The sequence below is a fragment of the Serratia ureilytica genome, from assembly GCF_013375155.1.
GTDB classification, from domain to species: domain Bacteria; phylum Pseudomonadota; class Gammaproteobacteria; order Enterobacterales; family Enterobacteriaceae; genus Serratia; species Serratia ureilytica.
This window is the reverse complement of sequence record NZ_JABXOF010000007.1, coordinates 57,135-171,421: the sequence shown is the minus strand read 5'-3', so window position 1 is coordinate 171,421 and position 114,287 is coordinate 57,135. Positions and strand designations below refer to the sequence as shown.

105 protein-coding genes, 1 tRNA gene and 1 other RNA gene are annotated in these 114,287 nt (G+C 60.9%); 34 read left to right on the top strand and 73 right to left on the bottom strand.

What is annotated here, in order from left to right; translation table 11 throughout:
- The first annotated feature begins 108 nt into the window (after positions 1-108).
- From HWW83_RS14510 to HWW83_RS14485, 6 genes are all read left to right on the top strand, one after another.
- The gene (locus tag HWW83_RS14510; RefSeq protein WP_033644791.1) at positions 109-678 is read left to right on the top strand and encodes an HdeD family acid-resistance protein; all 570 of its coding nucleotides are present in this window, start codon (positions 109-111) and stop codon (positions 676-678) included.
- A 136-nt stretch (positions 679-814) separates the two neighbouring features.
- Positions 815-1,153, top strand: a complete 339-nt coding sequence (locus HWW83_RS14505; RefSeq protein WP_033644790.1) for a hypothetical protein — start codon at positions 815-817, stop codon at positions 1,151-1,153.
- Positions 1,154-1,412: 259 nt separating this feature from the next.
- On the top strand, positions 1,413-2,027 hold the full coding sequence (locus HWW83_RS14500) for a 2OG-Fe dioxygenase family protein (protein ID WP_223524591.1): 615 nt from the start codon (positions 1,413-1,415) through the stop codon (positions 2,025-2,027).
- The gene (locus HWW83_RS14495) at positions 2,024-3,256 is read left to right on the top strand and encodes a cysteine desulfurase-like protein (RefSeq protein WP_176589385.1); all 1,233 of its coding nucleotides are present in this window, start codon (positions 2,024-2,026) and stop codon (positions 3,254-3,256) included. Before HWW83_RS14500 ends, HWW83_RS14495 begins: the two co-directional genes overlap by 4 nt.
- A 149-nt stretch (positions 3,257-3,405) precedes the next feature.
- The gene (locus HWW83_RS14490; protein ID WP_052752701.1) at positions 3,406-3,753 is read left to right on the top strand and encodes a hypothetical protein; all 348 of its coding nucleotides are present in this window, start codon (positions 3,406-3,408) and stop codon (positions 3,751-3,753) included.
- A gap of 164 nt (positions 3,754-3,917) precedes the next feature.
- Positions 3,918-5,915: a BCCT family transporter gene (locus HWW83_RS14485; RefSeq protein ID WP_033644786.1), complete on the top strand. Its 1,998-nt coding sequence runs from the start codon at positions 3,918-3,920 to the stop codon at positions 5,913-5,915.
- A 167-nt stretch (positions 5,916-6,082) separates the two neighbouring features.
- Here HWW83_RS14485 and HWW83_RS14480 read toward each other — a convergent pair.
- From HWW83_RS14480 to xerD, 6 genes are all read right to left on the bottom strand, one after another.
- Positions 6,083-6,156: transfer RNA gene (locus HWW83_RS14480), tRNA-Gly, on the bottom strand.
- Positions 6,157-6,303: 147 nt separating this feature from the next.
- Positions 6,304-7,821 (bottom strand): lysine--tRNA ligase, encoded by a 1,518-nt coding sequence (lysS, locus tag HWW83_RS14475; RefSeq protein WP_004931697.1) that lies wholly within the window; start codon positions 7,819-7,821, stop codon positions 6,304-6,306.
- 9 nt (positions 7,822-7,830) lie between these two features.
- Positions 7,831-8,929 (bottom strand): peptide chain release factor 2 gene (gene prfB, locus HWW83_RS14470; RefSeq protein WP_096242572.1). Its coding sequence is split into 2 segments (ribosomal slippage): positions 7,831-8,853 and positions 8,855-8,929, totalling 1,098 coding nucleotides; the frame shifts between segments, so codons are not numbered across the junction.
- Positions 8,930-9,095: 166 nt separating this feature from the next.
- Entirely contained in the window at positions 9,096-10,829 is a 1,734-nt protein-coding gene (gene recJ, locus HWW83_RS14465) for a single-stranded-DNA-specific exonuclease RecJ (protein ID WP_096242573.1), read from the bottom strand.
- A 6-nt stretch (positions 10,830-10,835) separates the two neighbouring features.
- Positions 10,836-11,552, bottom strand: a complete 717-nt coding sequence (dsbC, locus tag HWW83_RS14460; RefSeq protein WP_033644784.1) for a bifunctional protein-disulfide isomerase/oxidoreductase DsbC — start codon at positions 11,550-11,552, stop codon at positions 10,836-10,838.
- A 26-nt stretch (positions 11,553-11,578) separates the two neighbouring features.
- Positions 11,579-12,478, bottom strand: coding sequence for a site-specific tyrosine recombinase XerD (gene xerD / locus HWW83_RS14455; protein ID WP_033644935.1), 900 nt, complete (start codon positions 12,476-12,478; stop codon positions 11,579-11,581).
- Positions 12,479-12,584: 106 nt separating this feature from the next.
- Between xerD and fldB the strand changes: the two genes are divergently transcribed.
- A complete protein-coding gene (gene fldB, locus HWW83_RS14450; protein WP_033635825.1) occupies positions 12,585-13,103 on the top strand; it encodes a flavodoxin FldB in 519 nt (172 codons plus the stop codon).
- A gap of 37 nt (positions 13,104-13,140) precedes the next feature.
- Here the strand turns inward: fldB and creD are convergent, their stop codons facing one another.
- The 5 genes from creD to sdhE all read right to left on the bottom strand — a co-directional run bounded on the left by creD (position 13,141) and on the right by sdhE (position 17,365).
- On the bottom strand, positions 13,141-14,505 hold the full coding sequence (gene creD, locus HWW83_RS14445) for a cell envelope integrity protein CreD (RefSeq protein WP_033652165.1): 1,365 nt from the start codon (positions 14,503-14,505) through the stop codon (positions 13,141-13,143).
- 80 nt (positions 14,506-14,585) lie between these two features.
- Positions 14,586-16,004, bottom strand: a complete 1,419-nt coding sequence (gene creC, locus HWW83_RS14440; RefSeq protein ID WP_176589384.1) for a two-component system sensor histidine kinase CreC — start codon at positions 16,002-16,004, stop codon at positions 14,586-14,588.
- Entirely contained in the window at positions 16,001-16,696 is a 696-nt protein-coding gene (creB, locus tag HWW83_RS14435; RefSeq protein ID WP_047573795.1) for a two-component system response regulator CreB, read from the bottom strand. The genes creC and creB overlap by 4 nt, the downstream gene beginning before the upstream one ends.
- Entirely contained in the window at positions 16,696-17,118 is a 423-nt protein-coding gene (locus HWW83_RS14430) for a protein YgfX (protein WP_016929976.1), read from the bottom strand. The genes creB and HWW83_RS14430 overlap by 1 nt, the downstream gene beginning before the upstream one ends.
- Complete coding sequence (sdhE, locus tag HWW83_RS14425) at positions 17,099-17,365, bottom strand: FAD assembly factor SdhE (protein ID WP_004931679.1); 267 nt, start codon at positions 17,363-17,365, stop codon at positions 17,099-17,101. Before sdhE ends, HWW83_RS14430 begins: the two co-directional genes overlap by 20 nt.
- A gap of 320 nt (positions 17,366-17,685) precedes the next feature.
- Here sdhE and ygfZ point away from each other — a divergent pair, with 320 nt between their 5' ends.
- Positions 17,686-18,678: a tRNA-modifying protein YgfZ gene (gene ygfZ, locus HWW83_RS14420; protein WP_176589383.1), complete on the top strand. Its 993-nt coding sequence runs from the start codon at positions 17,686-17,688 to the stop codon at positions 18,676-18,678.
- A gap of 38 nt (positions 18,679-18,716) precedes the next feature.
- Here the strand turns inward: ygfZ and HWW83_RS14415 are convergent, their stop codons facing one another.
- Complete coding sequence (locus tag HWW83_RS14415; protein ID WP_110147385.1) at positions 18,717-19,214, bottom strand: DUF2165 family protein; 498 nt, start codon at positions 19,212-19,214, stop codon at positions 18,717-18,719.
- A gap of 150 nt (positions 19,215-19,364) precedes the next feature.
- Positions 19,365-20,039 (bottom strand): PAQR family membrane homeostasis protein TrhA, encoded by a 675-nt coding sequence (gene trhA / locus HWW83_RS14410; protein WP_033644772.1) that lies wholly within the window; start codon positions 20,037-20,039, stop codon positions 19,365-19,367.
- 183 nt (positions 20,040-20,222) lie between these two features.
- Here trhA and HWW83_RS14405 point away from each other — a divergent pair, with 183 nt between their 5' ends.
- Positions 20,223-20,831 (top strand): HD domain-containing protein, encoded by a 609-nt coding sequence (locus tag HWW83_RS14405; RefSeq protein ID WP_004931670.1) that lies wholly within the window; start codon positions 20,223-20,225, stop codon positions 20,829-20,831.
- A gap of 40 nt (positions 20,832-20,871) precedes the next feature.
- On the opposite strand, the gene rbsK is transcribed toward HWW83_RS14405, so the two are convergent.
- The 12 genes from rbsK to HWW83_RS14345 all read right to left on the bottom strand — a co-directional run bounded on the left by rbsK (position 20,872) and on the right by HWW83_RS14345 (position 30,947).
- Complete coding sequence (gene rbsK / locus HWW83_RS14400; protein WP_176589382.1) at positions 20,872-21,798, bottom strand: ribokinase; 927 nt, start codon at positions 21,796-21,798, stop codon at positions 20,872-20,874.
- Positions 21,795-22,703, bottom strand: a complete 909-nt coding sequence (alsK, locus tag HWW83_RS14395) for an allose kinase (RefSeq protein ID WP_176589381.1) — start codon at positions 22,701-22,703, stop codon at positions 21,795-21,797. The genes rbsK and alsK overlap by 4 nt, the downstream gene beginning before the upstream one ends.
- A 10-nt stretch (positions 22,704-22,713) precedes the next feature.
- The gene (alsE, locus tag HWW83_RS14390) at positions 22,714-23,385 is read right to left on the bottom strand and encodes a D-allulose 6-phosphate 3-epimerase (RefSeq protein ID WP_033644765.1); all 672 of its coding nucleotides are present in this window, start codon (positions 23,383-23,385) and stop codon (positions 22,714-22,716) included.
- A gap of 30 nt (positions 23,386-23,415) precedes the next feature.
- Positions 23,416-24,450, bottom strand: a complete 1,035-nt coding sequence (locus HWW83_RS14385; protein ID WP_033644763.1) for an ABC transporter permease — start codon at positions 24,448-24,450, stop codon at positions 23,416-23,418.
- 10 nt (positions 24,451-24,460) lie between these two features.
- Entirely contained in the window at positions 24,461-25,447 is a 987-nt protein-coding gene (locus HWW83_RS14380; RefSeq protein WP_033652174.1) for an ABC transporter permease, read from the bottom strand.
- Complete coding sequence (locus HWW83_RS14375; RefSeq protein ID WP_033644760.1) at positions 25,440-26,957, bottom strand: sugar ABC transporter ATP-binding protein; 1,518 nt, start codon at positions 26,955-26,957, stop codon at positions 25,440-25,442. The genes HWW83_RS14380 and HWW83_RS14375 overlap by 8 nt, the downstream gene beginning before the upstream one ends.
- A 2-nt stretch (positions 26,958-26,959) precedes the next feature.
- Positions 26,960-27,943, bottom strand: a complete 984-nt coding sequence (locus tag HWW83_RS14370; RefSeq protein ID WP_025304134.1) for a substrate-binding domain-containing protein — start codon at positions 27,941-27,943, stop codon at positions 26,960-26,962.
- 48 nt (positions 27,944-27,991) lie between these two features.
- A complete protein-coding gene (locus HWW83_RS14365; protein ID WP_033644759.1) occupies positions 27,992-28,810 on the bottom strand; it encodes a DeoR/GlpR family DNA-binding transcription regulator in 819 nt (272 codons plus the stop codon).
- 381 nt (positions 28,811-29,191) lie between these two features.
- On the bottom strand, positions 29,192-29,509 hold the full coding sequence (locus tag HWW83_RS14360; RefSeq protein WP_016929995.1) for a BrnA antitoxin family protein: 318 nt from the start codon (positions 29,507-29,509) through the stop codon (positions 29,192-29,194).
- Positions 29,472-29,795: a BrnT family toxin gene (locus HWW83_RS14355; RefSeq protein WP_071845113.1), complete on the bottom strand. Its 324-nt coding sequence runs from the start codon at positions 29,793-29,795 to the stop codon at positions 29,472-29,474. The genes HWW83_RS14360 and HWW83_RS14355 overlap by 38 nt, the downstream gene beginning before the upstream one ends.
- A gap of 77 nt (positions 29,796-29,872) precedes the next feature.
- Positions 29,873-30,616 (bottom strand): SDR family oxidoreductase, encoded by a 744-nt coding sequence (locus tag HWW83_RS14350; protein WP_176589399.1) that lies wholly within the window; start codon positions 30,614-30,616, stop codon positions 29,873-29,875.
- A 97-nt stretch (positions 30,617-30,713) separates the two neighbouring features.
- Entirely contained in the window at positions 30,714-30,947 is a 234-nt protein-coding gene (locus HWW83_RS14345; RefSeq protein WP_033644758.1) for a hypothetical protein, read from the bottom strand.
- 189 nt (positions 30,948-31,136) lie between these two features.
- Between HWW83_RS14345 and HWW83_RS14340 the strand changes: the two genes are divergently transcribed.
- Genes HWW83_RS14340 through HWW83_RS14330 form a run of 3 tightly spaced genes read left to right on the top strand, consistent with a single transcriptional unit; the run spans position 31,137 to position 33,746 of the window.
- On the top strand, positions 31,137-31,796 hold the full coding sequence (locus tag HWW83_RS14340) for a response regulator (protein WP_033652176.1): 660 nt from the start codon (positions 31,137-31,139) through the stop codon (positions 31,794-31,796).
- 4 nt (positions 31,797-31,800) lie between these two features.
- Positions 31,801-33,219, top strand: coding sequence for an ATP-binding protein (locus HWW83_RS14335; protein ID WP_060660280.1), 1,419 nt, complete (start codon positions 31,801-31,803; stop codon positions 33,217-33,219).
- Complete coding sequence (locus tag HWW83_RS14330) at positions 33,219-33,746, top strand: GNAT family N-acetyltransferase (protein ID WP_052752719.1); 528 nt, start codon at positions 33,219-33,221, stop codon at positions 33,744-33,746. The genes HWW83_RS14335 and HWW83_RS14330 overlap by 1 nt, the downstream gene beginning before the upstream one ends.
- Before the next feature lie 9 nt (positions 33,747-33,755).
- On the opposite strand, the gene HWW83_RS14325 is transcribed toward HWW83_RS14330, so the two are convergent.
- The 8 genes from HWW83_RS14325 to HWW83_RS14290 all read right to left on the bottom strand — a co-directional run bounded on the left by HWW83_RS14325 (position 33,756) and on the right by HWW83_RS14290 (position 44,250).
- A complete protein-coding gene (locus HWW83_RS14325) occupies positions 33,756-34,721 on the bottom strand; it encodes a quinone oxidoreductase family protein (RefSeq protein WP_033652179.1) in 966 nt (321 codons plus the stop codon).
- A gap of 108 nt (positions 34,722-34,829) precedes the next feature.
- On the bottom strand, positions 34,830-37,709 hold the full coding sequence (gcvP, locus tag HWW83_RS14320; protein WP_046687760.1) for an aminomethyl-transferring glycine dehydrogenase: 2,880 nt from the start codon (positions 37,707-37,709) through the stop codon (positions 34,830-34,832).
- Positions 37,710-37,801: 92 nt separating this feature from the next.
- Entirely contained in the window at positions 37,802-38,188 is a 387-nt protein-coding gene (gcvH, locus tag HWW83_RS14315; protein WP_025304150.1) for a glycine cleavage system protein GcvH, read from the bottom strand.
- Between the two features lie 46 nt (positions 38,189-38,234).
- A complete protein-coding gene (gcvT, locus tag HWW83_RS14310; protein ID WP_004931631.1) occupies positions 38,235-39,332 on the bottom strand; it encodes a glycine cleavage system aminomethyltransferase GcvT in 1,098 nt (365 codons plus the stop codon).
- 506 nt (positions 39,333-39,838) lie between these two features.
- Positions 39,839-41,041 (bottom strand): FAD-dependent 2-octaprenylphenol hydroxylase, encoded by a 1,203-nt coding sequence (gene ubiI, locus HWW83_RS14305; RefSeq protein ID WP_047573767.1) that lies wholly within the window; start codon positions 41,039-41,041, stop codon positions 39,839-39,841.
- A 78-nt stretch (positions 41,042-41,119) separates the two neighbouring features.
- Positions 41,120-42,298: a 2-octaprenyl-6-methoxyphenyl hydroxylase gene (gene ubiH / locus HWW83_RS14300; RefSeq protein ID WP_047573764.1), complete on the bottom strand. Its 1,179-nt coding sequence runs from the start codon at positions 42,296-42,298 to the stop codon at positions 41,120-41,122.
- A 1-nt stretch (position 42,299) separates the two neighbouring features.
- Positions 42,300-43,616 (bottom strand): Xaa-Pro aminopeptidase, encoded by a 1,317-nt coding sequence (gene pepP / locus HWW83_RS14295; RefSeq protein ID WP_103681938.1) that lies wholly within the window; start codon positions 43,614-43,616, stop codon positions 42,300-42,302.
- Between the two features lie 55 nt (positions 43,617-43,671).
- The gene (locus HWW83_RS14290; protein WP_004931622.1) at positions 43,672-44,250 is read right to left on the bottom strand and encodes a YecA/YgfB family protein; all 579 of its coding nucleotides are present in this window, start codon (positions 44,248-44,250) and stop codon (positions 43,672-43,674) included.
- A gap of 319 nt (positions 44,251-44,569) precedes the next feature.
- Here HWW83_RS14290 and zapA point away from each other — a divergent pair, with 319 nt between their 5' ends.
- The 3 genes from zapA to HWW83_RS14275 all read left to right on the top strand — a co-directional run bounded on the left by zapA (position 44,570) and on the right by HWW83_RS14275 (position 45,783).
- Positions 44,570-44,899: a cell division protein ZapA gene (gene zapA, locus HWW83_RS14285; RefSeq protein ID WP_004931621.1), complete on the top strand. Its 330-nt coding sequence runs from the start codon at positions 44,570-44,572 to the stop codon at positions 44,897-44,899.
- Positions 44,900-44,940: 41 nt separating this feature from the next.
- A non-coding RNA gene (ssrS, locus tag HWW83_RS14280) (6S RNA) lies at positions 44,941-45,123 on the top strand.
- 51 nt (positions 45,124-45,174) lie between these two features.
- Positions 45,175-45,783 (top strand): 5-formyltetrahydrofolate cyclo-ligase, encoded by a 609-nt coding sequence (locus tag HWW83_RS14275; RefSeq protein ID WP_046688538.1) that lies wholly within the window; start codon positions 45,175-45,177, stop codon positions 45,781-45,783.
- Positions 45,784-45,831: 48 nt separating this feature from the next.
- Here the strand turns inward: HWW83_RS14275 and serA are convergent, their stop codons facing one another.
- Both serA and rpiA read right to left on the bottom strand, forming a co-directional pair.
- Entirely contained in the window at positions 45,832-47,070 is a 1,239-nt protein-coding gene (gene serA, locus HWW83_RS14270) for a phosphoglycerate dehydrogenase (RefSeq protein WP_046687762.1), read from the bottom strand.
- A gap of 292 nt (positions 47,071-47,362) precedes the next feature.
- On the bottom strand, positions 47,363-48,019 hold the full coding sequence (gene rpiA, locus HWW83_RS14265; RefSeq protein WP_046687763.1) for a ribose-5-phosphate isomerase RpiA: 657 nt from the start codon (positions 48,017-48,019) through the stop codon (positions 47,363-47,365).
- 204 nt (positions 48,020-48,223) lie between these two features.
- On the opposite strand from rpiA, the gene HWW83_RS14260 reads away from it, so the two are divergent.
- Positions 48,224-49,117 carry a LysR family transcriptional regulator ArgP gene (locus HWW83_RS14260; RefSeq protein WP_004931613.1) on the top strand — a complete coding sequence of 298 codons (894 nt, stop codon included), beginning with the start codon at positions 48,224-48,226 and terminating at the stop codon, positions 49,115-49,117.
- Between the two features lie 48 nt (positions 49,118-49,165).
- Here the strand turns inward: HWW83_RS14260 and HWW83_RS14255 are convergent, their stop codons facing one another.
- Positions 49,166-49,897: an oxidative stress defense protein gene (locus HWW83_RS14255; RefSeq protein ID WP_031300626.1), complete on the bottom strand. Its 732-nt coding sequence runs from the start codon at positions 49,895-49,897 to the stop codon at positions 49,166-49,168.
- Positions 49,898-50,018: 121 nt separating this feature from the next.
- Positions 50,019-50,636 (bottom strand): arginine exporter ArgO, encoded by a 618-nt coding sequence (gene argO, locus HWW83_RS14250; protein WP_004931603.1) that lies wholly within the window; start codon positions 50,634-50,636, stop codon positions 50,019-50,021.
- Positions 50,637-50,850: 214 nt separating this feature from the next.
- Between argO and HWW83_RS14245 the strand changes: the two genes are divergently transcribed.
- Positions 50,851-51,549, top strand: a complete 699-nt coding sequence (locus HWW83_RS14245) for an RluA family pseudouridine synthase (protein ID WP_033652184.1) — start codon at positions 50,851-50,853, stop codon at positions 51,547-51,549.
- A 7-nt stretch (positions 51,550-51,556) separates the two neighbouring features.
- On the opposite strand, the gene HWW83_RS14240 is transcribed toward HWW83_RS14245, so the two are convergent.
- Positions 51,557-52,096, bottom strand: a complete 540-nt coding sequence (locus tag HWW83_RS14240) for a DUF2058 domain-containing protein (protein ID WP_033644743.1) — start codon at positions 52,094-52,096, stop codon at positions 51,557-51,559.
- A 315-nt stretch (positions 52,097-52,411) separates the two neighbouring features.
- Between HWW83_RS14240 and HWW83_RS14235 the strand changes: the two genes are divergently transcribed.
- The 3 genes from HWW83_RS14235 to HWW83_RS14225 all read left to right on the top strand — a co-directional run bounded on the left by HWW83_RS14235 (position 52,412) and on the right by HWW83_RS14225 (position 55,983).
- A complete protein-coding gene (locus HWW83_RS14235) occupies positions 52,412-53,389 on the top strand; it encodes a DUF1852 domain-containing protein (RefSeq protein WP_046687765.1) in 978 nt (325 codons plus the stop codon).
- A gap of 25 nt (positions 53,390-53,414) precedes the next feature.
- Positions 53,415-54,446 (top strand): methionine synthase, encoded by a 1,032-nt coding sequence (locus HWW83_RS14230; protein ID WP_033644741.1) that lies wholly within the window; start codon positions 53,415-53,417, stop codon positions 54,444-54,446.
- Positions 54,447-54,633: 187 nt separating this feature from the next.
- The gene (locus HWW83_RS14225; RefSeq protein WP_176589380.1) at positions 54,634-55,983 is read left to right on the top strand and encodes an MFS transporter; all 1,350 of its coding nucleotides are present in this window, start codon (positions 54,634-54,636) and stop codon (positions 55,981-55,983) included.
- A 97-nt stretch (positions 55,984-56,080) separates the two neighbouring features.
- Here the strand turns inward: HWW83_RS14225 and HWW83_RS14220 are convergent, their stop codons facing one another.
- Together HWW83_RS14220 and mscS are read right to left on the bottom strand one after the other, a co-directional pair.
- On the bottom strand, positions 56,081-57,208 hold the full coding sequence (locus HWW83_RS14220; protein WP_122017004.1) for a hypothetical protein: 1,128 nt from the start codon (positions 57,206-57,208) through the stop codon (positions 56,081-56,083).
- A gap of 255 nt (positions 57,209-57,463) precedes the next feature.
- Positions 57,464-58,330, bottom strand: coding sequence for a small-conductance mechanosensitive channel MscS (gene mscS / locus HWW83_RS14215; RefSeq protein WP_015378992.1), 867 nt, complete (start codon positions 58,328-58,330; stop codon positions 57,464-57,466).
- Between the two features lie 204 nt (positions 58,331-58,534).
- Between mscS and HWW83_RS14210 the strand changes: the two genes are divergently transcribed.
- Positions 58,535-59,203, top strand: coding sequence for a DUF1345 domain-containing protein (locus HWW83_RS14210; RefSeq protein ID WP_033644737.1), 669 nt, complete (start codon positions 58,535-58,537; stop codon positions 59,201-59,203).
- Positions 59,204-59,421: 218 nt separating this feature from the next.
- On the opposite strand, the gene fbaA is transcribed toward HWW83_RS14210, so the two are convergent.
- From fbaA to HWW83_RS14190, 4 genes are all read right to left on the bottom strand, one after another.
- Positions 59,422-60,501: a class II fructose-bisphosphate aldolase gene (gene fbaA / locus HWW83_RS14205; RefSeq protein WP_025304179.1), complete on the bottom strand. Its 1,080-nt coding sequence runs from the start codon at positions 60,499-60,501 to the stop codon at positions 59,422-59,424.
- A 116-nt stretch (positions 60,502-60,617) separates the two neighbouring features.
- Positions 60,618-61,781, bottom strand: a complete 1,164-nt coding sequence (gene pgk / locus HWW83_RS14200) for a phosphoglycerate kinase (protein WP_025160206.1) — start codon at positions 61,779-61,781, stop codon at positions 60,618-60,620.
- Positions 61,782-61,851: 70 nt separating this feature from the next.
- Positions 61,852-62,868 (bottom strand): erythrose-4-phosphate dehydrogenase, encoded by a 1,017-nt coding sequence (gene epd, locus HWW83_RS14195; RefSeq protein ID WP_004931582.1) that lies wholly within the window; start codon positions 62,866-62,868, stop codon positions 61,852-61,854.
- Between the two features lie 312 nt (positions 62,869-63,180).
- The gene (locus HWW83_RS14190) at positions 63,181-64,140 is read right to left on the bottom strand and encodes a LysR family transcriptional regulator (protein ID WP_273974485.1); all 960 of its coding nucleotides are present in this window, start codon (positions 64,138-64,140) and stop codon (positions 63,181-63,183) included.
- An 82-nt stretch (positions 64,141-64,222) separates the two neighbouring features.
- On the opposite strand from HWW83_RS14190, the gene HWW83_RS14185 reads away from it, so the two are divergent.
- The 5 genes from HWW83_RS14185 to HWW83_RS14165 all read left to right on the top strand — a co-directional run bounded on the left by HWW83_RS14185 (position 64,223) and on the right by HWW83_RS14165 (position 70,936).
- Entirely contained in the window at positions 64,223-65,308 is a 1,086-nt protein-coding gene (locus HWW83_RS14185; RefSeq protein ID WP_176589379.1) for a tartrate dehydrogenase, read from the top strand.
- Positions 65,309-65,672: 364 nt separating this feature from the next.
- A complete protein-coding gene (locus tag HWW83_RS14180) occupies positions 65,673-67,283 on the top strand; it encodes a BCCT family transporter (RefSeq protein WP_033644733.1) in 1,611 nt (536 codons plus the stop codon).
- Between the two features lie 26 nt (positions 67,284-67,309).
- The gene (locus tag HWW83_RS14175; protein WP_025304183.1) at positions 67,310-68,434 is read left to right on the top strand and encodes an aromatic ring-hydroxylating oxygenase subunit alpha; all 1,125 of its coding nucleotides are present in this window, start codon (positions 67,310-67,312) and stop codon (positions 68,432-68,434) included.
- Between the two features lie 46 nt (positions 68,435-68,480).
- Positions 68,481-69,929, top strand: a complete 1,449-nt coding sequence (locus tag HWW83_RS14170; RefSeq protein ID WP_033644731.1) for an NAD-dependent succinate-semialdehyde dehydrogenase — start codon at positions 68,481-68,483, stop codon at positions 69,927-69,929.
- A gap of 41 nt (positions 69,930-69,970) precedes the next feature.
- Entirely contained in the window at positions 69,971-70,936 is a 966-nt protein-coding gene (locus tag HWW83_RS14165) for a PDR/VanB family oxidoreductase (protein WP_089192231.1), read from the top strand.
- Positions 70,937-70,966: 30 nt separating this feature from the next.
- On the opposite strand, the gene HWW83_RS14160 is transcribed toward HWW83_RS14165, so the two are convergent.
- The 3 genes from HWW83_RS14160 to HWW83_RS14150 all read right to left on the bottom strand — a co-directional run bounded on the left by HWW83_RS14160 (position 70,967) and on the right by HWW83_RS14150 (position 74,966).
- Entirely contained in the window at positions 70,967-72,037 is a 1,071-nt protein-coding gene (locus HWW83_RS14160) for an ABC transporter ATP-binding protein (protein ID WP_033652192.1), read from the bottom strand.
- Complete coding sequence (locus HWW83_RS14155) at positions 72,030-73,799, bottom strand: ABC transporter permease (RefSeq protein WP_033644727.1); 1,770 nt, start codon at positions 73,797-73,799, stop codon at positions 72,030-72,032. The genes HWW83_RS14160 and HWW83_RS14155 overlap by 8 nt, the downstream gene beginning before the upstream one ends.
- A gap of 78 nt (positions 73,800-73,877) precedes the next feature.
- Positions 73,878-74,966 (bottom strand): ABC transporter substrate-binding protein, encoded by a 1,089-nt coding sequence (locus tag HWW83_RS14150; RefSeq protein ID WP_176589378.1) that lies wholly within the window; start codon positions 74,964-74,966, stop codon positions 73,878-73,880.
- 72 nt (positions 74,967-75,038) lie between these two features.
- Here HWW83_RS14150 and HWW83_RS14145 point away from each other — a divergent pair, with 72 nt between their 5' ends.
- Both HWW83_RS14145 and brnQ read left to right on the top strand, forming a co-directional pair.
- The gene (locus HWW83_RS14145; protein ID WP_108681945.1) at positions 75,039-75,323 is read left to right on the top strand and encodes a hypothetical protein; all 285 of its coding nucleotides are present in this window, start codon (positions 75,039-75,041) and stop codon (positions 75,321-75,323) included.
- A gap of 213 nt (positions 75,324-75,536) precedes the next feature.
- On the top strand, positions 75,537-76,859 hold the full coding sequence (gene brnQ, locus HWW83_RS14140) for a branched-chain amino acid transport system II carrier protein (RefSeq protein ID WP_033644726.1): 1,323 nt from the start codon (positions 75,537-75,539) through the stop codon (positions 76,857-76,859).
- Positions 76,860-76,928: 69 nt separating this feature from the next.
- Here brnQ and tkt read toward each other — a convergent pair whose 3' ends face one another.
- Positions 76,929-78,923 (bottom strand): transketolase, encoded by a 1,995-nt coding sequence (gene tkt, locus HWW83_RS14135; RefSeq protein WP_046687602.1) that lies wholly within the window; start codon positions 78,921-78,923, stop codon positions 76,929-76,931.
- Positions 78,924-79,161: 238 nt separating this feature from the next.
- Here tkt and loiP point away from each other — a divergent pair, with 238 nt between their 5' ends.
- Positions 79,162-79,914, top strand: a complete 753-nt coding sequence (gene loiP / locus HWW83_RS14130) for a metalloprotease LoiP (RefSeq protein WP_033654702.1) — start codon at positions 79,162-79,164, stop codon at positions 79,912-79,914.
- A 41-nt stretch (positions 79,915-79,955) separates the two neighbouring features.
- Here the strand turns inward: loiP and HWW83_RS14125 are convergent, their stop codons facing one another.
- The 14 genes from HWW83_RS14125 to HWW83_RS14060 all read right to left on the bottom strand — a co-directional run bounded on the left by HWW83_RS14125 (position 79,956) and on the right by HWW83_RS14060 (position 92,926).
- The gene (locus tag HWW83_RS14125) at positions 79,956-81,596 is read right to left on the bottom strand and encodes a thiamine pyrophosphate-binding protein (RefSeq protein WP_025304194.1); all 1,641 of its coding nucleotides are present in this window, start codon (positions 81,594-81,596) and stop codon (positions 79,956-79,958) included.
- Between the two features lie 52 nt (positions 81,597-81,648).
- Positions 81,649-83,118, bottom strand: a complete 1,470-nt coding sequence (locus HWW83_RS14120; RefSeq protein ID WP_046687776.1) for an aldehyde dehydrogenase — start codon at positions 83,116-83,118, stop codon at positions 81,649-81,651.
- A 16-nt stretch (positions 83,119-83,134) separates the two neighbouring features.
- Positions 83,135-83,929, bottom strand: a complete 795-nt coding sequence (locus tag HWW83_RS14115) for an aspartate dehydrogenase (protein WP_047573730.1) — start codon at positions 83,927-83,929, stop codon at positions 83,135-83,137.
- 15 nt (positions 83,930-83,944) lie between these two features.
- Positions 83,945-84,739: an SDR family oxidoreductase gene (locus HWW83_RS14110; protein WP_033644722.1), complete on the bottom strand. Its 795-nt coding sequence runs from the start codon at positions 84,737-84,739 to the stop codon at positions 83,945-83,947.
- Positions 84,736-85,554, bottom strand: coding sequence for an alpha/beta fold hydrolase (locus HWW83_RS14105; protein ID WP_046687779.1), 819 nt, complete (start codon positions 85,552-85,554; stop codon positions 84,736-84,738). The genes HWW83_RS14110 and HWW83_RS14105 overlap by 4 nt, the downstream gene beginning before the upstream one ends.
- Positions 85,554-86,078 (bottom strand): cupin domain-containing protein, encoded by a 525-nt coding sequence (locus HWW83_RS14100; RefSeq protein WP_004937634.1) that lies wholly within the window; start codon positions 86,076-86,078, stop codon positions 85,554-85,556. The genes HWW83_RS14105 and HWW83_RS14100 overlap by 1 nt, the downstream gene beginning before the upstream one ends.
- 32 nt (positions 86,079-86,110) lie before the next feature.
- Positions 86,111-87,367, bottom strand: a complete 1,257-nt coding sequence (locus HWW83_RS14095; RefSeq protein WP_176589377.1) for an MFS transporter — start codon at positions 87,365-87,367, stop codon at positions 86,111-86,113.
- A gap of 23 nt (positions 87,368-87,390) precedes the next feature.
- A complete protein-coding gene (locus HWW83_RS14090; protein WP_176589376.1) occupies positions 87,391-88,602 on the bottom strand; it encodes an NAD(P)/FAD-dependent oxidoreductase in 1,212 nt (403 codons plus the stop codon).
- Complete coding sequence (locus tag HWW83_RS14085) at positions 88,599-89,540, bottom strand: VOC family protein (RefSeq protein ID WP_033644717.1); 942 nt, start codon at positions 89,538-89,540, stop codon at positions 88,599-88,601. Before HWW83_RS14085 ends, HWW83_RS14090 begins: the two co-directional genes overlap by 4 nt.
- A 109-nt stretch (positions 89,541-89,649) precedes the next feature.
- Complete coding sequence (locus tag HWW83_RS14080) at positions 89,650-90,444, bottom strand: IclR family transcriptional regulator (RefSeq protein WP_033639418.1); 795 nt, start codon at positions 90,442-90,444, stop codon at positions 89,650-89,652.
- Between the two features lie 37 nt (positions 90,445-90,481).
- A complete protein-coding gene (locus tag HWW83_RS14075) occupies positions 90,482-91,237 on the bottom strand; it encodes an SDR family oxidoreductase (protein ID WP_149542291.1) in 756 nt (251 codons plus the stop codon).
- Entirely contained in the window at positions 91,234-92,277 is a 1,044-nt protein-coding gene (locus HWW83_RS14070) for a Rieske 2Fe-2S domain-containing protein (RefSeq protein WP_033652735.1), read from the bottom strand. The genes HWW83_RS14075 and HWW83_RS14070 overlap by 4 nt, the downstream gene beginning before the upstream one ends.
- Positions 92,278-92,297: 20 nt before the next feature.
- Complete coding sequence (locus tag HWW83_RS14065) at positions 92,298-92,606, bottom strand: recombinase-like helix-turn-helix domain-containing protein (RefSeq protein WP_073534198.1); 309 nt, start codon at positions 92,604-92,606, stop codon at positions 92,298-92,300.
- A 2-nt stretch (positions 92,607-92,608) separates the two neighbouring features.
- Entirely contained in the window at positions 92,609-92,926 is a 318-nt protein-coding gene (locus HWW83_RS14060) for a non-heme iron oxygenase ferredoxin subunit (protein WP_004937614.1), read from the bottom strand.
- Positions 92,927-93,323: 397 nt separating this feature from the next.
- On the opposite strand from HWW83_RS14060, the gene HWW83_RS14055 reads away from it, so the two are divergent.
- Positions 93,324-94,565: an MFS transporter gene (locus HWW83_RS14055; RefSeq protein WP_042785348.1), complete on the top strand. Its 1,242-nt coding sequence runs from the start codon at positions 93,324-93,326 to the stop codon at positions 94,563-94,565.
- Between the two features lie 110 nt (positions 94,566-94,675).
- On the opposite strand, the gene HWW83_RS14050 is transcribed toward HWW83_RS14055, so the two are convergent.
- From HWW83_RS14050 to yqgG, 4 genes are all read right to left on the bottom strand, one after another.
- Entirely contained in the window at positions 94,676-94,828 is a 153-nt protein-coding gene (locus HWW83_RS14050) for a Hok/Gef family protein (protein WP_004937610.1), read from the bottom strand.
- Between the two features lie 335 nt (positions 94,829-95,163).
- Positions 95,164-96,084 (bottom strand): agmatinase, encoded by a 921-nt coding sequence (gene speB, locus HWW83_RS14045; RefSeq protein ID WP_004937606.1) that lies wholly within the window; start codon positions 96,082-96,084, stop codon positions 95,164-95,166.
- 194 nt (positions 96,085-96,278) lie between these two features.
- Positions 96,279-98,255 carry a biosynthetic arginine decarboxylase gene (gene speA, locus HWW83_RS14040; RefSeq protein WP_028127388.1) on the bottom strand — a complete coding sequence of 659 codons (1,977 nt, stop codon included), beginning with the start codon at positions 98,253-98,255 and terminating at the stop codon, positions 96,279-96,281.
- A 234-nt stretch (positions 98,256-98,489) separates the two neighbouring features.
- Positions 98,490-98,633, bottom strand: a complete 144-nt coding sequence (gene yqgG, locus HWW83_RS25900) for a small protein YqgG (protein WP_464017219.1) — start codon at positions 98,631-98,633, stop codon at positions 98,490-98,492.
- A 530-nt stretch (positions 98,634-99,163) separates the two neighbouring features.
- Here yqgG and metK point away from each other — a divergent pair.
- On the top strand, positions 99,164-100,318 hold the full coding sequence (metK, locus tag HWW83_RS14030) for a methionine adenosyltransferase (protein ID WP_033644710.1): 1,155 nt from the start codon (positions 99,164-99,166) through the stop codon (positions 100,316-100,318).
- A gap of 124 nt (positions 100,319-100,442) precedes the next feature.
- Here metK and HWW83_RS14025 read toward each other — a convergent pair whose 3' ends face one another.
- From HWW83_RS14025 to hrpB, 7 genes are all read right to left on the bottom strand, one after another.
- Positions 100,443-100,595, bottom strand: a complete 153-nt coding sequence (locus tag HWW83_RS14025; RefSeq protein ID WP_004937610.1) for a Hok/Gef family protein — start codon at positions 100,593-100,595, stop codon at positions 100,443-100,445.
- A 305-nt stretch (positions 100,596-100,900) separates the two neighbouring features.
- Positions 100,901-102,889 (bottom strand): Fe(3+)-hydroxamate ABC transporter permease FhuB, encoded by a 1,989-nt coding sequence (gene fhuB / locus HWW83_RS14020; protein ID WP_046687784.1) that lies wholly within the window; start codon positions 102,887-102,889, stop codon positions 100,901-100,903.
- Entirely contained in the window at positions 102,886-103,794 is a 909-nt protein-coding gene (fhuD, locus tag HWW83_RS14015) for a Fe(3+)-hydroxamate ABC transporter substrate-binding protein FhuD (RefSeq protein ID WP_033644708.1), read from the bottom strand. Before fhuD ends, fhuB begins: the two co-directional genes overlap by 4 nt.
- Positions 103,794-104,591, bottom strand: a complete 798-nt coding sequence (fhuC, locus tag HWW83_RS14010; RefSeq protein WP_149542294.1) for a Fe3+-hydroxamate ABC transporter ATP-binding protein FhuC — start codon at positions 104,589-104,591, stop codon at positions 103,794-103,796. Before fhuC ends, fhuD begins: the two co-directional genes overlap by 1 nt.
- A 47-nt stretch (positions 104,592-104,638) precedes the next feature.
- The gene (gene fhuA / locus HWW83_RS14005) at positions 104,639-106,837 is read right to left on the bottom strand and encodes a ferrichrome porin FhuA (protein WP_176589375.1); all 2,199 of its coding nucleotides are present in this window, start codon (positions 106,835-106,837) and stop codon (positions 104,639-104,641) included.
- A 250-nt stretch (positions 106,838-107,087) separates the two neighbouring features.
- Positions 107,088-109,580 (bottom strand): bifunctional glycosyl transferase/transpeptidase, encoded by a 2,493-nt coding sequence (gene mrcB / locus HWW83_RS14000; RefSeq protein ID WP_033644705.1) that lies wholly within the window; start codon positions 109,578-109,580, stop codon positions 107,088-107,090.
- 118 nt (positions 109,581-109,698) lie between these two features.
- Entirely contained in the window at positions 109,699-112,137 is a 2,439-nt protein-coding gene (hrpB, locus tag HWW83_RS13995; RefSeq protein WP_176589374.1) for an ATP-dependent helicase HrpB, read from the bottom strand.
- Between the two features lie 190 nt (positions 112,138-112,327).
- On the opposite strand from hrpB, the gene thpR reads away from it, so the two are divergent.
- From thpR to dksA, 3 genes are all read left to right on the top strand, one after another.
- Positions 112,328-112,870: an RNA 2',3'-cyclic phosphodiesterase gene (gene thpR, locus HWW83_RS13990; RefSeq protein WP_042785353.1), complete on the top strand. Its 543-nt coding sequence runs from the start codon at positions 112,328-112,330 to the stop codon at positions 112,868-112,870.
- A complete protein-coding gene (sfsA, locus tag HWW83_RS13985; RefSeq protein ID WP_004937572.1) occupies positions 112,867-113,574 on the top strand; it encodes a DNA/RNA nuclease SfsA in 708 nt (235 codons plus the stop codon). The genes thpR and sfsA overlap by 4 nt, the downstream gene beginning before the upstream one ends.
- A gap of 183 nt (positions 113,575-113,757) precedes the next feature.
- Positions 113,758-114,213, top strand: coding sequence for an RNA polymerase-binding protein DksA (gene dksA / locus HWW83_RS13980; protein ID WP_004937569.1), 456 nt, complete (start codon positions 113,758-113,760; stop codon positions 114,211-114,213).
- Positions 114,214-114,287 lie beyond the last annotated feature (74 nt).

Below are 114,287 nucleotides of genomic sequence, written 5' to 3'. Positions count from 1 at the left end.
CCGCACAGTGTAACATTTGCGCCGGGTCAGTCAAAAACCCCCAGACGGTCTATGCTAAACAGGTAAGGATGACTGATTAATTACCCAACGACGAAATGGAGTACTGTCATGTTGAACCTCGACCGCAATAATCTGCCCCTCCTGAGCGAAGAGCTGCTCAAAAAGCAACGCACCACCCTGCTGATCATCGCCTTCCTGCTGCTGGCGGGCGGCATACTGTGCCTGGTGAATCCTTTCGCCTCCGGCGCAGCGCTGAGCATCGTAGTGGGCATCCTGCTGCTGTTGAGCGGCGCCGGGCTGATTATCGCCATGATAGCCAACCGGGCGCAGAATACCTGGCCGATGATCGGCGGCATTCTGCTGGGCGTGGCCTACCTGATTATCGGCTATGTGTTCATCACCAGCCCGCTGGCGGGCATTCTGGCGCTGGCGGTCTACCTCGCCGTGCTGTTTGCGCTCGGCGGCATCGCGCGCCTGGCGGCAGGCTATATGCGCCGAGGCCTGCCGGGCAACTGGCTGCAGTTCGTCATCGGCGTGCTCGATTTGATCATCGCCTGGATGCTGATCGGCTCAGGCCCTGCGGCGTCGGTGACGCTGGTGACGGCGATCGTCGGCATCGAGATGCTGGTCAGTTCCTTTGCCCTGTTCCAGGCGGCGAATCTGTTTAAACGCGCCTGATCGTAACGGCCCGCCGACGGCGGGCCGCCATCCCCTCCCCATTTGCAAACAAAACAAGGCGATACCCCCTCAGCTTGTCCGTGGTTATCTTCATCGGTAAGTGCCAATATAGGCGAAGACAAGGGAGCTGAAACCGATGACAACCCATTCCAAACCGTTGAACTCGCGGGAAGTCTGCCTGCAATTACGCCACTTCAACCAGGTAATCGGGCAACAATGCCGCAATATGGCGCGCCAAAAAACCGCTTGCCCGTGCTGCCTGACGGACATCGCCACCGGCTGCGACGCCGGTATCAAACTGTGTGGACAGCAGTTGGCCAAACCCAACCCGCAAACCCCGTTATTCCGGCAGATTCGCAACCTGCTGCTCGACCTGCGCGCAGAAGCGATAGGGGTTCACAGAATAGACGTCCTGAACCGCACCAATAACGAAATCTCCTGGCTGTTGCGCGAGCTTTATTTCGAGACATTCTGAACACGAGGGCCGCGCGCCCATCGCTTGATACCTGCCGGTGCGGGCAAGATGCCGCGCCGTTTCACCGCCGCATCAGCCGACTTTTCGCCACGTTATCTTTTTGCGCTCTCCCCACTTTACGACCGCCATCACACCTCGCCAACCCCACATTGCGTTGGTTATAGAGTCGTCTACAATTCAATCGAATTACCCCCTACAACATCAGAAATTATTATTATTAGAGGTGATTATGTTACAGAAACACGAAAACGTAATAAGTATGACTGTACTAAGCCCGCAAGCCACCCAAGAGCTGATGCCCTCATTTTCTTCCTTGCCCCACACGCAACATGCCGACGGCAAATATCGCCTGCGCCGTTATTCCGTCGTGAAATACCTCAACCCCAACATCGCCGAAGTGGGGCCGCGCACCTTCATGCAGTCGGATCAGATCAACCATTTCCAGGGCAACGTGGTGCGCCGCTTCGAGCCTATCGACAGCGCCGTGCTGCAGAGCGCCGGCATGGCGGAGATGTGTAACCTGTTTGCCGAAAATAACGAACTGCCGGAAGGCGCCGAGATAGAGATCCACCAGATGCGCGTGGTCGCCATCCAAAAAGATACGCTGGTGGCGCCGGAAGGCATTCACCAGGACGGTTTCGACCATATCGCGATGATCGCCATTCACCGCCACAATATCGTCGGCGGCGAAATCATGCTGTACGACGACAGCCGCCACGATCCTTTCTTCAAAAAAGCGCTGGCCGACGGTGAAGCCGTGCTGTTGGCGGACAGTAAACTGTGGCACAACGCCACGCCGATCAATACCGTAAGCCCGAATGAAGAAGGCTATCTGGATCTCTTCGTCCTCACCGCTCGGGGAGAGAAAGCATGACCTTTACCCCCGAGCTCGCCCGACGCCAGTTCAGCGCCCTGTCCCGGCAGATCGACGGCAAACCGGCGATCTTTTTCGACGGCCCCGGCGGTGCGCAAGTTTCCCAGGGCGTGCTGGAAAAAATGACCGACTACCTGGGGAAGTACAACGCCAACCTGGGCGGGCACTACTTCTCCAGCCGGGTTACCGGCGAGGTGATGAGTCAGGCGCGCGAATCGGTGCGCGCCTTGTTAAATGCGCCGTCGCCCGACAACATCGTCTTCGGCATGAACATGACCACGCTGACCTTTCATCTCAGCCGCATCATCAGTCGCGATTGGCGGGACGGCGATGAGGTCATCGTCACCGCGCTGGATCACTACGCCAACGTCTCCAGCTGGCAGCAGGCCGCCGCCGACAAAGGCGCCGTGGTGCATCAGATAGCGCTGGAGAGCGCCGATTGTTCTCTCGACGCGGCAAAAGTGTGCGCGCGCATCAACGCCAACACGCGTCTGGTGGCGGTCAGCTACGCGTCCAACGTCACCGGCAGCATCGTCGATATCAAAACCATCGTTGAAGCCGCGCATCGGGTGGGCGCGCAGGTGTATGTCGACGCCGTTCATTACGCGCCGCATAACCTGATCGACGTGCAGGCGTTGGGATGTGACTTCCTGGTGTGCTCCGCCTACAAATTCTTTGGCCCGCACGTCGGCATGGCCTACATCGCGCCGCAGTGGCTGCAGCGCCTGCGTCCGTACAAAGTCGAACCGGCCACCGACGTCGGCCCCGGCCGTTTCGAGACCGGCACGCAGAGCTTCGAAGCGCTGGCCGGCGTCGCGGCCGCTATCGAGTATTTGGCGCAGTGGGGCACGCCCGGCGCGCCGTTAAGGCAGCGCTTGCAGGAGAGCTTCGCCGCCTACCACCGGTATGAAGAGGCGCTGTGCCGCCACTTTTTGCAACGGCTGCAGCAACTCGACGGCGTGCGGCTCTACGGCAATCCGCAGGCGGACAGCGCACGCCGCACGCCGACCTTCGCCCTGACCTTCAGCGGCCAGGCGCCCGACGCGATCGCCCGACGGCTGGGGCACCACAACATCTGCGCCGGCAGCGGACATTTCTATGCGCTGGGCCTGATTCAGCAACTGGGGCTGCAGGACGGCGGCGTGCTGCGCATCGGCATGATGCACTACAACACCCTTGATGAGATCGATACGCTGTTTGAAATACTCGCCAAGGAGACCCTCGGTTAATGCGCCATAACGGCCTGCCCGGTTTTCCGGCGGGCCACACCGCATGAATAGCCGTGCGTCTCGCCGGAGGCGTTAAACGTGAATAACGCTGCCCCTGTTTGAGGGGTTGGGTAGAATAGGCGGGATTTTTTTGAAAAGGGATTTTAACGTTGAGAAAATATGCCGTTATCACCGCCGCGTTGATGATGTCTTCCTGCGCTACGCCGGAAAAGTGGGAAGCGCAAACGGCGGCTCCGACACCCCTTGAAGCCGCCAGAGCAAGCTGCCGACAAGAAGCCGAACAACGCTATCCCGTGAGCCTGTCTTTAGACACCCGCTCGCCTGTATTCTCCTCCATGAATATCAACGGTGCGGATATCCCCAATACTCACGGCGTCGTTTTTCCTTCGGACCGTAATGAAATGCGCAGAAAAGAACACGTTAATGCCTGCATGAAATTGGAGGGATGGGAAAATAAGAATAAGGTGACGGGGTTATTGGCCTTTTTATTTAACTAACGGCAACGTGAATTATTCGGAATTACCGCACAGAGACAGCGGTAATTCCGCTCTATAGAGCGGCGTCGGCCTCCTGCGCCAGCCCGACTATTTTGCTACGATATTACAGTCACCACCTTTCCTCCATTCAGGGCGATAATCAAACAAATGGAATAAATCAATTTATGAGTGAGAAAGACACCTCCTTAAATAAGCCGCAAAGCCATATCAACAAAGCGGTATTCTTCACCTCTGCAGTCCTCATTTTTCTTCTGGTCGCCTTCGCCGCCTTTTTCCCCGACGTCGCTGACAAAAACTTCAAGCTTCTGCAGCAACAAATCTTCACCAACGCCAGTTGGTTTTATATTTTGGCCGTGGCGCTCATATTGCTCAGCGTGACGTTTCTGGGGCTTTCTCGTTACGGCGACATCAAACTTGGCCCCGATCATGCGCAACCCGATTTTCGCTACCACTCCTGGTTTGCCATGCTGTTTTCGGCGGGGATGGGCATTGGTCTGATGTTCTTCGGCGTGGCGGAACCGGTTATGCACTATCTCTCGCCGCCGGTCGGCACGCCCGAGAGCATCGAGGCGGCCAAACAAGCCATGCGCCTGACCTTTTTCCACTGGGGGCTGCATGCCTGGGCAATCTACGCCATCGTGGCGTTGATTCTGGCCTTCTTCAGCTATCGGCATGGCCTGCCGTTGACCCTGCGCTCCGCGCTTTATCCGATCATCGGCGATCGCATTTATGGCCCTATCGGCCACGCCGTCGATATCTTCGCCGTCATCGGCACCGTATTCGGGGTCGCGACCTCGCTGGGTTATGGCGTATTGCAGGTCAACGCCGGGCTTAACCACCTGTTTGGCGTGCCAATCAACGAAACCGTTCAGGTGATATTAATCGTGGTGATTACCGGGCTGGCCACCATTTCCGTGGTTTCCGGGCTGGAGAAGGGCATACGCTTTCTGTCGGAGCTGAACCTCAGCCTGGCGCTGTTGCTCCTGGCCTTGGTCTTGCTGTTGGGGCCAACCGTTTTGCTGTTGAAATCCTTTGTGGAAAATACCGGCGGCTATCTGTCCGAGCTGGTCAGCAAAACCTTCAACCTGTATGCCTATGAACCCAAATCCAGCAACTGGCTAGGCGGATGGACGCTGCTCTACTGGGGGTGGTGGCTCTCCTGGTCGCCTTTCGTCGGGATGTTCATCGCACGGGTTTCCCGCGGCCGAACCATCCGCGAATTTGTCACGGGCGTGCTGTTCGTCCCGGCCGGCTTCACCCTCATGTGGATGACCGTGTTCGGCAACAGCGCCATTTACCTCATCATGGAAAAGGGCGCGACAGATCTCGCCGCTACGGTACAACAAGACGTGGCCTTGGCGTTGTTTAACTTCCTGGAGCATTTCCCATTCTCCAGCGTGCTTTCGTTTATCGCCATGGCGATGGTTATCGTCTTTTTTGTCACGTCCGCCGACTCCGGCGCCATGGTCGTGGATACGCTGGCTTCGGGCGGCTCCAGCAACACGCCGGTATGGCAACGCATTTTCTGGGCGTCGCTGATGGGCATCGTCGCCATCGCCTTGCTGATCGCCGGGGGGCTCAGCGCGCTGCAAACCGTCACCATCGCCAGCGCGCTGCCTTTCTCGGCCATCTTGCTGATATCCATTTACGGTTTGCTTAAGGCGCTGCGTCGCGATCTGACCAAGCGCGACAGCCAGAATATGGCCACCATCGCCCCTACCGCCGCCCGCAATCCTATCCCCTGGCAGCGCAGGCTGCGTAATATCGCTTATCTGCCAAAGCGCTCGCTGGTTAAGCGCTTTATGGACGAAGTCATCCAGTCGGCCATGACGCTGGTGCAGGAGGAGCTGAGTAAGCAAGGCACGCTCAGCAGTATCAACACCGGCGCGGAAGATCGCATTCGTTTCGAGGTTGATTTAGGCGATGAGCTTAACTTTATCTATGAAGTCAGACTGCGCGGCTACAGCTCGCCGACCTTCGCCCTGGCCGGGCTGGATAATGATGAACAGCAAGCCGAGCAGCACAAATATTATCGCGCGGAGATCTACCTGAAAGAAGGCGGCCAGAACTACGATGTCATGGGCTGGAATCAGGAGCAGTTGATCAACGATATTCTCGACCAGTACGAAAAGCATCTGCATTTCTTGCATCTGGTGCGCTGAATGCCGACATGCCGTCCCCAGGGGCGGCATTTTTTTGCCCTGCCTTCCTCCCTGCGGCGCTGATGATGCGGGTGGGATGGCGGGCGACCAGAAATAATGCTTACATGTGCAAAGGATTGGGTTGGGGTAACGTTTTGGAGAATCAGGATGCTTTTATGAGGGGGTACTGGAGCGGGTGAAGGGAATCGAACCCTCGTATGCAGCTTGGGAAGCTGCCGTTCTACCATTGAACTACACCCGCATCGGTGTGCGACAGGCATTATAACCGGTTATCGGCGGCGGGCAAGCGGAGATGGCGCGTAACTGTCGATGTTTTAAGCGGTTAAGTCCTGCAGACGAAAAAAAACCGGCGCAGTTGCCCGCACCGGTTGTTGCACGCTAAACGCGATTATTTCTGCGGGCGCATCGCCGGGAACAGAATCACGTCGCGGATGGTGTGGCTGTTGGTGAACAGCATCACCATGCGGTCGATGCCGATGCCCAGACCGGCGGTCGGCGGCAGGCCGTGCTCCAGCGCGGTGACGTAGTCTTCGTCGTAGAACATCGCTTCGTCGTCGCCGGCGTCTTTGGCGTTCACCTGATCGGCAAAGCGCTGCGCCTGGTCTTCGGCGTCGTTCAGCTCGGAGAAGCCGTTGCCGATTTCACGGCCGCCGATGAAGAACTCGAAGCGGTCGGTGATTTCCGGGTTCACGTCGTTGCGGCGCGCCAGCGGCGACACTTCAGCCGGGTACTCGGTGATGAAGGTCGGCTGAATCAGATGGCTTTCCGCCACTTCTTCGAAGATCTCGGTCACGACGCGGCCCAGGCCCCAGCTCTTCTCAACCTTGATGCCGATGGATTCCGCGATGGCCACCGCTTTGCCCATGTCGGCCAGGTCAGCCAGATCGGTTTCCGGACGGTATTTCTTGATCGCCTCGGTCATGGTCAGCTTCTCGAACGGCTTGCCGAAGTCGAACACTTCGTCGCCGTACTGCACCTGAGAGGTGCCCAGCACTTTCTCGGTCAGGGTGCGGAACAGCGTCTCGGTCAGCTCGATCAGGTCTTTGTAATCCGCGTAAGCCATGTAGAGTTCCATCATGGTGAACTCTGGGTTGTGACGCGGAGAAACGCCTTCGTTACGGAAGTTGCGGTTGATTTCGAACACGCGCTCAAAGCCGCCGACCACCAGACGCTTCAGATACAGTTCCGGCGCGATGCGCAGGTACATGTCGATATCCAGCGCATTGTGGTGGGTGATGAACGGACGCGCCGACGCGCCGCCCGGGATCACCTGCATCATCGGGGTTTCGACTTCCATGAAGCCGCGTTCCACCATGAAGTTACGGATAGCTGACATCACCTGAGAACGCACCTTGAAGGTGTTGCGCGATTCTTCGTTGGCGATCAGATCCAGGTAACGCTGGCGGTAACGGGTTTCCTGATCCGCCAGGCCGTGGAATTTGTCCGGCAGCGGACGCAGCGCTTTGGTCAGCAGACGCAGTTCGGTGCAGTGGATCGACAGTTCGCCGGTCTTAGTTTTGAACAGCTTGCCGCGCGCGCCGAGGATATCGCCCAGGTCCCACTTCTTGAACTGCTCGTTGTACACGCCTTCAGCCAGATCGTCGCGCGCGACGTACAGCTGAATGCGGCCGCCCACGTCCTGCAGCGTAACGAAGGATGCCTTGCCCATAATGCGGCGGGTCATCATGCGGCCGGCGACGGTCACTTCTACGCCCAGCGCTTCCAGCTCTTCGTTGTCTTTATCGCCGTACGCGGCGTGCAGTTTGTCGGAGGTGGAGTCGCGACGGAAGTCGTTCGGGAACGCAATGCCGTTCTCACGCAGGCCGGCCAGTTTCTCGCGACGGGACTGCAGTTCGTTATTGAGATCCAGCGCCTGATCGGCGCCCTGTACTTGTTGTTCAGACATTTCTATTCCTCATAACCCGGCTTTCAAACTTGCCTCAATGAATTTATCCAGGTCGCCATCCAGTACGGCCTGCGTGTTACGCGTTTCGACGTTGGTGCGCAAATCCTTGATGCGGGAGTCATCCAGCACGTAAGAACGGATTTGGCTGCCCCAGCCGATGTCGGACTTGTTGTCTTCCATCGTCTGCTTATCAGCATTTTTCTTTTGCATCTCAAACTCGTACAGCTTGGCTCGCAGCTGTTTAAACGCTTGATCCTTGTTCTTATGCTGAGAACGGTCGTTCTGGCACTGCACCACGATGTTGGTTGGCAGGTGAGTAATACGTACGGCGGATTCGGTTTTGTTGACGTGCTGACCGCCCGCACCGGAGGCGCGGTACACGTCGATACGCAGATCCGCCGGGTTGATTTCGATATCGATATCGTCGTCGACTTCCGGGTAGATGAACACCGAGCTGAACGAGGTATGGCGACGGCCGCCGGAGTCGAACGGGCTCTTGCGCACCAGGCGATGCACGCCGGTTTCAGTGCGCAACCAGCCGAACGCGTAGTCGCCGATGATCTTGATGGTGGCAGACTTCAGGCCCGCGACGTCGCCGTCGGACTCTTCGATCACTTCGGTCTTGAAGCCCTTGGCTTCGGCCCAGCGCAGGTACATGCGCAGCAGCATGCTGGCCCAGTCTTGCGCTTCGGTGCCGCCGGAACCGGCCTGGATATCCAGGTAGCAGTCGGCGCTGTCGTATTCGCCGGAGAACATGCGGCGGAATTCCAACTGATCCAGCTTGCTCATCAGTTGATCCAGCTCGGCGACCGCTTCGTTGAAGGTTTCTTCATCGTCGGCTTCCACAGCCAGTTCCAGCAGCCCGCCGACGTCTTCGCCGCCCTGCTCCAGCTGATCGATGGTTTCAACGATGGCTTCCAGCGCGGCGCGCTCTTTACCGAGCGCCTGTGCGCGCTCCGGCTCGTTCCAAACGTCCGGCTGTTCCAGCTCGGCGTTGACTTCTTCTAGGCGTTCCTTCTTGGCATCATAGTCAAAGATACCCCCTAAGAACCGCAGTCCGCTCGGACAGGTCCTGAATTCGGTTTTTTACCGGGTTAATTTCAAACATGGTTTCGTTCTTTTACGTTGATGTCGTCGATGGCGGAATGCCATTGGAACCGCTAATTCTAACGGATCCGGGCGGCAGTTTATAGCGAGTTGGTCAGTTTTTGTGGCGATCGGGAAGGATGCAGGGGATTGGAGAGCCCAATCCCCGAATTGTGTTCAATTTCGCCTCAGCGCGGCCAAAGATGCTGGATCAGCAGCTGCACGTTGCGGTTGCCGCGAAACTCGTTGACGTCGAGCTTGTAGGCCAGTTCGACCTCGCGCACGCTGCTGTCCGGCCACAGCGTGGTGTCCACGTTGAACGCGATGCCGTCGAGCAGCGGGCCGCCGCCGAGCGGTTCCACCATCAGCTTCAGGTGTTTTTCGCCCACCAGCCGCTGCTGCAGAATGCGGAACTTGCCGTCGAAGGTCGGTTCCGGGAACGCCTGGCCCCACGGGCCGCCCTCGCGCAGCAGCTCCGCCGTGGCCAGCGATAGCTCCTGCATCGCCAGTTCGCCGTCGGACCAGATCACCCCTTCCAGCATCGCCGGATCGAGCCATTCGCCCACCAGCTCGCCAAAACGCTGGCGGAATTCGTCGAATTTGGCCTCTTCCAGCGACAGCCCGGCCGCCATCGCGTGGCCGCCGAACTTCATCATCAGCCCGGGGTTCAGCATATCCAGCCGCTCCAGCGCATCGCGCATGTGCAGGCCGGGCACCGAACGGCCGGAGCCTTTCAGGATGCCGTCACCCGCCGGCGCGAACGCGATCACCGGGCGGTGGAAACGCTCTTTGATACGCGAAGCGAGGATGCCCACCACGCCCTGGTGCCATTCCGGGTGATACATCGCCAGCCCGTAAGGCAGCTCGGTGCTGGTGCGCTCCAGCTGATCGCACAGCTGCAGGGCTTCCACCTGCATGCCCTGCTCTATCTCGCGTCGCGTCTGGTTCAGCGCATCGAGATCGTTGGCCAGCATGCGCGCCTGCGCGATGTCGTCGCTCAGCAGCAGCGCCACACCGATCGACATGTCGTCCAGCCTGCCGGCGGCGTTGAGCCGCGGGCCGAGGGCGAAACCGAGATCGTTGGCCGCCAGTTGGCGGGCGTCGCGGTTGGCCACCTCAAGCAGCGCGCGGATGCCCGGTCGGCATTTGCCGGCGCGAATACGGTTTAACCCCTGATACACCAGAATGCGGTTGTTGGCGTCCAGCGGCACCACGTCGGCCACGGTGCCGAGCGCCACCAGATCCAGCAGTTCCGCCAGATTCGGCATCGCCAGCGCGCGCTGCTCGAACCAGCCGCTGTCCCGCAGCCGGGCTCGCAGCGCCAGCATCAGGTAGAACGCCACGCCTACCCCCGCCAGCGATTTGGACGGGAAGGCGCAGCCGCGCAGGTTGGGGTTAACGATCGCTTCAGCCGCCGGCAGGGTCTCGCCCGGCAGGTGGTGATCGGTCACCAGCACCTGCATGCCTTTGGCGTGCGCCACGTCGACGCCGGCGTGGGAGGAGATGCCGTTATCGACGGTAACAATGAGTTCTGCGCCGCGCGCCGCCGCCTGCTCCACCACTTCGGGGCTCAGGCCGTAACCGTCTTCGAAACGGTTAGGCACCAGATAATCGACGGCTGCGCCGCCCATGCTGCGCAGCGCCAGCACCGTCAGCGCGGTGCTGGTGGCGCCATCGGCGTCGAAATCGCCCACCACCATGATGCGGCGACCGTCGGCCAGCGCTTGCTGCAACAGGCTGACGGCGTCGTCGATGCCGTCCAGCTGTTGCCAGGGCAGCATGCCCTTAACGCCGCGCTCCAGCTCTTGCTCAGCCTGCACGCCGCGCAGGGCGTAAAGCCGACGCAGAAGCGGCGGCAAACTGGCGGGCAGATGCGTGTCGTCCGCCGCCGGGCGGCGGCGTAGTTGCGTTTTGATACTCACCGGCGATTAACCACCGGCTTTGGTGGCGGCCTGATGCGCGTCCAGCATGGCGGCCATCTCTTTCGGCCCCTGATAGCCCGGGATCATCATGCCGTTTTCCAGGATGATGGCCGGCGTGCCCTGAATGCCGAACTGCACGCCCAGCTCGTAATGCTTGCTGATGTCGGTTTTGCAGGTCGCCGGAGAAACGGCGTCGCCCTTCATGGCGGCGTCGAACGCCTTGGCCTTGTCGGCGGTGCACCAGATCGACTGCATGTCTTTTTCAGCCTGGGAAGCCAGCCCCTGGCGCGGGAACGCCAGGTAACGCACGGTAATGCCCAGATCGTTGTACTCTTTCATCTGCTGATGCAGTTTGTGACAGTAACCGCAGGTGATATCGGTGAACACGGTGATCACGTGTTTCTCTTTCGGCGCTTTGTAAACGATCATCTGATCTTTCAGCGCGTCCATCTTGGTGCTCAGCAGTTGGTTGGTCACGTTGACCGGCTCTTTGCCGCTGACGTCGAACAGCGGGCCCTGCAGGATGTGCTTGCCGTCTTCGGAGGCGTACAGCACGCCGCTGTCGGTCAGCACGGTTTTCAGGCCGTTGACCGGCGAAGGCTGCACGTCCGCCTGCTGAATGCCCAGGCTGGCGAGCGCTTTTTTGATCGCCGCGTCATCGGCATGGGCGGCGCCGGCCACCGAAGCCACCAGCAGAGAGAGCAGCATTAAACCTTTTTTCATTGTTCCAATCCTTTCGAACCCGCCGCTCAGGCGCGCGGGTGATGCTGTTGATGTAGCTGTTTCAGTCGTTCGGTCGCTACATGAGTATAAATTTGCGTGGTCGAGAGATCGCTGTGGCCTAACAACATCTGTACGACACGGAGATCGGCCCCATGGTTCAGCAAATGGGTGGCGAACGCGTGCCGCAACACGTGCGGCGACAGACGCTCGCTGTCGATGCCCGCAAGGATGGCATAGTGTTTGATGCGATGCCAGAACGTCTGTCGGGTCATTTGCTGACACCGGTTGCTGGGGAACAGCACATCCAGCGTCTGGCCGTTGACCAGCCACGGGCGACCGTGCTCCAGATAATTTTCGATCCAGTAGACCGCTTCTTCGCCCAGCGGCACCAGCCGCTCCTTGTTGCCCTTGCCGATCACCCGCACCACGCCCTGACGCAGGCTGACGTCGCTGATGTTCAACCCCACCAGCTCAGAGACCCGCAGCCCGGTCGCGTACAACACCTCGAGCATCGCCTTGTCGCGCAGCTCCAGCGGCTGATCGACGCAGGGCGCCTGCAGCAGCGCATCGACCTGCGCCTCGCTCAGATCTTTCGGCAAACGCTGCGGCAACTTGGGAGACGCCAGCTGTGCGGTGGGATCGTCGGCGCGCAGCTTTTCGCGGTACAGATACTGAAACAGGCGACGCATGGCGCTCAGCAAGCGCGCAGAGCTGGTGGCCTTGTAGCCACCGTCCACCCGCTCGGCGAGAAACGCCTGCAGATCCAAGGCCTGCGCCTGCAGCAAGTCGGTGTTTTGCTGGCCAAGCCAGGCGCCCAGGGCCTGCAAATCCAGCCGGTAGGAGGCCAGCGTATTTTCCGCCAGATTGCGCTCAAGCCACAGCGCATCCAGGAATTGCTCAATCAGCGCATTGTCTTGCTGTTGCACGCGGTCCTCTCTTCGTTGCATTTCCACCCGCGCCATTATGCCTTAAGCCGACGCAAATCAGGTATACTCGCTGCAATTCTCTAAACAGCAACGTAACGGTTTACACATGAAGATTGGTCTGTTTTACGGCTCCAGCACCTGCTACACCGAGATGGCGGCAGAAAAAATCCGTGAGATTCTGGGTGAAGACCTGGTCGACCTGCACAACCTGAAAGACGTCTCGCCCAAGCTGATGGAGGACTATTCCATTCTCATCCTCGGCATCCCGACCTGGGATTTCGGCGAACTGCAGGAAGACTGGGAAGCGATCTGGCCGCAGCTGCCGGCGCTGGATCTGAAAGGTAAGATCGTCGCCATGTACGGCATGGGCGATCAGCTCGGTTACGGCGAGTGGTTCCTCGACGCGCTGGGTATGCTGCACGATCACATCGCGCCGCTGGGCGTGCAGTTCATCGGCTTCTGGCCAACTGAGGGCTTCGAGTTCACCAGCCCCAAACCGCTGAGCGCCGACGGCAAACACTTCGTCGGCCTGGCGCTCGATGAGGTCAACCAATACGACCTGAGCGAAGAGCGCCTGCAGCAATGGTGCGAACAGATCCTGTTGGAGATGGAGCCGCTGCTGTAGCCGCTATCGGGCGCGTAGCGCGCCCGATCCCCCTCGCTTATTTCCACAGACGGAAGCGTGGCTCGTCTTCCGCAGCTGGCGTTTCCTTGGTCAAACGCGCCGGATCAGCCACCTGATACCAGTCCAGTTTGCGCGTCAACAGCATAATGCCCGCCAGAATGGCGAACAGCAGCCCTGCTCCCAGCACCAACGCATTGTCCTCCGACTGCAACAGCAAATAGAGCACGCCATACAACAGCAATAGGCTCGCGGCGAACAGCGCACCGCGCAGCTTGCCGCGCAGTACGGCGCTCAGATAAAAGCCGATCAGTCCGCTGCAGGCGATGCTGGCCGCCAGGTAAGCGAGAGCGAATCCCAGGTGTTCGGAGAAGGCCAGCAGAATCAGGTAGAACAATACCAGCGCCGCGCCGACCAACAGATATTGAATCGGGTGCACCCGCAGCCCGGTCAGGGTTTCGAACAGGAAAAATGCCATAAACGTCAGCCCGATAAACAGCAGCGCGTATTTGACCGCGCGCTCGGTCAGCTGATAATGATCGACCGGTTCGACCAGGCTGGCGCTGAAGGCCGGCAGCTTGTCCTCGTCGATAATGCCATCGTCGTAATAGAACGCACTGTTGATGTTGTTGGCAAACCAGGTGCTGCGCCAGCGAGCGCTAAACCCCTGCTCCGTCACCTTGCGTTCGTCCGGCAGAAAGTTGCCGAGGAAATTCGGATGCGGCCAGTTGCTTTGCAGCTGCAGCTCGCTGCTGCGCCCCAGCGGCACCAACGACAGGCTGCTGGTGCCCGCCAACGTCAGGGTGAAGTCGGCGTTCAGCCCCTCTTTTTGTTGCAGCATCGCCAGCGTCAGCGGGGCGTGGATCCCCTGGCGCAACGATCCCACGCCGGTGCCTGGCTCAAACGCCACCGGCTGCGGCATTGCCAGCGGAGAAATGCTCTTGATGCCGCGAGAGTCACTCAGCGCCACCAGCAGGAACGGCTGGCCGACGGTCACGTTGGCGCGTTGCAAATCCGTCAGCTCCGGCTGGCCGAAACGCACCTTGAAGCTCAGCGGCCCCTGGTAAACTTGCGTTTGATAAATACCCAGTTTGCGCACCTCTACTTTCGGCGCCCCCTGCACCTGAAGCGACTCAGGCAGCAAATAGCGGTAATGCTGCACCCGCTGCACTACCGTTTGCCCTTTCTCGTCTTTCTTCTCTTCGCGTTCGACATAGGGAATGACAATCAACGGGCCGAGCACGCGCTGCGCCCCGCTGGTGCTTTCGCTCACCTGCCCGACCACGCTTTGCCGATAGCCGCTGCGCTCGTCGATCACGCTCATCAGTTGGGCGATGGGGATCAACATCACCACCATCAATCCCAGCAGCGTGGTTATTTTCCAGAAAAGTACCGATTTCATCATGCTCGCTCCTCGTAGGTTATGAGGCCACGATAAAATCCGCAGGTGAAATCAGAATGTGGTTATGTGAAGGGAAGGTGAAGTTACAGCGATAACATGAAAGTCGCTTCCACCCCGTGCGGCCGGCGGTTGCACAGGTGAATGCAGCCATGATGCAGACGGGCGACCTCCTGCACGAAGTTCAGCCCCAGCCCGCTGCTTTTCGGCCGTTCGGCGCGCGGCAGCGAATAAAAACGCTCGAACACCTTATCGAGCGCATAGTCCGGAATGCCGCTGCCGTCATCGCAAACGCTGATGCAGTAATGCTGTTCCCGCCGTTCGCCTCGCACGCTGACGCAACCGCCCGGCGGAGTAAAGTCGATCGCATTGTCCAGCAGGTTGGTCAGCGCCTGGCTGATCAGCAACGCATCGCCGTTCAGCGTCACCTCCGCCAACGCCTCCAGTTGCAATCTGACGCCGCGCTGCGTCGCCTGCGCTTCTTTGCCCGCCATCGTCTGGCTGACCAGCGCCGCGATCGCGATGGGCGCGGTCTCCATGTCTGGCCGACTCTCCAGCCGCGCCTGCACCAGCAGTTTGTCCACCAGTTGCTGGATGCGTGCGCTTTGCTGCTCGATGTTGGTGAGAAAACGCCGGGCGGTCTCCGGCGGCGGCAGTTCCTGCAACAGCTCCGCCGCGCCCCTGATCGCCGCCAGCGGGCTTTTCAGCTCATGCGTCAGGGTATGTGCATACTGTTCGATATAAGCTTTGCCTTCCAGCTTCAGCCGCATGCTCTCCAACGCCTGCGCCAGCTGCGTCAATTCCCGGCCGCCCACTTTGGGCAGCGGCGCGATTTCCCCTTGCGCCACCCCGTCGGCATAACGCACCAGCCGGCCTATCGAACGGTTGATCCACCAGACGAATACCGCGCCGATCAGCAGCGCAATCCCCAGCAGCAACGCGCCGGCCCACAGAATGCGCCGTTCGCTGCGTTTGATCACCGGCGCCATGGTGCTGTTGGGTTTGCCCACGGTGAGCACGCCGATAATACGCCCTTGTTCTATCACCGGCGCGGCCACATACATCACCGAACTGTTTTCATCTTCTGGATCGCTGCGGGTACTGCGAGCGCCGTACTCACCGCGTAGCGTCCGATAAACGTCATTCCAGCGCGAATAGTCCTGCCCCTGCGCGCGGCCGGCAGAATCGAAGATAACCCGCCCCTGGGCATCGGTAAGATAGACGTGGTATTCGCTGCGATCCTTGCGGATGCCGGAGATATTGGCGCCGATCGGCCGCTGGTTCAGCTGCGTGAACGCCTGCGCCAGTTGGCCATGCGCCGCATCGCCGCGCTGCATGTCCTGACGGGCGATCTGCGCCAGCAGGTTGGCGGTGTCCACCAGCGTGCCTTCGGTAGCGCGCCGCACGCCGGGCTTCACTTCCTGGACGAAAATGCTCAGCACGAAGTACCCGGCCACCGCCACGATCAGAAAATATCCCAGCAGCAGGCGCAGGCCAATTTTCATGGCTGGCGGCTCACGCTGTAGCCCAATCCGCGGTGGGTGTGGATCGGCGGCTCACCGGGCTCAACCGCACGCAGCTTAGCGCGCAGCGTTTTAATGTGGGTATCGACGGTGCGATCCAGGCTTTCTTCCGCCTGCGCCCAAACGCTTTCCATCAGTTGCTGCCGCGAGAACACCCGCCCCGGCGCCAACAGCAACGTCTTCAGCAGCAGGTATTCGTAACGGGTCAGCGGCAGCGGCCGCTGATGGTAGGAGATGGTGGCCGCATCTTCATCGAGCGTGAAAGCACCGAAATGGTAGCGCGCGCTCTGTTGCAGGCGCTGCTGCTTATGCAGGCGGCGCAAAATGGTGCGCACCCGGGCGCTGACCTCACGAGGGGAGAACGGCTTGGCGACATAGTCGTCGGCGCCGATCTCCAGCCCGATCAGGCGATCCACTTCATCACTGCGGGCGGTAAGAAACAGAATCGGCAGGTCAGCCGCCTGAGCCAGTAGGCGGCGACACAATTCAAAGCCGTTGATATCCGGCAAACCGACATCGAGGATAGCGAGCACGGGCGCGCCTTGCGCCAGCGCCTGCAACGCCGGTTCCGCACGTTCGAACCAGCGTACTTCGAAGCCTTCGCTCTCCAGCGTGTAAACCAGCGTATCGGCAATGCTGGGTTCATCCTCCACCAACCAGAGTACGGGTTTCATCAGGGTTCCTCGCCGTTACCCGCCGGCGGATGCAGCAACAGCTGCCGCAGGTGGCGCCACTCCTCTTTGCTCATGCAGTCGGAAGCCAGCCACAGCCGGCGGCGCTTTTTGCCCTCCATCGGCTGCAGCGTCAACAGCATGCCGTAACCCGGCATCCACGGTTTTTTCGCCAGCCGCCACTCGCGGCCGTGCCAGCTGAAACGCCTGTCCGCCAGCAGCCGCAGCTCACCCTGCACCGCGGCGATGCGCTTCTGGCTGCGAATGCACTGAAACACCACCAGCGTCAGCAGCACCAGCCAGAGCGGGCCAAAGCCCTCCGGCCAGGGCGAAATCAGGATCAGCAGGATCAGAACGCCGTGGGTCAACAGTGAAAACAGCTGGGTGCGCCAGGAAATGCGGATATCACATCGCCACTGGGCCACGGTCTTTATTTCGCGTTTGGATCAGGGTCACCATTCTCTGCAGCTCGCCGTCCTGCGGCGCGCCATGATTCATCAGCCAGTTGAACAAATCGGGATCGTCACACTCCAGCAGGCGGATAAACAGCGCCTTGTCCGCGTCATTCAGGCTGTCGTATTCGTATTCGAAGAACGGCATGATGGAGATGTCCAGCTCGCGCATGCCACGACGGCAAGCCCAGTGAATACGTGCTTTGTTGTTAATATCCATGTTGTTATGACTCACCTCTTTTCAGCGCGGCAGCGCCAGCGCAGGGTTCAAATGACACACTGTATGGCAACGCCGTCGCAATATAATTCCATCAGCCGGGGATCTGTCTGCAAGGGTGCCCTGGCCGCAAGCCTATAGAGTAACAATTTGACATACACGCCGGGAAGGCGCTTTGCTGCGGAAAACGCAATAAAGCGCAAAATGCCAAAAAAAGCGCACCCCGGCGCCACGGCGCGAATAACAGTTTGCAAAGCCCGCCGCCTCTTTTACCATGGGCTCAATACCCTTCAGGTAAGCTAAACGTTGAGCAGGAACTTACTATGGCGCATAACATTCCATTCCCACCCCGTCAGCCCTCCGCTTCCACCCATCTTCCCCTGACGCTGATCTCGCTGGAAGATTGGGCGCTGGTGACGCTGAACGGGCCGGACACGGTGAAATATCTCCAGGGCCAGGTGACGGCGGACATCGACGCGCTAGCGGCCGATCAACACGTGCTGTGCGCCCACTGCGACGCCAAGGGCAAAATGTGGAGCAACCTGCGTCTGTTCCACCGAGGCGAAGGCTTCGCCTATCTGGAACGCCGCAGCGTGCTGGACAGCCAACTGGCGGAAATCAAAAAATACGCGGTGTTTTCCAAAGTCACTATCGCCGCCGATAATGACGCGGTATTGCTGGGCGTCGCCGGTTTCCAGGCGCGCGCCGCGCTGACGGGCCTGTTCGCCACATTGCCGGACGCCGAGCACCCGGTGGTGCAGGAAGGCGAAACCACGATTCTGCACTTCGCTGCGCCGGCGGAACGTTTTCTGCTGGTGACCCGCCCCGCCGTAGCCGAACAGCTGATCGGCAAACTGCATGACCAGGCGGAACTGAATGACAGCAGCCAATGGCTGGCCCTGGAGATCGAAGCCGGTTATCCGGTTATCGACGCCGCCAACAGCGCGCAGCTGATCCCGCAGGCCACCAACCTGCAGGCGCTGGAAGGCATCAGCTTCAGCAAGGGTTGCTATACCGGTCAGGAGATGGTGGCGCGCGCCAAATTCCGCGGCGCCAACAAGCGTGCGCTCTACTGGCTGGAAGGTAAAGCGGCCCGCGCCCCGCAGGCGGCGGAAGATCTGGAGCTGCAGCTGGGGGAAAACTGGCGCCGCACCGGCACCGTACTGGCGTCGAGTCAGTTGGCCGACGGCACGCTGTGGGTGCAGGTGGTGATGAACAACGATCTGGATGCCGACAGCAAGCTGCGGGTGCGCGACGATGCCGCCAGCCAGTTGGCGATCAAACCGTTGCCCTACTCGCTGGCCGAAGAGAAATAATCCGTCGGCCGCAGGCCCCCTGCCTGCGGCCATCTTCGTTACTCGTCCAATTCCCCGTCGCGCTGCACCAGATAAATCAGCACCAGAATGATGGTGACGAAGAAGCGAAACGCATCCGGCACGCCGTTCCACTGCTTCGACATCCACATGCCAAACCACTCGCCCCCAATCGACATAAAGCCGACCTGCCAGGTGAGGAAGCCCAGCGTCAACCCCACTACCGCCAGCTTTTTCCGGCCGTTAAAGGCGTGCGCAGGCAGTTTCAGGCCACACAGCAGGCGCAGGCCGCCAATCCAGCACAGCAGCGCGGTCAGGCCCTCCAGCGCAATGATGAAAATATAACCGGCGTGATGCAGCCACGGCGTCTGTATCGAGCGGTAGCCGATGGTGGCGTCGGGGAAAATCGTGTCCATCATAAAGACGTGGCGCACGAAGGCGAAGTTGGAGCCGTAGTCGGTGATGTTGCCGAAGGCGACCAGCGAAGCGAACAAGGCGATAGCGCAGACCAGCAGCGCTTTGGATAAGCGAACGATCATCTTGGTGAGTCCTGAACAGAGGTTAAAGAAACGGTATGCGGGCTCAGAAATGAAGGAACGGGCTTGCTGGATACCCGAAAGAAGCAAGCGCCTCTTTTTTAAAACAAAAGAGGCGCCAGTTCAATACGCATTCAGACGTAGCGGCAACGCTTAGACGTACAGGTAGATCGCCATGAAATGGCAGGCGCTGCCGCCGAGCACGAAGCCGTGCCAGATGGCGTGGCCAAAGCGAATGCGCTTGGAAGCGTAGAAAATCACGCCCAGGGTATAGACCACCCCGCCGATCGCCAGCAGCGTGACGCCGCCGGCCTCCAGCCGCGTGACCAACTGATAAATCACGATCAGCGACAGCCAGCCCATCGTCAGGTAGGTCACCAACGACAGGGCTTCAAAACGGTGGGCGAAGGCCAGTTTGAACAGCACGCCGAGCAGCGCCAACCCCCAGATTACCGCCATCAATCCCTTCGCCAGCGGCGAATCCAGCCCCACCAGCAAAAACGGTGTGTAAGTGCCGGCAATCAGGAGATAAATGGCGCAGTGATCGAATTTTTTCAGCCAATGCTTGGCCTTCTGGTGCGGAATCGCATGGTACAGCGTGGAAGCGAGAAACAGCAGGATCATACTGCCGCCGTACAGGCTGTAACTGGTGATGGCCGTCGCATCGGCGCCGGTATTCACCGCCTGCACCAACAGCAACACCAGGCCGACGATGCCGAACACCAGCCCGATGCCATGGCTGATGCTGTTGGCGATCTCTTCCGCCCACGGATAAGCCGCGGCGACAATCTTATTGGTCCCGGCTTTCACTACGTCCGTTTTCCCCATAACGCGCAACCCCTCAAAATGCCCTGCTTTGTTCGAAATTAACGCAAAGCAGCTTAACTGAGAATAATTCCAGTGTACACGTGTACGCTAAAATAAAAATGTGAACGCGTGTAACCATCGAAATCCCCTGCCCGGTGGTCTACAATCGTCAGGCTTCAACCCACCCACCTTGAGGTTTACACCATGTCATCCGCTGTACCCGCGTTAGATTTCGGTTCAATGACCCAGGCCATCCAGTTCCTGATGGAAATCGATAAGTTGAAAGGCGTGCAACGCCGCACCAAAGTGCTGGGCACCCAGCGCCAGGAAAACTCCGCCGAACACAGTTGGCACTTCGCCATCGCCGCCATGAGCCTGGCCCCGTACGCCGGTGATGACGTAGACATTCAGCGCGTGATCCAGATGGCGCTGCTGCATGACATCGTGGAAATCGACGCCGGTGACGTGCTGGTCTACGATCTGGCGGCCCGCGCGGCGATCCACGATCAGGAAGTGGCGGCGGCGCGCCGTCTGTTCGGCATGTTGCCGGAGGCTCAGCGCGAGTATTTCACCGCTTTATGGCAGGAATATGAAGACGGCGAAAGCGCCGATGCGCGCTTTGCCTTACTGCTGGATCGCACCATGCCGATGCTGATGAATCTGCACAATGAAGGCCAGAGCTGGGTAGAAAACGGCATCAGCCTGGAGCAGGTGCTGGCGCGCAATGCGTCGATCGCCGACGTGCATCCCGAGCTGTGGCGCCATATGGAGCAACATCTGCGGGACGCGCAGCGCAAAGGCTGGTTGAAGTAAGGGAGCCGGGCTGCCGCCTCTGCGCCGCAGCCCGTCAACGTCAAGCGAACGCCTGCTGGCGTTCCAACGCCTCCTCATAACTCGGCATCGATCCCGCCGCACCGGCGCGCTCCACGCAGACCGCCGCATAGGCGGCGGCAAAGCGCACCGCCTCGGCTAACGGCACCTGATTCGCCAGCTGCGCCGCCAGAGCGCCGTTAAACGCATCCCCCGCGCCGGTGGTGTCTTTCGGCTGCGCCGGAAACGCCGGGATCAGCTCACTGTGTTCCCCATCCGAGAACAACGCCCCCTGCGTGCCCAACGTCACGATCAGCAAACGAATGCCCTTGGCGTGCAGCACCTGCGCCGCCTGGCGCGCCGAAGCCACATCGCGCACCGGCACGCCGGTCAGCAACGTGCACTCGGTGGCGTTGGGCGTCAGCAGATCGACCTGCGCCAACAGGCTGTCCGGCACCGGCTGAAACGGCGCCGGGTTGAGTATGATGAACGTTTGCGCTTCGCGGGCGATGGCGATCACTTGTTCGATCGCCGGCAGGTTGTTCTCCAGCTGGGTCAACAGAATATCCGCCGCGGCGATCGCCGGGCGGCACTGGCGCACCTCGTCCTCGCTGACCGTCAGGTTGGCGCCGGGATCGACGGCGATCATGTTCTCCGCATCCTCGCCGGCAACGTAGATAAGCGCATTGCCGGTCGGGCAATCGCCGGTCGAGAACAGCGTCACCGCATCGAAACCGGCGGCGGCGAGGTGGCGCCGGGCGAAGGTGCCGAAGTCGTCGCGCCCCACCTTGCCGATATAATGCACCCGCGCCCCAGCGCGCAGCGCAGCGGTGGCCTGGTTGGCCCCCTTACCGCCCGCGCCCATCATGCTGTTGCGGGCGATCAGCGATTCGCCGGGCTGCGGAAAGCGCGCCATGCCGGCGACGATATCCAGGTTGAACGAACCGAACACGCAGACTTTGCCTTTCATTGCGGGTACTCCCTGCTCAATTGGAGGTGGCGCCGGGCGGCCAGGCAGGCGCCTTTGCTGCCGGTTTCATCGGTCAGGCGGCTGATGGAGATCGCCAGCCCCTGCGCCGGCTGCGGCCCGCGCAAATGGCGGCGGATCTCTTGTTCCAGAAGTGCCAACGGGAAACCGCTCATGGCGATCACGCCGCCGCCCAGGATCAGCTGCTGGGGATCGAGCACGTTCATTTCGATGGCGATGGTCTGCGCCAATCGCTCGACGAAGCGCTGCAGATCAGGATGATCGCCGTGGCGTTCGAACAACCGGTCGAACGGCGTTTGCGCCGCGTTGGCGCGCGCCCAGCCGGTTAGCCAGTGACCGGACGTCAGACTCTCGACGCAGCCCCGTTTACCGCACGGGCATTCGCCCTGATGGCCCGGCCAGGGAATGTGCCCCAGCTCGCCGGCGGCGCCGTGCGCGCCGTGGTAAAAATCGCCGTTCAGCCACAGGCTGTTGCCCATGCCGGTGCCCAGATACAGCCCGACCGCCACCTGCGGCAACGCAGGCAGCTGCTGCAGATCCCACCACAGCAGATGATTGACGTCCTTGTCCATTCGCACCGGCAGCGCCAGCAAATCGGCCAACAGCGCCGCCACCGGCTGAGCGTCCAGCGCCGGGATAAACGGCAGCGACAGCACCCGCGAGCGATCGCGGCTGAGGATCCCCGGCAGCCCCAGCATCACCTGCGCCACCTGACGATCTTGGCAATGCCCGGCGATCAGCCGGCCCAACGCCGCCAGCGGATCGGCCTGCCGCGCCCAGTCGGCGGTCGCTATCTTGCAGTAACCGCTGAATTCACCTTCATCATCCATCAACAGCAGGCGGGTATTGGTGCCGCCGACGTCAACGCCAAGAAAATACCGCATCATGTCCCCCGCCTCAGGCCGCCTGCCGCATCTGATCCAGCATTTTTTCCCATGCCGTCTCCAGATCCGGATCGAGATTGAACAGCCCGGAGCTGCCGACGATCAACACTTCTGCACCGGCGCCCATCAGATCGCGGTAAGTGCGCTGGTTGCAGGATCCGTCGATCTCGATCAGATAGCGCAGATTTTGTTGGCTTTTCAGATCGCGCAATTGGCGGATCTTTTCCAGCATCTCGGGAATGAACGGCTGCCCGGCATAGCCCGGATCGACGGTCATGACGGTGACCTTGTCCAGCAGGTGAAGGTAGTGGCGAATAAACTCCACCGGCGTGGCCGGGTTCAGCACCACCCCCACTTTTTTGCCCAGCGCGCGGATTTGATTGATCACCCGAAACGCGTCGCGGTTGATGGTTTCAGCGTGCGGGCAGATAAAGTCCGCGCCGGCGCGGGCGATTGGCTCGATAAAGTCGGTCGGGTTCTCCACCATCAGATGCACATCCAGCAACAACGAAGTGTGCGGGCGGATCTGTTCGATAAAGAACGGCGACAGCGTGATGTTTTTAACGTAATGCCCGTCCATGATGTCGATATGCAGCATATCGGCGCGGCGGTTCAGCACCGCCAATTGCTGGCGGATATCCATCAGGTTCATGCACATCAGTGAAGGCGAAATCTGGTATTTCATTAGCGTTATCCTGCGCAAAAGGGAAAAGGATCAGTGGCCCGCCGCGGTTCTGGCCTGGGCCGCGCTGCGGCGCATCGCCCGCCGCTGCCGATAGCGATGCCGGAAAAACTTCAGCGCCAGCACCGCGATCAGCACGGCGCCCCACATCGCCAGACTGAAATGCGGGCTGACGTTCATCAGATTCAAACCGGTCGCGATCACCTGTAGCACGATCAGCGCCAGCACCACGCCGCTGACCCGGCCAAAACCGCCGAACGGATCGGTGCCGCCCAGAATGATCGCCAGCACCGTGAGCAGCAGGTAAGAGTCGCCGTAGCCCATGCGCGCCGAGTTGAAGCGCGCCATCATCACCAGCCCTGCAATGACGCACAGCAGGCTGGAGAGGGTGTAAATGGCGATCAGCACCCGATGGGTATTCACGCCGCTGAAGTGGGTGGCGTTGATGTTGCTGCCGCTCATGTAGATGCATTTGCCGAGCCGGGTTTTCTGCAGGAACAGCGCCAGCAAGGCGGCGACCGCCAGAAAGATCCACAGTGGCACCGGCACGCCCAGCACGCTCTCGGCGCCGATAAACCGCACGATCTCCGGCATGCCGCTCAGGGCTGCGCCGCGCGTCAGGTAGATGCCGATGCCGTTGACCGTGGTCATGGTGGCCAGCGTCACCAAAATCGGGTGCGCGCCGACGTAGGCCACCAGTGCGCCGGTCGCCGCGCCGATAAGCCCGGCCAGCAGCATCGCCGCCGCCAGCGCCAAGGCCAGCCACAGCGCCTGCAAGCCCAGCCCGGCGTCCGCCGGCAGGTAGCTGATGAACAGCCAGGCCATCAGCAGGCTGGTCAGGTTGGCGCTGGCGATAATGCACAGGTTCAGGCCGCCGCTGAGGATCGGAATGAACATCGCCAGGGTCAGCAGGCCCAGTTCCGGCAGTTGGAAGGCCACGCTGGTGAAGGTGGCGCCGCTGAAGAAGCGCCCCGGCATCAGCAGGCTGAAGGCGAGCACCACCGCCAGCAGCAAGGCCAGCAAACCGACGGCGGCCCCGTCCAGACGAAATTTCAGGTTGTTGCCCATCAAGCGCTCCTCAGGCGAAACCAACGTCGGTTTCTTTGCGTTTCTTGTAGTGAGTGACGGTGATCGCCGCGACGATCACCAGACCGATCACCACGTTCATGAAGTAGCTGGACACGCCGATCAGGTTAAGGCCGTTTTTCAGCACGCCGATCAGGAACACGCCCATCAGCGTGCCGACAACGCTGCCCTTGCCGCCGTTCAGGCTGGCGCCACCCAGCACCGCCGCCGCCAGCACGTCGAGCTCGCCGCCCACCAGCGCATTGGGCACCACTTCCCCCATGCGATACACCTGCACCAGGCCGCCGATCGCCGCCATCGCGCCCAGATAGCCATAGGCGAACAGATGCAGCAGACCGACGCGGATGCCGATGCGCCGCGCCGACTCCGCATCCCCGCCCACGGCAAACAGCTGGCGCCCGAGGTGCGTTTTGTTCAGCAGCAGCCAGGTCAGCAGCGCCACCGCCAGCATCACCAGCGTCGGCAAACCGAGCTGATAGCTCTGCTCACCCAGTTGGAACGGCAGCACGCTGCGCGGCAGCGTCCACCAGTCCGGCAATGCGTACAGGCTGCGGCCGTTGGTCAGCCACATCAGCATGCCGAACAACAACGCCTGCATGCTGATGGTGACGATGATCGAGACGATGCGCAGGCAGTAGATCAACAGCGCGTTGACCATGCCGAGCGCGGCGCCGATCGCCAACGCCAGCAAAATACTGCCCGTCGGGCTGGCCAGGCCGTAATGCGTCGCCAGCGTGGCGATCAGGTACTGCACCACCGAGGCGACTGCGGCGAAGGAAATGTCGATGCCGCCGGTCACCAGCACCACGAACAGGCCGAGAGCGAATATGCCGCTCACCGCGTAGCTTTCGCTGAGATCGAGCAGGTTTTGCACCGTCAAAAACTGATCGCTGAGCAGCGAAAAGACGATGACCGTCAGCAGCAGCACCCAGGCCAGGTAGCCTTCGTTGCCGCGCGGTTTCAGACTGAATCTACGCATTAACCGCCTCCGCCAGCTGCTGCTGGCTCACCTGCTCCGGCAGGTACTCGCCGATCACGCTGCCGCCGCTGAAGTGCAGCACCCGATCGCAGTTGTAATACACCTCGGGCACCTCGTCGGAGATCAGCAGAATCGCGATCCCCTCCTGCGCCAGCAGATGGATCAGTTGGTAGATGCTGGCCTTGGCGCCGACGTCGACACCGACGGTCGGCGAGTCGAGGATCAGGATCCGCGGTTGGGTCAGCACCCACTTGGCCAGCACGATCTTTTGCTGATTACCGCCGGACAGCGTCGAAACCGCCTGATCCGGATCCGCCACCCGCACGCCGAGTTTGGCGATCCACTCCGCGACGATGCGATTCTTGCGGTAATCGTCGATCAGGCGAAAACGCCCGCGCAGCTTATCGAGAATGGTCAGCACCGCGTTGTCCGCCACCGACTGTTGCTGCACCAGCCCCAGCGTCAGGCGATCCTCCGAGACATAACCGATGCCGGCCCTGATCGCGTCCTCATGGCCGCGAAAGCGCACCGGTTTGCTGTCGAGGTAAAGCTTGCCGCTGTCCGGCCGGGTCATGCCGAACAGGCTCAGCGCCAGCTCGGTGCGCCCGGAGCCGAGCAGTCCGCACAGCCCGAGCACCTCGCCCTGATGCAGGCGGAAGCTGACATCGTGATACTGCCCGGCGCGGCTGAGACGATCCGCCTCCAGCATCACCCGATCCTTATTCATGCTCGGTGACTTCAGGCGATAGTCCAGCGTCAGGCCGGTCATCAATTCGGTCAGGCGATCGCCGGTGATCTCCGCCGCCGGCCAGGTGCCGATCTTGTTGCCGTCGCGGATCACCGTGACGCGATCGGAGATCTCCAGCACCTCGTCCAGCCGGTGGCTGACGAACACCACGCAGATGCCCTGCGCTTTCAAATAATCCACCGTGCGCAGCAGCTGATTGACCTCGGTGCGGGTCAGCGAGGCGGTCGGTTCATCCATGATCACCAGCCGTGCCTGCGCCACCAGCGCGCGGCAAATCGCCACCTGCTGGCGCTGGGCGATCGGCAGTTCCGCTACCGGTTTGTCGAGATCGAGATTGAAATTCAGCTCCTGCAGCAGGCGCTCGGCGGTGCGCCGCAGCCTCGCCGGGCGGTGCCATCCCAATAGCCCGTGCAGGTTGTGCTCAAAGGCGATGTTTTCCGCCACCGTCAGGTTGGGAAACAGCGACAGATCCTGATAGATCACCTGAATGCCGAAGGCGCGCGCCTGATCCGGCGATAGCCGGCCGAAGGTTTGCCCATCGAAGGTAATGCGGCTGCCGTCATCCGGTTGATACACGCCGGCGATCGCCTTGATCAACGTACTCTTGCCGCAGCCATTGGTGCCGGCCAGGCAGTGCACCTCCCCCGGCATCAGCGCCAATGAAATATCGTTCAGCGCGCGCTGCCCGCCGAAGGTCATCGACAGCTGTTGCAGTTCGATAAGCGGCGCGCCCCTCGTTGCCGTATTGCCGGAAATCGCCATGATTACAGCCCCATCTTCACCAGCTTCGGCAGGTTTTGCTTATCCAGGCTTTCGGTGGCATTGCCGAGAATGGTGTGCTGCTGCGCATCCACCTGCACCTTGCCCATGCCTTCGATGGTCATGCCATCGGTGATTTTTTCGCCCTTGTGCATCATGTCGGCGATGCGCACGAACACTTCGCCCGCCACCATCGGGTTCCAGATATAACCGCCCTTGATGGCGCCGCGATTGACCAGCGAAGCGCCCTGCCCTGGGCTGAACGGCCCGATGACGCAGATATCGTTGCTTTTGCCGCGGTTGAGCACCGCGCGCCCGGCGCCGATCGGCCCCTGCGAACCGAACGCCAGCACGCCTTTCAGATCGGGATATTTGGCCATCAGATCGTTGGTGGTGCGCACGCTGTCATCCAGCGATTCCCCCACGCCGAACTTGTCGCCCACCAGCTGCATGTTCGGGTAGTGCTGCTTCTGGTAATTGATGGCCGAGTCCGACCAGGTGATGTGCAGCGGCACCGTCAGGCTGCCGACGTATACCGCGTACTTGCCCTGCTCTTTCATGCAGGCGGCCAGCGCTTTCATGTGGTTGACCCCGTGCTGCGAGGCGTCCACCAGCTCAAAATCCCAGTCGGCGTACTTCTGGCCGGGGGACTCGTGCACGATCACCTTGATGCCCGCCTCCTGCGCGCGCTTGAGCACCGGCTCCAGCACCCGGGCGTCGTTCGGCACCACGCCGATGATGTCCACCTTCTGCGCGATCAGATCCTCGATGGCGCGCACCTGCAGCGCCGGATCCGCCGCCGTCGGCCCGACCATCCAGGCGTCGATGCCGCGTTTGGCGCTCTCGCTTTTGATGCCGGCCTCCATGGCGTTGAACCAGGGAATGCCGCCGATCTTCACCACCACGCCCATTTTCAGCTTGTCCGCCGCCTGCGCGGAGACCGACAGCAGCAGCGAGGCAAACAGACCGACCAGTACGGATTTTTTCATTGTTCTCTCTCCACAAGTGTTGGCTGTAATAAAAGGTTTTCGTTGTTGTTATCGCGCCGCCCTTTTCGCGGCGGGTGAAACTTCAATCACATCGACGTTGTTCCAGGCCAATTCCTGACGAAACTCGTCATCGCCAAGCCTGTCGGTGATCAGCGTATCTATTTCCCGGTAATGGCAAATGCGGGCGAACGAGCGGCGGCCGAACTTGTTGCTGTCCACCAGCAGGAACTTGCGCTCCGAGGCCAGCAGCATCTGTTGCTTCAGCCGCGCATGGTGCTCATTGCTCTCGCGGATGCCGCCGTCCTGGCAAATGCCGTGGCAGGAGAAAAACAGCTTGTTGATCACGAACTCTTTCAGCATCTGCTCCGCCAGCACGCCGATAAAATCCTCGTACTTGGCGGAATACTCGCCCCCCAGCCCGATGGTGCGCACGTTGGCCTTGCAGGCCAGCGTCTGGATGATGTGCAGCGAGTTGGTCAGCACCACCAGCGAGATATCCGGCAGCTGGCGCGCCAAAAACCAGCTGGTGGAGCTGCTGTCCAGCAGCAGGCAATCCCCCGGCGCGATAAACTCCAGCGCGCGTTTGGCGATGCGCGTCTTCTGCTCCGGCGACTCATTGCTGCGCTGGCGGAAGGACTCCCCCTGATCTATCTCGGCGGGCACATAGGTTTTTTCCACCGCCGGCGGCTCGACGAAGACCGCGCCGCCGTGGCTGCGCAGCAGCAGGCCGCGCCGTTCCAGCAGGGCCAGATCACGCCGCGCCGTCTCGATAGAGATGTGGCACAGCTGCGCCACCTCCTGCACCATCACGCGGCCGCGCTGGCTCAAGACTTCGGTAATAAAGCGATGACGTTCTACAGGCAGCATGTTTCTTTTCTCCTCCACGACGATGATTACGATATCGATTTGCCGCGCCGCGTTTTGCGCGCAGACGCAAAGCGCATCGCCCCGCGATCGGTCAACGATCGCGCTGTGATAGTTGTCAAAAAAATCGGGAAGGAAATGAAATGAATAATTACGAAAGTGTGGAGTAACAGACAGTTATGATGCGCGACCGCCTGAGACAGACAGGAGAGAAACGGTAAACGGTCACAATTCCACGTTCCGCGGCATGACCGTTAATGACCGTTTGTGTGGTTTTGACCGAGCGCCGCAAGGAGACAGCCAGCGTTGATAACGCATTACCTGAAAAAACAGCAAAAAAAATCCGGTGAGAATCTCACCGGATCGTTAGCCGCCTGACACAAATTATTCCTCGTGCTCATGCTCTTTCAACATCGCCTCACGCAACACGGCGTTCAGGCGTTTCTGATAGCCTTTGCCTGGTCGCTGAAGCCAAGCCAACACATCCGCATCGATTCGGATGGTTTTTGATACTTTCATCGGCTTATAAAAACGCCCCTGAACCGCAGTCTGCCACGTTTCTTCCCCCAGCGCCGGCGCATCGGCATAATCGATTCCCTCGTCCGGCAACGCACTCAGTGAAGCAATTTGCGCTTTCTGCTCCTCCGTCAACGGCGGGAGTACGCTATGGGCCAGATTTTTGGCGGAATTTTTGCGCTTCATATCTTCCCCTCTCTTTGGCATCGGCCTTGCGTGCTGAAATGATACGCACGATCTCTACTGTATCGCCTTCGACATCCGTTTCGATCGTCGTATGTGCCACCAGCAACAGCAAACAGGATCCGACCATACCGATCGTTTGCCAACGTTCTTCTCCATCCTCGATCCTTTCCAGCACAGCCAAATGGTTGGGATCCAGAAAAACCCGTTGCGCTATCTCAAAACTGACACGGTGTTTGCGCTGGTTACTGTGATTTTTATCCTGATTCCATTCAAAATAAACATACATTTTTGTAACTACATTTTGGTTGTTATTTAATCAAAATACATCACCTCCGAAGGGATGTCAAAATTCTCCGGATGCGTTCAACGCCCGCCTGCGGCCTCGATAAAGGTGCCGGTCACATAAGACGCGGCGTCAGACAGCAGCCAGGCGATCGCCTCCGCCACTTCCTGCGGCTGGCCGCCGCGCTGCATCGGTAAACTGTCCTTCACGCGATCCACCCGGCCGGGTTCGCCGCCGCTGGCGTGCATCTCGGTATAGATGAATCCGGGCCGCACGCCGTTGACGCGGATGCCCTGCGCCGCCACCTCGCGCGATAACCCGATGGTCAGGGTATCGACGGCGCCTTTCGAGGCGGCGTAATCGACGTATTCCCCCGCGGCCCCCAACCGGGACGCCGCGGAGGAAACGTTGACGATAGCGCCGCCCTGCCCGCCATGGCGCCGCGCCATGCGCTTCACCGCCTCGCGGCAACACAAGAAATACCCGGTGACGTTGGTGCCGAGCACCTTATTGATGCGCTCGGCGGTCAACTGTTCAATGTTCGCCTGCCGGAACAGAATGCCGGCGTTGTTGACCAGCGCGCTAAGCGTGCCCAGCCCGGCATCCAGCGCCCTGAACATCGCCATCACCTGCGCTTCATCGGCCACGTCGGCCTGCAGCGCCAGCGCCTTGCCGCCCTGCGCCTCAATCTCCGCCACCACCTGCCGCGCCGCACTTTCGTCGCGCAGGTAATTCACGCCCACCGCATAGCCCTGCCGGGCCAGCAGCAAAGCGGTCGCGCGGCCAATTCCCCGGCTTGCGCCGGTCACCAATGCCACTTTCATCATCGTATTTTTTCTCTGGTTGGCGATGTCGACAACGGCCTGCGCACAGGCCTTCCGTTTGCCCGTCAGAGTATAGAGCGGCGCCCTAAAAAACGCTTCAAAGCTGAGCCAGGCGGCGCAGCTGCTTTTTAATGCGCGACTTGGCGCAGCCGTAAGCGTCCGTCGCCGCCGCCTGATGCACCCGCTGCAAAGCGGAAGCATGATGGCCGCCGTGGCTATGGCTCTGCGCATCACCGCGAAAAGACAGCATCAACAGAACGAGCAGTATCGCCACGCCTGAATACATCAGCCGCCGCGAGGCGCCCGCGTTCGGGAAACCTTCAGTCTGCATGTTTCGCTCCCTCAGCCATGATTTCGAATGGCAGCAAAATAACTGAAATTCCCCCCCGTTCCCTTAACGCGAGATTAAAGCCAGATTAAGGTTTGCTTAAGAACGCGTAGGCAGAGCGGTTTTCCTCGTTGTCTTCCCGCCAGCGTTATAGTTAGATAATCGCGACTCAAGGCTCTCAGCGGAAATAACGTGAATATACTGTTGGTGGAAGACGACCTGCAATTAGGCAAGGCGCTGTGCCGAGCATTGGAGCTGGCCGGCTTTAATTTGTGCTGGGTGCGCCTGCTCACCGACGCGGAAAATAAACTTTCACCCGGCGGGTTCGATTTGATGCTGTTGGATCTCACGCTGCCGGACGGCGACGGTTTGCAGAAGCTGATCGCCTGGCGCGCCGCCGGACAGAATATCCCGATCATCATCCTGACCGCCCGCGATCGCATCGAGAGCCTGGTGAACAGCCTCGACTCCGGCGCGGACGACTTTCTGGCCAAACCTTTCGCGCTGCCCGAACTCATCTCGCGCGTCAAGGCAGTCAACCGGCGCATGGCGGGCTTCGCGTCTCAAACCTGGAGCCTCGGCGCGCTGTATCTCGATCCGGTCAACCATCAGGTCATGCTGGATAACGAACTGCTGATGCTGTCGAAAAAAGAGTATCACCTGCTGCACGAACTGATGCGCTGCGCCGGCACCGTGGTGCGCAAAGCGGTGTTGGAACAGCGGCTGTTCGGCCACGGCGATAGCGTGGAAAGCAACTCGCTGGAAGTACACATGCATAATTTACGCCGCAAGATTGGTAAAGAAAGAATCATTACCGTACGCGGCATTGGCTATTTGCTGAAGAAAGAGTAGCGGGATGATCGGTTTCAAATCCTTCTTTATGCGCACCATTATTTTCCAGGTCCTGGCCATTTTATTATTGTGGGGGATCCTCGTCGCCTGGGTGAAGTACTGGTATTACCCCGACATGGAGAAATATTTCGATAACCAGCAACGCATCGTCGCCGCAGGCATCGCCAATATTCTCGATGAAACCGGCACCGATAATATCGATTACCGCGGCATCATCAAAACCATTGAAGGCATGTACATTGATTCCATCAATAACGGCATGCAGGATGAAATCGACTATCACCCGCTGTTTGTGGTTTACGATCGGGACAGCCGGGTGCTTTACAGTTCGCAAACGCAGGGAGAACCGCTGCGTCTGCCGCCTTCGGTGCTGTCCGGCTCCGTCAATTACGCCGGCGCCAACTGGCACCTTGCCGGCAGCTGGAGCGAAAAGCGCCAGTACCGGGTGATCGTCGGCGAGTCTTTCAACGATCGCACCACGCTGTTCGGCAACCCGGCGGAAAGCACCGCCGTACCGCTGTTGGGCATTCTGGCGGCGATCATCATTACCTTGCTGTTTACCGCCTACTTCAGCCTGCGGCCATTGCGCCAGATCGCCCGCACCATTTCCGATCGCCAGCCTGGCAACCTGTCGCCGCTCAACGTCAGTGAGCAGTATCAGGAAATCCGGCCGGTGGTGATGGAGGTCAACAAACTGATGGCGCGCATCGACGCGGCCAATCAGCGCGAGAAACGCTTTATGGCCGACGCCGCGCACGAGCTGCGCACGCCGATCGCCGCCGTGCTGGCGCAGCTACATTTGCTGACCCAGGTCAGCGAGCAGCAGGAGCGCCGGGAAATCATCGGCGACATGCAGCAAGGGCTGGATCGCGCGGCGTCGCTGTCACGCCAGCTGATCAACCTGGCCAAGCTGGAGGCGGAAGATTTTCCGCTGAAGATTGAGGCGGTGGATATCTATGCGGAGATCGGCAAATGCATCGCACAGCACGTCCCCTATGCGCTGGAGAAAGATGTCGAACTGTCGCTCGACGGCAGCGAGGATGTGGTGGTGAGTACCGACCGCCATGCGCTGATCGCCATCTTCACCAACCTGCTGGATAACGCGCTCAAGTACGCGCCGCCCGGCAGCCGCATCGAGGCCAATATCCGCTCGCTGGCGCCGCTCGGCTGCTATATTACGTTACGCGATAACGGCCCGGGGGTGAGCGAAGAACATCATTCCCGCCTGTTTGAACGCTTTTACCGCGTGCCCGGCACGCAGCAAACCGGCAGCGGGCTCGGATTGGCCATCGCCCGAAACCTGGCCGACAAAATCGGCGCGCAGCTGCGCGTTACCGAAGGCCTTGACGATCGCGGCATCGGCTTCATCATCGATTTGCCGGAAAGTTATCGGCCACAGACTGAGAGTGAACCACGACCATGATTGCCCCTGTTCTGCTGCAACGGCAGCAACTCGACCGGCTATGGGATATCGACCGCAGCGAAATTATCGACACTCTGTATCGCCTACAGGACGGCAAGTTGCAATCCTATGCGGAGTACTACGACGTGCGCGGCTGGGATCCGCACGATCGGGAAACCTATACGCCAATCCACGCAGCGTGCTTCGATCGCGGCGGCGCGTTCTTCGCGCTGTTCGAAGGCGAGGAGATCGTGGCGGCGGCGGCGCTGGACACCGAGCCGCGCGGCCCACAGCGGGATCTGCGCCAGCTGCTGTTCTTTTACGTCAGCGCGCACAAACGCGGCCAGGGGTTAGGCAGGCAGCTGTTCCAGCTCTGCCTGCGTCAGGCGGCGCAAGACGGCGCCGCCGGGCTGTATGTCTCCTCCATCCCCAATAAAAGCACCGTAGACTTCTATCTGGCGCAGGGCTGCCGGCTCATCGAACAGCCGGATACCGAATTGTTCGCCCGTGAGCCGGAAGACATTCACCTGGTCTGCCCTTGCCGCTAGCGGCCGGGGTTAACGGGCGATGCGCATCACCGAACGCACGTCGCTTTTCTTGTTCAGATCCCACACCTCGGCGATCTCCGCCAACGCGTGCTCCTGCGTCTCGATAGTGAGCGCTCCGGTCGCCGCCAGCGCCAAAATCTCGGTCGCGTAGCGCTGCATCTCCGGGATCGGCGGAAAGTTGCCGGTGCCGCTGCCGAGGATCTGCAGCTGATTGCTGCGCAACACCGCCGCCGGCAGCCGGATGTCCGGCGCGGCCATCGAACCGACGTTGACCAAGCGAATGCCGCGTCCGCCGGCGTAAGACGAGAGATCGTGATTGTTGAGCGTTGCCAGCAGCGCTTCCGTCGCCGGGCCCCAGATGTAATCGACGATCACCTGATAACCGCCCGGCCCCGCCGCCGCCGCGAAGGCCTGCGTCAGCGCCTCGCCCTGCAGGCTCAGATCCACCGTGGCGTCTACACCCAACGCTTCCAGCACGCTCAGTCGACGGCCGGCGGCAACAATGCGTCCGGCCCCCGCCTGACGCGCCGCCGCGACCGCCAGCTTGCCTGAGGTACCGGTAGCGCCGATGATCAGCACCGTTTCACCGGGCTGCAGATCCGCCCGCCAGCGCAGCGGCAGCCAGGCGGCGAAGGCCGGATTGATCAGCGCGGCCGCCGTGGCGTCGTCCACCGTCGCCGGCACCGGCACCGTCCAGGACGCGACGCTGCGCTCTGCCATCGCGCCGTAAGGGCGACGGAAAGAGGCGAAGTACACCCGTTGCCCGTCCGCCGTACGGCCAACGCCATCGGTGCCGGGCACGATCGGCAATTGCTTCGGGCTGGAATAGTGGGTGCCGGCGACGGTGGCGCGATCCAGCTGTTTGATGCCGGCCGCCAGAACGTCGATCGGCACTTCATTCGCCTGCGCCTGAGGCTCCTCAAAGGTGCCGAAAACCGGGGGTTGCCCCAGCGCTGTTACGATTGCCGCTTGCATGGTGACTCCTCAAATCGTGGGAACGTAAAGGAAAGAATAGGCCGCTATAAAATAAAAAGGGACACCGCATGATGCGGTGTCCCCCGAACACAAACTTTGCCGAACGTGTTATTCGTAATCGCTCATCGGCACGCAAGAGCAGAACAGGTTACGGTCGCCGTACACGTCGTCCAGACGCTTAACGCTCGGCCAGTACTTGTTCTCGCGTACGCCGGCCACCGGGAACACCGCCAGTTCGCGGCTGTACGGATGCTGCCAGTCGTTGACCAGCTCCGCCTGCACGTGCGGCGCATTCACCAGCGGGTTGTCTTCCAGCGGCCATTCGCCCTTGGCGACGCGGTCGATTTCGCTGCGGATCGCCAGCATCGCATCGATAAAGCGATCCAGCTCCACCTTGCTTTCCGATTCGGTCGGCTCGACCATCAGCGTGCCCGCCACCGGGAACGACATGGTCGGGGCATGGAAACCGAAGTCGATCAGGCGCTTGGCGATGTCCATTTCGCTGATGCCGGTCTCTTCCTTCAGCGGACGAATATCGAGGATACATTCGTGCGCCACGCGGTGATCGCGGCCGGTATACAGAATCGGGTACGCGTCTTTCAAACGGGTGGCGATGTAGTTGGCGTTCAGGATCGCCATCTGGCTGGCCTGCTTCAGGCCCTCCGCGCCCATCATGCGGATGTACATCCAGCTGATAGGCAAGATGGAGGCGCTGCCGAACGGCGCCGCGGAGACCGCGCCCTGCTGGGTGGTCACGCCGTCGATCTGCACCACGCTGTGGCCCGGCACGAACGGCGCCAGGTGTGCTTTCACGCCGATCGGGCCCATGCCCGGGCCGCCGCCGCCGTGCGGGATGCAGAAGGTCTTATGCAGGTTGAGGTGCGAAACATCCGCGCCGATGTAGCCTGGCGTGGTGATGCCCACCTGGGCGTTCATGTTGGCGCCATCCAGATACACCTGACCGCCGAACTGATGCACGATCTGGCACACTTCACGGATGGTTTCTTCATACACGCCGTGGGTCGACGGGTAGGTCACCATGATGCAAGAGAGTTCTTCGCCTGCCTGCTCCGCCTTAACGCGCAGATCGTGCAGATCGATGTTGCCGTTCTTGTCGCAGGCCACCACCACCACGCTCATGCCCGCCATCTGGGCGGAGGCCGGGTTGGTGCCGTGTGCCGAGCTCGGGATCAGACAGACGTGGCGGCCCGCTTCGTTGCGGCTTTCGTGGTAGCGGCGGATCGCCAGCAGGCCGGCGTATTCGCCCTGCGCGCCGGAGTTCGGCTGCATGCACACCGCGTCATAGCCGGTCAGCTGCACCAGCCACTGGGACAGTTGGCCGATCATCTGCTGGTAACCGGCCGCCTGCTCTGGCGGGCAGAACGGATGCAACTCTGAGAATTCAGGCCAGGTGATCGGGATCATTTCCGCCGCGGCGTTCAATTTCATGGTGCAGGAACCCAGCGGGATCATCGCCTGGTTCAGCGCCAGATCCTTGCGCTCCAAGCGATGCATGTAACGCATCATCTCGGTTTCGCTGTGATAGCGGTTGAATACCGGGTGGGTCAGGATCGGATCCTGGCGCAGCATGGCGGCCGGGATCGATTGGCTGTTTTTGCTCACCGCCGCGTCCAACGCGTCGATGTCCAGACCGTGATTGTCGCCGGCCAGCAGTGCGAACAGCGTTTGCACGTCTTCACGCGAGGTGGCTTCATCCAGCGTGATGCCGACGGCGCCGTGAATGTCGGTACGCAGGTTGATGCCGAAGCTCAGCGCGCGCTCCAGCACGGCGGCCTTGTCCTTCACTTCGACGGTCAGGGTGTCGAACCAGGTGTGGTGACGCAGCGTCAGGCCGGCCTTCTGCAGCCCGGCGGCCAGAATGTCGGTCAGGCGATTGATGCGCCCGGCGATGCGCTGCAGGCCTTGCGGACCGTGATACACCGCGTACAGGCTGGCGATGTTGGCCAGCAGCACCTGCGAGGTACAGATATTCGAGTTGGCTTTCTCGCGGCGGATATGTTGCTCGCGAGTCTGCATCGCCATGCGCAGCGCGGTGTTGCCGGCGGCATCGCGGGAAACGCCGATAATGCGGCCCGGCATCGAACGCTTGAACTCGTCGCGGCAGGCGAAGAAGGCGGCGTGCGGGCCGCCGTAGCCCATCGGCACGCCGAAGCGCTGCGCGGAGCCGAACACCACGTCGGCGCCCTGCTTGCCCGGCGCGGTCAGCAGCACCAGGGCCATGATGTCGGCGGCCACGCTGGTGATGATTTTGCGCGATTTCAGTTCGGCCAGCAGCGCGCTGTAGTCGTGCAGTTCACCGGTAGTGCCCACCTGCTGCAGCAGCACGCCGAACACGCCGTCCAGCTCCAGCACTTTTTCCGCTTTATCGACGATGACGTCGAAGCCGAAGGTTTCGGCGCGGGTGCGCACCACGTCCAGCGTTTGCGGATGCACGTCGTCAGCCACGAAGAAACGGTTGGCGTCTTTCAGCTTGCTGGCGCGTTTGGCCAACGCCATCGCCTCGGCGGCGGCGGTCGCTTCATCCAGCAGCGAAGCGGAGGCCAGATCCAGACCGGTCAGATCGAGGGTCACGGTCTGGAAGTTCAGCAGCGCTTCCAGACGGCCCTGCGACACTTCCGGCTGATAGGGGGTATAAGCGGTGTACCAGCCCGGGTTTTCCAGCATGTTGCGCAGGATCACCGGCGGCGTCAGCACGGCGCTGTAGCCCATGCCGATATAGGATTTGTAGCGCTGATTCTGCGAGGCGATCGCCTTCAGCTCAGCCAACGCCTGATGTTCGGTCGCCGCGTCGCCGACCGGCGGCGGCCCCGGCAGCTGAATGTCCGCCGGCACAATCTGTTGGATCAGCGCGCTGAGCGAGCGAGCGCCCACCGCTGCCAGCAACTCCTGGCGTTGTTCCGCAGAAGAGCCGATGTGGCGTTCAATGAACGCTTCGCTGTGTTCGAGTTGGCTGAGTGTCTGAGTCATTGCTACAAATTCCTGAATGCTTGCGTGATACGGGATATAGCTTGAACGGTAACTAAAACGCCCCGGCCGAAAGGCCTGGGGCGTGGTCACGATTACTCGTCGATCGAGGCCTGATAAGCTGCGGCGTCCAGCAGGTTCGCCAGCTCGCCTTCGTCGGAGGCTTTAATCTGGAACAGGAAGCCGTCACCGTAAGGTTCGCTGTTCACCAGTTCCGGAGAGCTTTCCAGCTCGCCGTTCACCGCCACGATTTCGCCGCTGATTGGCGCGTAAATGTCCGATGCCGCCTTGACGGATTCCGCCACGGCGCAATCTTCACCGGCGGCGACGCTGCGGCCCACTTCCGGCAGATCGACAAACACCATATCGCCCAGCAGTTCCTGCGCATGTTCGGTGATGCCTACGGTGTAAACGCCGTTACCTTCTGCACGAACCCACTCGTGGGAAGATGCGTATTTCAATTCTGTTGGCACATTGCTCATCGCCGGTTACTCCTTCGAAGAAATAAAAGAATCAATCAATAAAAAATCAATTTGTCAGCGGCTTGCCGGCGCGAACGAAACCGGGCTTGGTCACTTTGACCGGCATTTCACGGTTGCGGATCTGCACGATAGCCTGCTCGCCGATGCCTGCCGGCACGCGCGCCAGCGCGATGCTGAAGCCCAGCGTCGGAGAGAACGAGCCGCTGGTGATCACGCCTTCGTGGGTTTGCCCCGCCGCGTCGGTGAAACGCACCGGCAGCTCATTACGTAATACGCCTTTTTCCGTCATGATCAAGCCGACCAGTTGCTCGGTGCCCTGCTCGCGCTGTTGTTCCAGCGCTTCGCGGCCGATGAAACGGCGATCTTCCGGCTGCCAGGCGATGGTCCAGCCCATGTTGGCGGCCAGCGGCGAAACGCCTTCATCCATCTCTTGCCCATAGAGGTTCATGCCCGCTTCCAGGCGCAGGGTGTCGCGTGCGCCCAGACCGGCCGGCTTGACGCCCGCGGCCAGCAATTTTTGCCAGAAATCCGCCGCCTGCTCTTTCGGCAGCGCGATCTCATAGCCGGCCTCGCCGGTGTAACCGGTGGTGGCGATGAACAGTTCGCCGGCCTGCACGCCGAAGAATGGCTTCATGCCTTCGACCGCGCTTTTTTGCTCCGGGGTGAACAGGGTGCCGGCGCGCTCTTTGGCCTGCGGGCCCTGCACCGCGATCAGCGCCAGATCGTCGCGCACCGTCAGCGCGACGCCATACGGTGCGGCGTGCTCTTCGATCCAGGCCAGGTCTTTGTCGCGGGTGGCGGAGTTCACCACCAGGCGGAAATAGTCTTCAGTGAGGAAATAAACGATCAGGTCGTCGATCACGCCGCCGGAGGCATTCAGCATGCCGGTGTACAGCGCTTTGCCGGGTTGGGTCAGTTTGGCGACGTCGTTCGCCAGCAGGTAGCGCAGGAACTCGCGGGTGCGGGCGCCGTGCAGATCCACAATGGTCATGTGAGACACGTCGAACATGCCGGCATCCTGACGCACCGCGTGGTGCTCATCGAGCTGCGAGCCGTAGTGCAGCGGCATCATCCAGCCGTGAAAGTCTACCATGCGCGCACCGCACGCCACATGCTGGTCGTACAGTGGGGTTTGCTTTGCCATCTTTTCCCTCTTTCCACTCGTCGCTAGAAGTTAGGGTGCTGCCACGCAATGCGGCGGAGCCTGGCTCGCGGCCCGATCGCCATGGCGCACTGACTGCTCAACACAAATGCTGCGCCGGGACGGGCGGAAACTGCGTGCAACCGCCGTGACGCAAACGATACCTTTCCCTCGAACTTATCACCGAACGACCACATTAACCATAAGTTAAAATAGGCTCATCGCCGTTCCGGGGCGGTAAAACGCCGGGCTAGTGTGCAGAGTTTTTCACTGGAAAAATGCGCCTTAAGGCACAAAATTAACAATTAAAGCGGCAAAACACCGAACTTATATAACAAACCTATGGCCTCACATGGGATCCGGACTTTTGATAACCGAACATGGAATTAGAAAAAGTAATGATAAAAAGCGGCTGAAATTAGATTATTTCAAATGAAGGGTTATATAAGGAAAAGCGATGGAATAAGGCGGGAAGCGCGAGCCCGGTGCGGGCCCGCAGAAGGAAGGGATCAGGCAAGCCACTCGGGCAGATCGTTCAGGCCCATCGCCTGACGCACCAGCTTCGGTTTGACGCCCGGCAGGCTGTCTGCCAACCGCAGGCCCACGTCGCGCAGCAGCTTTTTGGCCGGGTGATTGCCGTCGAACAGTTCGCGGAAACCCTGCATGCTGGCCAGCATTACCGCCGCGCCATGTTTGCGGCGGCGCTCATAACGGCGCAAATAGAGGTGCTGGCCGATATCCTTGCCCTGCCGCTGCAGGCGGCGCAGTTCGGAAATCAGCTCGGCGGCGTCCATGAAGCCCAGGTTAACGCCCTGGCCGGCCAACGGATGCACGGTATGCGCCGCATCGCCCACCAGCGCCAGGCGGTGCGCTGCGAAGCTGCGCGCATAGCGGCCGGTCAACGGGAACGCCAGCCGTTCGCTTTCCAGGCTGCAAGCCCCCAGGCGCATGTCGAAGGTCATCGCCAGTTCGCGGTTGAACTGCGCCGGTTCCAGCCGTTTGAGCCTTTCGGCTTCTTCCGGCGTCACCGACCAGACGATAGAGCTCAAATACGGATCGCTGAACGGCAGGAACGCCAGAATGCCGTCGCCGTGGAAAATTTGCCGCGCCGTCGCCTGATGCGGTTCTTCGGTGCGAACGGTGGCCACCAGCGCGTGGTGGCGGTAATCCCAGAAGGTGAGCGGGATATCGGCATGCTGGCGCAGCCACGACTGGGCGCCGTCGGCGCCAATCACCAACCGGGCGGTCAGCATGCGGCCGTCCTCCAGCGTGACGAAGGCGTCGTTCTCGCCCCACGCCACCTGCTTGAGCGCGGCCGGGGTAATCAGCGTAATGTCCGACAGGCTTTCGGCGCGCTTCCACAGCGCCTGCTGGATCACCGTGTTTTCGATGATGTGGCCGAGATGGCTGAAGCCGCACTCGTCGCCGCGGAAGGCGATTTTGCCGAAGCTGTCGCGATCCCACACTTCCATCGCGTTATAGGCGCTGGCGCGCAGCTGGAGAATGTCGTCCCACACGCCGATGTGCTGCAGCAACCGCTCGCTGGCGGCATTGATGGCGGAGACGCGCAGGGCCGGCTGTTCCGACGGCGGCGCCATCTCCGGCTGGCGCTGCTCCAGCACCGCCACGCGCAGCCCGCTGCCCTGCAGGCCGCAGGCCAACGCCAGCCCCACCATACCGCCACCGGCGATAATCACGTCAAATGATTGCATGCTGCTCGATTTCCTTAAATAACGCGCGACGCCTTGCCGCGCCGCGCTTTGGGCGCGTTAAAGCGCCCGACCATGTCTCTAACGTTCCACCCAGCCCAGCGTACGCTTGGCGAAGGCATCGCGTATCGCCGGCAAACGTTCCATCGCCATCAGCCCCAGATTGCGGCCGATCACCAGCGGGCCATAACGGTTGGCGAACAGATGAATCAACCCGTCGGTCACGCCGATCGTCGCCCGCTGATCGTTTTGCCGCCGCTGCTGATAACGGCTCAGCAGTGCGTAACCGCCGGCGTCTTCGCCGCTGTCTGCCGCTTCCGCCAGCGTTTCCGCCAGCGACATCACGTCGCGCAGGCCAAGGTTGAACCCCTGCCCGGCGATAGGATGCAGCGTTTGCGCCGCGTTGCCCACCAGCGCCAGCCGGTGGCTGACATGGCGATCGGCGGTCAGCAGACCGAGTGGGTAACTGTGCCGTTTACCGGCTTTGAGGATACGCCCCAGCCGCCAGCCGAAGGCCTGTTGCAGCTCGGCGATAAACCGCTCGTCGTCCCAGGCATCCACCTGGGCGCGATCTTCGCGCGCATGGCACCATACCAGTGAACTGCGCCCCTGCGACATCGGCAACAGCGCCAGCGGCCCATAGCGAGTAAAGCGCTCAAAGGCGCGCCCCTGCGGATCTTCCGCCGTGGTGACGTTGGCGATGGTGGCGAACTGCGGATAGTCCTCCTGCCGCCACTGCATATTGCAGGCTTGCGCCAGCGCAGAGCGCGAGCCGTCGGCCGCCACCAGCAATTGCCCGCGCAGACGCTGGCCGTTGTCCAGCAGCACTTCCGCCCGCTCTGCGGTGCGAATCACGTCCACCACCCGCGCCGGGCAGTGCAGCGTAACGCCGGGGGCCTTGGCCAGCAGCGCGAACAACCGCTGCCCGGCGTCGTGCAGTTCGATCACCTGGCCGAGCGCATCGACCTGATAATCTTGCGCCTGCAGATTCACAAACCCGGCGTGCCCGCGATCGCTGACGTGCACCTGAGTGATCGGCGTAGCGCAATCGCGCAGCGCCGGCCAAACGCCGATGCGCGCCAGCTGTTGGCAGGTGCCCTGCGCCAGTGCGATGGCGCGGGCGTCAAAGCCCGGATGGCTGCGGTCGTCCGGCCGGGTCGCCTCGACCAGATCCACCGCCATCCTGCCCTGTGTGAGCGACGAGATAGCCAGCGCCAAGGTCGCGCCCGCCATGCCGCCGCCAACGATAATTACGCTCATTTTATGACCTTGCCGCCGCCATCAACGCTTCGATGGCATCGGCGTCTTTCACCACGGTGGCGGTCAGGTTTTCATTGCCGTCGGCGGTGATCACGATATCGTCCTCGATGCGGATGCCGATGCCGCGGTACTCCGCCGGCACGTCCGCATCCGGCGCGATGTACAGCCCCGGCTCCACGGTCAGCACCATGCCCGGCTCCAGCAGCCGATCGCGGCTCGGCGTGCCGTAGTGGCCAACGTCGTGCACGTCGAGACCCAGCCAGTGGCTCAGCCCGTGCATGAAGAACTGACGGTGCGCCTGCTCGGCGATCAGCGGGTCGACTTCACCTTTCAATACGCCCAGCTCCACCAGCCCGACCACCATGATGCGCACCACTTCGTCATTGACTTCGCGAATGCTGGTGCCGGGTTTGAACAGTTCCAAAGCGCGCTGCAGCGACGCCAGCACAATGTCGTACACCGCGCGCTGCGGCCGGCTGAACTTGCCGTTGACCGGGAAGGTGCGGGTGATGTCGCCGGCGTATCCCTGGTACTCGCAGCCCGCGTCGATCAACACCAGATCGCCGTCGCGCATCTGGCTCTCGTTCTCGGTGTAGTGCAGGATACAGCCGTTTTCGCCGCTGCCGACGATGGTGTTGTAAGACGGGTAACGGGCGCCGAGGCGGGTGAACTCATGATGAATTTCCGCTTCCAGCTGGTATTCGAACATGCCCGGACGGCATTTTTCCATCGCGCGGGTGTGCGCCAGCGCGCTGATCTCACCGGCGCGGCGCATCACCGCCAGCTCTTCCGGCGACTTGAACAGCCGCATGTCGTGCAGCCACGGCCGCCAGTCGGTAACGGTGGCCGGCGCCTGCAGGTTCTGGCGGAACCCCTTGCGCAGCTTGTCCAGCGCGCTGAACAGGATCTGATCGGCATAGGCGTATTCGCCCTGCGCGTGGTAGACCACGTCCAGGCCGTTGAGCAGCAGGTGCAGTTGGTCATTGATTTCATCGAACGGCAGCGCGCGATCCACGCCCAGCTTTGCCGGTGCGGCGTCTTGCCCCAGGCGGCGGCCAAACCAGATTTCCGCCGTCAAATCGCGCACCCGGTTGAACAACACGCTGTGGTTGTGCGTTTCATCGCTTTTAATCAGCACCAGCACCGCTTCCGGCTCATTGAAGCCGGTCAGGTACCAAAAATCGCTGTTCTGCCGGTAGGGATAGTCTGAATCTGCACTGCGCGTCGTTTCCGGCGCAGAGAAAATAACCGCCGCACTGGCCGGCGCCATTTTCGCCAACAGCGCCTGGCGGCGGTTGTTGAATTCCTGCTGAGTCATTACCTTCTCCTGAAATCATGCCATCCGCACCGCCGGCGGAGAGGCGATAGAACGTTTAGTGCAGCGTCGGTTTGATATTTTCCGGCGCCGTCGGTTTGTGACGGGTGAATTCGCCGTGGCACATGATGGCGGCGACCCGCACATACTCCGCCACTTCTTCCAACGACTGTTCCAATTCTTCCTGATCTTCGTCTTCGTCGTAGCCCAGCTGCGCGATATTGCGCAGATCGTCAATCGCTTCACCGACTTCGTCTTTCACCTGAGCCAGCTTCGGCTGCATCATGCCCAGCCCGAGCAGGAAGTGGTTGACCCAACCGGCCAGCGCGTCGGCGCGATCGAACACGCTGACGATCTCCCCTTCAGGCAGCATCAGTTGGAACAGGAATTCGTCATCTTCCAGCGTGTCACGCGTCGCTTCATACAGCTGCTGCAACGGTTGGCTGAGCGCCTGCGGGAAGGCGACGCCTTCGTTGGTCAGATCGTGCACCAGCGCCTGCCAGCCGGCGTCACGGCTGCCGCCGCACAGCAGGCCGCTGATCAGGCCGTGCATTTCTGCCGCGGTCAGCGCCACCGACTGCTGGTTGAGGGCCACGGTCAAAGATTGGTAACTTGGAAATGTATTCTGTATAGACATGCGCATTCGTCATCGTTGGCAGGATAAGTTCGTGTTATGCTACCACCAAGGTCCGTCGCTATACCAGATAAGCGCGACACCTCAGTGGCTAGTTATAATCGCGATGTGGCAGGTTTCACACTGCGCCGGCGGGTGACGAAAGTGCGGTAAATACGCATTTTGAAACCCTTTTTTGACTGGCAATGTCCGCCACAGTAGATTACAACCAGGTACTGAAAAAGGGGTTGTATCTTGGTACCGAGGTATATATAGTGGCGCCCGCTTTGACGGCCCGGCCCGGGCGGACAAGGCTGGCGCGAAATTTAGGCAGGAAGGTGGCATGTCTGCACAACCGGTAGATATTCAAATTTTTGGCCGCTCGTTAAGAGTCAATTGCCCGCCAGAACAACAAGATGCGTTGAATATGGCGGCGGACGATCTTAACCAACGGTTGCAAGATCTTAAAGTTCGCACTAGAGTCTCCAATACTGAGCAACTGGTTTTCATCGCGGCATTGAACGTCTGTCACGAACTTGCTCAAGAACGGTTGAAAACCCGTGACTATGCGTCCAATATGGAACAACGCATACGGATGCTGCAGCAGACCATTGAACAAGCGCTGCTTGAACAAGGTCGCATCTCTGAACGTCAGGATGCACAATTCGAATAACTTAAGTTGTTGAAAGCCAAGTTTTCGGCAACGAGTACAAAATTTCTCTGAGATGTTCGCCAGCGGGCCAGTCCCCTGAGCCGATATTTAGTACAAACAGAATGTGTTGCTCCGCGATCGGTGAGCACGCTCGGTGCGCCGAGAAGCCTTAAGATTGCGACGGCACGTTCACCTTGAACCATGGGTTCAAGGGTTACAGCCTGCGACGGCATCTCGGAGATTCCCCTTCTCAGCGGTTTTGTGTGCTGAACGCCACACTGAGCAAGCCTGATATGATGTCTTTTCAATCCCAATTCGCGCAGCAGCGCCAAGCCATTCGTCAACTCATTCGCCAACGTCGGCGCGAGCTTACGCCCGAGCAGCAACGCTTTGCCGCAGAAAAGATAACCGAACGCCTCACCGCACACGCGCGCATTCAAGCGGCGCACAACATCGCGGTCTTCCTGTCGTTTGACGGCGAACTCGATACCGGGCCGCTGATCGAGCGTCTGTGGACGCTCGGCAAACGGGTTTACCTGCCGGTGCTGCACCCGTTCAGCCCGGGTCACCTGCTGTTCCTGCGCTATGCGCCGGAAACGCCGCTGGTACGCAATCGCTTCAATATTCTCGAGCCCCGCCTCGATGTGCGCCAGGTGTTGCCGCTGGGCGAACTTGACGTCGTGCTGACGCCGTTGGTGGCATTCGATCATACCGGGCAGCGTTTGGGCATGGGGGGCGGTTTCTACGATCGCACCCTGCAAAACTGGCGCAGCGGCGGCCCCTATCCCATCGGCCTGGCCCATGATTGCCAGCAGGTGGAGCACCTGCCGACCGAGCACTGGGATATCCCGCTGCCGGAAATCCTCACCCCGCTCTGCAGCTGGGCGTGGCGGGAGCCCAAATAGCAAAAGGCCGGATCGCTCCGGCCTTTTTCGTTGCGGCGAGCCGCCGAATCAGAACAGCAGACGGGCGCGAATGGTGCCGTCGATGGCCTTCATGCGCTGCAGCGCGGCGTCGGCGCGTGCGATTTCCGCTTCGATGTCGATCACCACGTAGCCGATTTCCGGCCCGGTTTGCAGATACTGGGCGGCGATGTTAACCCCCTCTTCGGCGAAGATCTGGTTAATCTGCGTCAGCACACCCGGACGGTTTTCGTGGATGTGCAGCAGGCGGCTGGCGTTCGGACCATGCGCCGGCAGCGACACTTCCGGGAAGTTGACGGCGGACAGAGTCGATCCGTTGTCGGAGTATTTCGCCAGCTTGCCGGCCACTTCGTCGCCGATGTTCTCCTGCGCTTCCTGCGTGGAACCGCCGATGTGCGGCGTCAGCAGCACGTTGTCGAACTCACACAGCGGCGAGTTGAACGGATCGCTGTTGGTCGCCGGCTCTTCCGGGAAGACGTCGATCGCCGCGCCCGCCAGGTGATTGCTGGCCAGCGCGTCGCACAGCGCGGGAATATCAACCACGGTGCCGCGCGAGGCGTTGATCAGAATGGCGCCCGGTTTCATCAGCGCCAGCTCTTCCGCCCCCATCATGTTCTTGGTGGCCAGCGTTTCCGGCACGTGCAGCGTCACCACGTCGCTCATATTGAGCAGATCGGACAGATGACGCACCTGTTGCGCGTTGCCCAACGGCAGCTTGTTCTCGATATCGTAGAAGAACACCTTCATGCCCAGCCCTTCGGCCAGAATGCCCAGCTGGGTGCCGATATGGCCGTAGCCGATGATGCCCAGTTTTTTGCCGCGCGCTTCATAGGAGCCCACGGCCAGTTTGTGCCACACGCCGCGGTGCGCCTTGGCGTTGGCGGCCGGAATGCCGCGCAGCATCAACAGCAGCTCGCCCAGCACCATTTCGGCCACGGATCGGGTATTGGAGAACGGGGCGTTGAAGACCGGAATGCCGCGTTTGGTCGCCGCTTTCAGGTCAACCTGGTTGGTGCCGATGCAGAAGCAGCCCACCGCCACCAGTTTTTCTGCGGCGGCGAACACCTCTTCGGTCAGATGCGTGCGCGATCGGATGCCGACGAAGTGCGCATCGCGGATGGAGGCCTTCAGCGATTCGGTGTCTAACGCACCCTTGTGGTATTCGATGTTGGTATAACCGGCGGCACGCAAATTATCGACCGTGCTCTGATGAACCCCTTCCACCAACAGGAATTTAATCCTGTCTTTCTCCAATGATACTTTTGCCATTTACCCGACCCTATGTTCAGACTTCAGAAGCGGCTGTGACGACACAGCTCCCATCCAACATAACAAAAATAACGCGGGCGGCAATACAAACGATTGCCTGCCCGGCAGGACAAGGCGCAGCGTTGATGGCGGTTTACGGCAGAAAATGCCATAGGGAAAGTTTTCGGCAGAAGCTTTGGGGAGTCAGTTTTCACAATGTGACATAAGTCACCAAATTTGCCGCTTTTCAGAAAAGATGTTTTAACCGAAGAAATATGCGGCCCGGCACTGCCGGGCCACAGGCCGCAGAGGCTTATTTGACCACTTTCACGCCTTCCGGGGTGCCGACCAGCGCCACGTCCGCGCCGCGGTTGGCGAACAGCCCCACGGTCACCACGCCGGCGATGCTGTTGATTTTGTTCTCCAGCGCGATAGCGTCGGTGATGCTCAGGTTATGCACATCGAGGATCACGTTGCCGTTGTCGGTCACTACGTTCTGGCGATACTCCGGCAGGCCGCCCAGTTTCACCAGCTCACGCGCCACATAGGAGCGGGCCATCGGGATCACTTCCACCGGCAGCGGGAATTTGCCCAGCACGTCCACCTGCTTGCTGGCGTCGACGATGCAGATGAATTTCTTGGCGATGGCGGCGATGATCTTCTCGCGCGTCAGCGCCGCGCCGCCGCCTTTGATCATCTGCATGTGGCCGTTGATTTCGTCCGCGCCGTCCACGTAGATATCGAGCGAGTCCACTTCGTTGCTGTCGAACACATGGATGCCGAGGCTTTTCAGCTTGGCGGTTGAGGCGTCTGAGCTGGACACCGCGCCTTCAATCTGGTGCTTGATGGAGCCCAGCGCGTCAATAAAGTGGGCGGCGGTAGAGCCGGTGCCCACCCCGACGATGGTGCCCGGCGTCACGTATTCCAGCGCCGCCCAGCCCACCGCTTTTTTCAGTTCATCCTGCGTCATAATATGTCCCTTGCCTCTGTACGAAAACGTGTGCGTATTATAGGGTAAAACGCTGTTTTTCACGCCGGCAGGATCACACTTATTTACCGCAGCCCGCATTTTTACCCGCTTGGCGGCGAGCTGGGGGCGTGATTTTTCCACCTGCGCCGCACGCAAAATGTGGCATAGTGCCGGTATCATTCTAATTTAAGGGATATCTTTCCGATGAAACGCCCAGACTATCGTACGCTGCAAGCGCTGGACGCGGTGATCCGTGAGCGCGGCTTCGAGCGCGCCGCGCAAAAACTCTGCATCACGCAATCGGCGGTATCCCAACGCATCAAACAGCTGGAAAACCTGTTCGGCCAACCGCTGCTGGTCCGCACCGTGCCGCCGCGCCCGACCGAACAGGGGCAAAAGCTGCTGGCGCTGCTGCATCAGGTGGAGCTGCTGGAAGAAGAGTGGCTGGGCAACGACACCGGCGTCGATACGCCGCTGCTGCTGTCGCTGGCGGTCAACGCCGACAGTCTGGCGACCTGGCTGCTGCCGGCGCTGAAGCCGGTGCTGGCGGACTCCCCCATTCGTCTGAATCTGCAGGTGGAAGATGAAACCCGCACCCAGGAGCGGCTGCGCCGTGGTGAGGTGGTGGGCGCGGTGAGTATTCAGCCGCAGCCGCTGCCGAGCTGCCTGGTGGATCGGCTGGGGGCGCTGGACTACCTGTTCGTGGCCTCCAGCGGCTTCGCCGAGCGCTATTTCCCGAACGGCGTCACCCGCTCCGCGCTGTTGAAAGCGCCGGCGGTGGCCTTCGATCATCTCGACGACATGCACCAGGCATTTCTGCAGCAGAACTTCGATCTGTCGCCGGGCAGCGTGCCCTGCCACATCGTGAACTCATCGGAAGCCTTCGTGCAGCTGGCCCGTCAGGGCACCACCTGCTGTATGATCCCACATCTGCAGATCGAAAAGGAGCTGGCATCCGGCGAACTGATCGATCTGACGCCGGGGCTGTACCAGCGCCGCATGCTGTACTGGCACCGCTTCGCGCCGGAGAGCCGCATGATGCGTAAAGTGACCGACGCGTTGCTGGAGCACGGTCACCAGGTGCTGCGCCAGGATTAAAACGAAAAAAGGTTCGCCGCAGCGAACCTTTTCTTCATGACAACCCCCTTACTGCGCGGCGTTGCGCTGCAGCTCGAACACCACATCCACCTGATCGTCGAAGTGAATGCTTTGCTGTTCATAGGTTTGCGCCGCGTCGTTTTCCGCCGCCGCGCCGGCCGCCTTATACATCCGCGCCACCGGCATCGGCTGGTAGTTGGCGACCCGGTAGCGAATGCTGTACACCGGCCCCAGCTTGGCGTGGAAGCCCTTGGCCAGGGATTCGGCCTGCTGAGTCGCGTTCTCGATCGCTTTTTGCCGCGCCTGCTCGCGATACACGTCCGGCTTGGCGACGCCCAGCTCCACCGCGCGGATCTCGTTCAGGCCGGATTTCAGCGCGCCGTCCAGCAGCTCGTTCAGCTTGTCCAACTGGCGCAGGGTAACCTGCACCTGGCGCACCGCCCGGTAGCCCTTCAGCACCGACTCGCCGGTTTTCAGGTAATCGTATTCCGGCTGGGTGCGCAGGTTGGCGGCGCTGATGTCTTTCTTCTCGATGTTGTTTTTCTGCAGGAAATCAAAGTACTGCGCCACGCGCTCGTCCACCTGCTTCTTCGCCTGGGCGGCGTCTTTGGAGGAAACGCTCACTTCGATCGCCAGAGTGGCGATATCCGGCGTGGCGTCCACGCTGGCGGTGCCGGAGGTGACGACGTGCGGCCCTTCAGGCAATTCAGCCGCCTGCAGCGCCATCGGTAGCGTCCCTAATCCGACCATTGCGGCCATAGCCAATGCTTTTAGCTTCACAGTGTCTCCTTAATGACAGGCTGTCTCTGATCGCCGGCTTTTCCCTGCGAGAACCGCCGGTTTCCTGGCATCAAACGTAGCATATCGCACGGCGTTTTGAATTCGGATTAGTGACAAATTCTTATAAATTTGCCCCCTGCCAGGCCAGCTGCAGCGCGATGCCCCACATCACCAGACCGACCAGCGCATTGATGATGCGCTGCGCCCGCTGGGTGTTCAGCCACGGCGCCAGCCAGGAGGCCAGCAGCGCCAGACCAAAGAACCACACCGCCGACGCGCTGACCGCGCCAAGCGCGAACCAGGAACGCACGTCCGCCGTCAGCTGTCCGCCCAGGCTGCCGAGCACCACGAAGGTATCCAGATAGACGTGCGGATTCAGCCAGGTGACCGCCAGCATGGTGACCACGATGCGCCAGCGGCTCTGCGCCAGCTCCTGCGCCGCGGCCTGCGCCGGTTGCGGGCTGAAGGCGGAACGGAACGCGCCCCAGCCGTACCACAGCAGAAACGCCACCCCGCCCCAGGTCACCAACGCCAGCAGCAGCGGCGAGCGGGTCAGCAACGCGCTGCCGCCGAAAATACCGGCGCAGATCAGCACGATATCGCTCAGCGCGCACAATGAGGCGATCATCAGATGATACTGACGGCGAATGCCCTGATTCATCACGAATACGTTCTGCGGGCCCAGCGGCAGGATCATGGCGGCGCTCAGGGCAAAGCCCTGCAGGAAGACGGCTAGCATGGGAAATTCCTCGAATGATAAAAGGCGCCGGACGTGGGCGCGTATCGGTCAACATGCGCATCATACGAGGAAGCGATCATTAGGTGAAATTGATGTTTCTAATCAAGTATCAGAGATGCTAATACCCTGTGGGCGCCAGGCCAGCGCCGCCAGATTCGCCCATCGGCGAAAAATTCGCTATCATCCGCCCCTCCTCCCTCCAGCCGGCCGACCGATGTCTACGATTACCGATACCTTCATCGCCCCGCCCTGTCATGACCAGATAGAGATCCTCTATCAGGACGATCATCTGGCGCTGATCAATAAACCCGCCGGGTTGCTCAGCCTTTCGGGCAAAAATCCGCAAAATCTCGACTCGGTGCACTATCGGCTGGTGCAGATCTTCCCCGGCTGCACGCTGGCACACCGCCTGGATTTCGGCACGTCCGGGTTGATGGTGGTAGCCCGCAATAAGGCCGTCAATGCCGCGCTCTGCCGGCAGTTCAGCGAGCGCACCGTCGGTAAAGTCTACAGCGCGCTGCTCTGCGGCCATCTGGCGGATAACGAAGGGGTAATAGACGCGGCGATCGCCAACGATCCGGCGCTGTTCCCGCTGATGTCGATTTGCGCCCTTCACGGCAAGCCCGCTCGCTCCCGCTATCGGGTCGTCGAGCGTTTTTATCGTGAAACGGAAGGCGGGATCTCGCTGCCGCTAACGCGGGTACAGCTCATTCCGGAGACCGGGCGCACCCACCAGCTGCGTATTCACAGCCGGCAATTGGGCCACCCTATTTTAGGCTGCGATCTGTATGGCGGGCGCCTGCTGCCGGGTGCCGAGCAGACACCGCGGCTGATGCTGCACGCCAGCGAACTGGACTTTGTGCACCCCATCCGCGGAGAGCGGATAACCGCTCGTCACGCCGCGCCGTTCTGAACGCGGCTTACCACATCAAATCGTCAGGCACTTTAAAGTCGGCGTACGGATCGTCTTCATCCTGCTCTTCCTGACTCAGCGCGCTGTGCAACACAATGCTGCCCGCATCGCGCTGCGCGATTTTATCGGCGACGCTCGCGGGGATAATCGCGTATTCACACTCTTCCCGGTTCTCGATCAGCAAACGCGCAATGGCGAGGCGGCCATTGATCAGTTGGGTCTGCGTCGCCTTATCCACCAGGATTTTTTTGATCAGGTTGCCGTCGGTAAAGTTAAAACCGATATCGCCTTTCGCCAGCACGATGCGATTCATCTCGATCAGCTGCTTCACCTGCGCCTTGTATTCTTTGGACAGCGCGGCTTGCTTTTGCTGCTCGTTCAACTGCTTATCGCGCTCAAGCTGCGCCTTTTTATTCTCTTCCACCGCCTCTCTGGCCTCACGGGCCTGAACGCGTGATTTTTTAGCCGTTCTTTGGACTTTGGCCATTTTCTTGCTGGTTACCAAGCCCGCTTTGAGCATCTGCTCTTGTAAGGTGAGTTTTGTCATGTTCGTGTCTGAAGCCGTGGGATCATGAAGGGATTATACCCGTAATTTTTCAGGCTGCACCAGGTTGCCGGCCAACCCACCGGCGGTTTGCGCCGCAGAGCAACGGCGGTAAAACGGCCCGAACGCCCGATCATGAATACCGCTCATGTGGTAATGAAATTAAGTCTCTTTCACTCCCTCCGGGACTCTGGCAAAAATAGACCTCATTAACGACAGACAATATGAAATCAGCTGAATAAAAAAATAGAAAAACAAGCCATTGAAAGAAATGGATAAATCCAGCCTTCATATCATATAACAGGATGCTATAAGACGATGAATACAGACTTTACCTTTACGATTAAGAGCAGTTCTTTCGACGAAGATTATAACCCTTCTGAAAATACGCGTATCACCACCAACTTTGCTAATTTGGCCAGAGGGAAAAACCGCCGGGAGAACCTGCGCAACACGTTGGTGATGATCGACAATCGCTTTAATGCACTAGCCTATTGGGATAACCCCAAGGCCGATCGCTACTCTGTCGAGCTGGAAATCATCTCGGTTGAGATGCGCATCGAAGATCAGGGCGCCAGCTTTCCGGTTATCGAAATCCTGAAAACCAACATCATCGATAAAAAAACGCAAAAGCGTATCGAGGGCATCGTCGGGAACAATTTCTCGTCTTACGTGCGCGATTACGACTTTAGCGTCTTGCTGCCGGCGCACAATAAAAACGCGGCGGAATTTACCATTCCGAATGATTTCGGCGATTTGCACGGCAATATCTTTAAGCACTTCGTCAATTCAAACGAATACCATGAAAATTTCAGCAAACCGCCGGTGATCTGCCTCAGCGTATCCAGCAAAGACACCTACCATCGGACGGGCAATCAACACCCGGTCTTGGGCGACGAGTATCGGCAAGACGGCGCTTCATTGACCGACCGGTATTTTAAAAAAATGGGCCTGCAGGTGCGCTATTTCATGCCGAAAAATAGCGTTGCGCCCCTGGCCTTTTATTTCCCCGGGGATTTGCTGAGCGATTACACCGACCTGGAACTGATCGGCACCATCAGCACGATGGAGACCTTCCAGAAAATCTATCGGCCTGAAATTTACAATGCCAATTCGGCGGCGGGGCAATGCTATCAGCCAAGCTTGAATAACCAGGATCATTCATTAACCAAGATTGTTTACGATCGCGAAGAGCGTAGCCAGTTAGCGATTGAGCAGGGGAAATTTACGGAAGAGCAATTTATCAAACCCTACAAGCCTATTCTTGAGCAATGGTCTGCTCACTACGCGCTTTGATTCACTTAAATACAGGTCACCTATCATGAAAATATTGCTCCCCACATCGACCGCCGGCAGCTTGCCCAAACCGGTCTGGCTGGCCCAACCGGAAACCCTGTGGTCGCCCTGGAAATTGCAGAATGAAGAACTCATCGAAGGGAAACAGGACGCTCTGCGTTTGTCACTGGCAGAGCAACAACAGGCCGGCATCGATATCGTCAGCGATGGCGAACAAACCCGTCAGCACTTCGTCACGACGTTTATCGAGCATCTCAGCGGCGTCGATTTCGAAAAACGCGAAGTGGTTAAAATCCGCAATCGCTATGAGGCGAGCGTGCCGACGGTCGTGGGGGCGGTCTCGCGTCAAAAACCCGTTTTCGTTGAAGACGCCAAATTTTTACGCCAGCTGACCACACAGCCGATTAAATGGGCCCTGCCGGGGCCGATGACCATGATCGACACGCTCTATGACAACCACTATAAAAGCCGCGAGAAATTAGCCTGGGAGTTCGCGAAGATCCTCAATCAGGAAGCCAAAGAGCTCGAGGCCGCAGGCGTCGACATTATTCAGTTTGATGAGCCCGCATTTAACGTGTTCTTTGACGAGGTGAATGACTGGGGCATCGCCGCCCTGGAAAGAGCCATTGAAGGGCTTAAGTGTGAAACCGCCGTACATATCTGCTATGGATATGGGATTAAAGCCAATACCGACTGGAAAAAGACGCTGGGCTCGGAATGGCGACAATATGAAGAGGCGTTTCCGAAACTGCAAACGTCCAACATCGATATCATCTCGCTGGAGTGCCATAACTCGCATGTGCCCATGGATCTGCTTGAACTGATCCGCGGCAAAAAGGTGATGGTCGGCGCCATCGACGTAGCGAATCATGCCGTTGAGACGCCGGAGGAAGTGGCCGACACGCTGCGCAAAGCGCTGCAGTTTGTCGATGCCGACAAACTCTATCCGTCGACCAACTGCGGCATGGCCCCCCTGCCCCGTCAGGTCGCCCGCGGCAAGCTGAATGCGTTAAGCGCAGGCGCCGAGATCGTGCGCCGAGAGCTGTTAGCCAAATAACCTTGCCTGCGCCCGCCACAGACACCTCCTGCGGCGGGCGATTATCAGCAATTCCCCCTCCCCGCAACGCCCCCGCTCTGGTGTATACTCGGATTTCTACGCGATGCCAGCCACAGCGGTTTTGGTTCAGGCCTGGCCTGAACAGCCCTCAGCCAGCCCACACAAGCCGAATAACAGTGGAATAACCATGAGCCCAAATACCGCTCGCATCAGCGAAATCATCGATCGCGCCAGGATCTCCCCCTACCAAATCCTGATCCTGACCCTGTGTTTCCTCATTGCCCTTCTGGACGGTTTCGATACCGCCATCATCGGCTATATCGCGCCGGCGCTGCGCGAAGAGTGGGATCTGCTGCCCGCTCAGCTCTCCCCCGCCTTCGGCGCGGGGCTGTTCGGCCTGCTGATCGGCAGCCTGCTGTTCGGGCCGATCGCCGACGCCATTGGCCGCAAACGCGTGCTGCTCGTCGCTGTGCTGGTGTTTGGCGGCTGTACTCTGGCTTCGGCCTATACGCATTCGATCGAATCCCTGACCCTGCTGCGCTTCATCACCGGCATTGGCCTCGGAGGCGCGATACCGACCTGCATCACCCTCAGCTCGGAGTACTCGCCGGCGCGCCGCCGCATGCTGATGGTCACCTTGAGCTGGAGCGGCTTTACCGCCGGGTTGGCCCTGGGCGGCCTGCTGGCCGGGCAGATCATCCCGGCGTTCGGCTGGCGCGGCCTGCTGCTGGTCGGTGGCATCGCGCCGTTGGCGCTGCTGCCGTTGTTGGCCTGGCAGATGCCCGAATCAGTACGCTTTATGGCCGCCAGCGCCAAACATGCCGATCGGCTGCGCCGGGTGGTCGAACGCATCACCGGCCAGCGTTGGGCCGGCGTGACGATTGTCGATGACGAGCGCCCACCGCAGGCCACATCGCCGATATCACACCTGTTTATCGAAGGCCGCGCCGTGCGCACCCTGCTGCTGTGGGTGGCGTTCTTCTGTTCGCTGTTCGTGTTCTACCTGCTCACCAGCTGGCTGCCGACGATCCTCAAAGACGCCGGTTACGATATCGCCCACGCCTCGCGCATCGGGGCGATGGTGCCGCTCGGCGGCACCCTGGGCGCCATCCTGATGGCGCTGCTGATGGATCGGATCGGGCCCTACCGCGTGCTGGCCGTCTCCTACCTGGGCGCTGCGCTGGTGATCGGCGCGACCGGGTATCTGATGGGCGACGTCTATACGCTGGCCGCCGTCGTGTTCCTGATTGGCTTCGGCGTGGCCGGCGCGCAAAACGGCCTGAACCTGGTCTCCGCCACCCTTTACCCGACCGCTGCCCGCGTGACCGGCGTCAGCTGGGCCATGGCCAATGGCCGCTTCGGTTCGATCGTCGGCTCGATGCTCGGCGCCTGGATGATGACCGCCGCCGGATCGGCGGAAGTGTTCTTCCTCTGGCTAGCGCTGCCGGCGCTGCTGGGCGCAGTCGCTATCTTCCTGCTCTATCGCCTCAGCCTGCATCGTCGCGCGCCGCTCGCGGAACCGGCCGCTGGCGCCTGACCTCGCGGAAAAGAAAAGGCCGAGACGCCATCGATGGCGTCTCGGCCTCTCATGAGAAACCCTTAACCTATCGGTTATTTTTCAAAAGCGCGTGCCGCTATAGTGCACTGTTTTCCTTGTCATTGGCTTCCTTTATGCACTCATCGACATTTTTAAAATCATATTGCAGATAAACGCTCCCAATCCCACTATTGACGGCGGTCGCTTCAAGCATAATCCCCTGCAAATCGTTCTTGAACGGTTTATCTTTTTTCTCTTCCCAGTCAATACCGAAATAGCGTTCTTTTTTAAGCAGCCCCATCATCCAATCACCAGGTTCTTTCCATAACGACCCCGGCAACAGCAAATCAGTAGCATTTCCTTTGCCATAATTAGCGGTCAATGATTTAGCAATGTCCTTCACCCTGGACTTTAACTCCACCCCATAACTGTCTGTATTGATATCACCGCTAAGCGCGCGAATTCGGCATAAACCAACCTTGGGAGAGATGAGCAAAATGTAGGTTTCAAAGGCGTAATACGTTTTGGGGACGACCTCCGTAGTATAAATATTAAGACGATTCGGTATTGCCGTTAAGGTAACGCCTGTCATGTCCTCGACGTTCTTTTTCGTCAACCCCATTTGCAGTCCAAACGGCCCAATGCCGGGCGGAAGCAACGCGTCTTTCGCCACCGGTTCTTCCCGCTGATTGGATTTTGAAGCGGTTGATGTTGCATGATGGGCTATCGTCGGAACGGCCAGGCCATATTTCGCCGACAGCAATTTTTGCTGCAACATCGCCAGACTTTGCTCTTGAGTGGCTATCGTTGCCTTTTTTATCGACCCCATCAGACCACCATCGTATTGTGCAGCCTCTTGTTTAGCGGTCGATATTTCCCGAGTCAGCATTGCCAATTCGGCGGTGAGCTTTTCCGCCAGCTTCAGATCCGGCGCGGTCTGGTTCGTGACAATCTCAACCTTTGATCCAGACTCGATCGCATTGATTCGTTGCTGAATAAGCGCCTTGTTCGTTTTCAGAATTTCCAGTCGCGCCATCACCAGAGATTTAATCAAGCCGCCGTTTAACGTGTCCTGCTGTTTAGCTGCGTTTTCAATCTCGGCATCCGTACTCACCAGCTCTGACTTTAAATCGTCTACTTGCTGTATTTGTTCAGGCGACAATGCTTTTGGCCCACATCCAGAGATCAAGACGCTCAATAATGCGGCAATAACAGCCCTTTTCATTTCATCCCTTTCCTATCGACAATCCACAAGAAAGCTATGGTATCAGAGAAGGAAACAGTAACAACGAAAAGTCGTTTTTACCGCGACTTATTGAGCTTCTCGTTATTACGCCCGCATCTACTTGTCATAGGCCGCAATTTCCGAAGGCGCATATCGGCTTGGCGCCAATATCGATACAGCGGAGACAGATTGAATGGCTGCCTGGCTAATACGGGGAAAATAGCAATAAAAAAGGGGGCAAGGCCCCCTTCTCTGTTATTCCGCCTTGGCGGAAGCGTCTTCGGTGCGATACAGGTGCACATCCATCTGCGGGAACGGAATGCCGATGTTGTGGGCATCCAGCGCGCGCTTGAAGTTTTCCATCAGATCGAAGTACACGTTCCAGTATTCCGCATTGGTGGTCCAGGAACGGGTCACGAAGTTCAGCGAGGACGGCGCCATCTCGTTCAGACGCACGGTCACGCCTTTGGCGTGCATGATGCGTTTGTCGGCGGCGATCACGTCGCCCAGCACCTTCTTCACCACGTCGATATCGGCGTTGTAGGCCACGCCCACCACGATATCCACGCGGCGGTTCGGTTCGCGGGAGTAGTTGATGATGTTGCCGGCGATGATTTTACCGTTCGGCACCACGATGGTTTTGTTGTCGGCGGTGCGCAGGGTGGTGGAGAAAATCTGCACCTGATCGACGGTACCGGCCACGCCGCCCAGATCGACATATTCACCCACGCGCAGCGGACGGAAGATCACCAGCAGCACGCCGGCGGCGAAGTTGGACAGCGAGCCTTGCAGCGCCAGGCCGACGGCCAAACCGGCGGCACCCAGCACCGCGATCACCGAGGTTGTCTGCACGCCGACGCGCCCCAGCACGGCGATGAAGGTGAACGCCAGCACGCCGTAACGCACGATCGCCGACAGGAAGTCGGCCACCGTGGCGTCGATGCCGCGCAGCTTCATCACGCGGTTCAGCGCATTGCCGACCACGCGGGCCACAATCGAACCGATGATCAGGATAACGATGGCGGCGACGATATTCACCGCGTACTGGATCAACAGATCCTGATTCTTCACCAACCAGTCGCCGGCACCGTTGATGCCGTCTACTACATTCAAATCTTTCATTCGTGTCGTCCTAACTCAGTCCCTAACGGGAGAAACTCGCAAAAATACACTGGCCTCGGCGGCCAGTAGGAAACCACGCCTAAGGGTAACCAACATTAAAGGCTCATGCCAACCATCAGCATTAAAAATAGCCGAAACCGCCCGCCGCTTCTTCTATGCTGAGAACAGCGCGTTGGCCATTTCACGACAAGGGATCCGTTCTTCATGCACATTCGCTCTTCGCTCAAACACTATTGGCAAGTGCGGCCCAGGCTGCTGTTTTCCGTCGGCGCCGGGCTGCTATGCTTTCTGCTGCTGCCCGCCCAGCTCTCGCTGCTGCAACGCTTGATGATCGGCTGGAATACGCTGGCCTGGCTCTACCTGCTGTTTCTCTGGCGGCTGATGCTGGTCAGCACGCCGCAGCACATTCGCCAAATCGCCCGGCGGCAGGACGAAAGCGCCAGCATGGTGCTGGCGTTAGTCAGCCTCGGCTGCCTGGTCAGCTTACTGGCGATCCTGTTTGAATTGAGCAGCGCCAAACAGGTGGCCGGCTCTCTGAAAACGCTGCATTTGCTCCTGACCGGCGCCACGCTGGCGGTCTCCTGGCTGCTTCTGCCGACCGCCTTCACCATGCACTATGCTCATCAGTTTTATCGCCAGGGCGCACAGCAGGATCCTTTGCCGCTGCTGTTCCCCGGCAATCTCGCCGATCCCACCTATCTGGATTTCGCCTACTTCTCCTTCACCATCGCGGTCGCGTCGCAAACCGCCGATGTGGCGGTCGGCGCGGCAGAGGTGCGCAAGATCACCCTTCTGCAGTCGGTGATCTCCTTCGCGTTCAACATGCTGATCCTGGGCCTGTCCATCAACGTCGGCGCCGGCCTGTTGGGCTGAAAACGAAAAAGGCTCCCCGCAGGGAGCCTTTAAATTGCAAACAAAGGAGGAAAAAACGTGGTTTTTCCTCCTTTGTGATCATCAGTCGAAAATCAATAAATTGATTTTCCTTATTTTTTATATTTTGCCTACGGCAAGCCAAGCCACGCATCAGGCTTGCCATAAACAAAAAGGCTCCCCGCAGGGAGCCTTGTACATCATGCAACAGGTGCCGAAGATTACAGAACGTCTACCGCGTTCAGATCTTTGAAGGCCTGCTCCAGACGCGTCACCATGCTGGTCTGCGCTGCGCGCAGCCATACGCGTGGATCGTAGTATTTCTTGTTAGGCTGATCGGCGCCTTTCGGGTTGCCCAGCTGGCCCTGCAGGTAAGCTTCGTTCGCTTTGTAGTACTGCAGGATGCCGTCCCAGGTCGCCCATTGGGTGTCGGTGTCGATGTTCATCTTGATCACGCCGTAACCCACAGACTCTTTGATCTCTGCGTCGGTAGAACCGGAACCGCCGTGGAACACGAAGTTCAGGCTGTTGTGCGGCAGGTTGAATTTCTTGGACACGTAATCCTGAGAATCGCGCAGGATGGTTGGAGTCAGCTTAACGTTGCCTGGCTTGTACACGCCGTGCACGTTACCGAACGATGCAGCGATGGTGAAGCGCGGGCTGATGGCGTTCAGTTTTTCGTACGCGTAAGCCACGTCTTCCGGCTGGGTGTACAGAGCGGAAGCGTCCATATGGCTGTTGTCCACGCCATCTTCTTCACCGCCGGTGCAGCCCAGTTCGATTTCCAGCGTCATGCCGATTTTGGCCATGCGCTTCAGGTAGGCGCTGCAGATCTCGATGTTTTCTTCCAGAGACTCTTCAGACAGATCGATCATGTGGGAAGAGAACAGCGGTTTGCCGGTAGCGGCGAAGTGTTTCTCGCCGGCGTCCAGCAGGCCGTCCAGCCATGGCAGCAGTTTCTTCGCGCAGTGGTCGGTGTGCAGGATCACCGGCACGCCGTAGTGTTCAGCCATCTGGTGAACGTGGTGTGCGCCGGAGATAGCGCCCAGAATCGCTGCGCCCTGAGGCACATCGGTCTTCACGCCTTTGCCGGCGATGAATGCGGCGCCGCCGTTGGAGAACTGAACGATGACCGGCGCGCGCACTTTAGCCGCGGCTTCCAGCACTGCGTTGATGGAGTCGGTACCCACGCAGTTTACCGCTGGCAGCGCAAAGTTGTTCTCTTTAGCAACTGCGAAGACTTTCTGAACGTCATCACCCGTGATGACACCCGGTTTTACGAAATCAAAAATTTTAGACATGTTACTTTGTCCTGTTTCGTCGGCCGTAGATGGATGTAAATCGATGTTTTCACGCCGCGCAGCATTTGCCGCGCGGTATAAAACAAACGGGCGGCTTTCGCCTCCCGTTGTCTGAATTACTGCTTAGCGCGCTCTTCCAGCATCACGACTGCAGGCAGCGGTTTCCCTTCAACGAATTCCAGGAATGCGCCACCGCCGGTGGAGATGTAGGAGATTTTGTCAGCGATACCGAACAGATCGATGGCTGCCAGAGTGTCGCCGCCGCCAGCGATAGAGAAAGCGTCGCTATCGGCGATCGCGCGGGCGACAATTTCGGTGCCCTTACGGAAGTTAGGGAACTCGAATACGCCAACCGGGCCATTCCACAGAATGGTTTTGGCGTTCTTCAGGATAACGGCCAGACGCTCGGCAGAGACGTCGCCCATATCCAGAATTTGCTCGTTGTCCTGGATCTCGTTGGCCTGCTTCACGGTCGCGGTCGCGGTCTCAGAGAACTCGGTCGCCACGCGCACGTCGGTCGGCACCGGAATGTCGCAGGTTTCCAGCAGTTTCTGCGCGTTCGGGATCAGGTCAGGTTCGTACAGGGACTGGCCCACGTTGTTGCCCTGCGCCGCCACGAAGGTGTTGGCAATGCCGCCGCCGACGATCAGCTGATCGGCGATTTTGGACAGGGAATCCAGCACGGTCAGTTTGGTGGAGACTTTAGAACCGCCCACGATGGCGACCATCGGACGGGCCGGGTTACCCAGGGCTTTGCCCAGCGCTTCCAGCTCGGCGGACAGCAGCGGGCCGGCACAGGCGACAGGCGCGAACTTGCCCACGCCGTGGGTGGAAGCCTGCGCGCGGTGCGCGGTGCCGAACGCGTCCATCACGTACACGTCGCACAGCGCCGCGTATTTCTTGGACAGGGTTTCGTCGTCTTTCTTCTCGCCCTTGTTGAAACGGACGTTTTCCAGCACCACCAGTTCACCTTCGGCGACGTCGACGCCATCCAGATAATCCTTCGCCAGACGCACTGGGGATTTCAGGTGATCTTTCAGGTAGTTGACCACAGGCAGCAGGGAGAATTCTTCGTTGTACTCGCCTTCGGTAGGACGACCCAGGTGGGAGGTTACCATCACGCGGGCGCCTTGCTTCAGCGCAGCTTCGATAGTCGGCAGGGAAGCGCGGATACGCGCGTCGGAAGTCACTTTACCGTCTTTTACCGGCACGTTCAGATCGGAGCGGATCAGTACGCGTTTACCCGCCAGATCCAGATCGGTCATCTTAATTACAGACATGGTGAACCCTCTTTATTGAATCTCTATAAAATTGCCTGAGCAGCGCGCCAATCACGCCGGCGCCGCCGTACTAGAAACCGCTGGCGGCCATTGCCCGTGTTGTATCCAACATCCGATTGGCAAAGCCCCATTCATTGTCGCACCAGACCAAGGTCTTTATCAGGTGCTGCCCGCTGACCCGGGTCTGCGTACCGTCGACGATAGCGCTGTGCGGGTCATGGTTAAAATCGATCGAGACCAATGGTAATTCCGTGTAGTCAACTATACCACGAAATGATTCCCGTGCGGCCTTTTGCAACAGCTGGTTGACCTCCGCCACCTTCACTGCGGCGCTCACGCTGACGCTAAGATCGATAGCCGTCACGTTGATGGTCGGCACGCGCACCGAGATAGCCTCGAAGCGATCGCAAAACTGCGGGAAGATGCGGGTGATGCCCGCGGCCAGCTTGGTATCGACCGGAATGATCGACTGGCTCGCCGCGCGGGTGCGCCGCAAATCCGCGTGATACGCGTCGATCACCGGCTGATCGTTCATCGCCGAGTGAATGGTGGTCACGGTGCCGGACTCGATGCTGTAGGCGTCGTCCAGCAGCTTGATCACCGGAATAATGCAGTTGGTGGTGCACGAGGCGTTGGACACGATGCGATGTTCCGCCAGCAGCGTCTGATGGTTGACGCCGAACACGATGGTGGCGTCCAGATCGTTGCCGCCCGGATGGGCGAACAGCACTTTCTTCGCCCCCGCCGCCAGATGGGCCTCGCCATCCGCCCGGCTGCCGTACACGCCGCTGCAGTCCAGCACCACGTCGACGCCCAGTTCGCCCCAGGGCAACTGCTCCACCGCCGGTTGGTGCAACAGGCGAATCGCGTCGTCTCCGACGCTCAGCGTGTCGCACTCTTGCCGCACATCCCAGGCGAAGCGGCCATGGCTGGAGTCGTACTTCAGCAGATGGGCCATGCCTTCGGCGTTCGCCAGCTCATTGATCGCCACCACGGAGATTTCCGCCCGTCGGCCCGATTCGTACAGTGCGCGCAATACGCTGCGGCCGATGCGGCCAAAGCCGTTTATCGCTATGCGGATGGTCATGCTGCTCCTGAAAAAGGGCCGTCCACGCCGGGTTGACTCACCGGCGCCGCCCGGCGCTGACTGGTTGTCTCACTAACCCGCATAGAGTAGTGGATCGTACCGCCCGCTGTGAATCGCCGAGTTTGCATTATTCCCGCGCCTCAGCGGTTTTTCACCGCCGTCACATCGGCATTTCTGTCGAAGAGTGCTTCAACTGAAACGCTTCAGCTGAGCATAAACCAAAGTTTTGGCAAAAGGAACACGTGCGACAGTTCCTCAGGTAACGGACGGGAATTTTACGAGCATAAGATGATCTGGCGCACATTTTTGGCCTTAAGACCGCGACGGATTTTCACTCGCCGGCACCGTTTCGCCGTAGTGCTCACGAAAATAGTCGCGCAGAAATTCGACGGTCACCCGCACTTTCGCCGACGTTGCCAGCCGGGAAACGTACACCGCCCAGATATTGGCCGGCTGATAATACTCCGGCAGGATGTGCACCAGTCGGCCGCTGTCGATGTTCTCTTTCACGTCCCAGGCGGAACGCAGCGCGACGCCCTGCCCGTCCAGGCACCACTGATGCACGATTTCGCCGTGGTTCGACGCCAGCGCGCCCGTCACCTTTACCGTTTCTTCACCGCTCGGCCCCTGCAGCCGCCACAGCCCGAACGGATGATCGCGTTCTTTGATCACCAGACAGGAACGGCCCGCCAGCTCCGCCGGGTTTTTCGGCGCCCCATGGCGCTGCAGGTACGCCGGCGAAGCGCACAGTATGCGCTGGTTGTCCGCCAGCTTGCGCGCAATAAGATTGGGGGCGATATCGTCGCCGATGCGGATATCCAGATCGAAACCTTCGCTGACCAGATCCACCAGCCGATCGGAAACGTCGAGCCGCAGTTCCAGCTGCGGATACTGCCGCGCCAGCGCCGACAGCGCCGGCGCGACGAAACGCCGGCCAAAGCCGAAGCTGCTGACCACCCGCAGCATGCCCTGCGGCGCCTGGCGCACTTCGGACAGCTCATCCATCATCTGATCGACATCGTTGAGAATGCGCTGCGCCCATTCGTAGATGCGCTCGCCGTCTTCGGTGATCGCCACCCGCCGCGTGGTGCGGTGCAGCAACGACACGTCCAGCGTCTTCTCCAACAGCGCGATGCGCTTGCTGATAAAGGCCGGCGAAACGCCCAACTCTTCGGCGGCGGCGGCAAACCCGGCGCGGCGCGCCACCAGCACGAACACCCGCAGGTCACTCAGGATCGGCATATTGTTCATGATTCGTGTTTTATGTTTCACCGTTTTCAGGATTGATTAACAGTTAGTCAATTATAGGATAACAGTGTTGTCAATCTCCCCTACCTACAAATGAGACCTCTGTATGAGCAAAACTTACAAGATTGCCGCCATCTCCGGGGACGGGATCGGGCGGGAAGTGTTGCCGGAAGGCATACGAGTATTGCAGGCGGCGGCGGCGCGCTGGGATCTGTCGCTGGAATTCGCCACCTTCGAGTGGGCCAGCTGCGACTACTACCAGCACCACGGCCAGATGATGCCGGACGACTGGTTCGAGCAACTGAAAGGCTTCGACGCCATCTATTTCGGCGCCGTCGGTTGGCCGGACACGGTGCCCGATCATATCTCGCTGTGGGGTTCTCTGCTGAAATTCCGGCGCGACTTCGAACAGTACGTCAACCTGCGTCCGGTGCGGCTGTTTCCCGGTGTGCCCTGCCCGCTGGCGAACAAGCAGCCGGGCGATATCGATTTCTACGTGGTGCGCGAAAATACCGAAGGGGAATACTCCTCGCTCGGCGGACGGATGTTCGAAGGCACCGAACGCGAGATGGTGATCCAGGAATCGGTCTTCACCCGTCAGGGCGTGGACCGCATCCTGAAGTACGCCTTTGAGCTGGCGCAACAGCGCCCGCGCAAACGCCTGACCGCCGCCACCAAGTCCAACGGCATGGCCATCAGCATGCCGTACTGGGATGAGCGCGTGGCGGAGATGGCGCGCCAATACCCTGATATCGCCTGGGACAAACAGCACATCGATATTCTGTGCGCGCGTTTCGTGCTGAACCCCGAACGCTTCGACGTGGTGGTCGCCTCCAACCTGTTCGGCGATATTTTGTCGGATCTCGGCCCGGCCTGCACCGGCACCATCGGCATCGCCCCCTCGGCCAACCTGAACCCGGAGCGCAACTTCCCGTCGCTGTTCGAGCCGGTGCACGGCTCGGCGCCGGACATTTTCGGCAAAAACATCGCCAACCCGATCGCCATGATCTGGAGCGGCGCGATGATGCTGGACTTCCTCGGCGACGGCGATGCCCGCTACCGCCAGGCGCACGACGGCATCCTGCAGGCGATTGAGCGCATTATCGCCGACGGGCCGCGCACGCCGGACATGCGCGGCGGCGCCTCCACCCAGCAAGTCGGCCAGGCGATCGCCGCCCTGCTGCAACGCTAAACGCCGCAGATTTTCCCGCGCAGGGCGCCCTTCCGCGCCCTGCTTTGCCACGTCCGTTTTTCCGCTTCGATCGCTGCCGCAAATCCGTTGAAAACCACCGCAGAAGGCACGCCAATACCCCGGTCAAGATCACAACAAATTGTTTACATACTGTGTTTTATCCTTTTACAGATGCCCCAATTGTGGCCCTCCTGTAATTTGTGCACACTCGAAAATGTTAATGAAGAGTGAATATTCCCGGTAGCGACCCACCGGGCGGTTTGCTCCTCGCGGTGTAACAAAACAAATGGTTCAAGCCAATAAGGCCCGGGCGCACCCTACGCTTTGCGCACCGGCCCACCACCGATAACAGGAGTTCACTCCCATGCAGAGCAATCCCAAAAAGGATGTCACGCTCATCGCCATCAGCCTGTGCAGCATTGCGCTGATCGCCCTTTGCCTGATGCTCTTTCCGGCTCAATCCGCGCTTATCGCCAACACCATTTTCAACGGCGTCACCCGGCTGTTCGGTTCAACCATTCAAATCCTGGTGCTGATCGCCCTGCTGGTGGTGCTGTATCTGGCGTTGAGCAAATACGGCAATATCCGCCTCGGCGAAGGCAAACCGCAATACTCCACGCTGGCCTGGCTGTTCATGTTCATCTGCGCCGGCCTGGGCTCGTCTACCCTGTACTGGGGGGTGATGGAATGGGCGTATTACTACCAGACGCCGGGGCTGAACATCGCGCCGCGCACCCCGAAGGCGCTGGAATACAGCATCAGCTACTCCTTCTTCCACTGGGGCCTGAGCGCCTGGGCGACCTACGCCCTCGCCTCGCTGATCATGGCCTATCACTTCCACGTGCGTAAGAACAAAGGGCTCAGCCTGTCGGGGATCATTTCCGCCATCACCGGCGTGCGCGCCAACGGCCCGGTCGGGCGGGCGGTGGATCTGATCTTCCTGGTCGCCACCGTCGGCGCCCTCACCATTTCACTGGTGCTGACCGCCTCCACCTTTACCCGCGGGCTGACGGCGCTGACCGGCATCCCGGACAACTTCGCGGTGCAGGCGACGGTGATCCTGCTGGCAGCGGTGATCTTCTGTCTCAGCTCTTACATCGGCATCGACGGCGGCATGCAGCGCCTGAGTAAAATGGTCGGCTGGGGCGCATTCGCTTTCGCCGGGCTGGTGCTGCTGGTCGGCCCGACCGAATTCACCATCAACAACACCATCAACGCCATCGGCCTGACGGCGCAAAACTTTCTGCAGATGAGCCTGTTCACCGATCCGATGGGCGACGGCAGCTTCAGCCGCAGCTGGACGGTGTTCTACTGGCTGTGGTGGATCTCCTATACTCCGGGCGTGGCGATGTTCGTCACCCGCGTCTCGCGCGGCCGCAAGATTAAAGAAGTGATCTGGGCGTTGCTGCTCGGCAGCACCCTCGGCTGCTGGTTCTTCTTCGGCTCGCTGGAAAGCTACGCCATGCACCAGTTCATCAGCGGGCAGCTCAACGTGCCGGAGATCCTCAGCACCCAGGGCGGCGAAACCGCCGTGCAGATGCTGCTGACGGCGCTGCCGCTCGGCAAGCTGTTCCTCGCCGCCTATCTGTTCATCATGATCATTTTCCTGGCCTCGCACATGGACGCCGTGGCCTACACCATGGCCGCCACCAGCACCCGCAACCTGCAGGAGGGGCAAGATCCCAGCCCGATGCTGCGGCTGTTCTGGTGCGTGGTGATCACCCTGATCCCGCTGTCGATCCTGTTTACCGGCGCCTCGCTGGACACCATGAAAACCACGGTGATCCTGACCGCACTGCCGTTCCTGCTGGTGCTGCTGGTGAAAACCTACGGTTTCGCCCGCTGGCTGAAGCAGGACTACGCGGCCATCCCGGCGCACCTGATCGAAAGCAGCCCGCCAACGCTGCCCGAAGCGCCGCCGGCCGGCGAACTCTCCGCTCCATCGTCGTATCAACCGCGCCCTATGGCGAAATGACAATAAGAAAAGAGGAAGGTTAACTTATGAGCACTCTGATCCCTGAATTTACCTTACCGAAAGATTTCTGCGCCGACGCACGCGAGGCCTACACCATACCGGCCCGGTTCTACACCCACCAGGCGGCGTTCGAGCACGAAAAAGAGCAGGTGTTCGCCACCAGTTGGATCTGCGTGGCGCACCGCAGCGAGCTTGCCCAACCGAACGACTACATCACCCGCGAGATCATCGGTGAAAACATTCTGGTGGTGCGCGGCCGCGATAACGTGCTGCGCGCCTTTTACAACGTCTGCCCGCACCGCGGCCACCAACTGCTGGCGGGCGACGGCCGGGCGAAAAACGTCATCACCTGCCCTTATCACGCCTGGGCATTCAAGCTGGACGGCGAGCTGGCGCACGCGCGCAACTGTGAAAACGTGCAGAACTTTGATAAGGAAAACTCGCACCTGATGCCGGTGCGGGTCGAAGAGTACGCCGGGTTTATTTACGTCAACCTGGACTCGCAGGCCGGCACGGTGGAAGACCAGCTGCCGGGCCTCGGCGCCAAAGTGCGCGAAGCCTGCCCGCAGGTCGACGACCTCAAGCTGGCGGCACGCTTCGTCACCCGCACCCCGGCCAACTGGAAGAACATCGTCGACAACTACCTCGAGTGCTACCACTGCGGCCCGGCGCATCCCGGTTTCGCCGACTCGGTGCAGGTCGATCGCTACTGGCACACCCTGCACGGCAACTGGACGCTGCAGTTCGGCTACGCCCGTCCCTCCGAGCAGTCGTTCAAGTTTGAAGAGGGCAAAGAATCCAGCTTCCACGGCATCTGGCTGTGGCCGTGCACCATGTTCAACATGCCGCCGCTGGAAGGCATGATGACGGTGATCTATGAGTTCCCGGTCGATGCGGAAACCACCCTGCAGCACTACGACATCTACTTCACCAACACCGATTTGAGCGACGAACAGCTCAAACTGATCGACTGGTACCGCGACGTGTTCCGCCCGGAAGATTTGCGGCTGGTGGAAAGCGTGCAAAAAGGCCTGAAGTCGCGCGGCTATCGCGGCCAGGGGCGCATCATGGCCGACGGCGCCGGCAGCGGCGTCAGCGAACACGGCATCGCCCACTTCCACAACCTGCTGGCGCAGGTTTATCAACCTTGATGCGACGGGGCCCGCGGGCCCCTTTCCCCTGACTTGTGAGGTTCTTGTGAAAATTTCCGATCGGGCGCTATTCCGCCAACAGGCATATATCAACGGCCAATGGCGCGACGCCGACAACCAGGAAACCCTGCCGGTGAGCGATCCCGCCACCGGCCAACTCATCGGCAGCGTGCCCAACATGGCGACGGCCGAAACCCAACGGGCGATCGACGCCGCCCAGCAGGCGCTGGAAGGCTGGCGCGCGCTGCCGGCGCAACAGCGCGCGCAGCTGCTGCGGCGCTGGTTTGAACTGATGCTGGAACACCAGCAGGATCTGGCCAACCTGATGACGCTGGAGCAAGGCAAACCGCTGGCGGAATCGCTGGGTGAGATCCGCTACGCCGCCTCCTTTATCGAATGGTTCGCCGAACAGGCCAAGCGCGCCAACGGCGACATCATTCCTTCGCCGAGCAGCGATAAACGCCTGATGGTGCTGAAACAGGGCATCGGCGTGTGCGCGGCGATCACGCCCTGGAACTTCCCGGCGGCGATGATCACCCGCAAGGCTGCGCCGGCGCTGGCGGCCGGCTGTACGCTGGTGGTCAAACCCGCCAACGAAACCCCTTATTCGGCGCTGGCGATGGCCGAGCTGGCCGAACGCGCCGGCATTCCCGCCGGGGTGTTCAACGTGGTGACCGGCAATTCGCAGGCGATCGGCGCCGAGCTGACTCGCCACCCGCAGGTGCGCAAACTCAGCTTTACCGGCTCCACACCGGTGGGCAGGCTGCTGATGCGCCAGAGCGCGGACACCATCAAGAAAGTGTCGCTGGAGCTGGGCGGCAACGCGCCGTTCATCGTATTTGACGATGCGGACATCGATGCCGCGGTGGAAGGCGCGCTGATCGCCAAGTATCGCAACGCCGGGCAGACCTGCGTCTGCGTCAACCGGTTCTACGTGCAGCGCGGCGTTTACCCGCAGTTCGCCGAGAAGTTTGTCGCCCGCGTGGCGGCACTGCAGGTCGGCAACGGCTTCGAAGCCGGCGTACAGATTGGCCCTCTGATCAATCGCAAGGCGCGCGATAAGGTGTTGGAGCTGCTCGATGACGCACTGAGCAAAGGCGCTCAGGTGCTGACCGGCGCCACGCCGCACGCGCTGGGCGGCAATTTCTTCACCCCGACGGTGCTGGGCGACGTGCAGCCCGGCTCGCTGCTGCTGGAAGAAGAGATCTTCGGCCCGGTCGCGCCGCTGGTGATATTCGATGACGAAGCCGAGGCGATCCGCCAGGCCAACGACACCATTTACGGCTTGGCCGCTTACTTCTACACCCGTGATGCGGCGCGCATCTGGCGCGTTTCGGAACGGCTGGAGTACGGCATGGTCGGCATCAATACCGGGCTTATCTCCAACGAGGTGGCGCCGTTCGGCGGGGTGAAACAGTCGGGGCTGGGGCGTGAAGGCTCCGAATACGGCATCGAAGACTATCTGGAGCTCAAATACCTGTGCCAGGCGGTATAACTTTTTCATGCGCGGGGACGCCCGCGCTTTGGAGCCAATGAATGACCAGCTATCAGATGCTTGATGTCCGCGTCGTCGACATCGAAACCGTCACCGCACGGGTCAAGCGCTTTACCCTGACGGATCCGCAAGGCCGGCCGCTGCCTGCCTTCAGCGGCGGCAGCCACATCATCGTGCAAATGCAGGACGGCGAGCAGCGCTACAGCAACGCCTATTCGCTGCTCAGCTCACCGTTCGAACTCGAGCATTACCAGTTCGCCGTTCGGCGCGAGTCTCCTTCCAAAGGCGGTTCCGACTTCATGCATGACCGGCTGGCGGTCGGCGATACGCTGACCATCAGCACCCCGAATAACCTGTTCGCGCTGGCGCCGGAAGCGCAACATCACGTGCTGATCGCCGGCGGCATCGGCATCACGCCGTTTATGGCTCATCTGCATGAGCTGCAACGCAGCGGCCAACGCTACCATCTGCACTACTGCTTCCACAGTGAAGAGCACAACGCCTTCCAGCAGCAGCTGATGCAAGCGCCGTTCGCAGACAACGTCAGTTGCCATGTCTCCAGCCTTGGCGGCCGGTTGGATCTGGCGCGCACGCTGGCCGATGTGGAACCCGGCGCCCATATCTACGTCTGCGGCCCGGCGGCGCTGAACGAAGCGGTCTACCGGATCGCCGCCGAACGGGGTATCGATGCCGGTCGCTTGCACAGCGAAGCCTTTGCCGCCGAAGACACGGCGGGCGGCGCCTTTACGCTGGTGCTGGCTCGATCGGGTATTGAGCTTGAAGTGGCGCAAGACATGACCATCCTGCAGGCGCTGGAAAACAGCAAGGCGGCCAAGGTCGAGTGCCTGTGCCGCGAAGGCATTTGCGGCACCTGCGAAACCCGCATCGTCGAAGGGGAAGCCGATCACCGCGATCAGTATCTCAGCGAGGAAGAACGCGCGGCGCAGCAGACCCTGTTGATCTGCTGCTCGCGCGCCAAAGGCAGCCGGCTGGTGCTGGATTTGTAAAAGGAGCGCCCGCAACGGCGGGCGTCCTGGTTAAGCTTTCGGGAATATCCACAGATGCTCGGCCGGCAGGGAGAGCCGGCACAGCGCCCGATCGCGCGCCTCGTGGCCATAGGCGCGTACCACGAAATCTTCGGCCACGGTGCGGAACAGGTATTCCCAGCGATCGCCGAGATACATGCTGGTCAGCAACGGCAGCTCAAGCTGATTACCCTGTGGATCTTCACCCAACCGCACGCGCTCCACGCGGATCACCGCCGTGCCCTCCTGCCCGACCTGCACGCCTTCGCCCGCTTTGCCCCACAGCGCCCAATCCTTACCTTCGATGCGCGCCCGGCCATCTTCCAGCGCCACGATCTTGCCAGGCAACCGGTTGTTGCTGCCCATGAATTCGGCGGTGAACAGCGTGGCGGGCGAACCGTACATCTCCTGCGGCGTGCCCTGCTGTTCGATTTTGCCGTTATTGAGCAGCAGGATGCGATCGGAAATGGCCATCGCCTCGTTCTGATCGTGGGTCACCATCAGCGCCGACAGACCGAGCTTGATGATCAGCTCGCGCAGAAATACCCGCGCTTCTTCGCGCAGCTTGGCGTCGAGGTTGGACAGCGGCTCATCCAGCAGGATCACCGGCGGGTTGTAGACCAGCGCACGGCCGATCGCTACCCGCTGTTGCTGGCCGCCGGAGAGCTGGTGCGGATGGCGCTTGGCCAAATGCCCCAGCCCGAGCTGATCCAGCACCGCCTGTACCCGTTGGGCGATTTCCGCCGAGGCGGTCTTACGCAGCTTCAGCGGATAAGCGACGTTCTCAAACACCGTTTTATGCGGCCACAGGGCGTAGGACTGAAACACCAGCCCCAGGTTGCGCTCTTCGGCGGGAATTTCGCTGCGCGCGCTGCCGTTGTAAACCGCGCTGTCGCCGATGACGATTCGCCCCTGGCTCGGCTTCTCCAGCCCGGCCACCGCCCGCAGCAGCGTAGTTTTGCCGCTGCCCGACGGGCCCAGCAGTGAGACCACTTCGCCCCGTTTCAGATCCATCGACACCCCTTTCAGCACCGGGTTGTCGCCATAGGTCAAATGCAGGTTCTCTACCGAAAGTTCAATCATGTAATTTCACTCCAAAGCGCAAAGCGATCCCCAGCCCCAGCACCACCAGCAGGATATTGATGAACGACAGCGCGGCGACGATATCGATGGCGCCCGCGGCCCACAGGGAAACCAGCATCGAGCCGATGGTTTCCGTGCCCGGAGACAGCAGATACACCCCGGTGGAATATTCGCGTTCAAAGATCAGGAACATCAGCAGCCAGGAGCCGATCAGGCCGTAGCGCGACAGCGGAATGGTAACGTGTCGGGTGATCTGGCCGCGGCTGGCGCCGGCGCTGCGCGCGGCTTCCTCCAGTTCCGGCCCCACCTGCAGCAGCGTGGAAGAGATCAGACGCAGGCCATAGGCCATCCACACCACGGTGTAGGCCAGCCAGACGCTGAAGATGGTGCTGCGCAGCGAACGCAGCCAGACGATCACGTTCTCGCGCAGCCATTCGGCCATCGGCAGCACGGACAGCCAGCCTTCCTTGAGCGATTTATCCAGCCACATCGGCAGGAACAGGAACACCCACAGGAACGCCAAACCGGCCAACAGCCCCGGCACCGCGCGCGGCACCAGCACGCTGTAGTCGAGGAAGCGCGTGGCGCCGTCCGGCTTGCGGTGCATCGCGATGCCGATAAACAGATAGCACGCGACCGCCAGCGCCCCGCCGATCACCCCGATCGCCATCGAGTTGACGATGGCGCGCAGCAGGTTGGGCTGCGCCCAGATGGTGCGGAAGGTGTTGATCGACAGTTCGTCCCAGACAGACACGCCCACGCCCCAGTTGGAGATAAAGGCGCGCAGCACCACGCCGATCAGCGGCACGCCGATGGTCACGGTCAGCCAGAACATCACCACCGCGCCGGCCACCCAGCGCCATTTGCCCAGCGGCAACGCGCGCGCCTGCGAGGCTTTGCCCTTGACGGTGACGAAACGGTTGGCGGTACGCATTAGCCTGCGCTGCAGCATCACCAACGGAATGGTGATGCAGATCAGCACCACCGCTACCGCCGCCATCAGGTGGTAAGACGGCGTGCCCAGCTTGTTGGTCAACTGATACAGGTAGGTCGCCAGCACCAGGTTGCCTTCCGGATCGCCCAACACCAGCATCAGGCCGAACACCTCCAGCCCGAGGAAGAACAGCAGCACCCCGGCGTACAAGATAGACGGCCGCACCATCGGCAGGCTGACGGCGGTCATCACCTGCAGCGGCGTAGCGCCGGCAGTGCGCGCCGCTTCTTCAACGTCGGAGCCCACGCTGCGCAGCGCCGAGGAGATGTACAGGTAGGCATGGGGCACGTGCGTCAACCCGGCGATAACCACGATGCTGGCCATCGAATAGATGTTCCACGGCACGAAGCCCAGCAGCGCCTCCGCCCACAGCGAGAAGAAGCCCACCGGCCCCGCCGCCACCACGTAACCGAAGCCCAGCACCATCGGCGACACGAAGATCGGCACCAAAATCAGCGGTTCGATGATCCGCCGCCCCGGTAGATCGGTGCGCACCATCAGGAAGGCCAAAATGCCGCCGAGCGGGATAGCGATGATCACCAGGCCGAATGCCAGAATAAAGCCGCTTCTCAGCGCCTTGTAGAAATCCGGATCGGTAAAGATGAACTCGAAGGCCTCCAGGCTGAAGACCTTGGAGGGAGAGAAAAACGGAGCCGAGAGGAAGCTTTGAATGATGATAAACGACAGGGGGACATAGATAACCAGCGCGGTTATCAACACCACCAAGCCGCGCGGCAGGCTCTGCCACTTTCTGCGCCATGCTTGCATAAATGCTCCCTATGGTTGTAAACGACGACCAAAGGGCGCGCGCCTGTATGTCAGGCGCGCGTCCGAATGCAGTCCCTGTTATTTCGCCGCGGCGGCGCGCCATTGTTTGATGTAGTCGAGACGCTTGGCCGGCTGCAGATACTCCAGCAGGCTGTCGTCGACCGGGATCGGCTTGAGCGCGTTGCCCAGCAGCTTGGTCATGCCGTCGATGTCGTTCTTGCCTTCGACATCGTTGCGGATCGAAGGGATATCAGCCTGATTAGCGAGAATATTTTGCCCTTTCTCCGACAGCACGTAGTCGAACCACAACTTGGCGGCGTTAGGGTGACCGGCTTCTTTGCTGATGAAGCTCACGCGCGACAGCACCAGGGTATAGTCTTTCGGATAGACGATGCCGAGCGACGGATCGCTCTTGGCGCGGGCCTCGGCGTACGAACCGAGGATGTTGAAGCCGATCAGGTTTTCACCGGAAGAAACGCGTTCCATCATGGTGCCGGTTGAGGATTGCACCGCCAGCCCGCCCTTGGCCACGTCGGCCAGCGTTTTGAAGTAGTTGGGATCGGCCTTGAAGTCCTGCACCGACAGCATGAAGCCGACGCCGGATTTTTCGATGTCGTAAGTGGTGACTTTCTTCTTGAATTTGTCCGTCTGGCTGGCGATCAGCTTGGCCAACGCCGCGTGCGAATCCGGCACATCGCCCTGCGGGATCAAGCGTTTGTTATAGATGAACACCACCGGCTCATAGGTGGTGCCATACACCTTATCTTGCCATACCGCCCATTTCGGCAGTTGAGCCTGCTCGGGAGAGGCGTATTCCTGCGCGTAATCGCCCGCCAGTTTCAAAATGGTGTCCATCGACGAACTCCACACCACGTCGCCGCTGGTGCCGCCGGCCGCCTGCTCGCTGATAAAGCGGTTATACAGTTCGGTGCTGTTCATGTCGTTGTATTCGACCTTGATGCCCGGATACAACGCCTCGAACCCCTGGATCAGCGGCGCCGCCGCCTTGGTGTCGGTGGTCGAGTAAATCACCACCTTGCCTTCTTTCTTCGCGCCGTCGACCAGTTTCTGGTAGTCGGCGGGGTAGCCCGCCGGGAAGGCCGCATAGGCGGAAACGGAGCCCAGTAAGGTGATTGCAGCCACGGTAGCGCTGATTTTTTTCATCATCATCCATCCCCAGATCACATTTAATAAACCAAAAATTAACATACAGTTAATAATTGCGACGAGGCAACGGCGTTGCTTGTTATCTTTCGGTTTTGTGAGGTTGGACGTTTTTCAGTCAATACCCACGCCCGGCGGCGCGGGCTTTACGGCGCTTCCTGTCGCAAACTATTCGGCCAGGCGAGAACGCCGCAGCAGGCGAATTCGCTGTACGATGGCGACCCTGCAACGTCAGAACAAAGCCGGCATTCGACCCGCGATATGCCGATCTTTTTCCCCCGTAAACCGGTCGAAGACGGCCACGTCTCTTTCAAGCCGCACATCGAAATTCCGCTGTCGATAGACAGGGTGGCGCGCTAACGCGCTGCCGGGTCGGCCGCCATGATCCCTCTGTGCAGCCGGTTCACGCCAGGATAAACAGCGCTGTATTAATCAGGTTTTTGTCGCCGAATTATTATATCCTGCCGGACGAAAATTTTTGCGGGCGTACGCAGCCCCACGCGCCTCCTTCTGCAGCGCTTCATTTCGCAGCCAGGCCGTTTATTTCATGAATACAGGCAGTGCCATACCGTTATGACCAAGAGTTTATCCCCGAAAGACATTATCGCCCTGGGCTTTATGACCTTCGCCCTGTTTGTCGGCGCCGGCAACATCATTTTCCCCCCGCTGGTGGGGCTGCAGTCCGGTGAACATCTGTGGCCGGCCGCACTCGGGTTTATGGTGACCGCCGTCGCTCTGCCGGTGATCGCCGTGATCGCGCTGGCGCGCGTCGGCGGCAGCATCAGCCTGCTGACCGGCCCCATCGGCCGCACCGCCGGCCTGCTGTTGGCGACCGTCTGCTATCTGGCGCTCGGCCCGCTGTTCGCCACCCCGCGAACCGCCAATGTTTCTTTCGCCCTCGGCATCGCGCCCTTCACCGGCAACGGCGCCCTGCCGCAGTTCATCTACAGCCTGCTGTTCTTTACCCTGGCGATGGTTGTGTCGCTGTATCCCGGCCGCTTGCTCGATAACGTCGGCCATATTCTGGCGCCGCTGAAAATTCTGGCGCTGGCCGCGCTCGGCATCGCCGCCCTGGTGTGGCCCGCCGGTGCGCCGGTCTCCGCCGTCGGCAGCTATCAGGCCGCGGCGTTTTCCACCGGCTTCGTGCAGGGTTATCAAACCATGGACACGCTGTCGGCGCTGATGTTCGGCTCGATTATCGTCACCGCCGCCCGCTCACGCGGCGTCAGCGACAGCGGCCTGCTGCTGCGCTACACCCTGTGGGCCAGCCTGATCGCCGGCGTCGGCCTGACGCTGGTCTATATCTGCATGTTCAAGCTCGGCGCCGGCAGCGGCAGCCTGATCGGCAGCGGTGCTCAGGATGGCGCAGCGATCCTGCACGCCTATGTGCAGCACACCTTCGGCGATCTGGGCAGCGTCTTTATGGCGGTGCTGATGTTCATCGCTTGCCTGGTGACGGCGGTCGGCATGACCTGCGCCTGCGCGGACTTCTTCTCCCGCTACCTGCCGCTCTCTTATCGCGCGCTGGTGGTCATCCTCGCCCTCTTCGCCATGCTGGTTTCCAACATGGGGCTGGCCAATCTGATCCGCGTCTCACTGCCTGTACTGACGGCGATCTACCCGCCTTGCATCGCGCTGGTGTTGCTCAGCTTCAGCCAGAACCGCTGGCGCAGCGCCAGACGCGTCTTCGCGCCGGTGATCGCTACCAGCCTGGTGTTCGGCCTGGCCGATGGCCTGAAGGCTTCAAGCTTCAGCGGCCTGCTGCCCGCCTGGTTCGATAAGCTGCCGCTGGCCGAGCAGGGTCTGGTCTGGCTGCAGCCTACGCTGTTGGTGCTGTTGCTGGCGGCGGCTTACGACCGGTTGCGCAGCGCCGAAAGCGTCAAGGCCGCGTCGTAATCGCGATTTCCGCCCATAAAAAAAGCCGGTCATGATGACCGGCTTTTTTATCGGCTGGCGCCAGGCCGCTTACTTCAGCAGCGCCTGCGCCTTGGCCACCACGTTGTCCACGGTGAAGCCGAACTCGGCGAACAGCTGCTCCGCCGGCGCCGACTCACCGAAGGTGGTCATGCCCACGATAGCGCCGTTCAGGCCCACGTACTTGTACCAGTAGTCCGCGATACCCGCTTCCACCGCCACGCGCGCCGTTACCGCTGCCGGCAGCACCGACTCGCGGTACGCCGCATCCTGCTTATCGAACGCGTCGGTCGACGGCATCGACACCACGCGCACCTTGCGGCCCGCCGCGGTCAGTTTGTCCGCCGCCTCCACCGTGATACCCACTTCGGAGCCGGTGGCAATCAGGATAACGTCCGGCGTGCCCGCGCAGTCTTTCAGCACGTAGCCGCCGCGGTACACGTTCGCCAGCTGCTCTGCGGTGCGCGGCTGCTGGGTCAGGTTCTGGCGCGAGAACACCAGGGTGGTCGGGCCGTCGTTGCGTTCGATGCCGTACTGCCACGCCACCGCCGATTCCACCTGGTCACACGGGCGCCAGGTGCTCATGTTCGGGGTCACGCGCAGGCTCGCCAGCTGCTCCACCGGCTGGTGGGTCGGGCCGTCTTCGCCCAGACCGATGGAGTCGTGGGTGTAGACGAACACGTTGCGCAGCTTCATCAGCGCCGCCATGCGCACCGCGTTGCGGGCGTATTCCACGAACATCAGGAAGGTCGCCGAGTACGGCAGGAAGCCGCCGTGCAGCGCGATGCCGTTGGTGATGGCGGTCATGCCGAACTCGCGCACGCCGTAATGAATGTAGTTGCCCGCCGGGTCAACGTTCAGCGCTTTCGAGCCGGACCACATGGTCAGGTTGCTCGGCGCCAGGTCGGCGGAGCCGCCCAGGAACTCCGGCAGCACCTTGCCGAACGCTTCCAGCGCGTTCTGCGACGCCTTGCGGCTGGCGATGTTGGCCGGGTTGGCCTGCAGTTTTTCCACGAACGCTTTGGCGTCGGCTTTCCAGTCAGCCGGCAGCTCGCCGTTCATGCGGCGCTTGAACTCGGCAGCCTGCTCCGGGAAAGCTTTGGCGTAGGCGGCGAACTTGTCGTTCCAGGCCGCTTCTTTAGCCTGACCGGCTTCTTTGGCGTCCCACTGGGCGTAGATGTCCTGCGGGATTTCAAAGGCGGCGTATTTCCAGCCCAGCGCTTCGCGGGTGGCGGCCACTTCGGCGGCGCCCAGCGCAGCGCCGTGCACGTCATGGGTGCCGGCCTTGTTCGGCGAACCGAAGCCGATAACGGTCTTGCACATCAGCAGCGATGGCTTGTCGGTCACCTTGCGGGCTGCTTCAATCGCGGCCTTGATGGCGTCCGGGTTGTGGCCGTCGACGTTGCGCACCACGTGCCAGCCGTAGGCTTCGAAACGCAGGGCGGTGTCGTCGGTGAACCAGCCGTCGACGTGACCGTCGATGGAGATGCCGTTGTCATCGTAGAAGGCGGTCAGCTTGCCGAGCTTGAGGGTGCCGGCCAGGGAGCAGACTTCGTGCGAGATGCCTTCCATCATGCAGCCGTCGCCCATGAAGGCGTAGGTGTGGTGGTCGACGATGTCGTGGCCCGGGCGGTTGAACTGCGCCGCCAGGGTGCGTTCGGCGATGGCGAAGCCGACGGCGTTGGCGATGCCCTGGCCCAGCGGACCGGTGGTGGTTTCAACGCCCGGGGTGTAGCCGTACTCCGGGTGGCCTGGGGTTTTGGAGTGCAGCTGACGGAAGTTTTCCAGCTCGCGCATCGGCAGGTCGTAGCCGGTGAGGTGCAGGAGGCTGTAAATCAACATGGAGCCGTGGCCGTTGGAGAGCACGAAACGGTCGCGGTCAGCCCAGTGCGGGTTAGTCGGGTTGTGGTTGAGGTAGTCACGCCACAGGACTTCGGCGATGTCCGCCATGCCCATAGGGGCCCCCGGGTGGCCGGAATTTGCTTTTTGTACGGCGTCCATGCTGAGTGCGCGGATGGCGTTGGCAAGCTCTTTACGAGAGGACATGTTTTACTCCAGGTCGGATAAAAAAAGCAGTCAAGTTCCCTATTTTCTCAGACTCCACATCACAACGGCAATCCCTAATGCCAAATGAGAGCGAGTTCACCACTTATTAGCACGATTGGACGCTTTTTCGGAATAACACTATTCTCGCCTTGGCTGGCGTACACTAGGCTCTTGCGACAAGATTTCCTCCAAGCAAAATGACTCTTTTACCTTGTTACCTTCACAGGAAGATGGCGTTATGAAGATCCGTACCTCTTTGATTGCGTTGGGCATTGCTACCTTGGCAACCGGCTGTCAAAACCTGAATACCGAAACCTTGATGCAGTCCGGCGCGCAGGCGTTCCAGGCGGCGACCCTGAGCAACAACGACGTTAAGGCCCTGAGTGATAAATCCTGCGCCGAGATGGACAGCAAGGCACAAATCGCGCCGGCCGACAGCACCTATGCCAAGCGTCTCAACAAAATCGCTGCGGCGCTGGGCGACAACATCAACGGCACCCCGGCCAACTATAAGGTCTACGTGACCAAAGACGTCAACGCCTGGGCGATGGCCAACGGCTGTATCCGCGTCTACAGCGGGCTGATGGACATGATGAACGACAACGAAGTGGAAGGCGTGCTGGGCCACGAAATGGGCCACGTGGCGCTGGGCCACACCCGTAAAGCGATGCAGGTGGCTTACGGCACCGTGGCGCTGCGCACCGCGGCGTCCTCCGCCGGCGGCGTTATCGGCTCGCTGTCGCAGTCGCAGCTGGCGGACATCGGCGAGAAGCTGGTCAGCGCCCAGTTCTCGCAGAAGCAGGAAAGCGAAGCGGATGATTACTCGTTCGATCTGCTGAAAAAGCGCGGCATCGATCCGAACGGCCTGGCCACCAGCTTCGAAAAACTGGCCCAAATGGAAGCCGGCCGTCAGAGCAGCATGTTCGACGATCACCCGTCTTCCCAAGCGCGCGCGCAGCACATTCGCGATCGCATCGCGGCAGAGAAATAACAACGAGAACGCCCGGCAACCGCCGGGCGTTTTTTATCGTATCAATACAGGGTTTTCTGCGGCGGCCCGGCGAAGGTCAGCGGCCCGACCTGCTTCATGTCCACCTCAACCACCGACGGCCCCGGGTAGTTGATCGCTTCGGCCAGCACGCCGTTGAACTGCGCCGCCGCCTCGACCTTCCAGGCTTTCAGCCCCATCGCTTCGGCTATTTGAGTAAAGGCCGGCGTATGCAGCTCGTTGTAATACTGGCGCCCGGCGAAATACTTGTCCTGAATGCCGCGCATCACGCCATAGCCGCCGTCGTTCATGATCAGCAGGGTGATGTTCACCTGTTCCTGCGCCATGGTCGCCAGTTCCCCCAGGCCCAGCGCCAAACCGCCATCGCCCACCAGCCCCACCACCTTGCGCTGCGGGTTGGCGATCGCGGTGCCGATCGCCATCGGCAGCCCCATGCCGATAGCACCGGCCAGCGAGTGAATGTTGCACAGCGGCGAGATCGCGCGGAACAAACGGCTGCCCCAGACGCTGCCGGATACGGTGATATCGCGCACCAGCAATCCGTCCTGCGGCAGCGCGGCGTCGATGGCGTCGTTGAGTTTGGCGTATTCACCGGACTGCTGACGCAACGCGCTCTCCGCCTGCTGCACCGCCCCCGCGATCTCGGCATCCCACTCTGCGTTGACCTTCTCGCCGGGGCTCAGCCGCGCCGCCAGCGCGGCCAGCAGCGCCGCACAGTCGCCATTGATCTGCTCATCGGCCAGGTAGTTGCGGTTGGCCGCCGCCGGATCGATGTCAATTTGCACCAGCGGGCGCGGCAGCGGCAGCGTCCAGGTGCGAGTTTCATTACTGCGCAGCCGTGAACCGGCCACCAGCGTCAGGTCGCACTGCGTCAGGATAGCCTCGATGCTCGGCGAGTTGTGGAACGCCCGCAGGCTGCGCGGATGGCTGTCCGGCAGAATGCCACGCCCGTGGGTGCTGGAGATCACCGCCACGCCGGCGTCCGCCAGCTTGCGCACCGCATCGCCGCAGGCCAACGCGCCGCCGCCCAGCCACAGCAACGGGCGCTTGGCCTGTTTCAGCCGCTGATGCAGCCGCTCCACCGCCGCATCGTCCGCCTTCGGCAGCGGCGCCGGCGCCAATGCTTCGGTCAGCACCGAGCGGGAAACCAGGCTGCTTTGGATATCGATCGGGATCTCGACCGCCACCGGGCCGCAGGGCACGGTTTGCGCATCCAGGATCGCTCGCTGGATCACCGCCACCGCCTGTTCCGGCGAATTGACCCGGTAGGCGCGCTTGGAGCAGGCGCGCAGAAAACCGAGCTGATCGCGGGTTTCATGAATAAACCCGGCGTCAGCGTCCAGATAGGCTTTTTCTACCTGGCCGGTGATATGCAACAGCGGCGTGTTGGCGTTAAGCGCTTCAATCATCGCCCCCACCGCGTTGCCCGCGCCGGCGCCGGTGCTGGTCAACGCCACGCCCAGGCCGGAGAAGCGCCCATGCGCATCGGCCATGGTGACCGCGCCCGCTTCGCCGCGCGCCGGCACGAAACGAATTTTATCGCGCTGCCCCACCGCATCGGCGATCGGCAGATTATGAATCGAAATGATGCCGTACATCGCCGACACCGCGTACTGTTCCAGAGTCCGGGCTATCGCCTCGCCAACCGTGATTTTATCGCTCATCATCTGCCTTCTTAGGGTAGTCGTTATTAGGGTTATGCGTAGAGGTGTTGGCCTAGTCGCTCCAGCGGTTCACCTGATGGCTCAGCGCCAGATACACGCTTTTCTGCTGCATGTAGGCCTTGATGCCGTTCAGGCCCTTTTCGCGGCCCAGCCCGCTTTCTTTGAAACCGCCGAACGGCGTGGAAATCGAGAACGTTTTGTAGGTGTTGACCCAGACGGTGCCGGTTTCCAGCCGCTCCGCCAGCGCCATCGCCCGCGGGAAATCGCGGCTCCAGATGCCGGCCGCCAGGCCGTACACCGAGTCGTTGGCCTGTTCGATCAGCTGTCGCTCGTCGTCGAACGGCAGCGCCACCAGCACCGGCCCGAAGATCTCCTCCTGGCAGACGCGGGCGTCGTTGTTTAAACCTTCAATAATGGTCGGCAGGTAATAGCTGCCGCTCGCCAGTTGCGGATCGGCCGGCGCTTCACCGCCGATGACCACCCGGCCGCCCTCCTGCCGCGCCAGCGCCACGTAGTCCGCCACGCTTTGCCGGTGTTTGGCGCTGATCAGCGGGCCGAGATGCACGCCCGGCACCAGCGGGTTGCCGATGCGCAGCCCCGCCGTCAGTTCGGTCAAGCGCGCCAGCAGCGGCTGATACAGCGAACGATGCACGAACAACCGCGAGCCGGCGATGCAGGCCTGCCCGGCGGAGCTGAAAATGCCGTAGCAGATGCCGCGCGCCGCCTGCTCAAGATCGGCGTCCTCCAGCACGATGGTCGGCGATTTGCCCCCCAATTCCAGCGAGGTGGAGATCAGCTTGTCGGCGGCGATGTGCGCCAAATGGCGCCCGGTGCTGGTCCCGCCGGTAAAGGCGATCTTTTTCACCAGCGGATGGCGCGCCAACGCCTCGCCGATCACCGAACCTTTGCCCGGCAGCACGCTGAGCAGCCCGGCAGGAAGCCCCGCCTGTTCGAACAGCTCGGCCAGCTTTAGCGCCATCAGCGGCGTGGCTTCGGCCGGTTTGAGCACCACGGCGTTGCCCGCCGCCAGCGCCGGCGCCACCTTCTGCATTTCGCTGGCGATCGGTGAGTTCCACGGCGTGATGGCGGCGATCACCCCCATCGGTTGATACTGACTGAGCGTCATCACTTCGGCGCTGCGCGGGGTCGGCAGCTCGCCTTCCAACACCTCGCAAGCGGCGGCGAAGTAACGCGCGGTCGCTGCCGCGCTGGCCACCAGGCCGCGGGTTTCCGCCAGCGGTTTGCCGTTGTCGCGCGTCTGCAGCTCGGCCAGCTGTTCCTGCTGCGCCAGAATCAGGTTGCTGACGCGGTAGAGAATTGAGGCGCGTTGGTGCGGCACCAGCCCACGCCATTCCGGCGCGCGCCAGGCCTTTTCCGCCGCCTCAACCGCCTCGTTGACATCCTCGACGTTAGCGGCGCGCAGCCGCGCGTTGACGCTGCCGTCGGCCGGGAATACCGAAGCCATCTCTTCGCCGCGCCCTTCACGCCAGCGCCCGGCGACAAAAATATTCAATCGTTCCATGCTCCGCTCCTGCCGTTCAGGCAATAAAACCGCCGTCCACCAGACGGCGGCAGGCTTGTACCGCGCTCAGCGCCGCCAGGGTTGATGTTTTGGGATTGCTCGCCAGCGGGGTGCCGCTCAGCTCGATGTGAAACTCGCCAAAGTCGCCGCATACCTGCAGCCAATGGGTATTGCGCCGGGTGGCGGGATCGACCTGCAGGCGCACCCGAGTGGCATCCATCCCCAGGCCGTTGAGCGCAATGGTGGCCGCCACGTTGGCGTTGGCCGGGAATAAACGCGCCGCTTCACGCGCCGACCCTTCAAAAAATACCTGCGCTTCACGCACCGCATCGAGATCGATCAGCTGCTCCGCCGGGCTGCCGCGCCAGCTGGCCGGGCTCTTGCTGGCCTGATAGGTCACGCTTTCCAGCCCGCCTTCGCGCGCCGACGCCAGCCCGTCCATGCCCGCCACCGCGCCGGACAGCACGATCAGCTGCCCGTGATGGCTGCGGCAGGCCTGCTGCAACCGCTGTTGCAATGCGGCGTCCGCCAGCGCGCCGGTCGAGATCAGCGCCAGCGGCCAGCCGCGCTGCAGCACCGCTTCGCCAAACTCCGCCACCGCCTGCTGGCTGGCGCACTCCAGCACCAGATCCGGCCGCTGCGAACACTGCTCCGGATGGGTCAGTGCCTGCACGCGCCCAGCAAAAGCCTCATCGATCGCCGCATGATGAGCTGCGCGCGCCAGGATCCAGCCGACCTCCACGCCTTCAGGCAAACGGGCGATCACTTCCTTCGCCATCGCGCCATAGCCAATCATCATGATCTTCTTCATCTTTTTCGGCCCCTGTTACACATGGCGGTTAAAGCCGCCGGAAACGTCCAGCGCCGCGCCGGTGGTAAAGGAAGCCAGCGGCGAAGCGAGGAACAGCAGCGCCTGCGCCGGTTCCTGCGGCTTGCCGAGGCGCTTCATCGGGATGCCGCGGCGTTCGGCGATCGCCGCCGTCCACTGCTCCCAGCTTTGATCTTTATCGCTGCGATCGTCGAAACGGCGGCGCCATTGGCCCGACTCCACCATCCCCAGCAAGATCGAGTTAACCCGAATGCCTTTGCCCACCAGCTCTTTCGACAGCGTCAACGTCATATTGAGCAGCGCGGCGCGCGCCGCCGAGGTGGCGATCATGTGTTCTTCCGGCTGCAGCGCCAGCAGCGAGTTCACGCAGGTGATAGACGCGATATCCGATCGTTCCAGCGCCGGTAAAAACGCCTGCACCGGGTTGATCACGCCGAACAGCTTCAGCTCTGCCTCATGCAGCCAGGCTTCGCGCGGCGTCTGGTCAAAGTGGGCGACGAAGCCCTGACCGGCGTTGTTGATCAGCAGATCCACGCCGCCGAAACGCGCCGTCACCTGAGCGGCGAACTGCGCCACCTGCTGCGCATCCAGCACGTCGCAGCGCAGCGCCAGGATCTCCGCCTGCGGGAAGTCCGCGCGCAGGCTGGCCTCCGCGCCGGCCAGTTTGTCCGGATCGCGGCCGCAGAACGCCACCTTCGCCCCTTCGGCCAGCAGCAGTTTCAGGGTTTCGAAACCGATGCCCGATGAGCCGCCGGTCACCACCGCCACCCGATCCTCAAGCTGAAAATTCATCGTTGGATTGCTCCCGTAAAATCCCGCAGATAGCGGTTGAAACACGCCGGCGCATCGAGGTAGCTGGCGTGACCGGCGGCGGCAATCAGGCGCAGCGTCGCGTCTTGCTCACGCGCCAGCTCGGCCGCCTTCTCCGGCGGCGTAATGCGATCCTGTTCACCGCACCACACTTCCAGCGGGCCGCGATAGCGCGCCAGATAGCGGCCAATATCATCGTTGGCCAGCATCCAGGCGGCACTCAGAAAACCGTCGGGATCGAGCTGCTGCATGCCGTTACGCACCCAGGCGATATCCTGCGGATCCGCACCTTCGCGCAGCAAGGCCGCCGCCCGCTGCTCGCCGTAGCCCACCGGCCCCAGCGTCTCCATCATCTGTTGGCGCTGGCCGTACACCTGTCGGCGTTTTTCCTCCGGCGCCGCGGCATAGCCCTGCGCCGGATCCGCCAACACCAGCCCACATAGCCCGTCCGGATAGCCGGCGGCGTAGGCGCTGCCGATCAGCGCTCCCAGCGAATGGCCGACGATCAGCGGCTGCGCCAGCTGCAGCTCATCAATCAGCGCCGCCAACGCCGCCGCATAACCGGCGGCGTCAGCCTGCGGATCCGCCAACGGCAGGCTGCCGCCGTAGCCCGGCGCGTCCCACGCCAACAGACGATGGCCGTCCGTCAGGCCGCTGTCGTTAAACTGCTTGATCCACGAGGCGGATCCGGAACTGATGCCGTGCAGCAACACCACCGGCCGCCCCTGCCCGGCCTCGCGCCAGCTCAGGGTATACGCCCCGCAGCGCGCCCGTTGGCGTTGCGCCAGGCCGTTCATCAGTTACGCTTCACTTTGGACAGCGGGTGGTCCGCCGGATAAGTCGGGATCTCCGGCTTGGCGGTGCCGAGCATCACGCACATCAGCGCCTCTTCCTCGCCGTGATTGAACAGGCCGCGATACACGCCCGCCGGCACCGAGATCAAATCGCGCTCTTTCAGCCTGGTTTCGTAATACTCTTCGCCATCCTGGATCATCAGCGTGATGCTGCCTTTCAGCATGAAAAACACTTCTTCCACGTCGTCGTGCAGGTGCAACGGGCCCTCGCACTTCGACGGCAACACCATGGTGGAGAAGGTGAAATTGCCCGCCGGAATGGTGTTGGCGTCGCTGGCCACGCCGGTGGCGCCGGTGCCGATGTAGCGCATCTGCGCACGGCGGTATTTCGGGTCGAAATCGGCCTGGAATTTCAGCGCGTTCCAGTCGTATTTGCGGCCTTCGAAACGAGCGATGCGCGACTCCACCCAGTTTTCCATCGACAGATCCTGCGGCTTGACGCCGGCTTTGTTCTCAACCTGAGACATGTTGTCACTCCTCTGTTGAAACGATTGATTAATCAGTACTTTCTCAGCAACGGCAGCAGAATGAGGCAGCCGACGAACGCCATCACCACCAGGAACAGCAGGCCGTTATCCATATTGCCGGTGGCGGCGATCAACGCTCCCATCAGCACCGGCGCCAGCGCGCCGGCAAAATTGCCCAGTCCATTGAAAATGCCGCCGGCGGTGGCGCTGACCTTGCTGCTGGTCGCCTTCGCCAACAGCGCGAAAATATTCGGCGCGCCGGCGCCCCACATAAAGGTGCTGAAAGCCATGGCGGCGATCACGCTGTAAGTGCCCTGCAGGTGCAGCACCACCGCCAGGCCAAGGCCGGCGCCGCACAGCGACAGGAAGCAGGCCAGCGCGCGCCGATCCAACTTGTCCGACAGCCAGGCGCCCAGCACTTCACCGAGCAGCATGGCGATGAACGGCAGCGAAGAGAGGTAACCGGCATGTTCCAGATGAATGCCTTTGCCCTTGATCAGATAGCTCGGCAACCAGCCGTTCATGCCCCACAGGTAGGTCAGGAAGGCGATATTGAACAGGCAAATCATCCAGAAATGCGGGCTGCGCAACAGCTCGCGGCGATGCTGTTGGCGTTCGGACACCGCCGGCTTGGCCGCCGCCGCCGGACGCGCGACGTTCAGGTGGCGCATGCCGAACAGCACCAGCAACATCACCGGCAGCGTCAGAAACGCCATAAAGAAGAAGGTGGCCTGCCAGTCGAAGGTATTGAGGATGTACAGGGTGACCGGGAAGCCGAGCGCGGCCCCGAGCGGCGTGCCGAGCAGCCACAGCATGGTGGCGCGCGCCTGCAGCTGCGGCGGGAAGGCCTGACGAATAATGGCGTAGGCCATCGGCAGCAGCGGCCCTTCGGCGATGCCGAGCAGAATGCGCAGCGTCATCATGGCGTGATAGGAGCGCACCAGCCCCATCAACACCATCAGCACGCCCCATACCACCATCATGCCAATCAATACTTTGACCGGATTAAGCCGATCGCCGATGCCGCTGAGCAGCATCGAGGAGATGCCGTAGGAGAACAGAAACGCGCTCATCAGCAACCCCAGCCGCGCCGGGTCAAAACCGATGCCCAGCGCCTGCTGAAACTCGGCCTCGGAAAACAGCGCCGCGATGCTGATTTTGTCGAAAAACGCCAGCAGCACGCAGGCGAACAGCGCGATCGGCACCGACCAGCGCACCCGCTGCTGCGGATTTTCGGCAACGTTTTCCCCCGCCCGTCCAGCGCGGGCGTCAATGTCTTGCGTAGTCATAAAACGCTCCCGAGGTTCGGGCGTTATTTCAACGCCATCAAAGAAAACTCCGCATCCGCCAGCTGCTGCGGATCCAGCACCCGGCCGCTCGCCAGCCAACGCTTGCCGAGCTTGATGGTGCGCGCGTCGTTGAACGCCACCATCTGCACCAGCTGCCGATCGGCGTTCAGCGTGAAGAACACCTGCGACTGCGGCGTGCGGCGCACCACATGGTGCACGCCGCCGCTCGGCACGCCGAGGATCTGGATATTGACGTCGTATTGATCCGACCAAAGCCAGGCCACGTCGTCATACGGAGCGGCGAAGGCGTCGAGCATTGCGCAGGCGGTGCTGATGGCCTGATTTTGCGCGTAGGCCCAGGACTGCAGGCACAGGCCGAGCGTCGGGTGGCGCGCCACATCGCCGGCGGCGAAGATCGCCGGATGGCTGGTGCGCCCCTGGCCGTCGACCACAATGCCGGACTCGATAGCCAGCCCGGCGCTGCGCGCCAGTTCGAGATTCAGCTCGACGCCGATCCCCACCACCACCAGGTCGAAGGCCTGCGGATCGCTGACTTCGCTGCCGATCCAGGCGGCGCCGTCGCGATCTTCCAGCGAGATCTCACCGCAGCCGCACAACACCGTCACGCCCTGCCGGCGATGCAGTTCGAGCAACGCCTGTGAGACATCGGCGCCGACGCTGCGCATGCACAGCGCAGGCTGGCGCTCAAACACCGTCACCTCAACGCCGAGACGGCGCGCAGAAGCGGCGATCTCCAGCCCGATCCAACCGCCGCCGACGATCGCCAGACGACGGCAACTCTGCAGGCCCTGCCGCAACCGGGCCGCATCATCCCAGGAACGCAGCGTCATCACGCGCGGGTGCTGCGCCCAAGCGGCGCCCGGCAAACGCGGCCGCCCGCCGGTGGCGATCAGCAATTGCTCGAACTGCAGCCGTTGCCCGTCGCTGAGCGTGACGATTTGCTGTTCGGCATCGATAGACTCGGCGCGCAGCGGGCGACGCCAGTCGATGTTCAGCTCCGCCACCGCCTGTTCGCTGAACAGCCGACTGAGGGGAGCCACGGCATCCAGCAGCGCCGCTTTCGACAGCGGCGGCCGCTCGTAAAAATCGTAGGGTTCGTCGCTTATCACCGTCAGCCGGCCGCTGTATCCCCGGTCACGCAGCGTCTTGGCCGCCCAACCGCCGGCCTGGCCGCCGCCGACGATGACAATACCCGCCTGTTCCGGCCGGTTCATAACGCCTCCGCCTTTTTATGCTGGCGGCGAGTATCGTGATCGATGCCGCCTTCTACCGCCCATTCGGTGAAGGAGACCAGCGAATGTTCCAGCTCGCGCGGCTGCCAGTTTTCCGTCAGATAATCGTCGTTGGTGTAGTACTCGAACGCGCCGCCGGTCGGGCTGTTGACGTACCAGAAATACGCCGAGGAAATCGGGTGGCGGCCAGGGCCGATGAAGGTGCTCCACTGCTCTTTGTTCATGGCGATGCCGCCGCCGATCACTTCATGGATATCGCGCACGGTGAACGCCACATGGTTCAGGCCGCGTGGGCGGTTAGGCAGCTTCAGCAGGAACAGATTATGGTGGCCGCCGCGCGCCTGGGTGCGCAGGAAGACGGCGCGATCGATATAGCGATCGGAAACCTGGAAATCCAACAGCTCGCGGTAGAAACGCTCGGTCGCCGCCAGATCGTCAACGAAGAACACCACGTGGCCGATATTGATCGGCTGCGCCTGCGAATAGACCGGGCTGGGTTGATCGATGCGGCGCACGTCGCCCCACTGGTTGATCGGCGTGACCGGCACCTCGACCGCCTGCTGGCGGCTGACGACGAAGCGCAGCGTCATGCCGTTGGGATCGCGGCATTCCAGCTCTTCCCCCACCTGACGAAAGCCGGGCATCAACGCCAAACGCGGCTGCAGACGCGCCAGATCCGCGGGCGATGCCACGCCCCAGGTCATGCGTCGCAGGGTGGAACCGCCTTCAAACGCCGCAGGCAGCGCCGCGCTTTGCAACGGGTGCAGAACGACCCGCGCCCCGCTCAGGGTAGTGAATTCGCGCTGCGGTTCGCCCCAATGTTGCGTGGCGGGCTGCAGGCCAAAGTCATGCATGAATTTTTCGCAGGTTGGCAGATCTTCGACGCCAAACTCCAGTTTTTCGATTCCGATTACGCTCATTGCTCAGCCTCACGTTCTCGCTGTATACGGTTTTCAGGCATGACTGAACCCCGGCCCCTGTTTGCTGTGGGCCTTATCCCTGCCTGAGTGAAAGAGTCGGTCCTGTCGGTTAGCCGACGTTGGCCTGCGGCGGCGCGCCGAGGAAGCCGGAAATTTTCTCCGCCGCATCGCGCACTTCCATGCGCAGCCGCTCGCGATCCGCTTTCGGGATCTCATCGGACGGCACCATGATGCTGACCACCGCCTCGACCCGCTGCTCACGGTTGAAGATCGGGTAGACGATCGAGGAGATGCCGTGGCGGAAGAATGATTCGCCGATCACATAGCCGCGCGCCTTGTCTTGCTGCACCATCTGCCACAGCGTTTCGCGATCCGCCGGGGTGCCCGGCGCGTTGCCCGGCAGCTGCTCGTCCGGATAGAGTTGTTCGAACTCGCTGCGGGTGGCGCTGGTCAACAACATGCGGCCAAGCGAGGTTTGGTGCACCGGCAAACGGGTGCCGACGCTGACCTGATTGATCTGAGAACCGGCGGCGCTGACGCGGGCGATATAGATCACGTCGCGCCCGTCGCGGATCGCCAGATGGCTGCTGCACTGGCTGCGATCGCGCAGCTGTTCGATCACCGGCTGGCCGGCCTGCGCGACGTCCAGCGACGCGATGTATTCGAAGCCGAGACGCAGCACCTTGATGCCCAGCGCGAAGGTATTGGTGCGCGGATTGCGCTCCAGAAAGCCCAGGTGCTCGAGCGTCTGCACCACGCGGTAGGCGGTGGCCTTCGGCATATCAACCAGGCGATGCAACTCGGCAAAGGTCATTTCCTTATGCTGCTCGCCAAACGCCAGCAGCAACTGCAATCCGCGATCCAGTCCCGGGATCAGATACTTACATGCTTGCTCGTCCGCCATCTCTCGCTCCTGCGCTGTGCGCCTGCCCTGCGGGCCGTCAGTTGAATACGAAGCCGCCGTTGACCGGCAGCAGTTGGCCGGTGACGAAATCCGCCAACGGCGACAGCAGATAAAGCACCGTGCCGTTCACATCGTCCGGATGCTGCGCCCCGGCCAGCGCGCGCCCCTGCTCATACAGCTGATGGCGCTCGGCGGGCACATACTCGGTGGCTTCCACCCGCGTCAGGCCCGGCGCAATAGCGTTGACGCAGATGCCCTGCGGGCCCAGCTCGCGCGCCATCGATCTCGTCATCGCGATCACCGCGCCTTTGCTGGCGACATAGGCCATCAGGCGCGGCGCGCCCCACAGCGCGGTGTCCGACGCCACGTTGACGATCTTGGCGTGCGGGTTGCGCGCCAGCAGCGGCACTGCCGCCTGGCTCACCAACCAGGTACCGCGCACGTTGATCTGCATTACCCGATCCCACAGATCGATGTCGTATTCCATCATGGTTTTACCGCCGACGCCGGTCGCCAGCGCCGCGTTGTTCACCAGCCCGTCGATCCCGCCGCCTGTGGCGATCTTCTCGAACGCCGAACGGATCGAATCCGGTGAGGCCAGATCGATGATTTGCGTTTCTACCTGAGCGCCCTGCTCGCGCAGCGCGGCGCCGCTCGCCGCCAGCTCATCCGCCAAAATGTCGCACATCACCACCTGCGCGCCGGCAGCGGCAATGGCGGCGGCGAAGCTGTAGCCCAGACCGCGCGCCGCGCCGGTGACCACGATGCGCTTGCCGTTCAGCAGGCCGTTCACTGCGCCGCCTCCCGCTCGCGCAGCGTCGCCAGCTGTTTTTGCGCCTCTTTCTGCATCAGGCGGCGCAGGCGCGACAGACCGACGTCGTGCTGGTACAGGTATTCGCGGCCACGGGCGTTAGGCGCCATGTTTTCAAGCACGATGCGATCCTGCTCGAGGACGTCCCAATGCAATGATTCCAGGCGATTGCGATACATGAAGCGCCACATGTCGCGCTGCCAGTCTTTGACCTTACGGATGCGCCAGAAGAATACCCGGCAGTGATCCTTGTCTTCCGGCACCACCATGCCGATGATCCAGAAGTGGCCGCCCGGCCCGAAACGTTTTTTGTACGGGATCGACAGACGCATCCAATACGCGCCGCTGTTGCCGAACTCCACCCAGTCGAAGTTGACGCCGATCTGGCCGTTTTTCTTGAAGATAAACCCGCTGTCGGTCGGCTCCAGCCCCATGTCCGCCTTGCGATCCCCTTCCGCCATCGAGTGCGAGGAAGAGTGCAGGTAGGTGCCGTGCATCGGATCCATCACGTTTTCCAGGGCGTATTGGTAGTTGCAGTTCCAACTGGCGGTACACAAGAAGTGGCTGTACGACGCTTCGTCCGCCAGCTCTTGCGGGAAAGTCAGCTCCGCCGGCGCTTCATCCGCCGTCACGCCAAAATAGAGGAACACCGCGCCGTAGGCTTCTTTGGCCGGGTAAGCGCGCAGGCATTTTTGCCCCACCAGCGGGCAGCGATCCACCGCCGGCACGTCTTTCACCGTCCCGTCGCCGCCGACTTCCACCCCGTGATACCAGCAGGCGATGCGATCGCCGAGGTTCCACCCCATGGAAAGCCGCGCGCCACGGTGCGGGCAGCGATCTTCCAGCGCATGGATCTGGCCTTCACCGTCGCGCCACACCACGATTTGCTGCTCAAGGCGGGTGATGCCGACCGGGTTGTTGCCTACTTCCCAACTGGCCAGCACCGGATACCACATGCCGCGCAGCCCCTGGTCAAGATAGTCCTGCAAGCTCTGTTCGGAGGATGTTGTGTTTGCTGTCATTGTCTTCTCCCGGATGTGGCTCAGAAACCGTTAACGTGAAGGAATTCGCGGAACGTCGCCTCATTCCACGGTTGGCCGCTGCGATCGAACAGGCGGCGCTGATTCAACGCGCTGACGATCTGCTCCAGCTCTTCCGCCCCCTGCTCGAAGATCGTTTCCAGCGCCGCCACCAGCGCGGTTTCGAAACCGTCCGGCACCCGGGCGCGGTTTTGCCAGATGACATTGCGGAACTGGCCCGGCTGATGGATTTGGCCGTTGCCGCCTTCGCGGGCCGGCGTCACCTGTTGGGTGTCCGGCAGCCAGGGATTGAAATCGGTGATGTGCTGCATGATTACTCCTCCGCGATAAAGGTGATCTGGATTTGGTTGTCGACCACCCGGGTGGGATAGGTTTGCAGATCGCGGCCGCCCGGCTCACGCAGGCACTGGCCGGTGCGCACGTCAAACAGCGCTTCGTGCAGTGGGCACTCAACCTTGCCGTCGTCTACAAACCCCTGGCTGAGCAAGGCGTAAGCATGCGGACAGACGTCTTCCAGCGCATAGTAGTTACCGTCGAGCAGGTAAACCCCGATCTCTTTGCCTTCCACTTTGCCGGAGAAAGGAAAATCTTCTTTCACCTGAGACACTTCGCACACATTCTTCCAGCTCATTGCTTTTATCCTCTATCTGATTGTTTCATATATGAAACTCAGTTTCTTATTTAATACAGCCACTATAAGTCTGGCGAAACTTTCGTCAAGCGAGCGGAACGGCAAATGTTAATGAAAGGTTGTTTAAAAATGACAAATGCGGGAAGGATCACGAAATCATGCACCGATATGAAAAACCTATGTCAGTTGTGCGCTCCCTAGCTAATTTATGGCAAAAAATGCGTTGATCCCGGCGGCGTATTGCGCGTAAAAGAGTGCTCTCGCTGTCTTTTACACCCAATTTTATAACAATAAATTTACATAAATCGGCCTCATCCCCGCGTTTGCGCGTAATGGCCTCCGCGGATCAGTTTACTGCTGCCTGAATTCGTCAACCGCTCGCACTGAGGAACGCGCCGTGCAACAACGTCAACGCTGGTTTGGGGTGATTGCCCTGTTGTTTCTGATCGTTATCGCCTATGCGGATCGGGTTAATATCGCCGTGATGTTGGTCAATCCCGACTTCCTGCAACACTTTCAACTCGGCGGTGACCGCGCCCATCAGGGCACGCTGATGACGGTGTTTTTACTCGGTTACGGCCTGTCCGCCATGTTGCTGACGCCGTTTCTGGAAACGCTGATGGGTTACCGCCGCGCGCTGACGCTGAGCGTCGTGCTGTGGGCGCTGCTCACCGCCGCGTCGCCGCTGGCGGGATCGCTGCTGTTGCTGTGCGCGGTGCGCGCGCTGCTTGGCGTCAGCGAAGGACCGCTATTCTCGCTCAAGACCATGTACATCAGCGATCATTTCGCCGCCGACGAACGCGGCAAACCCAACGCGGTCAGCGCGCTGGGCGTCTCGTTGGGGCTGGTGATCGGCTTTCCGCTGGTGAGTTTTCTGATGGCGCACTTCGGGTGGGCGATGTCGTTTCACCTGCTGGCGCTGCTCAACCTGCTGTTGGGCCTGGCGCTGGTGCGGCTGTTCGTTCATCCGCTCGCCTTACCCTCATCTTCACGCCCCGCCGATCCTCAGCCGGTGTTGAGCCGCGTCTGGCACACCTTCGCGCTGGCCTGGCGCACGCCGATGCTCGGTTGGATCTTGCTGATCGAGATCGCCACGCTCAGCTATCTGTGGGGGTCCAGCGCCTGGCTGCCGGCCTATCTGACCGATGAAAAAGGATTCTCCATCAAGCAGATGGGGTGGATGGCCGCACTGCCTTTCATCGTCAGCATCGCCTCAAAATACCTCGGCGGCGTGCTGCTCGATCGTATCCGCCCCTATCAGGCGCCGCTGATCTTCGTCTTTGGCGGCGCGGCGACCGCGCTGTGCATCTATGGCGTAATGAACAGCCATCAGCTTGGCTGGATCGCGTTCTTCCTGCTGGCGGCCAACGCCTGTTGGGGCGCGCAAGGCGCGGCGATCCCCACGCTGCTGCAGCATTATGCGCGGCCGGAGGCGGTCGGCAGCGCCTATGGGCTGATCAACGGCATCGGCAATCTGTTCTCGGCGTTCGTGCCGATGGCGATGGGCATGGTGATGGCCAGCCAGGGCAAGGTATCCTCGGGCTTTGCGGTACTGATCGCCTCGCAGCTGCTGACGCTGCTGGCGGGCGGCGCACTGTTTGGCCGCATGTTGCTGGCGCGCCAGGTGAAGCGGGCATAGCCTGTTCCCGCACCGTTGCGGCAGAGAAAGCCAATGGCCTTGAGAGGGTGCTCATGGATCTGGACGCCAACAACCAGCAGACGGGGGACATCCCCCGTCGCCGGGTTGCCTTACCGTTCGGATTCGTAAGCCAAAATGGCCGCAACCTCCGTAGTGCCCGATCGGATCCGCAGCTCGCACAGCGTGCTACGGGTTATCCATGCCAGTGATATTACCGTGGCACAAATAACCACCAGTTTTAACAGGCTCCGTTTGTTCGGCATCATGCCTTCTTCTCCTTGCCTCGCGGCGGGTAAGAGGCTAACTTAACGTTGCTGGCGTTAGAGTAGGCCTCGGGTTGATGAATATCGACTCGGGGCTTTTCTCTTTGTACCTTTCACGCAGGCTCTAGATACAAAGATCCAGAGCACCCGCCCGCAGTATATTCATCCTCCCCGTTATCCCGGTTCCTTTTTACTGACTCCGTTTCATTTCTGCGCAAAATTGCGCAAAGGCGTTGCAACAGACTGAAAATCGCCGCACGGATGGCGACAAATGAAATAAAAAAAGCGGCCCCCATACGATGGGAGCCGCTTTTTCAGCGAGGCGTGGCCTGGCGTCAGGCGTGTTTCTTGGCCGCCTGCAGGTACAGCATCTCCAGACCCAACGTCGCCGCGGCCAGCGCGGTGATCTCGGACTGGTCATAGGCCGGCGCCACTTCCACTACGTCCATGCCGACGATGTTCAGCGACTGCATGCCGCGCACCAGTTTCAGCGCGCGATCGGAAGTCAGACCGCCGATCACCGGCGTGCCGGTGCCCGGTGCGAACGCCGGATCCAGGCAGTCGATGTCGAAGGTCAGGTACACCGGCATATCGCCGACGATGCCTTTGATCTGGGTCAGCAGGTCGTCCACGCTGCGATCGTTCACCTGCGCGGCGTCCAGTACGGTAAAGCCATTGTCGTGATCGAACTCGGTGCGAATGCCGATCTGCACCGAGTGATGCGGGTCGATCAGGCCTTCGTTCGGCGCATGATAGAACATGGTGCCGTGGTCGAACTTGCTGCCGTTGGCGTAGGTATCGGTATGGGCGTCGAAGTGCACCAGCGCCAGCTTGCCGAAATGCTTGGCGTGCGCGCGCAGCAGCGGCAGGGTGACAAAGTGGTCGCCACCGAACGAGAGCATGCGCTTACCGGCTTTCAGCAGTTTCTCCGCGTGCGCCTGCAGCTTGTCGCTCATGTCCTGCGCATCGCCGAAGTTGAACACGATGTCGCCGCAGTCAACCACGTTCAGGCGATCGCGCAGATCGAAGCTCCACGGCCAACGGTTGCCTTCCCAGGCCAGGTTGGTGGACACCTGGCGGATGGCCGCCGGGCCATGACGGCCGCCGGCGCGACCGGAGGTCGCCATGTCAAACGGAATGCCGGTGATGACCCACTCTGCATCGCTGTCGTAAGGCATGAAGTTCAGCGGAAAGCGCAGGAAACCAAAGGCGTTGGACACTAATGAATTATCGGACTGATGGCCTAAGGTGCTCATAGTAAACCCTCGTAGTTCAACAAGTTGCCGGGCGCAGACGCCGGGCCGTGACAAAAAAAAATCCCTCCCGCGTCGTTAGCCCGACGAGAAAGGGATTTATTCGATGTGTGTTTCGGTGCTACCGATACGGCAGATTATGGCCGCATTTTGTTCATGCTTCAAGGGGGCCGATATCGCCCCCCTGAAGAAGGCGGTTACTCGTCTTCCAGATACGTGTAGCCGTACAAGCCAGCTTCAAACTCTTCCAGGAACTGCGCCTGCAGCTCGCTGTCCAGATCGGTTTCTTTGACTTGATCGCGGAACTTGGACAGCAGCGCGCTCGGATCGAGCTGCACGTACTCCAGCATGTCCGCCACGGTATCGCCCTCGTCGGACAGCTCGGTCTCGACGCTGCCGTCCGGGAACACGTACACGTCAACCGAGGCGGTGTCGCCGAACAGGTTGTGCATGTTGCCGAGGATCTCCTGGTACGCACCGACCATGAAGAAGCCCAACGCCGGCGGGTTCTCCGGATCGTATGGCGGCATCGGCATGGTGGTCGCCACGCCGTCGCCGTCGACGTAATGGTCGATGGTGCCGTCGGAATCGCAGGTGATGTCGAGCAGCACCGCACGGCCTTCCGGCGGCTTATCCAACCCTTCCAGCGGCAGCACCGGGAACAGCTGATCGATGCCCCAGGCATCCGGCATCGACTGGAACAGCGAGAAGTTGACGTAGAACTTGTCCGCCATGCGCTCTTGCAGTTCGTCGATGATAGGACGGTGCGCGCGGTTGCTCGGATCGAGCTGCTGCTGGATCTTGTTGCAGATGTTCAGATACAGCTGCTCGGCCCAGGCGCGCTTGGTCAGGTCCAGCATGCCGTGCGCGTATTGGGTATGCACGTCGTGCAGATCCATCTGGCTGTCGTGCAGCCATTCGCGCAGCGAGCGGCGGTTTTCCGGCTCGTTCATTTCCAGCCAGGTTTCCCACATGCTTTCCAGCGCGCGCGGCGCGTCGGCTTCCGGCGGCTGCGGTTCGCTGAACTCGTTGCGCTCTACGCCGATCACGTTGGAGACCAGCACCGTGTGGTGCGCGGTCACGGCGCGACCGGACTCGGTGATCACCGTCGGGTGCGGCAGGCCGTGTTCGTTACAGGCGTCGCCGATGCCCCAAATCACGTTGTTGGCATATTCGTTCAGGCCGTAGTTGACCGAGCAATCGGACTGCGAACGGGTGCCTTCGTAGTCGACGCCCAAGCCGCCGCCCACGTCGAAGCACTGAATGTTGACGCCCAGCTTGTGCAGCTCAACGTAGAAGCGCGCCGATTCGCGCACGCCGGTGGCGATGTCGCGAATATTGGCCAGCTGCGAACCCAAATGGAAGTGCAGCAGCTGCAGGCTGTCGAGGCGGCCCGCTTCACGCAGGGTTTCCACCAGCTTCAGCACCTGCACCGCCGCCAGACCGAACTTGGATTTTTCGCCGCCGCTCGACTGCCATTTGCCGGAGCCTTGCGATGCCAGACGCGCACGCACGCCCAGGCGCGGTATGACGTTCAGCCGCTCGGCTTCTTCCAGCACCAGATTGATCTCGGACATCTTCTCGATCACCAGGTACACCTTGTGCCCCAGCTTTTCCCCGATCAGCGCCAGACGAATATATTCACGATCTTTATAACCATTACAGACGATCACCGAGCGGGTCATGCCGGCATGCGCCAGCACCGCCATCAGTTCGGCCTTTGAGCCGGCTTCCAGCCCCAGCGGTTCGCCGGAGTTCACCAGCGATTCAATCACGCGGCGATGTTGGTTCACCTTGATCGGATACACCAGGAAATAGCCGCCCTGGTAACCGAAGGACTCACGCGCGCGTTTGAACGCGGCGTTGATAGAGCGCAGGCGATGCTGAAGGATCTGCGGGAAGCAGAACAGTGCCGGCAGACGTTGGCCGTCTTTCTGGCGCGTTTTCACCAGTTCTGCCAGATCGACGCGCGCCTGCGGGACATCCGGATCCGGGCACACGCTGATATGGCCCAGCTCGTTGACGTCATAGTAATTGTTGCCCCAGTAGGCGACGTTATAAGTACGCAGCATCTTGCTGGCATTACGATCATTCATGGCAACCTCCTGCATGGAGCGCAAAGATAAAGACTCGCCCGCAACCGGCGGACGGTGAATCAACAGATCATCAGACATGGTTCGCCTCACATTCCGTACTGACGAAACCGTCAGCCACTATCGCAGCTACAACCCGCGAGAACAACCCAACAAGCCGCGCCGGCGGCAGCGAAGAGAACTGCCGTTCGCGGTCAGCGATCGGTTTATCACTCATATAATTGTAAGACACCCTGTTCAAACCTCGTGAATCGGGCCAAGAAACATCCCACAGGAAGGCTGCAGGCTACCCTTGTTCAGTTCTTCAGACGACCGTTAGCCGGCCCGAGAATCCTGAGTAGCGGCCAAGTGTTTATCGCACCTGGTAAGTGACAGAGAGACAAGACGGGAAATAGCAGAAGAATGTGCGCCAGAACGGCACTGCTGTTGAGAACCAACAACCGGTAGACAACGGATCATTAATCCAACCACCTCCACGCGCGCCGTTCGGAGTGAACGACCCAGCCTCTAAAATAGTGTAAGAACGTGACCGTTCGATGAAGCGGCGGCGCCACGGCGAACGCCCGCGACGGATAATAGCGCAATGCCGGCGAATGCAAAGCGGAAGTTTATCGTACCTTCCCCCACGCCAGACCGCCGTACTGTGCAGCAAATGAACCGCGCGCGCAGTTTATACCGGTAAGCAGGTGAAAAAGCAAAATGAAAATTCGCCGAAAACTGTTTCAAGCGATGAAAATGGCGCCAACCCGTTTGCGCAAAAGAGCGAAAGCGCAAAAAATTACTGGCAATCTGGCTAAACCCTGACCTAAAATAGACGTCCAGATGTTAATCCATCTATACTGGTTAACTGATAAACTGCTTAACGGCTTTGCCTGAGGGGCGTTGCAGGATGCATCTCGCGCCATCAGCGGAAGACCCTTCGCTTCGATGCCGGATCTCCAGCGCTGTGCAGTAATTTCTAACCCGTCTTATGCAAGGTAAAGAACACAATGGCTAAACACCTCTTCACGTCCGAATCCGTCTCCGAAGGACATCCAGATAAAATCGCCGACCAGATCTCCGACGCCGTCCTCGACGCCATCCTGGAACAAGATCCGAAAGCGCGCGTCGCCTGCGAAACTTACGTGAAAACCGGTATGGTGCTGGTCGGCGGTGAAATCACCACCAGCGCCTGGGTCGATATCGAAGAGATCACCCGCAAGACCGTGCGCGAGATCGGCTACGTTCATTCGGACATGGGCTTTGACGCCAACTCCTGCGCAGTGTTGAGCGCCATCGGCAAGCAATCTCCGGATATCAATCAGGGCGTTGACCGTACCGATCCTCTCGAGCAGGGCGCCGGCGATCAGGGCTTGATGTTTGGCTACGCCACCAATGAAACCGACGTGCTGATGCCTGCGCCTGTCACCTACGCGCACCGTCTGGTGCAGCGCCAATCCGAAGTGCGTAAAAACGGCACCCTGCCGTGGCTGCGCCCGGACGCGAAGAGCCAGGTGACCTTCCAATACGACGACGGCAAAATCGTCGGCATCGACGCCGTCGTTCTGTCCACCCAGCACTCAGAAGACATTTCGCTGAAAGATCTGCAAGAAGCGGTGATGGAAGAGATCATCAAGCCGGTACTGCCGGCGGAATGGCTGACGGCGGGCACCAAATACCACATCAACCCGACCGGCCGTTTCGTTATCGGCGGCCCGATGGGCGACTGCGGCCTGACCGGCCGTAAGATCATCGTCGACACCTACGGCGGCATGGCTCGCCACGGCGGCGGTGCCTTCTCCGGTAAGGACCCGTCCAAGGTTGACCGTTCCGCGGCATACGCGGCGCGCTACGTGGCGAAAAACATCGTCGCCGCCGGCCTGGCCGATCGCTGCGAGATCCAGGTGTCTTACGCTATCGGCGTAGCGGAACCGACCTCCATCATGGTGGAAACCTTCGGTACCGAGAAAGTGCCAACCGAACAACTGACGCTGCTGGTGCGCGAATTCTTCGATCTGCGCCCATACGGCCTGATCCAGATGATGGATCTGCTGCAGCCGATCTACCGCGAAACCGCCGCCTACGGCCACTTCGGCCGCGAACACTTCCCATGGGAAGCGACCGACAAAGCTGCGCAGCTGCGCGATGCCGCCGGCCTGAAATAAGCCCCGACATCAACATGAAAAACGGCGAGCCAAGGCTCGCCGTTTTTTTTGAACGGATGGGTGCTCATGGATCAACGCATCGACTGCCGGCCGGCGGAGGCAAAGCCCCCGCCGCCGGGTTGCCTTACCGTTCGGATTCGTAAGCCAAAATGGCCGCAACCTCCGTAGTGCCCGATCGGATACGCAGCTCACACAGCGTGCTGCGGGTTATCCACGCCAGTGATATTACCGTGGCACAAATAACCACCAATTTTAACAGGCTCCGTTTGTTCGGCATCATGCCTTCTTCTCCTTGCCTCGCGGCGGGTAAGAGGCTAACTTAACGTTGTGATGCGTTAGAGTAGGCCTCGGGTTGATGGATATCGACTCGGGGCTTTTCTCTTTGTATCTTTCACGCAGGCTCCAGAGACAAAGATCCAGAGCACCCGCCCGCAGTATATTCACCTCCCCCTCTCTTCCCGCGTTCCTTTTCACGTTAAATGTCTTTCTTGCGCAGCGACACGCAACGCCTTGCAAAGCGTTGAAAAAAGGCCCAGCAACGCTGGGCCCTTGATGGTGAAGAAGGCAAAGTAGGGGTGAAGCTTACGACGTCTGCTTACGCAACAGATAAACGAAGTACGGCGCGCCGATAAAGGTCGCCAGTAACCCCGCGGGGATCTGATACGGAAACAGCAGCATCCGCCCGCACCAGTCGGCAAATACCATCAGCAAACCGCCCAACAGCGCGGCGATCACCATTTGCGGCAGCGCGCGGCGGAAGCCCAACATGCGCGCCATGTGCGGCGCCATCAGCCCGACAAAGCTCAGCGGCCCCACGGTCAGGGTCGCCATGGCGGTCAGCGTGGCGGCCAACAACAGGATGGTCAATCGCGCAGGCGTCAACGCAATCCCCACCGAACGGGCGGTAGCCCCGCCGAGCGGCAGAATGGTCAGCCAGCGGCGGCACAGCGGCGCCAATATCATCAATCCGGCGGCGATCAGCGCGGTGCGCAGCGCCTGCGCCGGCTCCACCGAATAGGTTGAACCGGAGAGCCAGGTCAGCAAGCCCCCCATACGCGGATCGCCGCTGGCCAGCAGCAGGAAGATGACGGTGGTAAAGGCGGTGCTGAGCGCGATGCCGGCGAGCAACATGCGTTCGGTCGAGAAACCGCCGCGGCCGGCGGCAATCATGATGATCAGCAGCGTAACGGCCGCCCCCAGACTGCCGGCGGGCAACAGCCAAACGAAGGCGTCGCCCGGCACCATAAACAGCATCATCACGACGCCAAAAGCGGCGCCGGAGCTGATGCCCAGCACTTCCGGGCTGGCCATCGGGTTGCCGGTCAGCTTCTGGATCAGCGTGCCGGCGACCGCCAGCATCATGCCCGCCGCCAACGCCGACAGCACCCGCGGCCAGCGCCACGGCAGCAAGGCGTCCAGCTCCTCGCCCAGGCTCCAGTGCCAGCCGCCGGCGTTTTTGCCCAGCATCAGCGCCAACGTCAGGCCGATCAACAGCACGACGCCGGCCAGCGCTGCCCAGCCAGGCAGATTCCCGCGCTCGGCAGGCACCTTGTCGCCAAGGTTCATCGGTGGCGGCGTGGCGGCGCTGCGCAAACGCGGCAGCAACCACAGCAGCAGCGGCGCGCCGAACAGCGCGGTGGCCGCCCCGGTCGGGATCTCACGCCACACCTGCGCCACCCCAATCATCACCTGATCGGTCAGCCACAGCAGCAACGCCCCCAGCAACGGCGCCAACATCATGCGATGCGCCAGGCGGCGAGCGCCCAGCATCTTCGCCATCAGCGGCGCAAACAGGCCGATAAAGCCGATAACGCCCACCGCGCTCACCAACATGGCGCTGAAAATGATGGCCAGCCCCAGGGCGCAGAAGCGCGCCATCGACAGCCCCAACCCCAGGTTGCGCGCCACGCCGTCGTCCAGCCCCAGCAGCGTCAGCGGGCGCAGCAATAGCGCCGCCAGCGCACCGGCCACCAGCAAACGCGGCAGGATAAACTGCACCGCGCTCCAGTCCTGTTGGTTCAACGCGCCAGTGCCCCACAGGAACATGCCCTGCAGCTGATCGTAATTAAACAGCGCCAACAGGCTGTTGACTGCGCCGCAGTAAAGCCCCAGCACCAGCCCGGCCAGAATCAGCGTCACCGGCGACATCCGCTTGCCCCAGGCGACGCCGAACACCAGCCCGCCCACCGCGATCGCCCCCACCATAGCGGCCAGCTGACGAGTGAACTCGCCCCCCGGCAGCACCCACAGCGTGGCGATGGTCAGGCCGAGCTGCGCGCCGGCGGCCACGCCGAGCGTCGACGGTTCCGCCAACGGATTGCGCAACACCTGCTGGAACAATACGCCGACCAATCCCAGACCGGCCCCGGCCAACAGCGACACCGTCAACCGCGGCAGCAGGCTGTAATGGAACAGCATTTGCCGCACGTCGTCGATGTCCGGCGCGCTCAGCGCCCGCGCCCATTGCGCCGGCGGCAGTTGCTGCGTCAGGTTGTATATCGTCAAACCGCCTGCCGCCGCCAGCAACAGCAGGATCAGCGTCAGCGGCAATTTCCGAATGCCCGCATTCATGCCGCACTCTCCTGAGCCTGCGCCAACAGGCGGCAAAACCGCATCGTCGACAGCGTGGCACCGTAGAACCACACCGCCGGCACCTGCCGCAGCTGGTTTTGCCGCACGAAGGGCAATGACTGCCACAGCGGCGTCGCGCTGACCTTGTCCATCATCGCCTGATTGCCGTGATCGAGATAAATGACTCGGGCGTTACGCACCGTGGCCAACCGTTCAATCCCCACCACCGCCGTGCCCCAAAAGTCGGTTGGCTCCTGCCAGGCATTGCGGATGCCCAGTTGGTCCATCGCTTCCTGGAACAGGCTTTTCTGGCCGATGATCAACGCATGGCGGGTGTCGATCAGGGAAAACAGCAGCAACGGTTGCCGGGTGTAGCTTTGCAGGCGCTGGCGCGCATCCTGCATAAAGCTGTCGAACTGCGCCAGGTGGTTTATCGCCCGGCTTTCTATGCCTAATCGTTGCCCCAGCGCCAGCAGCGACTGGCGGGCGACGGTCAGCGGTTTGCCGCTGCCGTCGTTGAAGCCGAAGCTCATGGTTGGCGCGATGGGTTGGATTTTTCGCGGCGTCGGGCCATAGCCTTGCGACAGCAACACCAGCGAAGGCTGGAGCTGCTGCAGCAGTTCGAGATTCGGTTCGGTGCGCTGCCCGACGTCGACGACCGTCGCCGGCAGCTTCGGTTCCGCCACCCACAGGTTGTAGTTATGGACATCGGCCACCGCCAGCGGCGTCACGCCCAATGCCAACAGCAGCTCGATCGGCAGCCATTCCAGCGCCGCAACGCGCGCGATATCCGGCGGCGCATCCGCCGCTCGCCCGGGCAACGATCCCAACAGGGGCGACAGCGCCAGCGCCATCAACAGGCGGCGGCGCAGCGGATCGTGAGAAGAAGTGAATGCAGAAGACATCAGTAGACAAAACTCACCGGCGCGCCGCCGCTCGGGTGCGGCAACGTGCCCATAGGAATACCGTAAATTTGCTCCAGCACCGGCCCCTGCATCAGTTCCAGCGGGCCGCCCTGAGCGATCATTTCACCGCCGCGCAGCGCCACCAGATGATCGCAGTAGCGCGCCGCCATGTTGATGTCGTGCAGCACGGCGATCACCGTGAGATCGCGTTCGCGGCTCAGGCGCTGAATGAGCGCCAGCACCTCAACCTGGTGCGCGATGTCCAGCGCCGACGTCGGTTCGTCAAGCAGCAGGCAGCGGCTGTCCTGCGCCACCATCATCGCCAGCCAGGCGCGTTGGCGCTCACCGCCGGACAGGCTGTCCACCAGGCGGTTGGCGAACGGCTTGAGCCCCACCAGCGCGATGGCCTCTTCCACCTGTTGGCGATCGTTGGCGCCAAAACGCCCCAGCGCGCCATGCCACGGATAGCGGCCGACGGCCACCAGCTCGCGCACCGTCATGCCTTCCGCCGCCGGCAACTGCTGCGGCAGGTAGGCCACCTGGCGGGCGAAGGATTTGCTGTCCCACTGCGCCAACGGCTGCCGATTGAGCAGTACCTGGCCACCGCTGGGGGCTTGATGCCGCCCGAGCAGTTTCAACAGAGTGGATTTACCGGAACCGTTATGGCCGATCAGGCCGCAGACTTTGCCCTGGGGAAAACTGAGCGACAGCGGTTGCAACAGCACCCGGCCGGGGACGGCGAAGCTGGCGTTATCCAGCGCGAAGGTCGCGCCGGGATTAAGAAGTTTGTCCTGCATAGATCCTGCTTTGTCCGGGGCGACGCGGCGCCGCCCCGGCTATCCGGTTAGAAACGGAAGGTTGCGGTGGCGACCACCTGGCGTTCTGCGCCCCAGTAGCAGGCGTAGTCGCGGTAGCAGCTCGACACGTAGGTCTTGTCGAACAGGTTGTTGATGTTGACGCCCACGGACGAGCCCGGCAGGCCAAAGCGCGCCAGATCGTATTTAATGGTAGCGTCCACCAGCGTGTAGTCCGGCACCTTGAAGGCGGAATTATCGCTGTTGAAGCTCGAGCTGGAGCCGACGTAACGCACGCCGGAACCCAGCGTCAGGCCGCTCACCGCCGTTTCGTGGAAGGTGTAATCCGCCCACAGCGAAGCCATGTGTTTCGGCACCTCGACGGTCGGTTTGCCCTGATAGGTGTTGTCCTTGGTGTACTTCGCATCGGTATAGGTATAGGAGGCGATCAGGTTGACGTTGGCATTCAACGCCGCCTTGGCTTCCAGCTCCACGCCGCGTGAACGGATTTCGCCGCTCTGCACGCTGAACTGCGCATTGCTCGGGTCCGGCGTCAGGTTGTTGTTCTTGGTCAGCTGATACAGGGCGCCGGTCAGCACGATTGGGCGATCCTTCGGCACATATTTCACGCCGGCTTCATACTGCTTGCCGATCGACGGCTTGAAGGTGCTCCCCCCTTGCGTCGTGCCCAGATTCGGTTCAAACGATTCGCTGTAGCTGAAATACGGCGTCACGCCGTTGTCGAACAGGTAGTTGAGGCCGCCGCGCCAGGTGAACTGGCGATCGGTCTGCTGGCTCGTCGAACTCGCATCGCGGTTATAAGCGGAAGTCTTCGCCCAGTCATAGCGCCCGCCCAGCGTCAACAGCCACTGGTTCCACTCCCCTTGCTCCTGCACATACAGGCCGGTTTGTTCCTGACGGTTCAGGTAATGGTAGGGGAAGTTGATATTGACCGCGTCATTCCCGTATTGCGGATTGGTCATGCTCAGACCGTCCGCAGAGCCAAATGCGGCATTGATATCGTTACGCATGCGCATGTAGTCCACGCCGAACAACAGCGTGTGGTCGATATCGCCGGTTTTCACCTTCGCCTGCGCCTGGGTATCCACAGAGAAATTGTTCAGGTGTTCTTTCGACTGGACATAGGCGCGATTAATCGTCGTCGGCGTCGCCGCAGAAACGCCGCTGCCATAGATGCTCTTCATGTCGGTTTCCAGCTGCATATAGCGCAGATTCTGGCGCACCGCCCAGGTATCGTTGAAGGCATGTTCGAAGCTGTAGCCGATCATCCGCTGTTTGCGGGAGGTGTAGTTGCTGGCTTCGCCTTCGTTGAAATCGGTCGGCAGCTTACCGCCGTTCGGCAGCGGAATCAGCGTGCCCTGCTTCGGCAGCCAGCCGTAATAACCGGTATAGGGATCGTTTTGAATGTTGGCCAACAGCGTGAAGTTGGTTTTGTCATCCGGACGCCAGCTAAAGGACGGCGCGATCGCATAGCGCTTCTCTTTGCTCATGTTCTGCTGCGCATCGCTGTCTTTCGCCAGGCCGGTCAGGCGGTAAGAATAGATACCCTGATCGTCCAGCGCGTCGCTGAAATCGAAACCGGTCTGGAACAGGTTATCGGTGCCCATTTTGAACTGGATTTCGCGCAGCGGCTCGGTGGTTGGCCGCTTGCTGACCATCGAGACCAAACCACCCGGGTTGCTTTTGCCGTACAGCACCGAGACCGGGCCGCGCAGCAGCTCGGCGCGCTCGAGGAAATAAGGATCGATGGACGCTTCGCTGTAGTTGTCGCCCAGCAACCGCAACCCATCCAGATACTGGGTGGTGTTGGTGGCCGGGAAGCCGCGGATCGCCACCGCATCATAGGTCGTGGAGCTGCCGCGGCTGGCAAATACGCCCGGCGCATAGGCCAGCGCGCCCTTCACCGTATCCGGCTGACGCATATCCATCTCTTCACGCGTCACCACGGAAACAGACTGCGGGTTCTTCTCGATCGGCGTATCGGTTTTGGTCCCGGTGGCGCTGCGTTTGGCGACATAGGTGCCGACCGGCCCCCAGGCGCTTTCCTGCTGGGCGGTATTGCTACCGCCCACAACGGTAATCGTGTCTTCCTTGGCGGCCGGCTTGGCGTCGGCGGAAAAAGCCGGCATCGCCAGCGTGCCCAACGCCGCAGCGACGGTGATCGCTAACGCGCTGACGGGGGTGCGGCCCTGCTTGGCCACGGATGATGAAAGACGCTTGGTCGGCATAGTTGATTTCTCTGATGAATAATTAAATGACGAATGTAAACGATAATAATTATTATAAGCGTCGCATTTTATGCAGAAGCCAAATTAAACTGCAAGCCGAATCCATAAGGCAAATAGGTTAAGGATTAGGCGCTTAGCCATGCGGTTAACAGGGAAATAAAACGAGCGGAAAAATAAAAAAGCCCGCAACCAAGGTTACGGGCTTAATAACAAAGAAAAAATTTTCACCGGGCCGGCGCCCCGGCAGCGATTACTGGCCGAACATATCCTTGATCCAGCCGGCGACGCCATCGCCATCTTTTTGCTCACCCGCCGCCGGTTGCTGCTGTTGCTGCACCGCCGCCTGGCTGGCCTGACACAGTCCCTGCGGATTGTCGGTCCAGACCGGGATGGTGCGCCAGCTGCCGCCGCCGCAGATAAAGTTGCCGGCGGAGTCAATGCTCATCTGGTTAATGCCTTCCGGCGGCTGCAGCATCAGCGGCAGCGGCGTCTGGTTTTCCAGATAGCGGCGATACAGGGTCAACGCGCCGTTGGCGCCGGTCAGCTTGGCCGGGCCGTTGTTATCGCGCCCGACCCAGGCGATCGCCACTTCCTTGCCGTCGATGCCGGCGAACCAGCTGTCGCGCAGATCGTTGGTGGTACCGGTTTTCGCCGCCAGGTTGTAGTTCGGGAACTTCACCGACAGCGAGCGGGAGGTCCCGCGCGCCACGCCCTGCTGCATCGCGTACAGCGTCAGGTAAGCGGCCTGCGCCGGCACCATGCGCTCCGCCTGCGGGAAGCTCTGGTACAGCACCGTGCCGTCTTCGGCGATCACCGAACGCACCGCCGACAGCGGCGCACGGTTACCGCCGCTGGCGATGGTCTGGTATTCCTGCGCCACTTCCATCGGCGTCAGGCCGATCGCCCCCAGCAGCATCGAAGGCACCGGATTGATCTCCGCTTTCGGGATCCCCAGGCGTTGCAGCGTAGCGCTGATCTGATCCAGCCCGACCGACAGGCCGAGGTTCACCGTCGGCACGTTCAGCGAGTTGGCCAACGCATCCACCAGCATCACCTGACCGCGGAATTTGCGATCGTAGTTGTTCGGCTGCCAGACGGCGCCGTTCGGCTGTTTCAGCGACAGCGGCGCATCCGCCAGCCAGGTGTTGAGGCGGTATTTGTCCGGCTCGGACAGCGCGGTCAGGTACGTTGGCGGTTTGGCCAGCGAGCCGACCAGGCGTCGCGCCTGCATGGCGCGGTTGAAACCGGCGAACTGCGGGTTGGCGCCGCCGACCATGGCGCGTACTTCACCGCTGAAGCGATCGACGATCACCATCGCCGCTTCCAGATCCTGCAGGTGACGCGCAGCGCGCAGCGCCGGGATGCCGTCTTCGACCGCTTTTTCCGCCGCGTCTTGCGACACCGGATCCAGCGTGGTGAAGATCTTCACGCCGGACAGGTCATTCACCTTATCGCCCAGCTTGGTCTGCAGTTCCTGACGCACCATCTGCATAAACGCCGGCTGCGGCGTAATGACGCCGCCTTTCGGCTGCACGCCCAGCGGACGCGCGCTCAGCATGTCATACAGCTCGCCGTCGATCACGCCCTGGTTCTGCAGCAGTTTGAGCACCAGATTGCGGCGTTCCAACGCCAGTTTCGGGTTACGCCACGGGTTATACAGCGACGCGCCCTTGACCATGCCGACCAGCAACGCCTGTTGATCGAGGCTCAGCTCATCCACCGGGCGACCGAAGTAATACAGGCTGGCCAGCGGGAAGCCGCGGATCTGGTCGCTGCCGCTCTGGCCGAGGTATACCTCGTTCAGATACAGCTCCAGGATGCGGTCTTTGCTGTAACGGTAATCCACCAACAGCGCCATATAGGCTTCGTTGGCCTTACGCCAAAGCGAACGTTCGTTGGTCAGGAACAGGTTCTTCACCAGCTGCTGCGTCAGGGTGCTGCCGCCCTGCACCGCGCGGCCGGCGGTCAGGTTGGCCAGCACCGCGCGGCCGATGGAGTACGGGCTGATGCCGTCATGCTCATAGAAGTGGCGGTCTTCCGTGGCGATCAACGTATCCACCAACAGATCCGGGAAACCGGAGCGCGGCACGAACAGCCGCTGTTCGCCGTTCGGCGACTGCAGCATGGTGATCAGACGCGGATCGAGGCGGAAGAAGCCGAAGCTGCGGCCGCTGTCCAGGTTTTCGATCTTCGCCAGGCGGTTATTCTGGAAATCGAGGCGGGCGCGGATCTGCCCTTCTTTACCATCCGGGAAGTCGAACGGGCGGCGCAGCATCTCGATGCTGTTGGCCTGCACGGTAAACTCGCCCGGACGCGTCATGCGGCTGACCTGGCGGTACTGCATGCCTTCCAGCAGGTTAACCATCTCCTTCTTGCTGTACGGCATGCCCGGTTCCAGGTTGACCATGCGGCCGTACACCGCCGCCGGCAGCTGCCAGACTTTGCCGTCGATGCGGCTGCGGATCTGCGAGTCCAGGTAGACGCCATAGATCGCCAACAGGACGGCGAGCACCAGGATCAGTTTGATAAACAGGCCGAGCCAGCGGCGTTTTTTACGCGGCGGAGTCGCTTTCACCTTACGCGGCATGCGTTCCTCCTCCTCTTCATACTCGTCATCGTCATACTCGTCTTCTTCGTAATCGTCATAATCGTCGTCTCGGCGACGGCGCGGCGGCTTGCGCGACGCGGTGCTTTTTGGTTGTTTTCCTTTGCGCCCGATGGGCTCGCGGTCATCCCCAGCCATGGCTGTTGTTCTCCGAGCTTGCCGACACTGCCGGCCATAATGAGTCGCTTAATCTGTGCCGACGCCGTGGCGCTGAACAGAAGAAACATCTGAATTCCAAACCTTAAACGATCGCGGCCTACTGATATTTCTTCGTTCGGCGCGTCGGGGCCGCCGTGGCCGGATCGTCCGGCCACACGTGTTTCGGATAGCGGCCCTTCATCTCTTTTTGCACCTCGCGGTAGGCGCCTTGCCAGAAGGCCGCCAGATCGCCGGTGATTTGCAACGGCCTGTGCGCCGGTGAGAGTAACTCAAGCACTACCGGGATGCGACCCTCAGCCAACATCGGGCTGCGCTGCTCGCCGAACATTTCCTGCAAACGCACCGCCAGCGCCGGCGGTTTGCCGGCCTCATAACGGATCGGCAGGCGGCTGCCGGTCGGCACAGTGTAATGAGTGGGTAATGCATTATCCAGCCGCTGTTTTTGCTGCCAGTCCAACAGCCGGGACAACGCCTCGGCGAGGTTGACCTGCTTCAATCCGCGCAGATCGCGCACGCCGTTCAGCGACGGCAACAGCCACTGCTCCAGCGCCGCCAGCAGCGGTTCTTCGCCCATCGCCGGCCACTCCGCCTCCGGCAGCCAGGCTTGCGCGCACTGCAGGCGCACCCGCAGTTGTTCAGCTGCGCCCTCCCAGTTGAGCACCGCCAGCCCCTGCGCGCGCACCCAGTCGAGCAGCGCCTGCTGCAGCTCTTCGTCCGCCGGCTTAGCCAGCGGCTGCGCGCGCAACGTCAGACGGCCGATCTGTTGGCGCTTCCAGGCGCGCAGCGTCCCCTTCTCTTCATCCCACTCTACCGCCGTGCGCTGCATAACCATCGCCGGCAGCTGCGCCGCCAACGCCTCGATATCGACCGGCAACGCCAACAAAATACGCGCATCCGGGCTGTTGTGGCCCTGCAACAGGTTGGGGACAATCAACCAGGGCGCGCGCGACAGCGCCTCGTCCTGGTTCATCGCCGCGCCCAGGCCGTTGGCCAGCAGGTAGCGGCCATCCTGACCGCGACGCTGGGCGATGCGATCGGTAAATGCCAGCGCCAACAGCCGCGGCGCCAAATCGGCGTCAACTTGCCCCGCACGTTGCGGCAGACGTTTGGCCAACTGCGCGGCTCGCTGCCGCCAGTTCGGCTGCGGGCGGCTCAGCCAATAACCGATATCCATCTGCCCGCCGCGCGGCGGTTCTTCCAGCAATGCCGCCAGCAACGCGGCCGTCGCCAGGCCGTCGGCACTCAGCGCCGCGCCGGCGACCAGCATTGCCGCCAGCCGCGGTTCACATCCCAGAGCGGCCATTTGGCGCCCCGGCGCGGTGAGTTTGTCGCCGTCATTCGTGGCTCCCAGCCGGTACAGCAACGCCCTGGCCGCCGCCAATGCCGCTGCCGGAGGCGCGTCAAGCCAGGTCAGCTGCGCCGGATCATGGCACCCCCACTGCAGCAGCTCGAGCCAGAAGCCGGTGAGATCGCTCTGTAAAATTTCCGGCTCAGCATGTTCCACCGCGCGCTCCGCCTGCTCTTTGGCGAACAGATGCCAGCAAATGCCCGGTTCCAGACGCCCGGCGCGCCCGGCGCGCTGCACCATCGAGGCCTGACTGATGCGCTGCGTCGCCAGCCTCGTCAAACCGTTGCGCACGTCGTAACGCGCCACGCGCTCCAGACCGCTGTCCACCACCAGCCGAATGCCCTCGATCGTCAGGCTGGTCTCGGCGATGTTGGTCGCCAACACCACTTTGCGGCGACCCGGCGCCGCCGGCTGAATCGCTTTTTGCTGTTGCGCCAGAGGCAGAGCGCCATACAGCGGGCAAAGATCGGTATCGCTCGCCACTTCGCCGGTCAAACGCTCCAGCACCCGGTTGATCTCCGCTACGCCCGGCAGGAACAGCAGCAAAGATCCCGGCTGTTCGGCCAGCATGCGCTTCACCGCCGCCGTTACGCCATCCTCCAGCCGCTGATGGCTGGCCAACGGCTGATACAGGCGTTCAACCGGGAAACTGCGCCCCTCGGACACCACCACCGGCGCCTGCGGCAGCAGCTGCGTCATACGGGCGTTATCCAGCGTGGCCGACATGATCAGCAGTTTCAGATCGTCGCGCAGCCCTTGCTGCACATCGAGCAGCAACGCCAGCGCCAGATCGGCCTGCAGGCTGCGTTCGTGGAATTCGTCGAGGATCACCAACGACACGCCCTGCAGCTCGGCATCCTGCTGCAACATGCGGGTGAGAATGCCTTCCGTCACCACTTCCAGCCGGGTCTGCGGCCCGCTTTTACTTTCGGCGCGCATGCGATAACCCACGGTCTGGCCAGGCTCCTCCCCCAGTTGCTGCGCCAGGCGATAGGCGACGTTCTTCGCCGCCAGCCGCCGCGGCTCCAGCATGATAATGCGCCCCGGCAACCCGGCCTTAGCCATGATCTGCAGCGGCAGCCAGGTGGATTTACCGGCGCCGGTCGGGGCGTGCAACAGCACCTGCGGGGCAGACTGCAGCGCAGCCAGCAACTCATTGAGCACTGCGCTGACGGGCAATGAAGACACTGAATTCTCCGTAGTGATTAGCGTTAAACGGCGTACAGTGTAGCATTAGCTTTATCCCCGTAACCTTTCAAACTGTTGCGGCGTTAGCTATAGTACGGAGCTCATTCGTGCGCCGCGCCCCTCGCGGGGCCGCTGCCAGTAACGTTTACCGCTGTTCCCGACCGCATTGTCATGCATTTGCCGAGCCCTTATGTCCAATTCGCGCCGCCTATTTTTCGCCCTGTCCTTGCCTGACGCCCTGCAACAGCAGGTGGTCCGCTGGCGCGCCGAGGCGTTTGCACCGGAGGCCGGTCGGCCAGTGGCGGCGGCCAATTTGCACCTGACGCTGGCGTTTCTCGGTGAAGTCAGCGCACAGAAAGAACTGGCGCTGCGTAAGTTGGCCGGCCGCATCGCCCAACCCGGCTTCAGCATGCGGCTCGACGATCTCGGCCATTGGCCGCGCCCCGGCGTGGTCTGGCTCGGTACCCGCCGCGCGCCGCGCGGATTGCTGCAGCTGGCCGAGCTGCTGCGTTCGCAGGCCGCACGCAGCGGTTGCCATCAAAGCGCGCTGCCGTTCCATCCGCACATCACGCTGCTGCGCGCCGCTACCCAGCCGGTGGCGATCCCGCCGGCGACGCCGGGCTGGGCGTTCAGCGCCGACGCCTTTTCCTTGTATGAGTCGGTGTTCGAAAACGGCCGCACCCGTTACCAACACCTTGAACAGTGGCCGCTGGCCAAGCAGGCATCCCCATGATTTTTTCTCCACCGCTGCGCTCCGCCACGCTGATCAAACGTTACAAACGCTTTCTGGCTGACGTGATCACCCCGGAAGGGGAAACCTTTACGCTGCACTGCGCCAATACCGGCGCCATGACCGGCTGCGCCACGCCCGGCGACACCGTGTGGTACTCCACCTCGGACAACCCCAAACGCAAATACGCCCACAGCTGGGAGCTGACCCATACCCAACAGGGACACTGGATCTGCGTCAACACCCTGCGCGCCAACGCGCTGGTGCGCGAGGCAATTGAACACAATTTAATCAATGAATTATCCGGTTACAGTAAAATTAGCGGCGAAGTGAAATACGGCGGTGAAAACAGCCGTATCGATTTGTTATTACAGGCAGAAAATCGGGTTAACTGCTATATTGAAGTTAAGTCAGTCACATTACTGCAACAACAACGTGGTTACTTTCCTGATGCGGTAACGCTCAGAGGGCAAAAGCACCTGCGTGAGTTGCTCAGCGTGGTTGAAAGCGGGCAACGGGCGGTATTGTTCTTTGCCGTGTTACACAGCGGTATTGAGCAGGTCGCACCGGCACATCATATAGATGAGCGCTATGCGGCGCTGTTGGCACAGGTCCGGCAGTTGGGAGTGGAAGTGGTTTGCTATGGGGCAAAATTATCACCTGACGGTATTTATCTCTGCGATAAGCTGCCGTTTTTTATCGATTAGCGCAGCCGGGTCCCTATAAATAGACAACCGGCCAGCACGATCGCCAAATACGCCTTCCTTCACACGATTGTCAAGCGGGCGACAGGAATAATTGCCAACCTACCTTCCTTCTGTTATTTATAGCGGCCTGTTTTTCCCCCGCATTGGGGATTCGATAGTGCGTGTGTATGTAGGAGAAGCAACATGCAAGAAGGGCAAAACCGTAAAACCTCGTCCTTGAGCATTCTCGCCATCGCTGGGGTGGAGCCGTACCAAGAGAAGCCGGGCGAAGAGTACATGAACGACGCCCAGTTGTCGCATTTCAAGCGCATTCTTGAAGCGTGGCGCAACCAGCTCAGGGACGAAGTGGACCGTACTGTATCGCATATGCAAGAAGAGGCAGCCAACTTCCCTGATCCGGCCGACCGCGCTACTCAGGAAGAAGAGTTCAGCCTTGAACTGCGTAACCGTGACCGTGAACGCAAACTGATCAAAAAGATCGAGAAAACGCTGAAGAAAGTGGAAGACGATGATTTCGGCTACTGCGAATCTTGTGGCGTGGAGATCGGTATTCGTCGCCTCGAAGCGCGTCCGACCGCCGATCTGTGCATCGACTGCAAGACGCTGGCTGAGATCCGCGAAAAGCAGATGGCCGGCTAATACCGCTACTCTACATGATTGGAGCTGCATCAAGGCGGCAAGAATGCGCATGCCGATGAGCTTACTCAAGTAAG

Excerpts from the sequence above, each read along its gene's own strand:
- alsK (WP_176589381.1), bottom strand. The coding sequence starts at position 22,703 with ATGATGCGGTATTTTCTTGGCGTTGACGTCGGCGGCACCAATACCCGC.
- creB (WP_047573795.1), bottom strand. The coding sequence starts at position 16,696 with ATGAAACCCGTACTCTGGTTGGTGGAGGATGAACCCAGCATTGCCGAT.
- dksA (WP_004937569.1), top strand. The coding sequence starts at position 113,758 with ATGCAAGAAGGGCAAAACCGTAAAACCTCGTCCTTGAGCATTCTCGCC.
- HWW83_RS14370 (WP_025304134.1), bottom strand. The coding sequence starts at position 27,943 with ATGAAAAAATCCGTACTGGTCGGTCTGTTTGCCTCGCTGCTGCTGTCG.
- HWW83_RS14160 (WP_033652192.1), bottom strand. The coding sequence starts at position 72,037 with ATGATTGAACTTTCGGTAGAGAACCTGCATTTGACCTATGGCGACAAC.
- HWW83_RS14245 (WP_033652184.1), top strand. The coding sequence starts at position 50,851 with ATGTCTACGATTACCGATACCTTCATCGCCCCGCCCTGTCATGACCAG.
- HWW83_RS14235 (WP_046687765.1), top strand. The coding sequence starts at position 52,412 with ATGAATACAGACTTTACCTTTACGATTAAGAGCAGTTCTTTCGACGAA.
- metK (WP_033644710.1), top strand. The coding sequence starts at position 99,164 with ATGGCTAAACACCTCTTCACGTCCGAATCCGTCTCCGAAGGACATCCA.
- brnQ (WP_033644726.1), top strand. The coding sequence starts at position 75,537 with ATGACCAAGAGTTTATCCCCGAAAGACATTATCGCCCTGGGCTTTATG.
- HWW83_RS14325 (WP_033652179.1), bottom strand. The coding sequence starts at position 34,721 with ATGCAAGCGGCAATCGTAACAGCGCTGGGGCAACCCCCGGTTTTCGGC.
- HWW83_RS14050 (WP_004937610.1), bottom strand. The coding sequence starts at position 94,828 with ATGCCGAACAAACGGAGCCTGTTAAAACTGGTGGTTATTTGTGCCACG.
- HWW83_RS14240 (WP_033644743.1), bottom strand. The coding sequence starts at position 52,096 with ATGACAAAACTCACCTTACAAGAGCAGATGCTCAAAGCGGGCTTGGTA.
- HWW83_RS14060 (WP_004937614.1), bottom strand. The coding sequence starts at position 92,926 with ATGAGCTGGAAGAATGTGTGCGAAGTGTCTCAGGTGAAAGAAGATTTT.
- HWW83_RS14025 (WP_004937610.1), bottom strand. The coding sequence starts at position 100,595 with ATGCCGAACAAACGGAGCCTGTTAAAATTGGTGGTTATTTGTGCCACG.
- HWW83_RS14155 (WP_033644727.1), bottom strand. The coding sequence starts at position 73,799 with ATGCAAGCATGGCGCAGAAAGTGGCAGAGCCTGCCGCGCGGCTTGGTG.
- speA (WP_028127388.1), bottom strand. The coding sequence starts at position 98,255 with ATGTCTGATGATCTGTTGATTCACCGTCCGCCGGTTGCGGGCGAGTCT.
- HWW83_RS14350 (WP_176589399.1), bottom strand. The coding sequence starts at position 30,616 with ATGAAAGTGGCATTGGTGACCGGCGCAAGCCGGGGAATTGGCCGCGCG.
- HWW83_RS14345 (WP_033644758.1), bottom strand. The coding sequence starts at position 30,947 with ATGCAGACTGAAGGTTTCCCGAACGCGGGCGCCTCGCGGCGGCTGATG.
- HWW83_RS14230 (WP_033644741.1), top strand. The coding sequence starts at position 53,415 with ATGAAAATATTGCTCCCCACATCGACCGCCGGCAGCTTGCCCAAACCG.
- alsE (WP_033644765.1), bottom strand. The coding sequence starts at position 23,385 with ATGAAATACCAGATTTCGCCTTCACTGATGTGCATGAACCTGATGGAT.
- HWW83_RS14095 (WP_176589377.1), bottom strand. The coding sequence starts at position 87,367 with ATGACTACGCAAGACATTGACGCCCGCGCTGGACGGGCGGGGGAAAAC.
- pepP (WP_103681938.1), bottom strand. The coding sequence starts at position 43,616 with ATGACTCAGCAGGAATTCAACAACCGCCGCCAGGCGCTGTTGGCGAAA.
- rpiA (WP_046687763.1), bottom strand. The coding sequence starts at position 48,019 with ATGACGCAGGATGAACTGAAAAAAGCGGTGGGCTGGGCGGCGCTGGAA.
- creC (WP_176589384.1), bottom strand. The coding sequence starts at position 16,004 with ATGAAAATTGGCCTGCGCCTGCTGCTGGGATATTTTCTGATCGTGGCG.
- argO (WP_004931603.1), bottom strand. The coding sequence starts at position 50,636 with ATGCTAGCCGTCTTCCTGCAGGGCTTTGCCCTGAGCGCCGCCATGATC.
- HWW83_RS14185 (WP_176589379.1), top strand. The coding sequence starts at position 64,223 with ATGAGCAAAACTTACAAGATTGCCGCCATCTCCGGGGACGGGATCGGG.
- HWW83_RS14405 (WP_004931670.1), top strand. The coding sequence starts at position 20,223 with ATGTCATCCGCTGTACCCGCGTTAGATTTCGGTTCAATGACCCAGGCC.
- sfsA (WP_004937572.1), top strand. The coding sequence starts at position 112,867 with ATGATTTTTTCTCCACCGCTGCGCTCCGCCACGCTGATCAAACGTTAC.
- fhuB (WP_046687784.1), bottom strand. The coding sequence starts at position 102,889 with ATGAATGCGGGCATTCGGAAATTGCCGCTGACGCTGATCCTGCTGTTG.
- fhuD (WP_033644708.1), bottom strand. The coding sequence starts at position 103,794 with ATGTCTTCTGCATTCACTTCTTCTCACGATCCGCTGCGCCGCCGCCTG.
- pgk (WP_025160206.1), bottom strand. The coding sequence starts at position 61,781 with ATGTCTGTAATTAAGATGACCGATCTGGATCTGGCGGGTAAACGCGTA.
- HWW83_RS14290 (WP_004931622.1), bottom strand. The coding sequence starts at position 44,250 with ATGTCTATACAGAATACATTTCCAAGTTACCAATCTTTGACCGTGGCC.
- zapA (WP_004931621.1), top strand. The coding sequence starts at position 44,570 with ATGTCTGCACAACCGGTAGATATTCAAATTTTTGGCCGCTCGTTAAGA.
- HWW83_RS14260 (WP_004931613.1), top strand. The coding sequence starts at position 48,224 with ATGAAACGCCCAGACTATCGTACGCTGCAAGCGCTGGACGCGGTGATC.
- serA (WP_046687762.1), bottom strand. The coding sequence starts at position 47,070 with ATGGCAAAAGTATCATTGGAGAAAGACAGGATTAAATTCCTGTTGGTG.
- epd (WP_004931582.1), bottom strand. The coding sequence starts at position 62,868 with ATGACCATCCGCATAGCGATAAACGGCTTTGGCCGCATCGGCCGCAGC.
- trhA (WP_033644772.1), bottom strand. The coding sequence starts at position 20,039 with ATGGGGAAAACGGACGTAGTGAAAGCCGGGACCAATAAGATTGTCGCC.
- HWW83_RS14360 (WP_016929995.1), bottom strand. The coding sequence starts at position 29,509 with ATGAAGCGCAAAAATTCCGCCAAAAATCTGGCCCATAGCGTACTCCCG.
- lysS (WP_004931697.1), bottom strand. The coding sequence starts at position 7,821 with ATGTCTGAACAACAAGTACAGGGCGCCGATCAGGCGCTGGATCTCAAT.
- ubiI (WP_047573767.1), bottom strand. The coding sequence starts at position 41,041 with ATGCAATCATTTGACGTGATTATCGCCGGTGGCGGTATGGTGGGGCTG.
- HWW83_RS14175 (WP_025304183.1), top strand. The coding sequence starts at position 67,310 with ATGAGCACTCTGATCCCTGAATTTACCTTACCGAAAGATTTCTGCGCC.
- HWW83_RS14365 (WP_033644759.1), bottom strand. The coding sequence starts at position 28,810 with ATGCTGCCTGTAGAACGTCATCGCTTTATTACCGAAGTCTTGAGCCAG.
- HWW83_RS14355 (WP_071845113.1), bottom strand. The coding sequence starts at position 29,795 with ATGTATGTTTATTTTGAATGGAATCAGGATAAAAATCACAGTAACCAG.
- mrcB (WP_033644705.1), bottom strand. The coding sequence starts at position 109,580 with ATGGCTGGGGATGACCGCGAGCCCATCGGGCGCAAAGGAAAACAACCA.
- ubiH (WP_047573764.1), bottom strand. The coding sequence starts at position 42,298 with ATGAGCGTAATTATCGTTGGCGGCGGCATGGCGGGCGCGACCTTGGCG.
- HWW83_RS14385 (WP_033644763.1), bottom strand. The coding sequence starts at position 24,450 with ATGGGCAACAACCTGAAATTTCGTCTGGACGGGGCCGCCGTCGGTTTG.
- HWW83_RS14180 (WP_033644733.1), top strand. The coding sequence starts at position 65,673 with ATGCAGAGCAATCCCAAAAAGGATGTCACGCTCATCGCCATCAGCCTG.
- HWW83_RS14275 (WP_046688538.1), top strand. The coding sequence starts at position 45,175 with ATGTCTTTTCAATCCCAATTCGCGCAGCAGCGCCAAGCCATTCGTCAA.
- HWW83_RS14125 (WP_025304194.1), bottom strand. The coding sequence starts at position 81,596 with ATGAGCGATAAAATCACGGTTGGCGAGGCGATAGCCCGGACTCTGGAA.
- sdhE (WP_004931679.1), bottom strand. The coding sequence starts at position 17,365 with ATGGATATTAACAACAAAGCACGTATTCACTGGGCTTGCCGTCGTGGC.
- HWW83_RS14220 (WP_122017004.1), bottom strand. The coding sequence starts at position 57,208 with ATGAAAAGGGCTGTTATTGCCGCATTATTGAGCGTCTTGATCTCTGGA.
- rbsK (WP_176589382.1), bottom strand. The coding sequence starts at position 21,798 with ATGAAAGGCAAAGTCTGCGTGTTCGGTTCGTTCAACCTGGATATCGTC.
- creD (WP_033652165.1), bottom strand. The coding sequence starts at position 14,505 with ATGATGAAATCGGTACTTTTCTGGAAAATAACCACGCTGCTGGGATTG.
- fhuA (WP_176589375.1), bottom strand. The coding sequence starts at position 106,837 with ATGCCGACCAAGCGTCTTTCATCATCCGTGGCCAAGCAGGGCCGCACC.
- yqgG (WP_464017219.1), bottom strand. The coding sequence starts at position 98,633 with ATGATCCGTTGTCTACCGGTTGTTGGTTCTCAACAGCAGTGCCGTTCT.
- HWW83_RS14110 (WP_033644722.1), bottom strand. The coding sequence starts at position 84,739 with ATGAATTTTCAGCTTGAGGATCGGGTGGCGGTGGTGACCGGCGGCTCA.
- fldB (WP_033635825.1), top strand. The coding sequence starts at position 12,585 with ATGAAGATTGGTCTGTTTTACGGCTCCAGCACCTGCTACACCGAGATG.
- mscS (WP_015378992.1), bottom strand. The coding sequence starts at position 58,330 with ATGAAAGATTTGAATGTAGTAGACGGCATCAACGGTGCCGGCGACTGG.
- HWW83_RS14080 (WP_033639418.1), bottom strand. The coding sequence starts at position 90,444 with ATGGCGGACGAGCAAGCATGTAAGTATCTGATCCCGGGACTGGATCGC.
- HWW83_RS14090 (WP_176589376.1), bottom strand. The coding sequence starts at position 88,602 with ATGAACCGGCCGGAACAGGCGGGTATTGTCATCGTCGGCGGCGGCCAG.
- thpR (WP_042785353.1), top strand. The coding sequence starts at position 112,328 with ATGTCCAATTCGCGCCGCCTATTTTTCGCCCTGTCCTTGCCTGACGCC.
- HWW83_RS14225 (WP_176589380.1), top strand. The coding sequence starts at position 54,634 with ATGAGCCCAAATACCGCTCGCATCAGCGAAATCATCGATCGCGCCAGG.
- tkt (WP_046687602.1), bottom strand. The coding sequence starts at position 78,923 with ATGTCCTCTCGTAAAGAGCTTGCCAACGCCATCCGCGCACTCAGCATG.
- HWW83_RS14415 (WP_110147385.1), bottom strand. The coding sequence starts at position 19,214 with ATGATCGTTCGCTTATCCAAAGCGCTGCTGGTCTGCGCTATCGCCTTG.
- HWW83_RS14100 (WP_004937634.1), bottom strand. The coding sequence starts at position 86,078 with ATGTCTCAGGTTGAGAACAAAGCCGGCGTCAAGCCGCAGGATCTGTCG.
- HWW83_RS14335 (WP_060660280.1), top strand. The coding sequence starts at position 31,801 with ATGATCGGTTTCAAATCCTTCTTTATGCGCACCATTATTTTCCAGGTC.
- ygfZ (WP_176589383.1), top strand. The coding sequence starts at position 17,686 with ATGGCGCATAACATTCCATTCCCACCCCGTCAGCCCTCCGCTTCCACC.
- dsbC (WP_033644784.1), bottom strand. The coding sequence starts at position 11,552 with ATGAAAAAAGGTTTAATGCTGCTCTCTCTGCTGGTGGCTTCGGTGGCC.
- gcvH (WP_025304150.1), bottom strand. The coding sequence starts at position 38,188 with ATGAGCAATGTGCCAACAGAATTGAAATACGCATCTTCCCACGAGTGG.
- HWW83_RS14105 (WP_046687779.1), bottom strand. The coding sequence starts at position 85,554 with ATGAACGGCCTGGCGCAACGCCAACGGGCGCGCTGCGGGGCGTATACC.
- loiP (WP_033654702.1), top strand. The coding sequence starts at position 79,162 with ATGAAGATCCGTACCTCTTTGATTGCGTTGGGCATTGCTACCTTGGCA.
- fbaA (WP_025304179.1), bottom strand. The coding sequence starts at position 60,501 with ATGTCTAAAATTTTTGATTTCGTAAAACCGGGTGTCATCACGGGTGAT.
- fhuC (WP_149542294.1), bottom strand. The coding sequence starts at position 104,591 with ATGCAGGACAAACTTCTTAATCCCGGCGCGACCTTCGCGCTGGATAAC.
- HWW83_RS14065 (WP_073534198.1), bottom strand. The coding sequence starts at position 92,606 with ATGCAGCACATCACCGATTTCAATCCCTGGCTGCCGGACACCCAACAG.
- HWW83_RS14375 (WP_033644760.1), bottom strand. The coding sequence starts at position 26,957 with ATGGCGATTTCCGGCAATACGGCAACGAGGGGCGCGCCGCTTATCGAA.
- HWW83_RS14115 (WP_047573730.1), bottom strand. The coding sequence starts at position 83,929 with ATGAAGAAGATCATGATGATTGGCTATGGCGCGATGGCGAAGGAAGTG.
- HWW83_RS14495 (WP_176589385.1), top strand. The coding sequence starts at position 2,024 with ATGACCTTTACCCCCGAGCTCGCCCGACGCCAGTTCAGCGCCCTGTCC.
- HWW83_RS14150 (WP_176589378.1), bottom strand. The coding sequence starts at position 74,966 with ATGATGAAAAAAATCAGCGCTACCGTGGCTGCAATCACCTTACTGGGC.
- HWW83_RS14505 (WP_033644790.1), top strand. The coding sequence starts at position 815 with ATGACAACCCATTCCAAACCGTTGAACTCGCGGGAAGTCTGCCTGCAA.
- HWW83_RS14485 (WP_033644786.1), top strand. The coding sequence starts at position 3,918 with ATGAGTGAGAAAGACACCTCCTTAAATAAGCCGCAAAGCCATATCAAC.
- gcvP (WP_046687760.1), bottom strand. The coding sequence starts at position 37,709 with ATGACTCAGACACTCAGCCAACTCGAACACAGCGAAGCGTTCATTGAA.
- HWW83_RS14380 (WP_033652174.1), bottom strand. The coding sequence starts at position 25,447 with ATGCGTAGATTCAGTCTGAAACCGCGCGGCAACGAAGGCTACCTGGCC.
- HWW83_RS14165 (WP_089192231.1), top strand. The coding sequence starts at position 69,971 with ATGACCAGCTATCAGATGCTTGATGTCCGCGTCGTCGACATCGAAACC.
- speB (WP_004937606.1), bottom strand. The coding sequence starts at position 96,084 with ATGAGCACCTTAGGCCATCAGTCCGATAATTCATTAGTGTCCAACGCC.
- HWW83_RS14210 (WP_033644737.1), top strand. The coding sequence starts at position 58,535 with ATGCACATTCGCTCTTCGCTCAAACACTATTGGCAAGTGCGGCCCAGG.
- HWW83_RS14120 (WP_046687776.1), bottom strand. The coding sequence starts at position 83,118 with ATGGAACGATTGAATATTTTTGTCGCCGGGCGCTGGCGTGAAGGGCGC.
- gcvT (WP_004931631.1), bottom strand. The coding sequence starts at position 39,332 with ATGGCAAAGCAAACCCCACTGTACGACCAGCATGTGGCGTGCGGTGCG.
- HWW83_RS14500 (WP_223524591.1), top strand. The coding sequence starts at position 1,413 with ATGACTGTACTAAGCCCGCAAGCCACCCAAGAGCTGATGCCCTCATTT.
- HWW83_RS14085 (WP_033644717.1), bottom strand. The coding sequence starts at position 89,540 with ATGAGCGTAATCGGAATCGAAAAACTGGAGTTTGGCGTCGAAGATCTG.
- HWW83_RS14510 (WP_033644791.1), top strand. The coding sequence starts at position 109 with ATGTTGAACCTCGACCGCAATAATCTGCCCCTCCTGAGCGAAGAGCTG.
- HWW83_RS14070 (WP_033652735.1), bottom strand. The coding sequence starts at position 92,277 with ATGACAGCAAACACAACATCCTCCGAACAGAGCTTGCAGGACTATCTT.